The organism is Pararhizobium antarcticum, from assembly GCF_001885585.1.
In the GTDB taxonomy this organism is placed as follows: Bacteria; Pseudomonadota; Alphaproteobacteria; order Rhizobiales; family Rhizobiaceae; genus Pararhizobium; species Pararhizobium antarcticum.
In genome coordinates, this window is record NZ_LSRP01000035.1 from 1 (window position 1) to 115,343 (window position 115,343).

103 protein-coding genes and 2 tRNA genes (1 of these 105 running past the window's edge) are annotated in these 115,343 nt (G+C 60.2%); 64 read left to right on the plus strand and 41 right to left on the minus strand.

All coding sequences use genetic code 11. The annotated features are described in order from the left end of the window. The first annotated feature begins 184 nt into the window (after positions 1–184). From AX760_RS03610 to AX760_RS26610, 10 genes are all read left to right on the plus strand, one after another. On the plus strand, positions 185–613 hold the full coding sequence (locus tag AX760_RS03610) for a CoA-binding protein (protein WP_071831536.1): 429 nt from the start codon (positions 185–187) through the stop codon (positions 611–613). Positions 614–747: 134 nt separating this feature from the next. Then, positions 748–2,028 (plus strand): O-acetylhomoserine aminocarboxypropyltransferase, encoded by a 1,281-nt coding sequence (locus AX760_RS03615; RefSeq protein WP_071831538.1) that lies wholly within the window; start codon positions 748–750, stop codon positions 2,026–2,028. Between the two features lie 1,856 nt (positions 2,029–3,884). After that, entirely contained in the window at positions 3,885–4,049 is a 165-nt protein-coding gene (locus tag AX760_RS27040; RefSeq protein ID WP_175552007.1) for a hypothetical protein, read from the plus strand. Between the two features lie 85 nt (positions 4,050–4,134). Beyond that, the gene (locus AX760_RS03620) at positions 4,135–4,914 is read left to right on the plus strand and encodes a hypothetical protein (protein WP_071831540.1); all 780 of its coding nucleotides are present in this window, start codon (positions 4,135–4,137) and stop codon (positions 4,912–4,914) included. Then, entirely contained in the window at positions 4,914–7,304 is a 2,391-nt protein-coding gene (locus tag AX760_RS03625; protein WP_175552008.1) for a DDE-type integrase/transposase/recombinase, read from the plus strand. The genes AX760_RS03620 and AX760_RS03625 overlap by 1 nt, the downstream gene beginning before the upstream one ends. After that, positions 7,301–8,293 carry a TniB family NTP-binding protein gene (locus AX760_RS03630; RefSeq protein ID WP_071831544.1) on the plus strand — a complete coding sequence of 331 codons (993 nt, stop codon included), beginning with the start codon at positions 7,301–7,303 and terminating at the stop codon, positions 8,291–8,293. The genes AX760_RS03625 and AX760_RS03630 overlap by 4 nt, the downstream gene beginning before the upstream one ends. Further along, positions 8,283–10,454: a TniQ family protein gene (locus AX760_RS03635; protein ID WP_071831546.1), complete on the plus strand. Its 2,172-nt coding sequence runs from the start codon at positions 8,283–8,285 to the stop codon at positions 10,452–10,454. The genes AX760_RS03630 and AX760_RS03635 overlap by 11 nt, the downstream gene beginning before the upstream one ends. A gap of 36 nt (positions 10,455–10,490) precedes the next feature. After that, the gene (locus AX760_RS03640; protein WP_245294922.1) at positions 10,491–11,846 is read left to right on the plus strand and encodes a DUF4365 domain-containing protein; all 1,356 of its coding nucleotides are present in this window, start codon (positions 10,491–10,493) and stop codon (positions 11,844–11,846) included. After that, on the plus strand, positions 11,843–13,297 hold the full coding sequence (locus tag AX760_RS03645) for an argonaute/piwi family protein (RefSeq protein ID WP_071831547.1): 1,455 nt from the start codon (positions 11,843–11,845) through the stop codon (positions 13,295–13,297). The genes AX760_RS03640 and AX760_RS03645 overlap by 4 nt, the downstream gene beginning before the upstream one ends. A gap of 79 nt (positions 13,298–13,376) precedes the next feature. Then, complete coding sequence (locus AX760_RS26610; protein WP_139275902.1) at positions 13,377–13,763, plus strand: hypothetical protein; 387 nt, start codon at positions 13,377–13,379, stop codon at positions 13,761–13,763. Here AX760_RS26610 and AX760_RS03650 read toward each other — a convergent pair. From AX760_RS03650 to AX760_RS03695, 8 genes are all read right to left on the minus strand, one after another. After that, positions 13,730–13,957, minus strand: a complete 228-nt coding sequence (locus AX760_RS03650; protein ID WP_071831549.1) for a hypothetical protein — start codon at positions 13,955–13,957, stop codon at positions 13,730–13,732. The genes AX760_RS26610 and AX760_RS03650 overlap by 34 nt on opposite strands. Before the next feature lie 937 nt (positions 13,958–14,894). Continuing rightward, the gene (locus tag AX760_RS03665) at positions 14,895–16,244 is read right to left on the minus strand and encodes an adenylate/guanylate cyclase domain-containing protein (protein WP_071831554.1); all 1,350 of its coding nucleotides are present in this window, start codon (positions 16,242–16,244) and stop codon (positions 14,895–14,897) included. Positions 16,245–16,330: 86 nt separating this feature from the next. Beyond that, positions 16,331–16,615, minus strand: coding sequence for a copper-binding protein (locus AX760_RS03670; RefSeq protein WP_071831555.1), 285 nt, complete (start codon positions 16,613–16,615; stop codon positions 16,331–16,333). 21 nt (positions 16,616–16,636) lie between these two features. After that, positions 16,637–17,116 carry a cupredoxin domain-containing protein gene (locus AX760_RS03675; protein WP_071831557.1) on the minus strand — a complete coding sequence of 160 codons (480 nt, stop codon included), beginning with the start codon at positions 17,114–17,116 and terminating at the stop codon, positions 16,637–16,639. Positions 17,117–17,156: 40 nt separating this feature from the next. Continuing rightward, positions 17,157–18,506, minus strand: coding sequence for a multicopper oxidase family protein (locus AX760_RS03680; protein ID WP_071831559.1), 1,350 nt, complete (start codon positions 18,504–18,506; stop codon positions 17,157–17,159). A 14-nt stretch (positions 18,507–18,520) separates the two neighbouring features. Next, entirely contained in the window at positions 18,521–19,984 is a 1,464-nt protein-coding gene (locus AX760_RS03685; RefSeq protein ID WP_071831561.1) for a TolC family protein, read from the minus strand. Beyond that, positions 19,981–20,208 (minus strand): hypothetical protein, encoded by a 228-nt coding sequence (locus AX760_RS03690; RefSeq protein ID WP_071831725.1) that lies wholly within the window; start codon positions 20,206–20,208, stop codon positions 19,981–19,983. Before AX760_RS03690 ends, AX760_RS03685 begins: the two co-directional genes overlap by 4 nt. A 91-nt stretch (positions 20,209–20,299) precedes the next feature. After that, positions 20,300–20,686 carry a hypothetical protein gene (locus tag AX760_RS03695; protein WP_087149155.1) on the minus strand — a complete coding sequence of 129 codons (387 nt, stop codon included), beginning with the start codon at positions 20,684–20,686 and terminating at the stop codon, positions 20,300–20,302. 635 nt (positions 20,687–21,321) lie between these two features. Between AX760_RS03695 and AX760_RS03700 the strand changes: the two genes are divergently transcribed. Then, positions 21,322–21,762: a DUF305 domain-containing protein gene (locus AX760_RS03700; RefSeq protein ID WP_071831567.1), complete on the plus strand. Its 441-nt coding sequence runs from the start codon at positions 21,322–21,324 to the stop codon at positions 21,760–21,762. A 196-nt stretch (positions 21,763–21,958) separates the two neighbouring features. On the opposite strand, the gene AX760_RS03705 is transcribed toward AX760_RS03700, so the two are convergent. Beyond that, a complete protein-coding gene (locus tag AX760_RS03705) occupies positions 21,959–24,100 on the minus strand; it encodes a copper-transporting P-type ATPase (protein WP_071831726.1) in 2,142 nt (713 codons plus the stop codon). Between the two features lie 200 nt (positions 24,101–24,300). Further along, positions 24,301–25,785: a multicopper oxidase family protein gene (locus AX760_RS03710; protein WP_071831569.1), complete on the minus strand. Its 1,485-nt coding sequence runs from the start codon at positions 25,783–25,785 to the stop codon at positions 24,301–24,303. Between the two features lie 623 nt (positions 25,786–26,408). Here AX760_RS03710 and AX760_RS03720 point away from each other — a divergent pair. Further along, positions 26,409–26,981 (plus strand): c-type cytochrome, encoded by a 573-nt coding sequence (locus AX760_RS03720; protein WP_071831728.1) that lies wholly within the window; start codon positions 26,409–26,411, stop codon positions 26,979–26,981. 175 nt (positions 26,982–27,156) lie between these two features. Here the strand turns inward: AX760_RS03720 and cueR are convergent, their stop codons facing one another. The 3 genes from cueR to AX760_RS03735 all read right to left on the minus strand — a co-directional run bounded on the left by cueR (position 27,157) and on the right by AX760_RS03735 (position 30,658). Next, the gene (cueR, locus tag AX760_RS03725) at positions 27,157–27,600 is read right to left on the minus strand and encodes a Cu(I)-responsive transcriptional regulator (RefSeq protein WP_071831573.1); all 444 of its coding nucleotides are present in this window, start codon (positions 27,598–27,600) and stop codon (positions 27,157–27,159) included. A 56-nt stretch (positions 27,601–27,656) separates the two neighbouring features. Then, positions 27,657–30,140: a heavy metal translocating P-type ATPase gene (locus AX760_RS03730; RefSeq protein WP_071831576.1), complete on the minus strand. Its 2,484-nt coding sequence runs from the start codon at positions 30,138–30,140 to the stop codon at positions 27,657–27,659. A gap of 296 nt (positions 30,141–30,436) precedes the next feature. Continuing rightward, positions 30,437–30,658, minus strand: a complete 222-nt coding sequence (locus AX760_RS03735) for a heavy-metal-associated domain-containing protein (RefSeq protein WP_071831580.1) — start codon at positions 30,656–30,658, stop codon at positions 30,437–30,439. A gap of 603 nt (positions 30,659–31,261) precedes the next feature. Here AX760_RS03735 and AX760_RS03740 point away from each other — a divergent pair. Then, positions 31,262–31,621 carry a cupin domain-containing protein gene (locus AX760_RS03740; RefSeq protein WP_071831582.1) on the plus strand — a complete coding sequence of 120 codons (360 nt, stop codon included), beginning with the start codon at positions 31,262–31,264 and terminating at the stop codon, positions 31,619–31,621. On the opposite strand, the gene AX760_RS03745 is transcribed toward AX760_RS03740, so the two are convergent. Beyond that, positions 31,618–32,277, minus strand: a complete 660-nt coding sequence (locus AX760_RS03745; RefSeq protein ID WP_071831586.1) for a glutathione S-transferase family protein — start codon at positions 32,275–32,277, stop codon at positions 31,618–31,620. The two genes, AX760_RS03740 and AX760_RS03745, sit on opposite strands and share 4 nt — an antisense overlap. 118 nt (positions 32,278–32,395) lie before the next feature. Between AX760_RS03745 and AX760_RS03750 the strand changes: the two genes are divergently transcribed. Further along, positions 32,396–33,379 (plus strand): helix-turn-helix transcriptional regulator, encoded by a 984-nt coding sequence (locus AX760_RS03750; RefSeq protein WP_071831588.1) that lies wholly within the window; start codon positions 32,396–32,398, stop codon positions 33,377–33,379. Here the strand turns inward: AX760_RS03750 and AX760_RS03755 are convergent. Next, positions 33,369–34,628 carry a cytochrome P450 gene (locus AX760_RS03755; protein WP_071831590.1) on the minus strand — a complete coding sequence of 420 codons (1,260 nt, stop codon included), beginning with the start codon at positions 34,626–34,628 and terminating at the stop codon, positions 33,369–33,371. The genes AX760_RS03750 and AX760_RS03755 overlap by 11 nt on opposite strands. A gap of 208 nt (positions 34,629–34,836) precedes the next feature. On the opposite strand from AX760_RS03755, the gene AX760_RS03760 reads away from it, so the two are divergent. From AX760_RS03760 to AX760_RS03790, 7 genes are all read left to right on the plus strand, one after another. After that, entirely contained in the window at positions 34,837–35,679 is an 843-nt protein-coding gene (locus AX760_RS03760; RefSeq protein ID WP_071831592.1) for an endonuclease/exonuclease/phosphatase family protein, read from the plus strand. A 16-nt stretch (positions 35,680–35,695) separates the two neighbouring features. Then, entirely contained in the window at positions 35,696–37,246 is a 1,551-nt protein-coding gene (locus AX760_RS03765; protein ID WP_425348811.1) for a phospholipase D family protein, read from the plus strand. Positions 37,247–37,504: 258 nt separating this feature from the next. Beyond that, positions 37,505–38,137: an ATP-dependent Clp endopeptidase proteolytic subunit ClpP gene (gene clpP / locus AX760_RS03770; protein ID WP_071831596.1), complete on the plus strand. Its 633-nt coding sequence runs from the start codon at positions 37,505–37,507 to the stop codon at positions 38,135–38,137. 300 nt (positions 38,138–38,437) lie between these two features. Then, on the plus strand, positions 38,438–39,715 hold the full coding sequence (gene clpX, locus AX760_RS03775) for an ATP-dependent Clp protease ATP-binding subunit ClpX (RefSeq protein ID WP_071831598.1): 1,278 nt from the start codon (positions 38,438–38,440) through the stop codon (positions 39,713–39,715). 381 nt (positions 39,716–40,096) lie between these two features. Further along, complete coding sequence (gene lon, locus AX760_RS03780; RefSeq protein ID WP_071831600.1) at positions 40,097–42,517, plus strand: endopeptidase La; 2,421 nt, start codon at positions 40,097–40,099, stop codon at positions 42,515–42,517. 221 nt (positions 42,518–42,738) lie between these two features. Continuing rightward, positions 42,739–43,011 carry a DNA-binding protein HupB gene (gene hupB / locus AX760_RS03785; RefSeq protein WP_071831602.1) on the plus strand — a complete coding sequence of 91 codons (273 nt, stop codon included), beginning with the start codon at positions 42,739–42,741 and terminating at the stop codon, positions 43,009–43,011. A gap of 174 nt (positions 43,012–43,185) precedes the next feature. Further along, positions 43,186–45,381 carry an esterase-like activity of phytase family protein gene (locus AX760_RS03790; protein WP_071831603.1) on the plus strand — a complete coding sequence of 732 codons (2,196 nt, stop codon included), beginning with the start codon at positions 43,186–43,188 and terminating at the stop codon, positions 45,379–45,381. A 98-nt stretch (positions 45,382–45,479) separates the two neighbouring features. Here the strand turns inward: AX760_RS03790 and AX760_RS03795 are convergent, their stop codons facing one another. Continuing rightward, the gene (locus AX760_RS03795) at positions 45,480–45,953 is read right to left on the minus strand and encodes a MarR family winged helix-turn-helix transcriptional regulator (RefSeq protein WP_071831605.1); all 474 of its coding nucleotides are present in this window, start codon (positions 45,951–45,953) and stop codon (positions 45,480–45,482) included. 216 nt (positions 45,954–46,169) lie between these two features. Here AX760_RS03795 and AX760_RS03800 point away from each other — a divergent pair, with 216 nt between their 5' ends. Together AX760_RS03800 and AX760_RS03805 are read left to right on the plus strand one after the other, a co-directional pair. After that, a complete protein-coding gene (locus AX760_RS03800) occupies positions 46,170–47,450 on the plus strand; it encodes a metallophosphoesterase family protein (protein WP_071831607.1) in 1,281 nt (426 codons plus the stop codon). Beyond that, the gene (locus AX760_RS03805) at positions 47,450–50,926 is read left to right on the plus strand and encodes an ATP-binding protein (RefSeq protein WP_071831609.1); all 3,477 of its coding nucleotides are present in this window, start codon (positions 47,450–47,452) and stop codon (positions 50,924–50,926) included. Before AX760_RS03800 ends, AX760_RS03805 begins: the two co-directional genes overlap by 1 nt. Before the next feature lie 90 nt (positions 50,927–51,016). Here AX760_RS03805 and AX760_RS03810 read toward each other — a convergent pair. Then, positions 51,017–51,092 (minus strand) — tRNA-Val (locus tag AX760_RS03810). A 462-nt stretch (positions 51,093–51,554) separates the two neighbouring features. On the opposite strand from AX760_RS03810, the gene AX760_RS03815 reads away from it, so the two are divergent. The 25 genes from AX760_RS03815 (at position 51,555) to AX760_RS03935 (ending at position 75,770) form a co-directional block, all read left to right on the plus strand. Then, positions 51,555–51,631, plus strand: a tRNA-Asp gene (locus AX760_RS03815). A gap of 338 nt (positions 51,632–51,969) precedes the next feature. After that, positions 51,970–52,335 (plus strand): NADH-quinone oxidoreductase subunit A, encoded by a 366-nt coding sequence (locus AX760_RS03820; protein WP_071831612.1) that lies wholly within the window; start codon positions 51,970–51,972, stop codon positions 52,333–52,335. After that, positions 52,326–52,901 carry a NuoB/complex I 20 kDa subunit family protein gene (locus AX760_RS03825; protein WP_071831615.1) on the plus strand — a complete coding sequence of 192 codons (576 nt, stop codon included), beginning with the start codon at positions 52,326–52,328 and terminating at the stop codon, positions 52,899–52,901. Before AX760_RS03820 ends, AX760_RS03825 begins: the two co-directional genes overlap by 10 nt. A gap of 18 nt (positions 52,902–52,919) precedes the next feature. Continuing rightward, entirely contained in the window at positions 52,920–53,525 is a 606-nt protein-coding gene (locus AX760_RS03830; protein WP_071831618.1) for an NADH-quinone oxidoreductase subunit C, read from the plus strand. Positions 53,526–53,566: 41 nt separating this feature from the next. Continuing rightward, the gene (locus AX760_RS03835; RefSeq protein WP_071831621.1) at positions 53,567–53,938 is read left to right on the plus strand and encodes a four helix bundle protein; all 372 of its coding nucleotides are present in this window, start codon (positions 53,567–53,569) and stop codon (positions 53,936–53,938) included. 73 nt (positions 53,939–54,011) lie between these two features. Next, positions 54,012–55,202: an NADH-quinone oxidoreductase subunit D gene (locus AX760_RS03840; protein ID WP_071831623.1), complete on the plus strand. Its 1,191-nt coding sequence runs from the start codon at positions 54,012–54,014 to the stop codon at positions 55,200–55,202. Next, positions 55,202–55,468 carry a hypothetical protein gene (locus AX760_RS03845; RefSeq protein ID WP_071831625.1) on the plus strand — a complete coding sequence of 89 codons (267 nt, stop codon included), beginning with the start codon at positions 55,202–55,204 and terminating at the stop codon, positions 55,466–55,468. Before AX760_RS03840 ends, AX760_RS03845 begins: the two co-directional genes overlap by 1 nt. 15 nt (positions 55,469–55,483) lie before the next feature. After that, positions 55,484–56,620: an NADH-quinone oxidoreductase subunit E gene (locus AX760_RS03850; protein ID WP_071831627.1), complete on the plus strand. Its 1,137-nt coding sequence runs from the start codon at positions 55,484–55,486 to the stop codon at positions 56,618–56,620. 11 nt (positions 56,621–56,631) lie between these two features. Beyond that, entirely contained in the window at positions 56,632–57,936 is a 1,305-nt protein-coding gene (nuoF, locus tag AX760_RS03855; protein ID WP_071831630.1) for an NADH-quinone oxidoreductase subunit NuoF, read from the plus strand. A gap of 4 nt (positions 57,937–57,940) precedes the next feature. Beyond that, positions 57,941–58,525, plus strand: coding sequence for a hypothetical protein (locus tag AX760_RS03860; RefSeq protein WP_071831633.1), 585 nt, complete (start codon positions 57,941–57,943; stop codon positions 58,523–58,525). A gap of 112 nt (positions 58,526–58,637) precedes the next feature. Then, positions 58,638–60,719, plus strand: a complete 2,082-nt coding sequence (gene nuoG / locus AX760_RS03865) for an NADH-quinone oxidoreductase subunit NuoG (protein WP_071831635.1) — start codon at positions 58,638–58,640, stop codon at positions 60,717–60,719. Positions 60,720–60,739: 20 nt separating this feature from the next. Further along, positions 60,740–61,783: an NADH-quinone oxidoreductase subunit NuoH gene (gene nuoH, locus AX760_RS03870; RefSeq protein WP_071831637.1), complete on the plus strand. Its 1,044-nt coding sequence runs from the start codon at positions 60,740–60,742 to the stop codon at positions 61,781–61,783. 64 nt (positions 61,784–61,847) lie between these two features. Next, the gene (gene nuoI / locus AX760_RS03875; protein ID WP_071831639.1) at positions 61,848–62,339 is read left to right on the plus strand and encodes an NADH-quinone oxidoreductase subunit NuoI; all 492 of its coding nucleotides are present in this window, start codon (positions 61,848–61,850) and stop codon (positions 62,337–62,339) included. Positions 62,340–62,486: 147 nt separating this feature from the next. Beyond that, complete coding sequence (locus tag AX760_RS03880; protein ID WP_071831641.1) at positions 62,487–63,101, plus strand: NADH-quinone oxidoreductase subunit J; 615 nt, start codon at positions 62,487–62,489, stop codon at positions 63,099–63,101. A 28-nt stretch (positions 63,102–63,129) separates the two neighbouring features. Continuing rightward, positions 63,130–63,438, plus strand: coding sequence for an NADH-quinone oxidoreductase subunit NuoK (gene nuoK / locus AX760_RS03885; RefSeq protein WP_034803568.1), 309 nt, complete (start codon positions 63,130–63,132; stop codon positions 63,436–63,438). 7 nt (positions 63,439–63,445) lie between these two features. Continuing rightward, positions 63,446–65,443 (plus strand): NADH-quinone oxidoreductase subunit L, encoded by a 1,998-nt coding sequence (nuoL, locus tag AX760_RS03890; RefSeq protein ID WP_071831643.1) that lies wholly within the window; start codon positions 63,446–63,448, stop codon positions 65,441–65,443. Then, a complete protein-coding gene (locus tag AX760_RS03895) occupies positions 65,443–66,954 on the plus strand; it encodes an NADH-quinone oxidoreductase subunit M (protein WP_071831645.1) in 1,512 nt (503 codons plus the stop codon). Before nuoL ends, AX760_RS03895 begins: the two co-directional genes overlap by 1 nt. 18 nt (positions 66,955–66,972) lie before the next feature. Next, a complete protein-coding gene (gene nuoN / locus AX760_RS03900) occupies positions 66,973–68,415 on the plus strand; it encodes an NADH-quinone oxidoreductase subunit NuoN (protein ID WP_071831647.1) in 1,443 nt (480 codons plus the stop codon). Further along, on the plus strand, positions 68,412–69,179 hold the full coding sequence (locus AX760_RS03905; RefSeq protein WP_071831649.1) for a biotin--[acetyl-CoA-carboxylase] ligase: 768 nt from the start codon (positions 68,412–68,414) through the stop codon (positions 69,177–69,179). Before nuoN ends, AX760_RS03905 begins: the two co-directional genes overlap by 4 nt. A 19-nt stretch (positions 69,180–69,198) precedes the next feature. Then, positions 69,199–70,866 carry a ribonuclease J gene (locus AX760_RS03910; RefSeq protein ID WP_071831650.1) on the plus strand — a complete coding sequence of 556 codons (1,668 nt, stop codon included), beginning with the start codon at positions 69,199–69,201 and terminating at the stop codon, positions 70,864–70,866. 93 nt (positions 70,867–70,959) lie between these two features. After that, positions 70,960–71,364, plus strand: coding sequence for a methylmalonyl-CoA epimerase (gene mce, locus AX760_RS03915; RefSeq protein WP_071831652.1), 405 nt, complete (start codon positions 70,960–70,962; stop codon positions 71,362–71,364). Between the two features lie 100 nt (positions 71,365–71,464). Then, positions 71,465–71,734, plus strand: coding sequence for a DUF1467 family protein (locus AX760_RS03920; RefSeq protein ID WP_071831654.1), 270 nt, complete (start codon positions 71,465–71,467; stop codon positions 71,732–71,734). 685 nt (positions 71,735–72,419) lie between these two features. Further along, positions 72,420–73,748 (plus strand): proline--tRNA ligase, encoded by a 1,329-nt coding sequence (gene proS, locus AX760_RS03925; RefSeq protein ID WP_071831655.1) that lies wholly within the window; start codon positions 72,420–72,422, stop codon positions 73,746–73,748. 10 nt (positions 73,749–73,758) lie between these two features. Next, entirely contained in the window at positions 73,759–75,066 is a 1,308-nt protein-coding gene (locus tag AX760_RS03930; RefSeq protein ID WP_071831656.1) for a lipoprotein-releasing ABC transporter permease subunit, read from the plus strand. A gap of 17 nt (positions 75,067–75,083) precedes the next feature. Beyond that, positions 75,084–75,770, plus strand: a complete 687-nt coding sequence (locus AX760_RS03935) for an ABC transporter ATP-binding protein (RefSeq protein ID WP_071831658.1) — start codon at positions 75,084–75,086, stop codon at positions 75,768–75,770. Between the two features lie 32 nt (positions 75,771–75,802). Here AX760_RS03935 and AX760_RS03940 read toward each other — a convergent pair whose 3' ends face one another. Further along, positions 75,803–76,381: a hypothetical protein gene (locus AX760_RS03940; RefSeq protein ID WP_071831659.1), complete on the minus strand. Its 579-nt coding sequence runs from the start codon at positions 76,379–76,381 to the stop codon at positions 75,803–75,805. A gap of 438 nt (positions 76,382–76,819) precedes the next feature. Between AX760_RS03940 and dnaE the strand changes: the two genes are divergently transcribed. Continuing rightward, entirely contained in the window at positions 76,820–80,326 is a 3,507-nt protein-coding gene (gene dnaE / locus AX760_RS03945; RefSeq protein WP_071831730.1) for a DNA polymerase III subunit alpha, read from the plus strand. Positions 80,327–80,348: 22 nt separating this feature from the next. On the opposite strand, the gene AX760_RS03950 is transcribed toward dnaE, so the two are convergent. Continuing rightward, positions 80,349–80,963: a TetR/AcrR family transcriptional regulator gene (locus tag AX760_RS03950; protein ID WP_071831660.1), complete on the minus strand. Its 615-nt coding sequence runs from the start codon at positions 80,961–80,963 to the stop codon at positions 80,349–80,351. Positions 80,964–81,039: 76 nt separating this feature from the next. Between AX760_RS03950 and AX760_RS03955 the strand changes: the two genes are divergently transcribed. Continuing rightward, entirely contained in the window at positions 81,040–82,152 is a 1,113-nt protein-coding gene (locus AX760_RS03955) for an aldo/keto reductase (RefSeq protein ID WP_071831661.1), read from the plus strand. Positions 82,153–82,178: 26 nt separating this feature from the next. Here the strand turns inward: AX760_RS03955 and AX760_RS03960 are convergent, their stop codons facing one another. The 4 genes from AX760_RS03960 to AX760_RS03975 all read right to left on the minus strand — a co-directional run bounded on the left by AX760_RS03960 (position 82,179) and on the right by AX760_RS03975 (position 85,888). Further along, positions 82,179–83,417 carry a L,D-transpeptidase family protein gene (locus AX760_RS03960; RefSeq protein WP_071831662.1) on the minus strand — a complete coding sequence of 413 codons (1,239 nt, stop codon included), beginning with the start codon at positions 83,415–83,417 and terminating at the stop codon, positions 82,179–82,181. 133 nt (positions 83,418–83,550) lie between these two features. Further along, a complete protein-coding gene (locus AX760_RS03965; RefSeq protein ID WP_071831664.1) occupies positions 83,551–84,843 on the minus strand; it encodes a DNA polymerase IV in 1,293 nt (430 codons plus the stop codon). A gap of 128 nt (positions 84,844–84,971) precedes the next feature. Then, a complete protein-coding gene (locus AX760_RS03970; RefSeq protein WP_071831666.1) occupies positions 84,972–85,613 on the minus strand; it encodes a hypothetical protein in 642 nt (213 codons plus the stop codon). A gap of 2 nt (positions 85,614–85,615) precedes the next feature. Then, entirely contained in the window at positions 85,616–85,888 is a 273-nt protein-coding gene (locus AX760_RS03975; RefSeq protein ID WP_071831668.1) for a DUF3572 domain-containing protein, read from the minus strand. Positions 85,889–86,056: 168 nt separating this feature from the next. On the opposite strand from AX760_RS03975, the gene AX760_RS03980 reads away from it, so the two are divergent. Both AX760_RS03980 and AX760_RS03985 read left to right on the plus strand, forming a co-directional pair. Then, complete coding sequence (locus AX760_RS03980) at positions 86,057–86,428, plus strand: response regulator (protein ID WP_003547430.1); 372 nt, start codon at positions 86,057–86,059, stop codon at positions 86,426–86,428. Positions 86,429–86,446: 18 nt separating this feature from the next. Further along, positions 86,447–87,814, plus strand: a complete 1,368-nt coding sequence (locus AX760_RS03985; RefSeq protein WP_071831670.1) for a PleD family two-component system response regulator — start codon at positions 86,447–86,449, stop codon at positions 87,812–87,814. 660 nt (positions 87,815–88,474) lie between these two features. Here the strand turns inward: AX760_RS03985 and rpmG are convergent. The 6 genes from rpmG to topA all read right to left on the minus strand — a co-directional run bounded on the left by rpmG (position 88,475) and on the right by topA (position 96,253). Next, positions 88,475–88,642 carry a 50S ribosomal protein L33 gene (gene rpmG, locus AX760_RS03990; RefSeq protein WP_071831672.1) on the minus strand — a complete coding sequence of 56 codons (168 nt, stop codon included), beginning with the start codon at positions 88,640–88,642 and terminating at the stop codon, positions 88,475–88,477. Between the two features lie 92 nt (positions 88,643–88,734). Beyond that, on the minus strand, positions 88,735–89,919 hold the full coding sequence (locus AX760_RS03995) for an MFS transporter (protein WP_071831674.1): 1,185 nt from the start codon (positions 89,917–89,919) through the stop codon (positions 88,735–88,737). A gap of 13 nt (positions 89,920–89,932) precedes the next feature. Next, positions 89,933–90,631, minus strand: a complete 699-nt coding sequence (locus AX760_RS04000) for an NUDIX hydrolase (protein WP_071831732.1) — start codon at positions 90,629–90,631, stop codon at positions 89,933–89,935. Positions 90,632–90,645: 14 nt separating this feature from the next. Continuing rightward, positions 90,646–91,116, minus strand: a complete 471-nt coding sequence (locus tag AX760_RS04005) for a DUF983 domain-containing protein (protein ID WP_071831676.1) — start codon at positions 91,114–91,116, stop codon at positions 90,646–90,648. Positions 91,117–91,160: 44 nt separating this feature from the next. Continuing rightward, a complete protein-coding gene (gene rnr / locus AX760_RS04010; RefSeq protein WP_071831678.1) occupies positions 91,161–93,533 on the minus strand; it encodes a ribonuclease R in 2,373 nt (790 codons plus the stop codon). Between the two features lie 2 nt (positions 93,534–93,535). Continuing rightward, positions 93,536–96,253: a type I DNA topoisomerase gene (gene topA / locus AX760_RS04015; RefSeq protein ID WP_071831679.1), complete on the minus strand. Its 2,718-nt coding sequence runs from the start codon at positions 96,251–96,253 to the stop codon at positions 93,536–93,538. 345 nt (positions 96,254–96,598) lie between these two features. On the opposite strand from topA, the gene AX760_RS04020 reads away from it, so the two are divergent. Further along, positions 96,599–96,856, plus strand: a complete 258-nt coding sequence (locus tag AX760_RS04020; RefSeq protein ID WP_083531057.1) for a hypothetical protein — start codon at positions 96,599–96,601, stop codon at positions 96,854–96,856. Here AX760_RS04020 and dprA read toward each other — a convergent pair. From dprA to AX760_RS04040, 4 genes are read right to left on the minus strand one after another with little or no spacing between them, the layout of a single operon-like run. Beyond that, a complete protein-coding gene (gene dprA / locus AX760_RS04025) occupies positions 96,785–97,930 on the minus strand; it encodes a DNA-processing protein DprA (RefSeq protein ID WP_071831680.1) in 1,146 nt (381 codons plus the stop codon). The genes AX760_RS04020 and dprA overlap by 72 nt on opposite strands. Before the next feature lie 5 nt (positions 97,931–97,935). After that, the gene (gene plsY, locus AX760_RS04030) at positions 97,936–98,550 is read right to left on the minus strand and encodes a glycerol-3-phosphate 1-O-acyltransferase PlsY (RefSeq protein ID WP_071831682.1); all 615 of its coding nucleotides are present in this window, start codon (positions 98,548–98,550) and stop codon (positions 97,936–97,938) included. Between the two features lie 26 nt (positions 98,551–98,576). Continuing rightward, complete coding sequence (locus tag AX760_RS04035) at positions 98,577–99,866, minus strand: dihydroorotase (protein WP_071831684.1); 1,290 nt, start codon at positions 99,864–99,866, stop codon at positions 98,577–98,579. After that, a complete protein-coding gene (locus tag AX760_RS04040; RefSeq protein ID WP_071831686.1) occupies positions 99,863–100,804 on the minus strand; it encodes an aspartate carbamoyltransferase catalytic subunit in 942 nt (313 codons plus the stop codon). Before AX760_RS04040 ends, AX760_RS04035 begins: the two co-directional genes overlap by 4 nt. A gap of 199 nt (positions 100,805–101,003) precedes the next feature. Between AX760_RS04040 and AX760_RS04045 the strand changes: the two genes are divergently transcribed. Beyond that, positions 101,004–102,656 carry an acyl-CoA dehydrogenase family protein gene (locus AX760_RS04045; protein ID WP_071831689.1) on the plus strand — a complete coding sequence of 551 codons (1,653 nt, stop codon included), beginning with the start codon at positions 101,004–101,006 and terminating at the stop codon, positions 102,654–102,656. On the opposite strand, the gene AX760_RS04050 is transcribed toward AX760_RS04045, so the two are convergent. Then, entirely contained in the window at positions 102,638–103,573 is a 936-nt protein-coding gene (locus tag AX760_RS04050; protein WP_071831691.1) for an AEC family transporter, read from the minus strand. The two genes, AX760_RS04045 and AX760_RS04050, sit on opposite strands and share 19 nt — an antisense overlap. A 198-nt stretch (positions 103,574–103,771) precedes the next feature. Here AX760_RS04050 and AX760_RS27925 point away from each other — a divergent pair, with 198 nt between their 5' ends. Beyond that, complete coding sequence (locus tag AX760_RS27925; RefSeq protein ID WP_280950752.1) at positions 103,772–103,903, plus strand: hypothetical protein; 132 nt, start codon at positions 103,772–103,774, stop codon at positions 103,901–103,903. After that, entirely contained in the window at positions 103,900–104,244 is a 345-nt protein-coding gene (locus AX760_RS04055) for a DUF6105 family protein (protein ID WP_071831692.1), read from the plus strand. The genes AX760_RS27925 and AX760_RS04055 overlap by 4 nt, the downstream gene beginning before the upstream one ends. Here the strand turns inward: AX760_RS04055 and ruvX are convergent. Continuing rightward, complete coding sequence (gene ruvX, locus AX760_RS04060; RefSeq protein WP_071831735.1) at positions 104,181–104,675, minus strand: Holliday junction resolvase RuvX; 495 nt, start codon at positions 104,673–104,675, stop codon at positions 104,181–104,183. The genes AX760_RS04055 and ruvX overlap by 64 nt on opposite strands. A gap of 97 nt (positions 104,676–104,772) precedes the next feature. Between ruvX and AX760_RS04065 the strand changes: the two genes are divergently transcribed. The 4 genes from AX760_RS04065 to AX760_RS04080 all read left to right on the plus strand — a co-directional run bounded on the left by AX760_RS04065 (position 104,773) and on the right by AX760_RS04080 (position 107,982). Then, positions 104,773–105,477: a metal-dependent hydrolase gene (locus tag AX760_RS04065; protein ID WP_071831694.1), complete on the plus strand. Its 705-nt coding sequence runs from the start codon at positions 104,773–104,775 to the stop codon at positions 105,475–105,477. Between the two features lie 82 nt (positions 105,478–105,559). Next, entirely contained in the window at positions 105,560–105,847 is a 288-nt protein-coding gene (gatC, locus tag AX760_RS04070; RefSeq protein WP_071831695.1) for an Asp-tRNA(Asn)/Glu-tRNA(Gln) amidotransferase subunit GatC, read from the plus strand. A 75-nt stretch (positions 105,848–105,922) separates the two neighbouring features. Next, positions 105,923–107,404: an Asp-tRNA(Asn)/Glu-tRNA(Gln) amidotransferase subunit GatA gene (gene gatA / locus AX760_RS04075; protein WP_071831697.1), complete on the plus strand. Its 1,482-nt coding sequence runs from the start codon at positions 105,923–105,925 to the stop codon at positions 107,402–107,404. 62 nt (positions 107,405–107,466) lie between these two features. After that, positions 107,467–107,982 carry a GNAT family N-acetyltransferase gene (locus tag AX760_RS04080; protein WP_071831698.1) on the plus strand — a complete coding sequence of 172 codons (516 nt, stop codon included), beginning with the start codon at positions 107,467–107,469 and terminating at the stop codon, positions 107,980–107,982. Between the two features lie 174 nt (positions 107,983–108,156). Here the strand turns inward: AX760_RS04080 and AX760_RS04085 are convergent, their stop codons facing one another. The 3 genes from AX760_RS04085 to AX760_RS04095 all read right to left on the minus strand — a co-directional run bounded on the left by AX760_RS04085 (position 108,157) and on the right by AX760_RS04095 (position 109,981). Continuing rightward, entirely contained in the window at positions 108,157–109,065 is a 909-nt protein-coding gene (locus AX760_RS04085) for an NAD(P)/FAD-dependent oxidoreductase (protein WP_071831699.1), read from the minus strand. 83 nt (positions 109,066–109,148) lie between these two features. Beyond that, complete coding sequence (locus tag AX760_RS04090; RefSeq protein WP_071831701.1) at positions 109,149–109,601, minus strand: RrF2 family transcriptional regulator; 453 nt, start codon at positions 109,599–109,601, stop codon at positions 109,149–109,151. A gap of 71 nt (positions 109,602–109,672) precedes the next feature. Further along, positions 109,673–109,981: a DUF1294 domain-containing protein gene (locus AX760_RS04095; protein WP_071831703.1), complete on the minus strand. Its 309-nt coding sequence runs from the start codon at positions 109,979–109,981 to the stop codon at positions 109,673–109,675. Positions 109,982–110,119: 138 nt separating this feature from the next. Between AX760_RS04095 and gatB the strand changes: the two genes are divergently transcribed. The 4 genes from gatB (at position 110,120) to AX760_RS04115 (ending at position 113,309) form a co-directional block, all read left to right on the plus strand. Next, positions 110,120–111,622 (plus strand): Asp-tRNA(Asn)/Glu-tRNA(Gln) amidotransferase subunit GatB, encoded by a 1,503-nt coding sequence (gatB, locus tag AX760_RS04100; RefSeq protein WP_071831704.1) that lies wholly within the window; start codon positions 110,120–110,122, stop codon positions 111,620–111,622. Then, complete coding sequence (locus AX760_RS04105; RefSeq protein WP_071831706.1) at positions 111,622–112,119, plus strand: GNAT family N-acetyltransferase; 498 nt, start codon at positions 111,622–111,624, stop codon at positions 112,117–112,119. Before gatB ends, AX760_RS04105 begins: the two co-directional genes overlap by 1 nt. 211 nt (positions 112,120–112,330) lie before the next feature. Beyond that, a complete protein-coding gene (locus AX760_RS04110) occupies positions 112,331–112,726 on the plus strand; it encodes an NADH:ubiquinone oxidoreductase subunit NDUFA12 (RefSeq protein ID WP_071831708.1) in 396 nt (131 codons plus the stop codon). 130 nt (positions 112,727–112,856) lie between these two features. Further along, positions 112,857–113,309: a DUF2155 domain-containing protein gene (locus tag AX760_RS04115; RefSeq protein ID WP_071831709.1), complete on the plus strand. Its 453-nt coding sequence runs from the start codon at positions 112,857–112,859 to the stop codon at positions 113,307–113,309. 16 nt (positions 113,310–113,325) lie between these two features. Here AX760_RS04115 and aat read toward each other — a convergent pair whose 3' ends face one another. The 3 genes in view from aat to accB are tightly spaced (at most 12 nt apart) and all read right to left on the minus strand, a layout consistent with a single transcriptional unit that may run on beyond the window. Then, the gene (aat, locus tag AX760_RS04120; protein WP_071831711.1) at positions 113,326–113,940 is read right to left on the minus strand and encodes a leucyl/phenylalanyl-tRNA--protein transferase; all 615 of its coding nucleotides are present in this window, start codon (positions 113,938–113,940) and stop codon (positions 113,326–113,328) included. Between the two features lie 10 nt (positions 113,941–113,950). Then, positions 113,951–115,306 (minus strand): acetyl-CoA carboxylase biotin carboxylase subunit, encoded by a 1,356-nt coding sequence (gene accC / locus AX760_RS04125; protein ID WP_071831713.1) that lies wholly within the window; start codon positions 115,304–115,306, stop codon positions 113,951–113,953. Between the two features lie 12 nt (positions 115,307–115,318). Then, positions 115,319–115,343, minus strand: the final stretch of a protein-coding gene (accB, locus tag AX760_RS04130) for an acetyl-CoA carboxylase biotin carboxyl carrier protein (protein ID WP_071831715.1). Its footprint extends 437 nt past the window's final position; the window shows 25 of its 462 coding nt (coding positions 438–462); its start codon lies off the right edge, out of view; the stop codon is at positions 115,319–115,321.

Here is a 115,343-nt window from a genome sequence, read left to right on the forward strand (position 1 = left end):
GCCTTTCGCGCCTCACGGTTCTGGGACTGCTGGCGCCGAATTGCAACGGCCATTCTTGACTTTCCTGTCTCGCAAGGTGTGCCGGGGACCGCGTCGACCGGGGACGGGTGGTCGCCGGACATTGACTCCTTGCGACGGGTTCCCAATTATCCCGACACTCTCAGATCCAGCGCGGACAGGTTTCATGAACCACGACACATATCCCGACTATTACATCGCCGACATTCTGCGTGCGACCAAGACCATTGCGCTGGTCGGTGCGTCTCCCAATGCCGAGCGTCCGAGCTACCGCGTCATGGCCTTCCTGCTGCGCAAGGGCTACAAAGTCTATCCGGTCAATCCGGGCCAGGCGGGCAAGGAGATCCAGGGGCAGACCGTTTACGCGTCGCTGGCCGACCTGCCGGAACCGGTCGACATGATCGACGTGTTTCGCGCCGCCGAAGCCCTGCCGGCATTGATTGCAGAAATCCTCGAATTGGAGCCGCTTCCGAAGACGATTTGGGGGCAATTGGCCGTGCGGGACGACACGGCGGCAGCAAGTGCGGAGGCCCGTGGCATCAATGTGGTCATGGATCGCTGCCCGGCGATCGAATATCCGAGATTGATCGGCTGAAGGCAGCGTCGCCAGCGCGAACGTCGATAAAAAAATTGCCGCGTATTTCGCGTGCAAAAGAGAAAATCAACCTTTGCGGATGGGTTGGGCGTCTGAAATAGTGCCGCCATCTTGGTCAAGGGGAGGACACGTCCATGAAGAACAATCCTGGTTTCAATACACTTGCCATCCATGCCGGCGCGCAGCCGGATCCAACCACAGGCGCGCGCACCACGCCGATCTACCAGACGACGAGTTTCGTTTTCAACGATGCGGATCACGCCGCCTCGCTGTTCGGTCTTCAGGCGTTCGGCAATATCTACACCCGCATCATGAACCCGACGCAGGCGGTTCTCGAGGAGCGGGTCGCAGCGCTCGAGGGCGGAACGGCGGCCCTTGCGGTTGCTTCCGGCCACGCGGCGCAACTGCTGATCTTCCACACGATCATGAGCCCCGGTGACAATTTCATCGCCGCGCGGCGCTTGTACGGCGGGTCGATCAATCAGTTCGGTCATGCCTTCAAGTCGTTCGACTGGCATGTGCGCTGGGCCGATACGGCCGACATCGACAGCTTCGAAAGCCAGATCGATGACAAGACCAAGGCGATCTTCATTGAAAGCCTTGCCAATCCCGGCGGAACCTTCGTCGATATCGCGGCAATCTCGGCCGTGGCGAAGAAACACGGCCTGCCGCTGATCGTCGACAACACCATGGCAACGCCCTATCTGCTGCGCCCGATCGAGCACGGTGCCGATATCGTCGTGCATTCGCTGACCAAGTTCATGGGCGGCCACGGCAATTCGATGGGCGGTGTGCTCGTCGATGGCGGCACGTTCGACTGGTCGAAATCCGGCAAATATCCGATGCTGTCGGAGCCGCGCCCGGAATATGCCGGCATGGTGCTGCATGCCACTTTTGGCAATTTTGCCTTCGCGATCGCCTGCCGCGTGCTGGGCCTTCGCGATTTCGGACCGGCCATCTCGCCCTTCAACGCCTTCCTGCTGTTGACCGGCATCGAGACCCTGCCGCTGCGCATGCAGCGCCATTGCGACAATGCAATGGCCGTCGCCAAATGGCTTTCGGCCCATGACAAGGTCGCCTGGGTCAACTATGCCGGCCTCGAGACGGATGCCAACAATGCCCTGCAGAAGCGCTATTCGCCAAAGGGGGCCGGTGCCGTTTTCACCTTCGGTCTGAAGGATGGCTACGAGGCGGGCAAGCGCTTCGTCGAGGGGCTGGAGATGTTCTCGCATCTGGCCAACATCGGCGACACGCGCTCGCTGGTCATCCATCCGGCCTCGACCACCCATCGCCAGTTGAGCCCGGAACAGCTGACGGCCGCCGGTGCAGGCCCCGAAGTGGTCCGCCTCTCGGTCGGCATCGAGGATGTCGCCGACATCATTGCCGATCTCGAGCAGTCGCTCTCCAAGGTTTGATGAAGTTCGCCATCTAGGTCCGCATTTGAGACCAACTACCTTCGCACTAGCAGGCTGATTCGCAACCCTAAGACGACTATGAACGGTGCCGGGACGGCTTAAAATCACAATTTTTGAGAAATTGGCTTTTTCTCAAAAATAATGCGCGCCCAATGACGGTAAATTTTCGAGACGTTTGAGGGGCCGAATAGCAATATTCGGCCCCTCAAACGTACGCCTCTTACCGAAATCTCATGGAAAAATCGGGTGATTTTCGTAGTCGAATCTCACGGGGGGACAGGCAACTTTTCACTGTTTGCTCGGTAGCATTTCCACCGATCGGCGTTCCCTTAAAGGACGCCTCTTTTGAAATTAAATGCCACCTAGTTTTCGGATTAAGTGGTCAATGGCGGCGCGCCCCTGAACCGAAATATGGGGAGATAGGCGTGCCTGGGATGAGGTTCAGACGTTCACGCAGCTGCTGATGGGCCCGCATATCAAAGCTGATAGAGCAGATTTTTTGCCTTCAATAATTGAAGAACTCACTGTTGGTGCTGGAACAGCGGAAATAGTTTTCGTCCTCACCTTCACGACTCCAAACCGCGGAGTTTCCGCGTCGAAATTGTTGAACTTGCGATACGACTAGAAGCGCCGGGTGGTCCCACGTAGCCCTCGAACAGTTTCCACCGATGCCAAACACGGGAACCTCGCTTAGACATCGATCGCATTCGAAGTCTTCGGAAACGCCCTTTCGAAGGTTCCAACTTAATCGTGGCATTAGATCGGGATCATCAGAATGGCATTCGGCCGAAGTCGATCCGTGACCGTCAGAATACGGTCGACGGCCCGACGTGTCATATATGTGGAAGGCGTCCTGCGCCCGGTGAAGACCTGTCATAAAATTGCAGACACCAAAGGCCAACATCGAGCGCCTTATCGCGAGCTATCCGCCCTTTCTCTTTGGCGAAGCACGATCAAAATAGAGGGCGGCATGAGGAAGGGCTTTCGCTCGTGGTCTCGCTGTATTGGGTCGGCAACTGCCCAACCAGTTTTTCTGGATGTCCGAAATCGGGGCAGTCAAATATCGCCAAAATGACGAGAGTGCTGACGATCCGTCGGTTGGACCGATCCGCATCCTTTGGTTCTAAAAGTTCGTTTCAGGTATCAGCTATTGGTGCGATTTGGAGTGACGACTGCCACCGCTATTAAGGGGCAGCTAACGGGTCGAAACGTCGTTCTAGTGAAAAATTACGTTTACCGACCGTTAATATCTGAGAGCCAAGCTTGCCTCATCGAAACCGCGACGGGTTCTGCCGCTGGAGTAGGGGCAAAAGAAAAGAGTCGCCCTTGGAAGCGACCCTTTCATCGAAATGGTATAAAAAGAAGAAACTGCTCGACGTTACAACCAGAGAGCCAGTTATTCCACCAAAGCCCCACAGCCACTCCAGCTGCAGAACCCCTATCGCCTCACAGAGGAGGAGATGCTGATGATGCTGACGTCAATCAGTTACCAATAGGTAAACAACACCCTGCATCGGCAGAATTTTGAGCCCATTTCCGCGTATCGTCCGGAAATCGTTTGACATTCCGTGTGCGTTCTTTATTTGTTCCCGCTCTCACTCCAGGTAAGGAATGCCAGTTGCGCTCCTCCGGTTGAACAAGGGTGACCTCATGAGGCACACGGCAAGTCGAATCGCTCGAATATAACTCCCTCCGGGAGAATGCCGCCGCTCGCCCTTGTTTAAACCATCACCATTTTAGGTGCGCCATGAAGCGATCAAGTCAGAAGCAGCAGTTCCGAATAGGACGCTGAAATTCAGTCATCCTTCGTCAAACCCTATCGCGCCGGTCGTCACGCCGGGCAGGAGTGCTATCCCATGTTCAATCGCAACAGCATTCACACCGCGCAATCCATCAGTCTCTCGGACCTCGTTACCCTTGGCGTTCCAGCCTCCTCGGTTGCTGGCCTGATGGAGGAGTTCGAGACAGATCAGCTCTTTCCAATCAGCCGCCGTTTCGATGACGACCTGATGGAAATCTAAACTCCCACTTCCACCGCTGCGCAGGACCACCGACGACCCCTCGTACGGGCGAATGGCGGAGCCATGCCCGAAGAAAGGATACCCAATGCCTCGCAATTCCAGAGTAGTTCCGGGCTTCGACCCCGATCACAAGCCTGTCTACGACGTACCTCGGCGCAAGAAGCACCAAGCCATCCCCCACGTCGTTCCGACCCGGAAGTCTGTGAACAGAAGCTACGTTCGCGTCTCCCAGCCGTTGTCCGCCGAGCTCATGATGAGACTGGAGACCGATCCGAGGGTCGTCCTTATCTCTCCGTTCCCGACCAAGGTCGAATGCGTGGTCTACGACCGATACGGCCCTGTTGGCCACAAGTGCTACAACCCCGAGATCGGGGTCATGATGGTAGACGGCTCCTACGTCTACATGGATGTCGTTCCCCGGGCCATCCAGCTGGAAAGGCCTGGGATTGCCAGGAGAACCGACGCACTCAGACGCGCGTGCCGTGAAAAATGGGGCATCCACTACGCCGTCCACAACGAACTCAGCCTGCGCATCGAGCCACAGTGGAGCAACATCCAGAAGGTTTGGCGGCATCTCTGGGTCGATGATCTCAAGGCCTTGATGGCCGTGCGGCAGGTAATCGACCAGGTGGGGCCCTGGACGACAATTGGCGAAGTGCGCAGGAAGGCAAAGCTGGCTTGCCCAATCTGGCGAACGGATGACCACGACACCCGCCTCGATGACGTAGACCGCAGTTTCAGCGCGCTCATGCAGCTCTATGCGCGGGGACACATTCGTCTCGACCTCAGTCGCCCGTTCTCCGACGACACCGTCGTCAGCCTGAGAATGAAAAACGCCCTTACTCAGATGAAAGGAGCCGCATGATGGCTATCCAGAAGCACTCGGACTTCCTCAAACGCGAAAACCTGCCGATCGCGCTGTCTGCCTCTGAACTTGGCATTCCGTCGGGCACGGGCGGTCCTGTCGCAGTTCAGGGCTACGACTTCGCGTCGGGGTTCCGGTTCTCGATCCTCAACGAGATGAGGGCGAAGATCGCGCCGATGCAGGTCGTCAGCTACGACGAACATGACGGCCTCGGCGGACGCTTCACCGTGCAGAACGTCGTGAGTAGCAATATCACCCACCTGTCGCACGAGCAGATTTCGCTGCTGGAGCAACAGGGTCGGTTCATTCCACAAGAGTCTTTCCGGCTCGGGAAAACCGTTGGAAGCTCCACGGCGATGGAGCCTGCCGACGAGGATATCGCCAGGCGCAAACTGGCTTTCGTGGTGGCGGCGCTGGAGGCGAACGAGTGGGTTCTTGAAGTCCCTTCGAAGTCGGTCATTCAGCGTTCCGCCGGAAAACTTGCCGCCAACATCGGATGCAAGACGCCCGGATACAGGCAGGTGCAGGGCGATATCGAGCGGTATCTTGAAGCTCCTTTCGACCGTCTGGCCGCATTGGTACCCGCTAAATCGAGCGGCAACCGCATCCGGAAATTTTCGGACCGTTTCGAGGAAGTTCTCCGCGTAGCCGTCGAATACGCTTGGAGACAACAGAAGGGCACCTGGAAGAACGCAAAGACGCACTTCGCCAGCCTCCTGCTTTTCCCGGAAAACGCGGACGTTCGCGAAGAGGCGACCAACGCCAAGGATGACCTCATCGAACCCTCCGACCGCACGATCCAGCGGCGGATGAGGTCGGTCGACCATTTCACCCGCGACCTTCTCCGTAAAGGACCGGAAGCGGCCCTTCGCATCCACGGGGTGAAAATCCCTCAGATGCTTCCGACCGCTCCGCTCGACATCGTTGAAATGGACTACACGCAGCTCGATGTCGTGGTTTTCCACGAGAAGTATGGTTTCATTTACGGTCGCCCAGGCATTGCCTGGTTCAGGGGCCGCATGAGCGGCTCCATCCTCGGGTACGCCGTGTTCTTCGGAAAGCCGAACATGGAGACCTTTCTCCTCGGGCTGAACCACGCGATCTACCCCAAAGATATGCGAAAGCATCCGTGGTTGAAGTGGGAAATGTACGGCGTGCCGCTGGTTCTGGTCGTCGACTGCGACCCGCATCTTATTTCCGACGCCATGCACGAGGTCTGCCAGCGGCTGGGTATCATCCTTCGTGAGCTCCGCCCCGCAGAGCCTAACACCAAGGGTGCGATGGAACGGTTCATTCGGACCGCTAACGACGGTCTTTTCCACAATCTGCCGGGTTCAACCCAGTCCAATCCTTCACGGCGCAAAGAAGTCGACCCCGAGCAGGAGGCGGCCGTTCCCAAGCTCACCATGGACGAGCTGAACGGCTACATCGCGGCTTTCGTCCACGAGTACAATCATTCCAGCCATGCCGGACTGGGCGTGCTCCGAACGCTGAAGGAGGTTCCAGCGAAGCTGTGGGAGAGGGGCATCAAGGACGCACACCAGCGTCGTCCGATCAGTCCCGAGGTCTTGGCTCACGCTTCCGGCGACTTCCACTGGGTCGCCATCAATCAGGGTACGTTCACCATCGAGAAGGTAAGGTATTACGATGCCGCGCTTGCTGTCCTGGCTACGGACCCGCAGGCCACGCCGCCCGCCAAGAGCGGCGACGGCAGGAAGCCCAGAACGACCGTCACCAAGTACAAGGCCTGGCGGAGCCCGACCAATATCGGGAAGGCAAGCGTGGTAGTTCCCGAACTCGGGCGGACGGTCATCGCGGAAGCCCATGGGGACGACCGTCGGTATGCCCGTGGGCTTACCCTGTCACAGCATCGGCTCGCCATGGCGGAGTTCCGCAAGAACGAACACCGTCCGGTCACGAACCTCGCCGAACTCGAGGCCTCTCTGGGAAAGCACCTCGATAACCTCAAGTCGATCTACGAGGACCGCAAGAGCTTCGGAACCGCCGAGAAGTTCGCAAGCTTCTACCGCGGTGTCAGCCGCAGGGTCTCCCGCAGCGAGGTGGTGGACGTCGTCGTGAGCGAGGCGGCCAGTGCCGAGGACTACAACTACGCCGAACCGTTTGCACCCAACCCCTTCAGCCGGGTCCAGGATGACCCGCAATACCGCCCCGCCGACACTCCCTACGGCACTCTCGCGAGGGACGAAGACGGCCGCCTTGTTCCAGGCGATGCACTTCTCGGCATGGTTCCCCACTACGAGGCTCCGGACATCGACATCGGCCCCGACACGTCGGACGAAAACCTGCCCACCAGGGCAGGCGCATACGAAGACCCCGACAGCATCGAACACCTGCTCGGAGAGCAGGAAAACCAGGAGAACGACGAATGAGAGTGTTTCCAGAATTTCATCGTACCCAGTTTCTCACCGACGAGCAGCGGAGGGCGGCTTCCGAGTTGTCTCCCGCAGCGAGGCAGGCCATGGTCACCAATCTCGTAGTGCCATCCAGTCAGTTCAAACGCCTCACGGAGAGAGTCGCACGGTTTCACAGGCCTGTTGATGACGGGATTGCGGGCCCCGGCTGGGTGGGAGGTCTGCTTGGCGACTCTCGAGCGGGCAAATCTACCATCCTACAGTCCTACGCCAGCAAGTTTTCGGCCGTTCTCGGCGAGAACGGTTACATCGTTCCGGTCCTCTATATCGAAGCCCGTGACGACTGGGACCTGCTGGAATTTGGCCGCCAGATTTATCTTGAGACGGCGGCATCCTCCATCCCTCGGTTGTCGACCGCGTCGGTAAACACGCAGGCCGCCAGGCGGGTGGCACTCTTTGGAGTCGAGCTCCTTATCATCGATGATGCCCATCGCCTCTTCGCCAAAATGCGCAAGACTCCGTATTACGTTTCGCTACTGACGGCGATTGCGAACGCGAAGAACTGCAACATCCTGTTGGCAGGGCTGCCATCGATCCGGGAGAGCGTCGAACTCATTCCGCATCTCAAGAACCGGGGAGGTTTTCCGCACGACACGGCCTATGACTTCGATGCCGACATCCCTGACGACCGCGAGCAGTTCCGGGTCTTCCTGGAAGGTGTCGATCGTCGGCTGCCGTTCCTGCGAAAGTCCGGCCTCTCCTCCAAATCATACGTCGCGGACTTTCTCCACGTCAGCCGGGGATCGATTGGCAACGTCATGAACATCGTGATCGATGCCGCGTACATGGCCATCAACGAGAAGCGCAACTGCATCATGCCGAGCCACCTCCGGACCGCCGCGCTCGAACGGATGAAAGACGGCGCCAAGGTGGCCAAGGAGGGGAAACAATATATTCCCTTCAACCACATCTCTGACGACGGACCGGAGGTGGCAGATGCCGCTTGAACCAACCTTCATGATGTTTGCCCGGTGGAATCTTCCACCGGGCATGGGCGAGCCTGCATTTGGCTTCATCCTGCGTCTTGTTCGAGAGCAGGGCATCCCCAGCTTGCTGACCTTCAATCTCTGGAACGAGGTCTCCGGCGGCCATTGCGTGGAGTACGAGAAGGCGCTGAATATCATCGAACAGCATCCATTCCCCGAGGAGTGGAAGCTCAAGTTGCGGCACGCCACCCCGAAAACGGTCGGCAAATGCGTCGAAATCGGAGGACAGGCATTTCGCAGAATCCAGCTTACAACGCAGAAGCGGCGATGGTGTCCGGCCTGTCTCGCCGAGCAGGCCTATCATCGAGTCTGGTGGGATGTCGTCCACGTTCGCCGATGCCCCTATCACGGTCTGGAACTCGAGACCCGTGATGTTGGCGGCGGGCCGGTATCGTGGACCTGGACCGATTTCGAGACGTCGCGTAACGGCTATATGCTCGCCCGATACGGTACGCCGCCGTATTCGGAGGAAACCTTCGCACGTTACATGATCGGACGGATGGGCTTCGATACCCCGATCCCGCATGAGTTGTTCGACCGATACGATATCAGCACTGCTATTCGCTTCTGTGAAATGTACGGCCGTCTGCTGTCGAACCCATTTCACAAGCGCGTCCCCGACCTCAGGACTGACGATATCGATATCGGGTTCAGGGCATCTAAAAGCCGAGAAGTCCTCACGGACAATCTCCGCACCTGGATTCGCGAGAACGCTCGGTTCAAATCCACATCGAGGGGGCAGGACGACGTTTTCGGATGGCTCCGCGGTTACCACTTCCTACTGAAAAACCGCGATTTGGAGGCGGTAAGCCGCGCGATCTGCCGGGAGGCCAGTTCGCTCGAATATCAGGGCATCACGCGACCAACGAGCGCAAGCGATTTCGAGCGAAAACATACGACCATCAGACGACTTGCTCCGGAACTGAAGATGTCGGAGAGGGGCGTGCAGCGTATCGCCGACGAACTCGGACTTATCGATCGGGCACGATTGAAATCCGTCCTGTCCGAGGATTCCGCAGTCCGTATCGCCGAATTCGCGCGCGAGCTTCTCACCGCCTCACAGACACGGAAGCTCCTCGGAATCTCCCACCGCGGACTTCCGCAACTCGTCGCGGCCGGACACTTGAAGTCATTTGTCGGACTTGCAAAAGGCCGACGCAACGGTGGGAGTTTCGACCTCCGCAGGATCAACGCGATCCTCGACAAAATCCAGCACATCGAGACGGGCGGAAACAAGGACCATGCCGTCTCGTTCTGGAAGTACTGCAAGCAAACGAAGGTATCCATGGGGCAAGCCGCAGTGGGCATCCTCGACGGCCGGATCAAGGTCCTTGCCAAGGCAGACCCTGCACGCGGTTTTTCGGGATTAACCGTCGAGGGACCTTACCACATTCAGAGGCGGCGTGCGAACGCGAAGCCTGTGGAGAGACGGCGGGTCAAGCTCCCGGACTACGTGAACTCGAACGAGGCTGCCGCGATCCTGAGTCTTTCGAGCATGACCGTCTGCGCGCTCAGAGAGGCAGGCCACCTCGGTCTGCCGAAAAAGGTCGCCCAAGAATTCCTTCTTCCACGGCAGGCAGTCCTGGAATTCGCTACCTCGCACGCGCGAATCTCCCTGTTCGAAAACGTCCTCCGTGTGCATCCGACTGTCCTAAACGACCAGATGCTGAACGACGGGGTAGTTCCAGTGATTTCGGGACAGCGAGGACGTCACAGACTCGAATCCGTCTACCGAAGAAGTGACATGCTACGCGTTTTCGGTCTTGAGACAGACACGAGCATGGTGACGGACAGTGATTTCCAGCGACTATGGGTCAAACTGCAAAGGGGCGTCGAGGACATGTTACTGACAATGTACTTCCCGCCGTTTCTGCCACGGAGGGGCCAACGCGTCTGGGCTTCGTCGTCCTGCATGTCGGTCCTGTTCGAATACGACGATACCACCAGGGAGCTCTGCGCCCGCATCGTACCGCGAAAAGGGCAGGGGACAGACTATCGACTTCCCCTCAATATTACCGAAGACTGCTTGATGCAGTTTCTTCTGGACATCAAAGGGACGGTCGCCGAGGCGAAGGCGCGCAAAAGCCGTTACGAGAGGATCAAAAGACAAAGCCCGACGTAACGCGTGATAAACTCGGGGTTGTTCGGTAACCTCGTCTTGGCAGACACCGAAACCTCTGCCTATCATTCCTGCATGGCAAAGAACGTTACCCAGAATCAGATCGTCGGCGAGATCGGTGAAACGGCGGCGAAGCTCCAGTTCCTGAAGATCGGTTTCCAGTTCGACCCACGGTCGCGGCTCGAAGCGGGCATCGATGCTATTGTCGAGGTCATGGACCACGGAAAGCCGCTGGCCAAGATGATCGCCGTCCAGGTCAAGACCACCGCAGCGGGAAAATATCCGGGCGAGGACGACAGTGGCTTCCATTACCTGCTCAGGAGCGAAGACCTCGCCTACTGGCGCGGCAGCAACCTGCCGATAATCATCGTCCTTCACCGTCGCTCGGACAACACCTTCTACTGGAAGGAAATCCCGAGGGGAGAGGAGTTTCAGGATCGACGTCTGAATTTCAGCAAGGCCATCGACACCCTCGGTGAAGGAGCGGTAGACCGCCTTGGCGCACTCACCGTCCCGAAGGCGGGGTTCGGGTATTTCGTGCCGCCTCTGGGTGGCGGCGAGGAGGCCCTCGTAAACATCCTGCCCATCAAACTACCAGCCGAAGTCTTCGTTTCGACGACGGCCTATTCCCGGCAGCAGGCATCCGCGATCCTATTCGACGCAGATGAGCCGACACGTTTCGACTGGGTCATCAAGGGAGATACGTACTGGTCGTTCCATGATCCGAGGATATCCGTCTGCAGGCACATCGTCGATACCGACCAGGTGGAGGCCATAGATGTCGGCGCGCTAGCTTTCCACGACGACGTCGACGAGCGCAACAACTTCGCCTTCCTGCTTAGACAGCAGCTGTCGCACCAGGTCTGGCCCGAGCTTTCCTGGGACAAGGAGAAGAAGCTTTACTACTTCAAGGCCAAAACACGGAACATGCCCCGGACGTTCAAATACGAGTCCGCGAAAAAGGCGACCGAAGCCGACGTCGTCAACGTCTCTAAGAGCAAGGGCGATAAGGAGCGGGTGGACTTCGTGAGACACCACGCGTTCGTACCGCGTTTCGAAAGCTTCTATGACGAGTGGTTCCTCGTTATCGAGCCGACCTACCACTTCACGTTCGACGGGTTCATCGCACACACCCATCCTGACGCGCTCCTGTCGGGAAAGAAGCGGCTCGACAAGAGCGCGGCGCTCCGAGGCCAGGTGATTATGTGGCATCGTTTTCTTGCCACCCTCGAACCCAAGTCGGACGACCTGTTCGCGGTTGCCTCAAACGAACCCTGGCTTTCGTTCGGATTCCCACCATCGCTGGATTTGCCGACAAGGGTTCCTGAAGACGTATGGGGTTCACCGAAGAAGGACGAGACCGGGGACGAGAAGGACTTGTTGAATTGGGCATGAAGTTCACATCAACCATATTCGAAGAGCCGCTACTCGAGTTCGGCGGACAGCACCAAGACCCCGATCCGCGGCGCGGCCTGGTCGTCGCCGGACCTTTGCAGACTACGAGCAGCGATGCCATCAAGATCGCAGTTGTTGGCAGCGCGAAGACAGTCGAGGACTCAGAGAAGTTCCTCGCAGCCGCCTCGATCGGCTTTCTCGGGAAATCCGAGAAGCATCCGAACATGCACCCGGACTTCCCGGGTCTTGGCAACCAGAACCCCTACCGATGCAAGTTCGAGATCGCGCCGGACGCGACTGCGGCTATACCGCAAGCCAAGATCGACAAGATCAGGAAGGAGCCACATCACGGCAAGGCCGTTGAGATGGCGGTCGACGAGATCATGCAGTTGCTCACTGCTATCGATGAAGGAAGCAGCCGTCCAAATGTAGCCATCGTTGCGCTTCCTGTTACTCTCATAGAGCGGGTTTGGAATGCCAAGGTCGATTCCGACGGCACGGTGGAAAAGGAAGACAGTGGCGGTTCCGATGCCCCTAACTTCCGCGGCCTTCTGAAGGCGAAGGCGATGCACCTCCGGTTCCCGATCCAGATAGTATGGGAGGATGTCCTCGACGAACGTGCCGTCATCCCTCGCAAGGTCAAGGAAAGCAGCGCTCGCAAAATCCAGGATGAGGCCGACAGAAGCTGGAACATCATGACCTCGCTGTATTACAAGGGGTCTGGACGCATCCCATGGCGGCGTATGCCTCAGGAGGGCGAGTTTTCCGCATGCTACATCGGCATTAGCTTCTATCGCGAAGTCGGCGGACAGCAGCTCTTCACGAGTGCCGCGCAGATGTTCGACGAGCGGGGACGTGGCTTCATCCTGAAAGGCCGTCGGGCACAGACTGAAAGCCGGGGCCGTCACCCCTATATGACAGAGGACGACGCGAAGGGCCTAATCTCCGAAGTCCTGAACGCCTACAAAAGCCATCACAAGAATTTCCCCGCTCGCGTGATCGTCCTCAAGACATCGCGCTTTCGGGACGAGGAGGCTGACGGGATTATGGAGGCGCTCGACGAAGTTGGTACTGAGATGAAGGACCTCGTTTGGGTCCAGGAATCGTCGTCAATCAAGGTCATGCGAGACGGCAATTATCCCGTGATGCGCGGGACGTTTGTCGAACTCGACGGGAAGGGACTCCTTTATACCAACGGCAGCATCCCGTACTATGGGACCTATCCAGGAATGTACGACCCGCGGCCGCTCCTGCTTTGTCCGCACAAATCGAGTGACAGCACGGTGGCCCAGATCGCCAAGGAGCTCCTTTCGATGACGAAGATAAACTGGAATTCCACGCAGATGAACCAGAAGCTACCGATCCCGATCCGCGCGGCTCGCAAGGTGGCGGAAGTCCTAAAGTATGTCGGGGACGGCAGGGTTAGTACGGATTACACGAGGTATATGTAACCGGAGATGCCGAGCGCGGAGACCGATTATGCAGCCGTTAAGGTGTTGTTGCTAATTCCTTCCGAAACCGGAGGGTAAAATGAGCGTTGAAGTTTTCGAAATCCGTAAGCCAGGCAGTGAAGTCGCTAGCATAAAGGTGCGGGTCGACGGCGTACTGATTGGCAGCTTCTCAAGCCTTAGCGCAGCTCGCCAGTACGTCGGCAATCCGGCTAATGGGTTGGCAGTGAGAACTCTACCGTCAGGCATAGCAAAGACTCGCCTGATTGCAAGCTACGGTAATTCTAAAAGCCACTCGGTGTTCGCTGTCTTAGATGAGAACGGTCGCCACGCCTTTTATATCCTGACGGGGCCGAACGGCTTTATGAACACCGGGCGGCTTACGGCTGAAAAGGCCCGAGAAATCGCCGCCACATCCGCCGACGATTTTGATGCTCACTCTTCCCCACCAGCGGCTGTAATCGATTGATTGGGGTAACGGTTCTTGAATGCTCCAGCGGAGAGCATTTCTTTGTTGAATGGGTGAGACCAGTCCATTAGGGAACCTTTGCCGTCGATCACCTCCTGTCCCGTCGCATTGAGATGCGTTCTCATGGTCGAAAAATCACCACGCTCTTCGCACTGCTTCATCGCCGATATAGCGGACATAGGAAGGTTACTCATTCATCGTCTCCGTTTCACCCAGTGTGAATCGGAGCTCGAGCCGGCGCAACCCATACCATCATCGCCGACCCCGTTTACGATCGCCGGCCACGAACACCTCCAGGACCTCAAAACATCTAGCGAGCGTCTTCTCGTCCATGCAGTAATCGACGGGTTTGACCCCTCCGAGAGTGGGCCAGCGCTGGCTTAACCACAGGTCCGCGACCTCACGGCGCAAGATGCGCGAGTAGGCCCGCTCATGTAGCTTGTCGACCATGCGTTTTTGGAGGTCTTCGGCGCGGCGCGCGTTTGCACTGTCATCTCGCATCTTCCATATGAGACCCTGAACCTTGATCAGGCCATCAAGGCTTTCGGCGGCAAGCTCGCGAGGTGTCTTGCCACCGAAATCGGGTAGGTGCCTATTCCGATATCAAGAAAGTCATGTGACCACGGTTGCCGTGCCGTCGTCTCTGGCGGCACGGCAATTCCTGCTTTGGCCGGTTTCTGAAAGGCTCGACCATCGCGCGGGGCGACCTAGAAAAAGCTGTAGTTTTGATCTTGACCGACCTTATCTTTAGTTTTGACTGGTTATAGAGCTGTACGGGAATCCATGTCGCCCAGTTGAATTGGTGCTATGATGTTTGCCTCTCATACCTTGGGAGGGGTCAATGTGGAGCCGCAAGATTTTGATACTACCGTTCGCGATAGCCGCTTCGGTCATTCAGGCCCGGTCGGCAGAACGTCCACCATTTCATGTCTCGCATTTCCAGGACGATGTTACCGTCAATCTGACTGTGACCTCGCTGCAGGCATCACCCGTCCAGGACTACGACTTCGATGTGACCATCGGCCTGACGGAATTCGATAGCGCGGGTTCGATCAGGTACATTGACCAGGGAAGCCACGACGTCCGTGTGAAATGTGATAGCCCCGGCAAGGTCTTCATCGGTGGTGCGGTTTATGTTCCAACGAGCGGTGTTGCCGGAAGCGATTGGAAAGAAGACCTCTTGATATCGGTATGCATGTCCCCGGTCTCATAGTCGACAGGCGATGCGAGAGTGGCCGCACGACGTATATAGGCGATGTTGAGCGACGCTTTCCTGCCTGGGATGCTGACACTGTTTGTGTACACCCAATTATTGGCCCCGAACATGCTCGGGACCTCTTCGATCATACGCTCTGAAACAACCAGCGGCGATTTTAAAAGGCTGGCCAAAGACTCCAGGCGTTGGGCGACATTGACCGCGTCACCGATCACGGTGAACTCGTCATGGAAACCGCTTTCAATGACCCCACCCAGAACGGTGCCATAGTGAAGGCCGATCCCCGCGTCCAGACAGGGGCCGCCCCTTTCGATGTTGTCGTTGCGCCACTCGTCGAGTGCAGCAGTCAAAGACAACGCGCAGGCCATTGCCCGCTGGGCATCGTCCGCCTTCGGCTTCGGTTGTCCGAATACCGCCATCACACCGTCTCCGATGAACTTGTCAACCGTCCCGCCGTAAGCGAACACCGTGCCGGCGACGACGTGCCGATACTCACCGAGGACACGGGCAAGCTCGCGGGCAGAAGCGGTTTCCGCATATGACGTGAAGTCGCGGATATCGACGAACATGATCGCCGCGTCACGCCGCTCGAGGTCAAGGCTGGCACTGGCAGTCTGAAGATCGGCGACGACCGTTGGCGAGAAAAAGCGTGAAAGGTTCATGCGTTTCTCCTCAATCCTCAAAGCCTGTCTGATGGTGCGATCGTGATCACGCGCCAACAGATATACGGCCAGCGAGGTGAACGCGAAACTTATGGTCAGACCGAGGTCCTCGTTGAAGAAATTGGTAAGCAATGTTCCGTGTGCGCTGGCATGATGACTGAACGCCATCAGGGCAAGCATAAGCACCCATGCTAAGACCACGATGGTCGAAAACAAAACGATCAGCCTACGCTCGAGCTTCAACGCAACGTGGTTCAGCAGGATGAATGACACGACCAAGCTCGATGTCGTAAGGGCGTGGTCTTCCGTGATCGGACTAGCCAGGATGTGTTCATAAAGGATCGCCACAACCAATGCCGCATCGAGCGTCACGAACAGTGCGCTGAGGTGCCTTTGTGTCGGGAAATAGACAGCCACCGCCACAGATGCCACGCTGACGATCAAATAGACCGAGCTGACTATGACATGGGTCGTAAAGCTGGCGAAGCCATCACCGAAAAGAAGATTGGCGAACAGGATTGAAAGGACAACGAACCGCAGCGAGGCTGACCGCATCTCCCGGGTGGAAGCGCTGTTGGTGAAAGGCGATGATTTTTGATCCATTGATCCAGGTCGGAATGATCGACATATCTCGATCCAAGGGGAGGAGGTCGGAAGGGCCGAGCCTTGGAAGGCCCGACCCTGTCGCGTTACTTGAGGTCCGTGACCGTGATTTTGCCCTCGACGCGCTCTGCGACGAACTCGATGCTTGCGCCTTCCTTCATCTTTTCGAGCATGGCGTCGTCCTTGACGCGGAATACCATGGTCATTGCGGGCATCTCGAGGGATTTGAGTTCCTCGTGGATAATCGTGACTTTCTTCGCTTTGGCATCGACTTTCTTGACGGTACCCTTGGTGAATTCGGTAGCGAAAGCACCGGACGCGAGGGCGACTGCGAGAAGGGTTGCCGAGGCGAATCTGATGATGGATTTCATGTCATGTCTCCTTGCTTCGGATTATTTCTTGGCCACGGTGACGTCGCCGTGCATTCCCGCGTCGTAGTGGCCGGGTACAAGGCAAGCGATCTTGAAGGTGCCGTCATTGGTGAACTTCCAGACGATCTCGCCAGCCTCTCCGGCAGCCAGGCGGATCGCGTTCGGGTCGTCATGTTCCATCTCCGGGAACTTCTCCATCACGACCTTGTGCTCCATGATCTTGTCTTCCTGGTCGAGGATGAACTCGTGGTCGAGCTCCCCCGTGTTCTTGATGGAAAACACTATTGTCTGCCCCTTGCGAACCTTGAAGGTGTTCGGGGTGAAGATCATCTTTCCGTCGTCCGTTTCCTTCATGGAAACCCGGATGGTCTGGGTGGCCTGCGCCTTCTTGCCGGGTTCACCGACAGCCATGGCACCGTGATGGCCGCCTTCGTGAGTGCCGGAGGCGAGGGCGGGTGTGGCGAGCGCCGCCAGAAAAAGGGCGATCATCGCAGTTTTCATGATGTATTCCTTCGGTTGTTCGATTGGATAGAGATGAAGATCAGCCGTGCTTCATGGGCTTGGGGGTGATCTGGGTCTTTGCGTCCTTGGCCTTGGTCGTGTCGGGCAGTTCCCCCGTCCACTCCCAGGCTTGCGTGCCGGGTGGGTTTTCGTACCAGCCGGGATCGGTATAATCGTCCGCCGTGATGCCCTCGCGGACCTTGACGACGGAAAACATGCCGCCCATCTCGATCGGGCCATGCGGCCCCCATCCGGTCATCATCGGAACTGTGTTCTCCGGAATTTCCATTTCCATCTCACCCATGTCCGCCATGCCGGCGGTTCCCATGGGCATGTATTCCGGCTGGAGTTTCCGGATCTTTTCGGTGACGGATGTCTTGTCGACGCCGATGAAGGTGGGCACGTCGTGGCCCATGGCATTCATTGTGTGATGCGACTTGTGGCAATGGATCGCCCAGTCGCCTGGATACTTTGCGTCGAACTCGTAGGCGCGCATCGCGCCGACCGGGATATCGATGCTGACTTCCGGCCAGCGGGCTTCCGGCCGCACCCAGCCACCATCGGTACAGGTCACCTCGAAGTCGTAGCCGTGCATGTGGATCGGATGGTTGGTCATCGTCAGATTGCCGACACGGACGCGCACCCTGTCGTCCTTCGACACGACCAGCGGACTGATGCCCGGAAAGATACGGCTGTTCCAGGTCCAGAGGTTGAAGTCCGTCATCTCCATGACGCGCGGGACATAGGTACCCGGATCGATGTCGTAGCCGCTGAGCAGAAACACGAAATCCCGGTCGACGGGCATGAACGTCTCGTCCTTGGGATGGATGACGAAGAAGCCCATCATGCCCATCGCCATCTGCACCATCTCGTCCGAATGCGGGTGGTACATGAAGGTGCCGGACTTCACGAGATCGAACTCGTAGACAAAGGTCTTGCCGACGGGGATGTGGGGTTGCGACAGTCCGCCGACGCCATCCATGCCGGACGGCAGGATCATGCCGTGCCAGTGGACTGTTGTGTGCTCGGGCAGCTTGTTGGTGACGAAGATGCGGACACGGTCGCCCTCGACCGCCTCGATGGTCGGTCCTGGCGACTGGCCGTTGTAGCCCCAGAGATGGGCTGTCATGCCCTCGGCCATTTCGCGCTCGACGGGTTCGGCGACAAGGTGGAACTCCTTGACGCCGTTGTTCATGCGATGGGGCAGGGTCCAGCCGTTGAGGGTGACGACCGGGGTGTAGTCCGGCCCGGACGAAGGACGAACCGGGGTCTGGGTTTCCGCGTTTTCCATGATGGCCGCTTCCGGCAGCCCCATGTTGGAGGTCTTCGCCCAGGCGGCAGTCGAAACGAGGGCTGCGCCCGCACCGAGCATCTGTCTTCTGTTAAACATGTCCTTGTCCTTTCTCAGTGACCACCGCCGCCGCTTTCGGCAGCCGCTGCGACTTCCGTTTCACCACCCGCCGAACCCGCGCCGCCGCCGTAAATGGCAGGCGCGAGATTGGCTTCGGCCACCCAGAAATCGCGTTTTGCATTGACGGCAAGGAGGATCGAGTTGACCTTTTCCCTGTTGTCGGCGAGCAGTTCGAACGTGTTGGTGATCATGCCGTTGTATGTGAGGAGGGATTCTTCCTCGATCTTGGTCCTGAGCGGCACTACGCTGTTGCGGTAATGCCGCGCGATGTCGTAGTTCGCGCGGTAGGCCTGATAGGCAGAGCGGGCTTCCGAACGGACGTTCACCGCCTTTTCCGCAAGCAGGTTTGCTGCCCGCATATAGGCAAGTTCCGATTTCCGCATCCGGGCCTTGCCGCTGTCGAAGATCGGGATGACGAATTCCAGCTCGACATTGCCGGTCGTCTCCTTTTTCTTCTCGCCGTCTTCCAGTTCCCGCTCCGTTTCGAACCCTGTCAGGATTTCGAGGTCGGTGACGTAGCGCGTTGCCTCCGTCAGCTTGTAGGACTTGGCCGTTGTCGCGAGGTCGAGCTGCGCTATCCGCAGGTCGACCCGACGCTCGAGCGCTTCTGCTTCGATCAGATCGCGCTTGACGAGACCCTTTGGAAGTTGGGGCAGACGGTTTGGAATCTGGTAGTCGATGTCCGATCCCCAGAGGCCCATCAGCCGCGTGAGTTCTTCTTTCGCGAGACGGGCTTCAAGCCGTGCCTTGGCGGTCTGCCCGGTCAGTTCGGCGTAGAAGACGTGCTCGCGTGCCTGGCCGCCCTTTGTGAGGGAACCGGCTTCGCCGATTTTCTGGGCGAGTTCAGAAGCCGCATCGGCGGCCGCCTGCGCCTGGTTGAGCTGAGCGACCGTTTCCCATGAGCCGACGGCGCTGATCCACGCGCGACGGGTATCGGCGGCGAGCTGTAAGGTTCGCAGGGCGGCATTGAGCTGCGCCTTTCGGAACCCGCCGTCGGCGATCTCGACGTTCCGCTTCTGGGTGGCAAGCGCGAGGATGTTGGTGGCGATCACACCTTCGATTGCCTTGTAGGCTTCAAGACCGGGAGTGCCGATCCCCGTCAGGCCGATACCAACAGTCGGGTTTACGAGCATGGTCGACTGCCAGGCATCCGCCGATGAGTCTCCGAGATCGGCGTAGGCCGCCTGCAGGCCCTTGTTGTTCAGAAGGGCGACCTGAACAGCCGTTTCGACGTCCACGGTTTTCTTCGCCAGCAAGGTCTTCACCCGGCCTGAGACAACCTGGGCATCGTGGCGGTTCTGCACCCAGACGGTGTCTTTCCCCGTCGCCTCGGCTGTCTTGTTCGCAACATTGGAAAACCCGGCGGTCGCCGCGGAGTATTCCGCAGAGGATACGCATCCCCCGAGAACGAGCGGAAGTGCGACAGTCACGGCACATTTGAGAGTGAAAAAGCTCATGACGCACCTCCGTCCGGAGCCTGCGCGTCATTTTGATTGCGCCACGGTTTGGGATCGACCGGGACGCGGTGCGTGTAGCCCGTAACGGGGTTGTGATAATGGACGGGACGAACGTTGATCGGGAGGTCGGCAAGGTCGCCCGAAGCAATGACTTCAGGAGGCAACGTGGCAGCACAACCGCTTGCGAAGAGCGGTAACGCAACCACCAGAAATATAGGTTTCATGGTGTAATCCGAATAGGAGATGGCAGCGGCGCAGCGGGCCAATAATGCCCGTAGACGCATGTTCAGACCCGCAAGGACGGGCGTGTCCTATTCAGATATTCGGGGGGCGATGAAGTGTCGGGATTTCACCGAACGAGCGCTGATCGTCAATCAGCGTGTGGGTCGACGAAACCACGGGGCTGTCTAAAGTGTCCATAGTCGCTACGATTGCGAAACTTATACAAAAGTCGTTGCAACAATCCTGATCGACGACCTTTGACGCATCGTCGTCCGTAGAAATTTGACCGTGGTGATCGTGCTCGCCCATATGAGCGTCGGTGTGCTCCATGGTCTCCGACGCGACTGTCGCAGCATTTAGAGCGTCGCCGTGCATGGCCGCCGTGGCATTCGACAGCGAGTACCCTGCCAGTGATACAACGATCACCAGTCTGATCAGAATCAGCAATTTCTTGCATTTGATTCGATACATCGCGCGCATCTTTCAACAGCTACCTTCAGCGGAGCCAAATTTCAACAGAACAAATATGCCAGGAAATTCGCGTCGTTTATGTGGCGACAACCTTCTCCATGATTTGACGATAAGGGTTCCAACGTTGGTAAGGTCAAGTGCCGCAGCCGATTGCTCGGACATTATATCTGGCCTTTGCCGTATGGGCTAAGGCGGAACCGATTAAGAGTTCGGGTGTTACACAGGGTCATACACCGGGCACCAGAGGCGATTTTAATCGCAAGCCCAGGGAAACTCAGCGATGTACACTCGCACCATCACAGACGTAACGTGTCGAGTTCTGGCGATACTTTTCATCCTGGCCAATATCCATGGAATGGCGGTGGCGGCTCGCGCATCTGCCGATCACTGCCCCTCGATTTCTACATCGTCGTCTAATCACTATTCTGAAGGTTCTATAGGACGCGCTTGCTGTTCCGGCATGGCCTGCTGTCCCATCGTAACGCTGGGTGACGTGTTTGTCGCTCCGGATAGACGAAAGATTGCGGTGTCCGTTGCTGTCGAACAACCAGTCAGGTCCCTCTCTCTGCAGCCGGACTATCCCCCTCCAAAGCTCCTGAACTGAGTGTCGATTTACGAAAACGAATCCAATCAGGAGAACTGAAATGAAAACTCTCGTACGAATCTCGCTCGCCGCCGCGGGTGCCTTGTCATTACTAGCCGTTATGCCAGCCGCCTCTTTCGCGGAGATGGCCTACCCAGAAAAATGTAAGTCCGAAATGGACATGTCGAAAATGGATATGATGTCGGACGGTATGTCCGGTGACATGGGCATGGGCGACATGATGACTGACTATCAGAAGGCATCGATGGAAGGCATGAAGATGATGCACATGAACATGATGCAGGGCATGATGAAGAAGGACGCAGACGTCGCCTTCGTCTGCGGGATGATCGCCCATCACATGGGTGCGATCAGCATGTCCGAGGTGGAGCTGAAATATGGTGACAACGAATGGGCCAAAAAGACTGCCCAGAAGATCATCGACGCGCAGACCAAAGAAATCGCCGAGATGAATGAGTGGCTCGACAAGGAAGCGAAGTAGGAACGCGGCATAGGCGCGTATCTCCGCCACGATCGCATTGAAATCAGTATCCAGAAGACTGCGAGCGTGGCGGCAACATAGAGTTGTTGTTCAGTCTGGCCATATAGCGTCTGGGGGAGAGTGGTCCAACCTTCACTTCCCCAGACACACAGTTCCATCAGATGACGCCGAAGAAGTGTCCGGCTCTAGTCCCATATCATAATCGAACGCGCTTCAGTCTAAGGGCATTGCCAATCACGCTTACCGACGAAAGCGCCATGGCGGCCGCTGCTATGATCGGCGACAGCAAAAGCCCGAACGTAGGGTACAGAACGCCCGCGGCAATCGGTACGCCAGCTGCGTTGTATATGAAGGCGAAAAACAGGTTCTGCCTGATATTGCTCATTGTCGCGTGGCTGAGTTCTCGAGCCCGCACGATCCCCTGAAGGTCGCCCTTCAGCAGTGTTACGCCAGCACTCTCGATTGCGACATCCGTTCCTGTCCCCATGGCGATTCCGACATCCGCCGCAGCCAGGGCTGGGGCATCGTTCACCCCGTCCCCGGCCATAGCCACGACCCGGCCTTCTTCCCGCAAACGCTTGACGATCTTGCTTTTGTCTTCCGGCAGGACTTCGGCCTCGACCTCGGTGATCCCGAGCTTGCGTGCGACCGCGTCGGCCGTCGTCTTGTTGTCGCCCGTCAGCATGACGACCCGGACCCCCGCCTTCAGCAAAGCTTGAACTGCATCTGGCGTCGTCGTTTTTATCGGGTCGGAGATCGCCAAAAGGCCTCCAACGCGGCCGTCTATTGCGATGAAGATTACCGTTGCGCCTTCACCCCTCATCGCTTCCGCCTGGCTGGTAAGAGCAGAGACATCGATATGAGCCTCCTCCATGATGCGGTGGCTGCCTATGATGAGCCTGCGTCCGTCGATACTGCCCGTGACCCCTTTGCCAACCGGGCTATCGAAATCTTCCGCGACGCCGAGAACCAGCTCCCGTTCCGTCGCCGCATTGACAATGGCAGTTGCCAGTGGATGCTCGCTCGCCCGTTCCAGTGTTGCCGCCAGGCGCAGCAGTTCGGATTCTGTGAACCCATTTATCGCTGCCATCGACGTTACCTTGGGTTTCCCCTCGGTCAGGGTTCCGGTCTTGTCAACGACCAGGGTGTCGACTTTCTCGAAACGCTCCAGGGCTTCGGCATTCTTGATCAGGACACCAAGGCCCGCACCCCGGCCGACGCCAACCATGATCGACATTGGGGTCGCAAGGCCCAATGCGCAGGGGCATGCGATGATAAGCACTGCGACTGCGCCTACAAGGCCGTGAGCAAAGCGCGGTTCTGGACCCCATATCATCCATGCTGCGAATGCGACGATGGCAATCCCGATCACCACGGGGACGAACCAACCGGAAACTTCGTCGGCAAGGCGCTGGATGGGCGCTCGCGAGCGCTGAGCGTCCGCAACCATGCGAACGATCTGCGACAGCATGGTATCCCGGCCGACTTTTCCAGCTTCCATGACGAAGCCACCAGTTTGGTTCATCGTGCCGCCTATCAGCTTTGCACCGACCTCTTTGGTGACGGGCATCGACTCACCTGTGATCATCGATTCATCAACCGAGCTGCGACCTTCGATAAGGCTGCCATCGACAGGGATTTTTTCACCGGGGCGAACCCGAAGCCGATCCCCGACGACAACCATTTCCAGGTCGATGTCCTCGTCAACACCATCGCGGACCCGGCGTGCCGTCTTCGGGGCAAGGTCAAGAAGTGCGCGGATGGCTCCACCGGTCTGTTCACGGGCTTGCAACTCCAGCACTTGTCCAAGCAATACCAGGACCGTGATTACCGCTGCAGCTTCGAAATAGATGGCGACAGAACCGTCTGCGGAGCGGAACGTGGCTGGAAACAGGCCTGGTGCAAGGGTTGCGACGACGCTGTAAATCCACGCGACACCCGTCCCCATGGCTATCAGTGTAAACATGTTCAGGCGCATAGTGACGAGCGACTTCCATGCTCGCTCGAAGAATGGAAAGCCTGCCCATAGGACAACCGGTGTAGCAAGAACGAGCTGAATCCAATTCGAGGTCTGGGCACCCAGCACCATGTGAAGATTGGTGAGGTGGCCACCCATCTCCAGCATCAGCACCGGCACGGACAGAACGAGCCCGATCCAGAAACGGCGTCTCATGTCGAGATATTCGGCGCTGGGTCCGGTTTCTGCCGTGACCACTTCCGGTTCCAGAGCCATCCCGCAGATAGGGCAGTTCCCAGGCCCTGTTTGCCTTACCTGCGGATGCATAGGGCAAGTGTAAATCACGCCTTCGGTTAGAGCTGGCTCGGTTTGTGTGGTCATCGAACTTGTAGCACCATTCCCCTCCGCGTGACCCTCAGTTGCATGATGGTGGTGGTGATCTTTGTGTTCATCCATTGGGAAAAACTCCTCGGGTACGTCTCTATCGGGAAGCATAAGTTGTCCTGGCTCGTCCAAGACGTCGTGGGGAGCGCGGCGCGGCTTAGGCTCTGCGCGCGACGCGCGACTTCGACGGCAAATGCTTAGCTTCCGTCCCGATAGGCGACGAACGACATCATTCCGGACGCCATGTGGTAGAGGTGATGGCAGTGGAGGGGCCAACGACCGGGATTGTTCGCATCGAAAGCAATTACAACACTTCCCATCGGCGGAACCAGAACGGTGTCCCGCACCGCGCCCTGAATCGTGTTGCCGTTGATACCGATTACCTGGAAATGATGACCGTGCAGATGCATCGGATGCGCCATCATTGACATGTTCTGCATCGTAACCTCGACCCGGTCGCCGTGCCTCACATTGAGACCATCGCCTCCATCGATTTGCCAGGTGTAGGCCGCCATGTCGCCAGTCAGGGTGAGAGCGAAACGATGATCTGAGGGACGCGTTGGAAGGGGCTCAACGGCCCTCAGTTGCTGTTCCAGTTCCAGCCCGAGAACAGGTCCATTCGCCGGTCCACGCGAAGCAATCTTGGCAATATCGGCACCAGGCGAGGCGAGGATGATCCCGGTCCGCTCAAGTGATCCTTCACGTAGGGCCAGGATAGGATGGACTCCGCCAGCTTTGGGAAGTTCCAGTCGTATATCCAGGCGCTGGCCCATTGAAATCGGAAACTGATTTCCCGAAATCGGGTGGACCAACTGTCCGTCTACCGCAAAAAGACGCCCTGCAAGGGCCCCCGTGTCGATGGTGAACGCCGTCGCCGTCGCACCGTTGATGATGCGAAGACGGACCAGGCCGCCTTTCTCCGTCGAAACCACCTGTGGATCGTCGAGCGTGCGATCATTGGCGAGATACGCATCGTACTCGATGTCGTTCAGGTCCATGGCTGCCATTCCTGGCATCGCCATGCCGGACATATGTCCTCCGTGCATCCCGGCTGCCATGCCCTGCATCATGGCACCATGGTTCATGGCCAGGCCGCCCTTGGAGCGGGAGCCTTTGAGCCTGGCGAGCAATTCCTCGGCGGGGGTGAACGAAAAGTCATGCAGGAGAATGACGACTTCTTGCTCATCACGCCTCGCGTCATCGGCAGTCCTGACAATTAACGGGGCGGCCAGCAAGTTTTGCTCCTGAAGCGTGTGCGCATGCATCCAGTGTGTCCCCCCGGCACCGACGGGAAACGTATAGCGACGGGCTTCGGCCGGACCTAAAAGGGCAGATGGATTGTCCGGCACGCCGTCCATTTCCCAGGGAGGCGTCAGACCGTGCCAATGGATGAGCGTGGGATCGTCGATACTATTGGAAAGGGTGACGTCAAATTGACTATTCGCTTCCAACGTGATGCCCGCTGTGCCGTCAGGCTGAACCAACCCGAAGACGCTAGCGGCCTTCCCATTCACTTCGATTACCCGCTTCCCAATGGAAAGCGAACGGGTTCCGATGTGCGGCAACGGTTGTAATTTACTGGTTGTCACTTGCGGCCGGGCGCTCGTGGGAAACAATGCGGAAGCCGAACCAGCGACCGCTACACCCGTCAGTAGTCTTCCTAAGAATTCACGACGATTCATCTCTTTGCCTCATTTTCTCGTGTCGGCCTTGCCGACGAAACGGCGCCGCGTGGAGATCACGGGCAACCGACGATCATCCGCCTTGGGGCGGGAGCGATCAAACGAGGGATCGAGGGGGCGTGAAAGGGGGGAGACAGGTGGAGCCAATGAAGGACGCCTGCGGATCAAGGTATCGCTGAGAGCCGGAATCCAGGTGAAGAACGACAGGGTTCCAAACCGAAAGAATGACGTTGCACAGGCTGCATACGCTTTTGCAGCAAGCCTTCTGCTCGACAGGGTGGTGATCACCTTGTTTCGCTACGTCGCCCTTTGGTGTTTCGATATGTTCAACTTGAGATAAGTCGTTGTTGCAAATAGTGGGAGCAGCCTCGGCCATCGGCGCGACGAGGAACATAATTGCGACCAAAACGGCCAGCAATTTTGTCGCGCATCTTCGAATGGTTTGGCTTACGGCGAACATGTTTTCGCTGGGACCTTGTTATCGTGTTCAAGCACAGTGCCGTGCCGTTGCAGGAGCTGCGTTGATCTTGATCAACCGCGAGGTCGTTTCCAGGTCCAGGTTGTGCCTCCGTCTGCTGGGGGGCAAAACTAGGAGGACCAGGGTTTGTGAAATGGAGTGTAGCATGGGGGTGAAAGCGAGCGTGGCGAAACTAGCTGTTCTTACACTTCCGATAGCCGTTTCCGCGATGGTGATTTCGGTAGCAACCGCGCAGACGGCACCACCCAGCAACGTTATTCAAAGACAGGACGGTATGAAGGCGATGGCAAACTCCGCCAAGACCATCAACGCCATGTTCAAGGATACGTCGCCCTACGACGCAAACGCGTTCAAGGCGGCAGCCGAAACCGTCCGCGCTCATTCGGGAGCTGCTCTGTCTGCGCTTTTCGAAGGCCTTGTCACAACGCAAGGCTCGAAAGCCAGCGCAAACATCGAAACCGAGCGCCAACAGTTTGACAAGTTGGCAAACGACCTTGGCATCTATGCGTCCGCGCTGTCTGCCGTAGCAGATAGAAATCCCCATGCTCTCGGCCCCGAAACGCGAATGCAGGGGGGCGAGGCTATGGGAGGCGGACCGCTCGCAAGAAAGGTCGATGCGGCGAGAGATGTAGCATCAATGCCCGCAGAACATGCTTTTCACATGATGCTTCAAACTTGCACGTCGTGCCACGTCAAGTTCCGGATCGAGGCCAAGTAGCGGAATCCCAACGGGTGCCTGTAAGTGTTATCGGGTCGAGGCTTGTGGTTTCGGAATTTCGTTCAACTGCCACCCTTTCTCCAGGTATCCCGAGCGACGGAGCGGCTTGCTTGTTTTTCCCACAATGTTTGCAACACCTTTCGTCGGAAGTGACGAAGGCAGGATAGCCGAGTCCTCATTTCATAGCGCTAACCCCAAACCGGGCATTGATCTCCGGTGTATCCTTTTCCGAGGCATTCGCGATTTCTTCAATGATCGGGCAATCCGGTCGGCCATTGCCTTGGCAATTGTTCGCCAGGTGCTTGAGGGTCTTGGTCATGGCTTGTATTGCCGCAGCCTTGCGCTCCAGTTCGGCGATATGCTCAAGCGCAATTGCTTTGACGTCTGCACTCGCTCTCGACCGGTCACGCCATAAGGTCAGCAGCGTTTTCATCTGCTCCACCGAAAAACCGAGGTCCCGGGCTCCCCGGACAAAGCGCAATGTATGAATGTCGTTGTCGGTGTAGGTGCGATAACTCGCCTCCGTTCGAGGCGCGGGACTGATCAGCTTGATCTGCTCATAGTAGCGGATCATTTTTGTCGAAACGCCGGTCGCTTTTGAGGCTTGCCCGATATTCATTCTCGTATCCTACTCTGAGGGAAAGGGCGTCCGGCCAGAACCGGACGCCAGATTTTTCAAGCCGGAGTTGCCCGCCGAAGACGGAGCGCATTGCCAAGTACAAACACACTCGACATTGCCATCGCAGCCGCTGCGAATATCGGCGACATAAGGGGGCCGTTCACGGGGTACAATACGCCAGCTGCGACCGGAATGAGCAGGACGTTATAGGCGAAGGCCCAAAACAAGTTCTGCTTGATGTTCAGGATCGTGGCCTTGCTGAGGGCGATGGCCTTCGGCACGCCGTTCAGGTCTCCGGACATCAGCACGACATCGGCACTTTCAATCGCGATATCGGTTCCTGTGCCGACCGCCAAGCCAACATCGGCTTCGGTCAGGGCCGGGGCGTCGTTGATGCCATCACCGATGAAGGCCACCATTCGGTTGTCGTGTCGAAGTCTCTTGATCGCCTCGACCTTACCCTCCGGCAAGACCTCGGCGATCACCTCGTCGATGCCAAGCTGCCTGGCAATTGCCTCGGCCGTACGACGGTTGTCTCCGGTGATCATCGCCACCTTCAGGCCGAGGTTATGCAAGGCTTTGATCGCCTGCGGCGTGGTTTCCTTGATCGGGTCGGAGACAGCGATGATGGCTGCCAGACGTCCATCGATCGCTGCGTAGAGCGGAGACTTGCCGTTATCGCCGAGCTGCTCGGCTTCGCGGGCGAACGTCGAAACGTCGATCTTGTGCAGATGCAGGGCGCGGTCGGCACCAACAAGGATGTCCGATCCGTCCACTGTGCCGCGCACACCGAATCCAGGTTTCGCCTCGAAATTCGTCACAGTGGCTAAACCGACGCCCTTCGCCTTCGCTGCGGATACAATGGCTTCGGCAATCGGATGTTCGGACAACGACTCCAGGCTGGCAACCAGAGCCAGTACCCGGTCGGCATCGAAACCGTCGGCGATGATGAAGTCCGTCAGTTCAGGGCGGCCCTTGGTCAGGGTTCCGGTCTTGTCAAGCGCGACGACAGTGGCCTCGCGCAGGCTTTGCAAAGCCTCGCCCTTGCGGAAGAGGATGCCGAGTTCGGCTGCGCGACCAGTGCCGACCATGATCGAGGTCGGTGTTGCCAGACCCATCGCACAGGGGCACGCGATGATGAGAACCGCGACCGCGTTGACCAGCGCGAATGTCAGCGAGGGGGAGGGGCCGAAAACGTACCAGGCTGCGAACGTGATCACAGCCGCGAGGATAACGGCCGGAACAAACCAACCGGTCACCTTGTCGACCAAGGCCTGGATCGGCAATTTCGAACCCTGTGCCGTCTCGACCATCTTGATGATCTGTGCGAGCAGCGTGTCGCTGCCGACCTTGGTGGCCTTGAAAGTAAAAGACCCTGTCTTGTTGATGGTACCACCAACAACCTCGCTATTTGCAGACTTCTGAACGGGCACAGGCTCTCCTGTGATCATGGATTCGTCGATGTACGAGTTGCCATCCACCACAGTACCGTCGACCGGAATTTTCTCACCGGGTCTGATCCGGATGACGTCGCCGACGACAACGTCGCTGATCTGGATTTCGACGAATTCGCCGCCGTGCGAGACGAAGGCCGTCTTGGGCTGCAGTCCAACAAGGCGCTTGATCGCCTGGCTGGTCCGTCCCTTGGCGCCGGCCTCGAGATATCGGCCGAGCAGGATCAGCGTGACGATGACGGCCGCAGCCTCGTAATAGACATTCGCGGTCCCTGGCGGCAGAAGGCCAGGTATAAAGGTAGCAACGACCGAATAACCCCAGGCCGCAGACGTACCAAGGACGACAAGCGAATTCATATCCGGCGTCCAGCGCAACAGGTTTGGCACGCCCTTCTGGAAGAACCTCAGGCCCGGACCAAACAGAACCACGGACGCCAGCACGAACTGCAGATACAGATTGTTGCGCATTCCGATGGTGCCCATGATCAGTTCGTGGACGCCGGGAATGAAGTGGGAGCCCATTTCCAACAGAAAGAGCGGAAGTGTCAGCAACGCCGAGAAGACCAGCATATTCTTCAGGGTGCGTGTTTCAGCGGTGCGACGATCTTCACCTTCATCGCCGATGTCAGCTGCGACCACCTTGCGAACGTCATATCCGGCACCCCGGACGGCCGCCTCAAGCGCCGTGATCTCAGTCGCTCCGGAAATCAGGCGAACGGTCGCCTTCTCTGTTGCAAGATTGACTGAAGCGTCGATGACCCCGGGCACAGTCTTCAGCGCCTTTTCGACACGCGAAACGCACGAGGCGCAGGTCATTCCTTCGATGCTGAGCTCTTGGGTGACAATCTTGGGCTGGTATCCGGCCTTTTCGATTGCGCGGAATACGCCATCGGTGTCCGGTGCTCCATCGAAGTGAACCGTTGCGCGTTCCGTAGCCAAGTTGACACTGGCGGAAGCCACGCCAGGGACGGCCAGAATCGCTTTTTCCACGCGCGAAACGCAGGAAGCGCATGTCATTCCCTCGATGCCAAAATCGGTCGCGACGGGTATGGGAGAGGCTGGTGTGATCTTTGATAATGCAGTCATCGGATAGTGTCCTTTTCCTTAACTGTATAGATAGATGCACCTTCCCAGCATGGTAAGGTCAAGCGATCTTTTGTAAGCGGGTGGATGAACCGGGTGAAGACGTCGGTGATTTGTGAAGACGAATTGCCTGGTCCGTTGCTCGAAAGGGCGACCGGGATCGAAAACATGACCCGAAGAACTTTTTTCGGAACATGGCTCGTTTGATACGAACTGTTCCTCGACGGTCGATGCGACACGTCGATTACACGCGCCGTCAAGACGGCGCGTGTTTGTTGGTGATTGCTGAGGACGAAGATTTAGGCGACGTGGCTGCAGCAGGATTTCTTGAAAGATGCCCCGTATCCGGCGCCCGCAATCGATGCAAGGAATGCTTCGGATGCCACTTTCGACTCAATCGATACGGTCTTGGTGCCCAGATCGACGGCCACTGAAGCGCTCGGATCGACGGTTTTTACAGCCTTTTCGATGGTGCTGACACAGTGACCACAGGTCATGTCGGGGATGTTGAGATGATACATTGGAAGTCTCCGATTGATGTCTCTGATGCAATGTGGGGCTTCCAACGATGGGAGGGTCAAGGCCCTTCTGATCGAATATGGAATTCGCTTTCACCAACCGGTGGGCCACTTGGCTCGCCCGTCACACCGTGAAGCGGACAGAGCCGTCGCAGCAATGATATCGGATGCATGGTGGATGATCGCACGGTTGTCTCGTGAGGCTCTGCTCACACATCTGCGTGTACCCACGTCGTTTGCCAGGTGCCCATCGTTGGGCATCTCCTTTCTGAAGTCCTCCCGCAGGCTGTTGTTCATTGCCGCCTGCTTGGGATCATCCTTGGTCCCTCTGGCATAGGTGCACCCGCCGCAGTGAAGCATGGTTCGCACATCCCGAAGCGGAAACAATCCCGACGCAAGACGCCCAACCTTGAGATGTTCTGCGGTACATGGGATTTTGTCGACATGCCCCATTGGGACATAGGTTCGGGGACATAGGTTTATATCGATGCTTGCGGAGACATCTGGCTGGCCTTGATATAGTCATCACAAAATCAAATATCCAGACAACCGATGTTGATGGCCAACCGCATCTGATTCCGGCCATCGACCTTTTCCGGAGCGTCCATGTCCCACGTCGTGAAACCCCATGTCCTGAAATTCGACCCGGCCACCGCCATTCCCGAAATCGGCGCGCCTGCGCCGGATCGCCTGATTTCAGGCGACCCACGCTTCACCACCTGGAACATCGAGGAAGCGGACGGCGGTATCTATGCCGGCATCTGGCAGTCGACGCCGGGCAAGTGGCGGATCTCCTACGATGAATGGGAATACTTCCACATTCTCGAGGGTCACTCGGTCGTCACCGAAGACGGCGGCGAGCCAACTCACCTGAGAGCCGGCGACCGCCTGATCCTCAGACCCGGCTTCAAGGGAACCTGGGAAGTCCTTGAAACGACTCGCAAGGACTATGTCATCAGGCTCTAGCTCGCGGCCTTCATCCGGGCCGCCGCCGCTTCATGACCGGCAACCATGGCAGCATCTTCGGCCATGACCTTCTGGATGCTCGCCCGGCTGTTGATCCGTTCCATATAGGCCTGGAAGGCGGGGCGCGCTTCGACGAGCCCGATCATCGTCGTCCAGTGCAGTGCGATCCCCCAGAGAAGATCCGCAGCTGTCAATCGATCGCCGAGAAGATAGGGGCCGGCTTTCAGGGCATCGTCCAGCATGTCGATGAGCGCATCATAGCTTGCATAGGGCGTCTCGTTCATCGAGCCCGGCTCGCGTTTCATGTAGCGATCGACCACTGCCGGTTCGAAGCAGCTGCCATAGATGAACAGCCAGCGGACATAGGCGCCGCGCTCGGGATCGGTGAGGGCAGGGGCCAGACCCGGCTCCGGAAACAGGTCGGCGAGATAGAGATAGATGCCCCCCTGTTCTGTGACCAGCGTCTCGCCGACACGCACCGCGGGCACTTTGCCGAGCGGATTGACAGCAAGATAGGCCGGCTGCCGCTGCTCGCCCGCCTTCATGTTGAGCACATGCAGTTGATAGGGAACCTTCAACTCTTCGAGCAGCACGCGTGCGCCCGCAGCGCGGGTCTGGGGCGAGTAGTACAGGGTGATCGGCTGGTCTTTGGTCATTCTCTGGTCTCCCTTTCAATGGTTGTCGCCCTGCGGCGATGACGGGAGAATGCGCCGGCATACCTGTCAGATTGTGTCAGGTTGGTTTAGCATACTCCTCGACAGGAGGATTTTTCCAATGCGCGCGAGCCGGCTGATCAATATCCTGACGACCCTGCAGGCAAAGGGACTGGTGACGGCGGAGGCGTTGGCCGCGGAGAACGAGGTGTCGGTGCGTACGATCTACCGGGACATCGACGCTCTCTCTTTGTCCGGCATCCCGGTTTACAGCGAACGCGGCTCCGAGGGGGGCTACCGTCTTCTCGATGGCTATCGCGTCCGCCTGAATGGCCTGACTCCTGGCGAGGCGGAGGCGATGTTTCTCTCGGGCATCCCCGGGGCCGCTGCCGATCTTGGCCTTGGCTCCCTGATGGCGGGCGCCCAGAAGAAGCTGACGGCGGCCCTGCCGGAGGACTTGAGGGAAAGTGCGCGCCGCCTGCAGTCGAAATTCCATCTCGACGCACCCGCCTGGCTCGCCGAGGGCGAGCAACCGCTCTATCTCCAGGCGATCGCTGATGCCGTCTGGAATTCCAAGCGCATCCACATGCGTTACCGCTCCTGGAAGGCGGAGAAGAACCGCGTCGCCGAACCACTTGGCATCGTCATGAAGGGCGGCGCCTGGTATCTCGTCGCTCGGGTCGACGCCACCAAGCGAACCTATCGCATTTCCAGGGTGCTGGACCTGATCGTCACCGAGGAGCACTTCGACTGGCCCAAGGACTTTGATCTCTCGGCCTATTGGGACGAAAACACGCGGCGGCTGGAACTGGAGCTCTACCCGAATTGGGCGACAATCCGCCTCTCGCCCTGGGGGCTGAAAGAGATCGAACACATGGCGCCACCCTATGTCCGCGCCCATCTGGAACTCCTCGGCGAGCCAGACGAGCGTGGCTGGTGCACCGTCCGGCTGCCGGTGGCGCAGGAGCGCATGGCTGTGTCCGAAATGCTGAAACTGGTCTCGGAGGTCGAGGTCATCGACCCGCCGGAATTGCGCCTAGCGATGCGTCGGGCCGTTGAAGGCCTGATGACGCGCTATGCACCGGTGGCCGACCTCACCAGGTGAGGTCGAGCCGCTCCAGCCCGTGAAAATGATAGCTGTCCCTGACAACAGGCGGGCGGGCGAGGCGCAGGCCGGGCAGGCGCTGAAACAGGATCGGCAGGGACAGTTTCAGCTCGAGCCGCGCCAAGGGAGCGCCGATGCAGAAATGCAGCCCGGCGCCGAACGAGACGTGCACACCCTCGTTGCGATCCGGACGGAAGCTCAGGGGATCGGTGAATTTCTTGGGGTCGACATTGGCCGCCGCCAGCAGCAGGCCGATCTTGTCGCCCTTCTTGAGGTGGATCCCGCCGTCAAGCGTGATATCCGACAGCGCGTAGCGCTGGAAGATGTGCAGCGGCGCGGCGTAGCGCATGGTTTCCTCGATCGTGCGTTCGGTCGCCTGATCGTCCGCAAACAGCATCTCGGGGCTTTCGCCGGTCTCAAGGATCGTGTGCACGGCATTGCCCAGCTGGTGCACGGTCGCCTCGTGGCCGGCATTCAGGAGCAGCACGGCGGTCGATATCAGCTCCGCATCGGACAGGCGCTCGCCATCCTTCTCCGTGGTGATCATATGGGTCAGCAGATCGTCGCCGGGAGACTGGCGCTTGGCGGCGATGATGCCGGCGAGATAGGCGCTGAATTCGGCAGACGCCCGGTTGGCGTCGTGCTCGGTCTCCAGCGTCGGATTGAACATGTACATGCGCACCATCCGGTGCGACCAGTCGAGCAGCAGCGGGCCGTCTTCGACCGGCACGCCGAGCATGCGGGCAATGACCGTGACCGGGATGATTTCGGCATAGGTCTTCAAGAGCTCGACATGCCCGTCCTTCTCGAAGCCGTCGATGATTCTGTGCGCCAGTGCCGCGATCTCCGGCTTCAACTGCTCGATCTGGCGCGACACGAAAGCCCGATTGACGAGCGTGCGCAGACGCGTGTGGGCCGGTGGCTCCAGCTCCAGCAGCGAATAGGCCTCGAGCGCGTCGAAATCTTGAAGGTGCGGCTTGGGCGCGGGCATGCCAAGTTCCTCGCGCGTTGCGACATGGAGAATCTGGCGGCCGAACCTGCGGTCTCGCAGAAGCCCGTTCACCTGCTCGTAACCGGCAAAATACCATTGCGCCTGCTCCGTCCAGAAAAACGCCGGACACTGCGCATGGATGGCGGCATAGGTGGCCAGCGGATTTCTGTAGAAGTCCGGATCACGAACATCGAGGCTGACGTGGCGATTGGCCGGATCAATCGTCAGGCTGGCGGGAAGGGAAACGGTTTTGGACATGGCAGGCAGTCTCGCAGATGGATTGGAAAACGGGGGGCAGCAACCCCATCTATGGGGTGTATAAGGTGCCAGCCAGGGATGCCACAAGGCGGATTCGTCCTTCTGCATGCCACGATCGGTCATTCTTCATTTCGGAGTGACCGCCTTGCCAACGCGTTGCGAAAGTCTATGTCATCGGATGAACATCACGGGATTGAAAACTGACACCATGACGGCACCGCGCAGCAGACTTACCGCCGGGATCTTTGCGGCCATCCGCGGCAATCGTGTGCCTTTGCCGGGCAGGGAGCCGGCCGGCGTGCGGGGCGATACGGTCATCGCCTCCTACAATATCCACAAATGCGTCGGCACCGACAAGCGGTTCGATCCCGGCCGCATTGCCAGCGTGATCGGTGAGATCGGCGCCGATATCATCGCTCTTCAGGAGGCTGACCAGCGTTTTGGCGAGCGCGCCGGCCTGCTCGATCTGGAACGTCTGCATCGTGACAGCCATCTGGTGGCGGTGCCGATCGAAGCCTTTTCGCCGAAGGGGCATGGCTGGCACGGCAATGTGCTGCTGCTGCGCGAAGGCGCTGTCGCCAAGGTTCACCAGTTGAAGCTGCCGGGTGTCGAGCCGCGCGGCGCGCTGGTCGTTGATCTCGACCTCAAAACCGGCCCGCTCCGAATCATTGCCGCCCATCTTGGTCTCCTGCGCCATTCGCGGGCACAGCAGGCCGAGGCCATCCTGGCGGTGATCGAGGAAGCGGAGCACCGGCCGACGCTGTTGATCGGCGATCTCAACGAATGGCGCATGGGTCGTCGTTCGGCGCTGAAATTCCTGACCCCCGTCTTCGATCCGTCTGCAACCGCCGTGCCAAGCTTTCCGTCGCGGTTTCCAATCCTGGCACTCGATCGTGTCATGGGCAGCCCGCACAGTCTGGTGACGGGCGTTGAGGTTCACAACACGCCGCTGGCGCGGATTGCATCCGATCACCTGCCGATCAAGGCGTTCATCGACATGAAGGCGGTGGTATCCGCTGGCGCGGAGACGCTGCCTGCCGAGCAGGGTTGATGCGCCGTTGACACTCCTGCAGATCCTCACAGTCGTGCTGGTTATCGCGCTTGCGGCGATTGCCGGCATCTATGCTTGGGGCCGGTTCGGCCGTCGCCCGCATGGTGCTGAAAGCAATGCGCTGCCGCCTCTGGAGGAGGAAACGGTCCTTGACCGACGGGGGCGCTCGCTGCGCTTGCAGCATGCCGGGGAAAACGGCCTTTCGCTGATTTCCGGAAATGTCGACGCCTTCGTCGCCCGGGCGCTGTCCGCCCGCCAGGCCGGGCGCAGCCTCGATTTGAAATATTACTACTGGAAGAACGACCTGACCGGCAGGCTTCTGACGCGTGAGGTGCTGGACGCTGCGGACCGCGGCGTTCGGGTGCGGCTGCTGCTCGACGACATCAATGCCGGGCTGCACGACCGCATGTGTCTGGCACTGGACGCGCATCCCAACATCGAAGTCCGGCTGTTCAATCCAAGCCGGGCGAGGACCGATCGGTTCAAGCGCGGCGTCGAAATGGTGCTGCGTGCCTTCAGCGCCACCCGCCGCATGCACAACAAGGCCTGGATCGCCGATGGACGCGTGGTGATCACGGGCGGTCGCAATATCGGCGATGCCTATTTCGACGCAGCGGACGATTCGAACTTCCATGATCTCGATGTCTGGATGCTCGGGCCGATCGCCGAGGAAGCCGGCGTCGTCTTCGACCAGTATTGGAACAGCCAGGTGGTCCTGCCGATCGGCGCGCTGCGCACGCCGCGCGCCCACTATCTGCCGGCCTTGCGTCGCAAGCTGGAAAAACGGGTGCAAAGCCAGGCAGGCAGCTTCTACCGGTCGCAGGTGGATAAGGCGGCTGCGGTCGATGGTCTCTGGCATGGCAGCCGGCCGCTGCACTGGACGGGGCAGGCGCGGATCGTCGCCGATCCGCCGGAAAAGGCACATCTGCAGAAACGCCAGAACTGGCTGATGCGCGATCTGCTGCCCGTGCTGCACGGCGCGCGCAAGGAAATCCGGATCATTTCGCCCTATTTCATTCCCGGCCGCAACGGCACGGCTGAATTTGCGCGGCTGGTGGCGGCCAAGGTCGAGGTCTCGATCCTGACCAATTCTCTGGCCGCCACCGATGTCGCTGCCGCCCACGGCGCCTATGCGAATTATCGAAAGGGCTTGCTGAAAAGCGGCGTTGCGCTGTTCGAACTCAAGGCCGACACGGTGGTCGCCGATCCGCAGCGCCTGTCGCTGTTTGGATCCCGCAGTGCAAGCCTGCACACCAAGGCGTTTATTGTGGACGGCAGGATCGGCTTTGTCGGTTCGCTGAATTTCGACCCGCGCTCGGCCTCGCTGAACACGGAAATGGGCGTGCTGTTCGAACATGCGGGATTGCTGGCAGAGGTGCGTGCGGTCTTCGACGATGAAACCGCACCGGCAAACAGCTTCCGGCTGTCGTTGAGCGAGGGCCGGTTGCGCTGGCACGACGAGGTCGAAGGCAAGCCGCGAACCCTGAAGCGGGAACCGGAAGCTGGATTTCTGCGGCGCGTGACCGCCGGCATCATCGGTATCCTGCCGATCGAATCCCAGCTCTGAACGAACAGTCTTTACCGTTCGTTCACTGTGTGCGGTTCAAACCCTGTATGGAGGGTGTTTTAGCTGATGCTATTCTCGCGCGCAGATGGCAAAGCGAGGGTAACGGACAGCGCATTGCCGGTTGCCCGGGCGCAATTAACGTTATCAACGTTGGCGACTTGAAGTCGGGTACTTGGACACTCTATGTATGGGAAGAGATATTTTCGATGATTCCCGGAGCGCAAAAGGGTTTGCGATCCAGATTGACAAAGGTTTGACATGAGAAATCCCGTTGATACCGCGATGGCCCTGGTGCCGATGGTTGTTGAGCAGACCAACCGCGGCGAACGTTCCTACGATATTTTCTCCCGCCTCCTGAAAGAACGCATCATCTTTCTGACCGGTCCGGTCGAAGACCACATGGCGACCCTGATCTGCGCGCAGCTTTTGTTCCTGGAAGCGGAAAACCCCAAGAAGGAAATCGCGCTCTACATCAACTCGCCGGGTGGCGTCGTTACCGCCGGCATGGCGATCTACGACACGATGCAGTTCATCAAGCCGGCCGTGTCGACGCTCTGCATCGGCCAGGCCGCATCCATGGGCTCGCTGCTTCTGGCTGCCGGCCACAAGGATATGCGCTTTGCAACGCCAAACGCCCGCATCATGGTTCACCAGCCATCCGGCGGTTTCCAGGGCCAGGCCTCCGACATCGAGCGTCATGCCCGGGATATCCTGAAGATGAAGCGCCGCCTGAACGAGGTCTATGTGAAGCACACCGGCCGCACGCTTGAGGAAGTCGAGCAGACGCTCGACCGCGATCACTTCATGACCGCGGACGAGGCTCTGAGCTGGGGCGTCATCGACAAGGTCATCACGTCGCGCGAGGCCATGGAAGCCGCGCAGCCGGCGTGAGATCAAGCTTTTGTGTGCGGATAGATGCAATTGTGACACATTTGTAATCGTAATTGGGGTTTATCCGCTCGCCAAAGCCGTTAGTATCTGCCGTTAATGCTATGTTGAAGTTTGAGGCTCTAGCATTCGGTATTCGGTGGGAGTTCTGTTGCCGCCGGACGTCAGACAGGTTGTTTGAGGCCGGCTCGTACTCCCAAAAGCCATGCAGTTGCAGGCGCAAGCAGCGGCAGTTTCTGCAAGGCGGGTTGAGTGGTCCGTTGTATCCTTCAGGGGTGCACGGCGTGCTGGAAGGACATTGAAATGAGCAAGGTCAGCGGTAGCAACGGCGGTGACTCCAAGAATACGCTTTATTGTTCGTTTTGCGGCAAGAGCCAGCACGAGGTCCGCAAACTGATTGCCGGACCGACAGTGTTCATCTGCGATGAATGCGTCGAATTGTGCATGGACATCATCCGCGAAGAGAACAAGACCTCCATGGTCAAGTCGCGCGATGGCGTGCCGACACCGCAGGAAATTATCAAGGTTCTCGACGAATACGTCATTGGCCAGCAACAGGCCAAGCGCATCCTGTCGGTTGCCGTTCACAACCATTACAAGCGGCTGGCGCACTCTACAAAGGGTAGCGACATCGAGCTGGCCAAGTCCAACATCATGCTGGTTGGTCCGACCGGCTGCGGCAAGACCTATCTTGCCCAGACGCTCGCCCGGATCATCGATGTGCCCTTCACCATGGCCGATGCAACGACGCTGACCGAGGCCGGCTATGTTGGCGAGGATGTCGAGAACATCATCCTGAAGCTTCTCCAGTCTGCCGACTACAATGTCGAACGGGCTCAGCGCGGCATCGTCTATATCGACGAAGTCGACAAGATTTCGCGCAAGTCCGACAATCCGTCGATCACCCGTGACGTCTCGGGCGAGGGCGTGCAGCAGGCACTCCTGAAGATCATGGAAGGAACCGTCGCTTCGGTACCGCCGCAGGGTGGCCGCAAGCATCCGCAGCAGGAATTCCTGCAGGTCGATACGACCAACATCCTGTTCATCTGCGGTGGTGCCTTTGCAGGCCTCGACAAGATCATTTCGGCGCGTGGCGAAAAGACCTCGATCGGCTTCGGCGCTTCTGTCCGTTCGCCGGAAGATCGTCGCGTCGGCGAAGTGCTGCGCGAACTCGAGCCGGAAGACCTGGTCAAGTTCGGACTGATCCCGGAATTCATTGGTCGTCTGCCGGTTCTGGCAACGCTGGAAGACCTCGATGAGGATGCGCTGATCCAGATCCTGTCGGAGCCGAAGAACGCGCTGATCAAGCAGTACCAGCGGCTGTTCGAGATGGAAGACGTCGAACTGACGTTCCACGAGGATGCGTTGCGCGAGATCGCCAAGCGGGCCATCACCCGCAAGACCGGTGCCCGCGGCCTGCGCTCGATCATGGAAAAGATCCTGCTCGACACGATGTTCGAACTGCCGACGCTGGAAGGCGTTCGCGAGGTCGTCATCTCCGACGAGGTCGTCAAGGGCTCCGCCCGGCCGCTCTACATCTACTCGGAACGGTCGGAAGAGAAGGCCAACGTTTCGGCCTGATCGACCAGGAAGACATATCGAACACTGGAAAGGCTCGCCGCAAGCGGGCCTTTTTCTTGCGCTATTCTTTCAGGGAAAAGGCCTGCCGTGCCGATCGCCAGCAGAATCTGCGATTGCCAAGGGCGGCCAAGAACGCGATGATATGACGATTCTATGTCGCGTGTTCGGAAATGCGACGCTGCGTGGCCTAACCCCAAGGCAAGGTCCGCAACAGTCCGGTGCCGTATATGTCAAAGACCCTCTGTTTGCGATGGCCGGTGTTGGTCGAAGGGTTGAAATCTGAGTTGGCGCACTCCACTTCTATCGTGGAAAAAATGACGGCCGGCGGCGCCTTGAACGCAGCCGGTAACGGGCCCGGAAACGGGACGGAAAGGAAATGACATGACGAACAAAACGTCTTCGACAATCGAGAGCGCGACGTATCCCGTCCTGCCGCTGCGCGATATTGTGGTGTTTCCGCACATGATCGTGCCGCTCTTCGTCGGACGTGAAAAGTCGATCCGTGCGCTGGAAGAGGTCATGGGAACCGACAAGCAGATCATGCTTGCCACCCAGATCAATGCCAGCGACGACGACCCCGAGCCTTCGGCCATCTACCAGATCGGCACGATCGCCAATGTCCTGCAACTGCTGAAGCTGCCCGACGGTACGGTCAAGGTTCTCGTGGAAGGCCGCTCCCGGGCCGAGATCGATGGCTATACGCGCCGCGAGGAGTTTTACGAGGCGATGGCGCATGCCTTGCCGGAACCCGCAGACGATCCGGTCGAGGTCGAGGCGCTGAGCCGGTCCGTGGTCTCGGAATTCGAGAGCTACGTAAAGCTCAACAAGAAGATTTCCCCCGAAGTGGTCGGCGCCGCCAGCCAGATCGAGGATTATTCGAAGCTCGCCGATACGGTCGCATCGCACCTCTCCATCAAGATCGTCGAAAAGCAGGAAATGCTGGAGACGACGAGCGTCAAGATGCGGCTTGAAAAGGCCCTCGGCTTCATGGAAGGCGAGATCTCTGTCCTTCAGGTGGAAAAGCGCATCCGCTCGCGCGTCAAGCGCCAGATGGAAAAGACCCAGCGCGAGTATTACCTCAACGAGCAGATGAAGGCGATCCAGAAGGAACTTGGCGACGGCGAGGAAGGCCGCGACGAGATGGCCGAGCTGGAAGACAAGATCGTCAAGGCCAAGCTCTCCAAGGAGGCCCGCGAAAAGGCGGATGCCGAAATGAAGAAGCTGCGCCAGATGAGCCCGATGTCGGCGGAAGCCACCGTCGTGCGCAACTATCTGGACTGGCTGACGGGCATTCCGTGGAACAAGAAGTCGAAGATCAAGACCGATCTCAACCACGCCGAGAAGGTGCTGGAAGTCGATCACTTCGGTCTCGACAAGGTCAAGGAGCGCATCGTCGAATATCTCGCCGTGCAGGCCCGCTCGACCAAGATCAAGGGTCCGATCCTGTGCCTCGTCGGTCCTCCGGGTGTCGGCAAGACATCGCTCGCCAAGTCGATCGCCAAGGCGACCGGCCGCGAATATGTGCGCATGGCGCTCGGCGGCGTCCGTGACGAAGCCGAGATCCGCGGTCACCGCCGCACCTATATCGGCTCGATGCCCGGCAAGGTCATCCAGTCGATGAAGAAGGCCAAGAAGTCCAACCCGCTCTTCCTGCTCGATGAAATCGACAAGATGGGCCAGGACTTCCGGGGTGATCCGTCGTCAGCTCTGCTCGAGGTGCTCGATCCGGAACAGAACTCGACCTTCATGGACCACTATCTGGAGGTCGAATACGATCTCTCGAACGTGATGTTCATCACCACCGCGAACACGCTGAACATCCCTGCACCGTTGATGGACCGCATGGAGATCATCCGCATCGCCGGTTACACCGAAGAGGAAAAGAAGGAGATCGCCAAGCGTCATCTGCTTCCGAAGGCCATCCGCGACCATGCGTTGCAGCCGGCCGAGTTTTCGATGAGCGACGAGGCGCTTGAGGTGACGATCCAGACCTACACCCGCGAAGCCGGTGTGCGCAGTCTTGAACGCGAACTGATGAAGGTCGCACGCAAGGCTGTGACCGAGATCATCAAGGGCAAGACCAAGACGGTCGAGGTCACCAAGGCCAACCTGAGCGACTATCTCGGTGTTCCGCGCTATCGCCACGGCGAAGCGGAAGGCGAGGATCAGGTCGGTGTGGTCACGGGGCTCGCCTGGACGGAAGTCGGCGGCGAGTTGCTGACGATCGAAGGTGTCATGATGCCCGGCAAGGGCCGCATGACGGTCACTGGCAACTTGCGCGACGTGATGAAGGAATCGATTTCGGCTGCAGCATCCTATGTGCGCAGCCGGGCCATCGACTTCGGCATCGAGCCACCATTGTTCGACAAGAGCGACATCCATGTGCACGTTCCGGAAGGTGCTACGCCCAAGGATGGTCCGTCGGCCGGTGTTGCCATGGCAACGGCGATTGTGTCGATCATGACCGGCATCGCGATCGACAAGAACGTCGCAATGACGGGCGAGATCACCTTGCGCGGCCGTGTCCTGCCGATCGGTGGCCTGAAGGAAAAGCTGCTTGCGGCCCTGCGCGGCGGCATCAAGAAGGTGCTGATCCCGGAAGAAAACGCCAAGGATCTGGCGGAGATTCCGGACAATGTGAAGAACAACATGGAGATCATTCCGGTCTCCCATATTGGCGAGGTGCTGAAGCACGCGCTGGTACGGGCACCGGTTGCGATCGAATGGGATGCTTCCAAGCAGGCGACAACGATTCCCGCATCGGAATCGGCGGATGATGCCGGTGCGTTGATCGCGCACTGAAATTGCTCATATACGTGCCGTTTTGTGGTCGTCGCATCACGTTGGCACAGAAAACACTGGAGACCGGCACAATTGCCGGTCTTTTTTATGTAAAACGTTACGCAAAGCCTTGCATTGCCGGGCATTCAGGGCGATTGGGTTTGCCAAGGCGAGGGCAATGCGTATGCTTCCCCCGGCTTTAAGATTAATTCGTGTCGAACCAGTATGAAAGGGGTGGAAACATGAACAAGAACGAGCTCGTGTCGGCAGTAGCCGAGAAGGCTGGCCTGTCCAAGACCGACGCATCTTCCGCAGTTGATGCTATCTTTGAAGTTGTCCAGGCAGAACTGAAGAATGGCGGCGACGTCCGTCTCGTTGGTTTCGGAAACTTCTCCGTCAGCCGCCGCGAAGCATCCAAGGGTCGTAACCCGTCCACCGGCGCAGAAGTCGACATTCCGGCACGCAACGTGCCGAAGTTCACTGCCGGCAAGGGTCTGAAGGACGCTGTCAACTAAGTTTCATGTTTCATCTGCGGCACGTCATGCTTCTGGCATTTTGTGGATCGCAGGTTGTACGGAGGCCCGGGTTTTCCCGGGCCTCTTTGCGTTTGGCTGTGGCCTGTCATTCGCCTGTTACAAAGCCGGACCAAAACCCCACCATCGTTCCAAACGTTCCGGAGGGGCTATCTCATGAAGACGATTTCCATTTCGGCGGCATTGCTCACAGCGCTTGCCGCATCCACCGTTTCACCGGCGCAGGCCGAGCCCGTTTTCAACCGCGTTGCGTCCTTCGCGGTTGCCGGCAACCTGCCGTCCGATAAAGACCAGAAGTCGGTCACCTCTGCCGAAATCATCACGGCCACGCCGGATGGTATGACGCTGATCTATTCCGACAGCCCGCTGAATGCGATCGGCTTCATCGACATCACCGACGCCAAGGCCCCCAAGGCAGGCGGCATCGTCGCGTTTGACGGCGAGCCGACATCGGTTGCGGCTGTCGGCGCAAAGGTGCTGGTCGGTGTCAATACAAGCGAAAGCTTCGTCAAGCCTTCCGGCGTTCTTGCGACGGTCGACGTCGCCTCGCGCAAGGTCGATGCGACCTGCGATATCGGCGGGCAACCCGATTCCGTTGGCGTCAGCAAGGATGGACTCTTTGCTGCAATCGCCATTGAAAATGAGCGCGACGAGGATCTGAACGACGGGCAGATGCCGCAATTGCCGGCCGGCGATCTCGTCATCGTTTCGCTGAAGGATGGTTCTCCCGATTGCGCTTCGATCAAGCATGTCAGCTTGACCGGGCTTGCCGATATTGCCGGCGACGATCCGGAGCCGGAATTCGTGGCTTTCAACGGTCTCGGCGAAATCGCGCTGACGCTGCAGGAAAACAACACCATCGTCATCATCGACGCGGCGACCGCAACCGTGAAGGCGCACTTCTCGGCCGGTACTGTCGATCTGAAGGCAGTCGATTCCAAGCGTGATGGCGCGTTGTCCTTCACGACGGATCTCGATGCCGTCAAGCGTGAGCCGGACGCCGTAAAATGGCTCGATGACAACCGCCTCGTTATTGCCAATGAAGGCGACTATGAAGGCGGCTCGCGCGGTTTCACCATTTTTGACAAGGCGGGCAAGGTCCTGTTCGAATCGGGATCGAGCTTTGAGCATGCCGTGGCCGCGATCGGCCATTACCCGGAAAAGCGCTCCGCCGCCAAGGGTGTCGAGCCTGAAGGCCTCGAAGCTGCGACATTCGGAGAAGACAAGCTGTTCTTCGTTCTGGCCGAACGCGCATCGGTCGTCGGCGTTTACAAGGACACCGGCGCAGACCCGGAACTCCTGCAACTGCTGCCCTCGGGCATTTCGCCGGAAGGCGCTGTTGCCATTCCTGCCCGCAACCTGCTTGCAACCGCCAATGAAGTCGATCTCGTCGAAGACGGCGGCGCGCGCTCGCACGTCATGATTTACGAGCGTGCCGAAGGCGAAGTGGCCTATCCGCAGATTGTCTCCGCGCAGACGGACGGCATTCCGCTGGGCTTCGGCGCCTTGTCCGGACTGTCGGCGATCAAGGACCAGCCCGGCATGCTGCATGCGGTCAACGATTCGGTCTACGCTTCGCAGCCACGCATCTTCACGATCGACGCCACACAGAAGCCTGCGATGGTTACGGAGGCCCTTGCCATCACCCGTGACGGCCAGCCTGCGCAGAAACTCGATATCGAAGGCATCACGGAGGATGGCGAAGGCGGCTTCTGGCTGGCATCCGAAGGCAATGCCGACAAGCTCTATAGCCATGCCATCCTGCATGTGAACGCCAAGGGCGCGATCAAGGCGGAAATCGCCATTCCCGAAGAGATGCGTGCCCATGAAATCCGCTTCGGCTTCGAAGGCATCACCAGCGTTGGCGAAGGCGATGACATGACACTGTGGATGGCGGTGCAGCGCGAATGGAAGGATGACGAGAAGGGCTTCGTCAAGCTCGTTTCCTACAAGCCGTCGTCCAAGGAATGGGGTGCCGTGCGCTACCCGCTCGAAAAGACGCAAGAGGGCTGGGTCGGACTTTCCGAAATCACGGTTCACGGCGACCATGCCTATGTCATCGAGCGTGACAACCTGATTGGGGATGCCGCGCGACTGAAAAAGATCTATCGCGTCGCCCTTGCCGAGCTGAAGCCCGCCAAACTGGGCGCCGATCTGCCGGTGGTCAAGAAGGAAGAGGTGCGTGACCTTCTCCCCGACCTGAAGAAAACCGGCGGTTATGTCGTTGACAAGGTCGAGGGCTTTGCGATCGATGCGGCCGGTATCGGCTATGTCGTGACCGACAATGACGGGGTCGACGACTCCTCCGGCGAGACACTGTTCTTCCCGATCGGCAATATGGACGCCATGTAAGCGTCGCAAGACATTGCCCTATCTCCAAACGAAAGAGGCCGGGCGTTATGCCCGGCCTCTTTCATTGAATTGCTTTCCGGCTCCCGAGCCGTCCATGACTACTGCGCGGCCTCGGCCGGCGTCAGCTCGGCGTCTTCCTTGCGCTTGCGGATTTCGTCCGCCTTGACGACCAGGCGGCTGACGATGTCGTACATCTGGTCGAGCTGCTCGTCGTCAAGCGCCGAGAAGATTTCCTCGATCAACTGCTTGCGCGGATGTTCGGCTGCCTCCAGCACCACGCGGCCCACGTCAGTAATCGAGACGATCTTTGCCCGGCGATCTTCCGGGTCGGGCTTGCGCTCCACCAGCTTGTCGCGCTCCAGGCCATCAATGGCCTCGGTCACGGTGCGCGGGGCGAAATTCAGGGCACAGGCAATATCGGTCGACCGGCAGGGACCAAGCTTGCTCAGGAAGAAAAGAAACTTGCTGCGCGCCAGCGAAACACCCTCTTCCGTCATGGATTCGTTCACCAATCGGTGAACCCGATGGTAAAGCTCAAAGAGTTTGTCTGAAACGTCAAATGTGCTTTTCATTACCACGATATGGATATTGTGAGGGGCCATGTCAAACGGCGGTAACACCGTTGTTGCTATGACATTCTTCTCAATGTCAATAAATTTCTGCCTGATTGCAGCCAAAACGCGCCATCCCGGTCTTCGGACGCACTTGTCGGCGGAAAGGCCTGCATAGCATCCCCCACACCGTCACCTGCCATTGACGCAAAGCCGCCGGGCGGGTCATGTTCAGCCATGCCCTTTCGTTTTGTCCATACCGCCGATCTCCATCTCGATTCGCCGCTGCGCAGCCTGGCCCTGAAAAACCCGGAGCTTGCCGAGCTTGTGCGCGGCGCGACCCGCAAGGCGCTGGAGGCGATCGTCGATCTCTGTCTTGCCGAGGCAGTGGATGCGCTTCTGGTGGCCGGCGATCTCTATGACGGATCGCAGACCTCGATGAACACCGCGCTTTATCTTTCCGGCGAGCTTCGCCGTCTGGAGCAGGCCGGTATCCGGGTGTTCCTCATTCGCGGCAATCACGATTCGCAGTCGACCATCAAGAAAGAGCTGACGCTGCCTGCCAACGTGCATCTCTTTTCCGGCCGCGTGAAACCCATGCTGGCAAAAATCCTCGACAGCGGGCGCGAGGTCTATATCCACGGCGTCGGCTTCGACAATCCGCATGCGCCGGACAGCCTGCTGTCGTCCTTTCAGGCGCCGGTCGTCGATGCGGTCAACATCGGCATGTTGCACACGAGCCTTGCCGGTGCGCCGGGCCATGACCCCTACGCGCCCTGCAGCGTCGCCGAGCTTGCACGACACGGGTTCGACTACTGGGCGCTTGGACATGTGCACCAGCGACAGGTGCACAGTCTCAAGCCGTTGATCGTGATGCCCGGCATGCCGCAGGGCAGGGACATCAATGAAGCGGGCGGCAAGACCGTCACGCTGGTGAGCGTCACCGATGATGGCCAACTGACGGCCGAGGAACGCGCCATCGGGCAGGCCGTGTTCGAACGCTTGACGATCGACCTGAGCGACCTTGCGGAATGGCCGTTGATGATCGAGGCAGCGGGCCAGGCAATCGCCGCGATCCGACAGGCGACCGGGGCAGAACAACTGATCCTGCGCCTGCATCTGGTTGGCACGACACCGCTGGCCTGGAAGCTGAGGCGCGATCCCGAATTCCTGCAGGCGGAAATCACAAATCTGGCGGCGGGCCATCCCGGTTGCTGGATTGAAAAGGTCGAGGTGTCCTGCGCCGCGCCCGGGACCGAAACGGCGCGCGGCGGCCCCGACCCGGTCGAGGAGGTGGCGGATCTCGTGCGTGCCGATGTGCTCTCGTCGTTTTCCTTTCGCCAGCAGATCGGCGAGACAGTGAAGGAACTGATGGCCCAGTTGCCACGGGAAGTGCGCGAGCGACTGGAGAAGGACGAGGCGGCGATCGAGGCATTGCTGACGCGCGTCGGGCGCGAGGGGAGCGATGACGTGCTGGCCCGTCTGCATGGAACGTCCCAAGCGGAGGGGCTGCGCTGATGCGGCTCAACCGGCTTGATCTCGTTCGCTACGGCAAATTCACCGGGCGCAGCCTCGATTTCGGGCTGGCAAAGCCGGGAAGCCCCGATCTGCACGTTGTCTACGGACCGAACGAGGCCGGAAAGTCGACGCTGTTCTCGGCCTTTCTCGATTTCCTGTTCGGCATCGAGCATCTGAGCGGCTACGGTTTTCTCCATCCCTATCCGACCATGCGCGTCGGTGGTGAGATCGAGGCCGGCGGGCGGCTGCACGAGGCCTACCGGGTGAAGCGCAAGCAGAACACGCTGCTTGGCGCCGACGAGCAGACCTTGCCGGACAATCTGTTCTCCGGCGCGCTCGGCTCGATCGACCGCACCACCTACAAGATGATGTTCTCGCTCGACGATGACAGCATCGAGAAGGGGGGAGAGAGCATCCTGAAAAGCGAGGGTGAACTCGGCACGCTGCTGTTTTCCGCCAGCTCTGGCATGCCTGACAGCAATGCGATCCTGTCTGCCCTCAAGGGGGAGGCGGAGAGTTTTTACAAACCAAGGGGACAGAAACACCATCTGGGTGAACGCAAGGCCGAGCTGGAGGCGCTGAAGGACGAGAAGGCCGCGATCGACACCAATGCGCGCGACTATGCGATGCTGCGCAAGGCCCGTGATATGGCCGCCGAGCGACATGGCAAGGCCTCGGAAGCACGAACCGATGCGCGGCTTGCTTTGGAATTTGCCCGCGACAAGATCGGCGGGCTGGCGCTTCTGGAGCGTTTGCGGAGCCTGCGCAGTGAACTGGCGATCGGCGACGACGATCGCGATCCGCCGTCGGCCTGGCATGCCCTGTTGCCGCAACTTTTACAGCGGGATGTCGAGCTGTCGACGCGCCTGGCGCAAATCGAAACGGATGTCCGTCGCCGCGAGGCCGAACGCGACGGTGTCGTCATCGACGCAGCCGTGCTCGCCGCAGAACCGCTGATCCGCGATCTCGAACAATCCGATCTGGAGGCTCGCCACCGAACGGCCCTCAAGGACATGCCCTCGCGTCTGGACGAACGCGATCGGGCTCAAAGCGAGATCGCCCGCCTTCTGGTGCGGCTGGGGCGTGATCCGGACGAGGATCCCTTGGCTCTTGTCCTGCCGGCAGCCATCACCGGTCGGCTCCAGGATCTGGCGCAGCGGCATTCCGGGCTTGCGGAAAAACTTTCGGGCGCACGATCGGAGCTTCAACAGGCGAGGCAGGATAACGGCGAGGCGGTCGCGGCGCAGGCCAGGCTAAGCGATGATGACGAAGGCGATATCGAAACCGATCCGTCCAGTCTTGCCGACCTGTTGCGGCTCGCTCGTCAGGATGACTGCATCCGGCGGCAGAAGGCTGCTCGTCGGCAGATCGCGGGGCTGGAGGACCAGCTCGACGAGCGCCTTGCAGCGCTTTCGCCGTTTTCGGGGAGCGCCGATGACCTCGTGCACATGCCGGTCCCGGTTGCTGTCGACGTGGAGGAGTGGAAACGCCGTCTCGCCGCGCTTGAGGGGGCGGGCACACGCCTGCTGGAGCGAATCGCCGACGAACGCACCGGGATGGCAGCCGAAAGCGGCCGGCTGGACGAACTGACACGGCTGGGCGGTTTTGCCGGCGACGAGGATGCTCTAGTTCTGCGCGCGGCGCGCGACGAGGCGTGGAGCCGGCACCTTGAGAACTTCGACCGCCCGTCCGCGGCCTTCTTCGAAAGCGCCATGAAGCGCGATGACGAAGCGTCCGCCTTGCGGCTGGCGCAATCGGAGCGTCTGGCGCAAGCGCGCGGGCTGTCGCTGACGCTTGCCGAGCGTAAGGCGCGGCTGGCGCTGTTTGAGGTGCAGGCGCTCGAAAACCGCACCGCACTTGAGGCGCTTGTCGCAACGCTTGCCGCTGCTGCCAGCCTTTGCGGCCTGCCCGACGCGACGTCCGTGGCGCAACTGGAGACCTGGTTGGCAAAGCGTCTTTCCGTGCTCGACGCCAGAACCGAATTGCGCGCCGCCCAGCGCGAGCTGGAAGCGGCCGTCGATGACGAACAGGACTTGCGCCGCCGGCTCGCACTCCAGCTCAATCAGCTCGGCGCCGAGGATGCGCCGGACAGTCTGGACGATGCCATCCTCTTTGCCGATGCGCTTGTGGTGCGGATCCAGGCGCTTCGCAGCCGAAAAGACGCAGCCGCGGCGGCCGTGGAGCGAACGACGCGGGCGCTTGAGGCCCGCAGCGAGGCGCTGGCCGCAGCCGAAGACGCTATGGGCAACTGGACGCATGATTGGGCGGACTCCACGGCGCAGACCTGGCTTGGCGGTCAGGACCGGCAGGTCGCGGCTTCCGAGATTGGCCCCGTGCTCGCCGTCCTTCAGGATCTCGACAAACTCCTGCAGCGTAAGTCCGATCTCGACCATCGTATCGACGGCATGCGCCGCGACCAGACGGCCTTTTGCGCCTCTGTCGACGGGATCGCCACGCAGATGGAGATCGCAGCCGCGGATCCTTTGGCGGCCTTTGTCGAGGCAAAGGTCCGTCTGTCTGCCCTCCGCGACAATCAGACCTTGCTGACGAGGCTTGCCGACGAAAGCGCCGAAAAGCAGCGCGAGCGCCAGGGTCTGGTTGACGATCAGGCCAGCCATGATGCGGCTAAGCAGGACATGCTCGCGTTTTTCGGCTGCGAGACGCTGGGGGAGGTCGATATCCGGCTGGAGGCAGTGAAGGCACGCGACCGACTGCGTGCGCGAATCGACGAGACGGGCCGCGATCTCTTGACCCGGCTGAAGGTCGCAACGACCGAGCAGGCTGAATCGATCCTTGCCGCCGTGGATATCGGCGAGCTTGAGCGGGACGTTGTGACGCTCGAATCACGTCTGGAGGAGTGCGACCGCGATGCGGCGGACGCCCATGCCGAACGTCGCGAGGCGGAAAAGGCGCTCGCGACCATCGGCGGTGACGATCGGGCTGCGCATCTGGACGAGCAGCGGCGCACGATCCTTCTCGATATCGAGGAAAAGGCGATGACGTACCTGCGCCTGCGGGCCGGCATACTTTCCACTGAAATGGCGCTGAGGCTCTACCGCGAGCGCCATCGCAGTGCGATGATGCAGCGCGCCTCCGCCGCGTTCAACCGGATCAGCGGCGGCGAATATGCGGGCCTCTCGACGCAGAGCGAGAATGGCAAGGAGTTCCTGATTGCCAATGCCGCAAGCGGCGCTTCCAAGGTCGTTGGCGACCACACACTGTCCAAGGGAACGCAATTCCAGCTCTATCTGGCGCTGCGCATGGCCGGCTATCATGAAGTTGCCGCGACGCGCGAAAGCCTGCCTTTCATCGCCGACGATATCATGGAGACATTCGATGATGGGCGCGCCGAACATGCCTTCGGGCTGATGGCGGATATGGCCAAGGTCGGACAGGTGATCTATCTGACCCATCACCAGCATCTGTGCGATCTCGCGAGGCGTGCCTGCCCGGACGCGACAATCCATACGCTTTGACAGCGATTCCAGCGCGTACAGCGCTATTTAAGCGCAAGTGCACCGTCTCCGGGTGAACAAAACAGGGATGGGGGAATTTAAGGAGAAAAATGGTGGGCGATGACGGACTCGAACCGCCGACATCCTCGGTGTAAACGAGGCGCTCTACCAACTGAGCTAATCGCCCCCCGTGTTGGTGGCTGTGATCTATGCGTATCTCGATGAAACCGCAAGAGCGAACGCAAAGATTTTTCGATTTTTTTTGACAGGCACGCAGCAACGCCCCTGCAGGCTGGACATGCCCCCCACAGGCCATTGCACCGAGCCCGTTCCAAAAGCCCAGAGGGGCATGCACACACGCGACGGCCGACAGAATGCAGATCGTGTTGCTTTCGATTCTCAGCGCAAGTCATTGAAATCTAGGCGCATGGGGCAAGTCCTGTGGATAAGGGCGCGTTGCCGGAAAAAACTTCTGACAGCCAATGCCTGCATTTGCGGGACTTGCGGGAAAGAATTTTAGAAATGTCATGATTTTGTTTTTAACGCGCTTGACACTCCCGATTTAACCCCTTAATCAGCCGCTCATCGAACGGCGCAACACGCTGGTTCGATACGGAAGACGCCTCAGGGTGGTCTTTTAGAAAAATGCGCGGGTGTAGCTCAGTTGGTTAGAGTGCCGGCCTGTCACGCCGGAGGTCGCGGGTTCGAGCCCCGTCACTCGCGCCATTTTTCTTCTTCTTATCTCCTCCATAGACATGGTCGAAAATGCGCACATTGCGCATTGCGACCTTATGTCCCGGTTACGGCAAGCTGTGCGTCCTGCGCGCTTCTGCCCTGCATCCGCGGGTGTTTTCAATCGTTTTAAGGCGTTTGCGCCTGCGGGTCGGAGATGCTAGCTTTTACAGGCATTTCATTCCCGCGAAGGAACGGGTTGAAAAGCCGCTTCAAGGGTTGCGCGCCGACGCTGGCTGCGCTAACCACTTTGGCGTTGCAACATATTTTTCGGCTTGCATGGCTTCGGTTTCGGCGCTCTTCTGCGCCCCTTGCGGGCAGGGACGGACACAATGACAGACCTTCTCGGTTCCTATCTCCCGATCGCGATTTTCATCGCTATTGCTCTTGTTATCGGCCTTGCGCTTCTGGTCGCGCCGTTCGCGATCGCGTTCAAGGCGCCCGATTCCGAAAAGCTTTCGGCCTATGAGTGCGGCTTCAATGCTTTCGACGACGCGCGCATGAAGTTTGACATTCGATTCTATCTCGTGGCGATCCTGTTCATCATCTTCGATCTGGAAGTGGCCTTCCTTTTTCCCTGGGCTGTGGCCTTCTCGGAAATCGGCTGGTTCGGTTTGTGGTCGATGATGGTGTTCCTCGGCGTTCTCACCATCGGCTTCATTTATGAATGGAAGAAGGGAGCACTCGAATGGGAGTAGCAACCACACCGCTCGTTGCGCAGGCGTCCACGGGCATCCTCGATCCCTCGACCGGCAAGCCGGTTGGCAGCAACGACGCGTTTTTCGGCGAGATCAACAACGAACTCGCCGACAAGGGCTTTCTTGTCACGTCTACGGATGAGCTGATCAACTGGGCGCGCACCGGCTCGCTGATGTGGATGACCTTTGGTCTGGCCTGTTGCGCCGTGGAAATGATGCAGATGTCGATGCCGCGCTACGACGCCGAGCGTTTCGGCTTTGCGCCGCGCGCCTCACCGCGCCAGTCCGACGTGATGATTGTCGCGGGTACGCTGACCAACAAGATGGCGCCGGCGCTGCGCAAGGTCTACGACCAGATGCCGGAGCCGCGCTACGTGATCTCCATGGGCTCCTGCGCCAATGGCGGCGGCTATTATCACTATTCCTATTCGGTGGTGCGCGGCTGCGATCGCATCGTGCCTGTCGACATCTACGTGCCGGGCTGTCCTCCCACGGCAGAAGCACTGCTTTACGGCGTGCTCCTGCTGCAGAAGAAAATTCGCCGCACCGGCACGATCGAACGGTAAGGGCAGGGGACCTGATCAATGAGCGAAGCCCTGAACGAGCTTGCCACCTATATCACCGAGACACGGGGTCCGCTGGTCTCTAAGAGCGTCATGAGTTTCGGCGAACTGACGCTGATTTCGACGGTCGAGAACATCATTCCGCTGCTGACCTTCCTGCGCGATGACACGCGCTGCGGTTTCATCAATTTCACCGATATCTGTGGTGTCGACTGGCCGCAGCGGGTCGATCGTTTCGATGTTGTCTATCACCTGATGTCACCGAAGCAGAACCTGCGCATCCGTATCAAGGTGGCAACCAACGAGGACCAGCCGGTCCCGTCGGCAACGGCCGTCTATCCCGGTGCCGACTGGTTTGAGCGGGAAGCCTACGACATGTACGGCATCCTGTTTACCGGCCACCCGGACCTGCGCCGAATCCTGACTGACTATGGTTTCGAAGGCTATCCGCTCCGCAAGGACTTCCCGACGACGGGTTTCGTCGAGGTTCGCTATGATGATGAAGCAAAGCGCGTGGTCTATGAGCCGGTCGAACTGAAACAGGAATTCCGCAACTTCGACTTCACGTCGCCCTGGGAAGGAACAGACTACGTTCTGCCGGGCGATGAAAAGGCGAAAGCGCAGTAGTTAAGGCGTTAGCCAGTAGGCAGTAGCCAATAGAGAAGGAAATGGGGACGATAAATTCCTACAAGGATCTCATAGTATGGCAGCGGGGAATGGATCTCGCGGTGGCCTGTTATGAGATCACGAAGGATTTCCCCAGGGAAGAAGCGTACGGACTTACCTCGCAAATTCGCCGTGCGGCAGCATCGGTTCCAGCGAACATTGCGGAGGGGCACGGACGGGATGGCACCGGAAACTATGTGCAACATCTCAAAATCGCCCAGGGTTCGCTAAAAGAGCTTGAGACGCATTTGATACTTTCGGCACGCGTGGGTTTGCTGGATGCTGTGAAGGCAGATGTTGTTTTGATGAAGAGTGATGAAATCGGAAGAATGCTCAGGGCGTTAATTCGAAATTTGCAGGACGGAAAAAAATGAGAGTAAAGAAGCTTCCAATTCCTACTGCCTATTTCCTATTGGCTAACCCCTGCAAGCGCGGAGCGCGTAGCAAATGAACGAACACAACGTCCGCAATTTCAACATCAATTTCGGACCGCAGCATCCGGCGGCGCATGGCGTTTTGCGTCTGGTTCTCGAGCTCGACGGTGAAATTGTCGAGCGCGTCGATCCGCATATCGGCCTTCTGCATCGCGGCACGGAAAAGCTGATCGAGACGAAGACCTATCTGCAGGCGGTGCCCTATTTCGATCGGCTCGACTATGTCGCGCCGATGAATCAGGAACATGCATTCGCGATGGCCGTCGAGAAGCTCACGAAGACGGAAGTGCCGATTCGCAGTCAGTTGATCCGCGTGCTGTATTCCGAGATCGGCCGGATCCTGTCGCATTTGCTGAACGTGACGACGCAGGCGATGGACGTCGGCGCGCTGACGCCGCCGCTCTGGGGCTTCGAAGAACGCGAAAAGCTGATGGTGTTCTACGAGCGGGCCTGCGGCGCGCGCATGCATTCGGCCTATATCCGACCCGGCGGCGTGCATCAGGATCTGCCGCATGAACTGGTCGAAGACATCGGCAAGTGGATCGATCCGTTCCTGAAGACCGTGGATGATATCGACGAGCTTTTGACGGGCAACCGCATCTTCAAGCAGCGCAACGTCGATATCGGCGTTGTCACGCTCGACGACGCCTGGGCCTGGGGGTTTTCCGGTGTCATGGTGCGCGGTTCGGGCGCGGCCTGGGACCTGCGCAAGTCGCAGCCTTATGAATGTTATGCAGACCTCGATTTCGACATCCCGATCGGCAAGAACGGCGACTGCTTCGACCGTTACCTGATCCGCATGATCGAGATGCGCGAATCGGCAAAAATCATGCGCCAGTGCGTTGATCGCCTGCTGGGCGACGCCAAGATCGGTCCGATTTCGTCGCTTGACGGAAAGATCGTGCCGCCGAAGCGCGGCGAGATGAAGCGCTCGATGGAAGCGCTGATCCACCATTTCAAGCTCTACACCGAAGGCTATCACGTGCCCGAGGGCGAGGTTTACGCAGCCGTCGAGGCGCCGAAGGGCGAGTTCGGCGTCTATCTGGTGTCGGATGGCTCCAACAAGCCCTACCGCTGCAAGATCAAGGCACCGGGTTATGCGCATCTCCAGGCAATGGATTATATCTGTCGCGGCCACCAGCTTGCCGACGTATCCGCGGTGCTGGGCTCGCTCGATATCGTTTTCGGTGAGGTGGATCGCTGATGCGTCGTCTTGCTGCTGCAGTCCTGGGTCTGTCGCTTGTTTCCTGCCCCGCAGTGGCGCAGGAAACGAATGACGAGACTGGTGTGCGGGATACAGCAAGCGCCACGTCCGGCGGCAGCATGAGCAGCCTTCTCGCCAAGGGCTACGAGATCAAGGCAGCGGTGCCGAATGGCGCGCGCTACATTGTATTTTTGCAGAAAGACAAGTCAGCCTTTGCCTGCGAATTCGTCACCCTGACGAAATCGCGGTGCGGTTCGATTAACTGATAAGGTGCGGGAAGAATGTCCGTTCGTCGACTAGCCGAGGAAAATGTCCAGCCACAGAGCTTTGCCTTCAGGGGCGAGAATGTGGCCTGGGCTGAGGCAACAATCAGGAAATACCCGGAAGGCCGCCAGCAGTCCGCCGTGATCCCGCTTTTGATGCGGGCGCAGGAGCAGGATGGCTGGGTAACCAAGGCGGCGATCGAGAGTGTCGCCGACATGCTCGGCATGGCCTATATCCGCGTGCTCGAAGTTGCGACCTTCTATACGCAGTTCCAGCTGAAGCCGGTCGGCACGCGCGCCCATGTTCAGGTCTGCGGCACCACGCCCTGCATGCTGCGCGGCTCGGAAGAGTTGATCAAGCTGTGCAAGAAGCGCATTCATCCAGAGCCGCTGACCCCGAACGAGAGCGGCACGCTGTCCTGGGAAGAGGTCGAGTGTCAAGGCGCCTGCGTCAACGCGCCGATGGTGATGATTTTCAAGGATAGCTACGAGGACCTGACCGTTCCGCAACTCGATTACATCATCGACCGGTTCGACGCAGGCAAGGGCGCAGACATCAAGCCCGGCCCACAGATCGACCGCATCTTCTCGGCGCCGGTCGGCGGCGTAACGACGCTGTCTTCTCCTTATGTGCGCCAGCGCAACCAGGTGACGGACGCAGAACCGACACCGGCCAACTCGGATGAGGCCTCCGTGCCACCGGCAAACGCCGGTCGTGTGAAGACGGATGCCGCCGAGACCGATCCGACCTTGAAAACACCGGCCACTGCGAAGGCTGCTTCTGCGGCCAATGCCAAGGTCGAAGGCGACAACAAGGACACCGGGATCGTCGAGAAGGCGCCTGCCAAGGCTGCGGCCGTGAAGCCGTCGCTCGACGACAAGGACCGTCCTGCCGGAATCGCAAAGCCCGCCGCTTCGGACGATCTGAAGCTCGTTTCCGGTGTCGGTCCAAAGATCGAGGCCATCCTGCATGAACTCGGTATCTTTACGTTCACGCAGGTCGCCGGCTGGACGAAGGCCCAACGCGACTGGGTCGACGGCTACCTGAATTTCAAGGGCCGGATCGACCGCGACGACTGGGTCAGACAGGCAGAGGCGCTGGCCAAGGGCGGCGAAGCCGAATACATCCGGGTTTTCGGCAAGAAGCCGCGATAGACAGGTGAACCATGCTGGACGATAAAGATCGCATTTTCAACAACATCTACGGCCTTCATGACAAGTCGCTGAAGGGTGTGATGAGCCGTGGCCATTGGGATGGCACCAAGCAGATCCTCGAAAAGGGTCGTGACTGGATCATCAACGAGATGAAGGCGTCGGGCCTGCGCGGTCGCGGTGGCGCCGGCTTCCCGACCGGTCTCAAATGGTCGTTCATGCCGAAGGAAAGCGATGGCCGGCCACATTATCTGGTCGTCAACGCCGACGAGTCCGAGCCTGGCACCTGCAAGGACCGTGACATCATGCGGCACGATCCGCACACGCTGATCGAGGGTTGCGTCATCGCCTCCTTCGCCATGGGCGCCCATGTCGCCTATATCTATGTGCGTGGCGAATACATGCGCGAGCGTGAGGCGCTGCAGGCGGCGATCGACGAATGTTATGACGCCGGTCTTCTCGGCGTGAACAACAAGTGCGGCTGGGACATGGAGATCTTTGTCCATCACGGCGCCGGCGCCTATATCTGCGGCGAAGAAACCGCCCTTCTGGAAAGCCTCGAAGGCAAGAAGGGCCAGCCGCGCCTCAAGCCTCCATTCCCGGCGAACATGGGCCTCTACGGCTGCCCGACGACCGTCAACAATGTCGAATCGATCGCCGTTGCCCCGACCATTCTGCGCCGCGGCGCCGGCTGGTTCTCGGCCATCGGTCGCCCGAACAATGTCGGCACCAAGCTGTTCATGGTTTCCGGCCATGTCAACAAGCCGTGCACGGTCGAGGAAGCCATGGGCATCCCGTTCCGGGAATTGATCGAAAAGCATTGCGGCGGCGTTCGCGGCGGCTTTGACAATCTTCTGGCCGTTATCCCCGGCGGTTCGTCCTGCCCGGTTGTCACGGGCGCGAACATCCTCGACGCGCCGATGGATTTCGACGGCATGCGCGACGTGAAGTCGTCCTTCGGAACCGCCGCGGTGATTGTCATGGACAAGTCGACCGACATCATCAAGGCGATCTGGCGCCTCTCGGCTTTCTACAAGCACGAGAGCTGCGGCCAGTGCACGCCGTGCCGCGAAGGCACGGGCTGGATGATGCGCGTGATGGAGCGCATGGTTCAGGGCCGCGCCCAGAAGCGCGAGATCGACATGCTGTTCGACGTCTCGAAACAGGTGGAAGGCCACACGATCTGCGCGCTCGGCGACGCAGCCGCCTGGCCGATCCAGGGCCTGATCCGCAATTTCCGCCCGGAGATGGAGGCGCGCATCGACGAGTATACGCGCAATTCCTCATCGCATGGTGCGGTTCTGGAAGCGGCGGAGTAAACGGATGGTGCGGCCGGTGGATCATAAGGGTGCGGACAAGCAGACTGGATCCTCCGGCACTGCATCCGCGTCGGTTGACGCCGGGCGCGATCCGTTCGGTCTGGCGCAATGGATGCCGGGCGCTTCGCTGCATCCGCTGATGGCCAATCCGACAGCCGCCGTTGTCGCGGCAACCGCTGTCGGTCTGGGTATGACCAGCCAGATGGCCGGTTTCATGCTCGGGGCGATGCAGGGTTTTGTCGACGCGACGCAGAAGTCTGCGCCGCAATCCGAAACGCCGCTGGTGCCTGTGGATGCTGTAACGCCAGAGTCTTTGGCACCGGTCGAATCACCGGTTGTCGAGGCCAAGGCGCCAAAGCGACCGCGCGCCGCCCGCATCGTAAAGACGCGGGCCGACGACCTGAAGCGGATTTCGGGCATCGGTCCGAAGCTGGAGCAGGTTCTGAACGGCATGGGCATCCGGCAATATGCCGATATTGCCCGCTGGACGGCAAAGGACGCACAACGTGTCGACGAGCAGCTCGGATTTTCCGGGCGGGTCGGACGGGACGAGTGGGTCGCGCAGGCAAGGGCCTTGATGAAGGCCTGAGAGTGAATTGACGATGTCCGTTCGTGGGCGTCGTGCCAAAAGGTTGGTTTGCCTAATAATATCGGTTCGTCGCCTCCGGGACGGCGAACACCAGACAGGATTGAGTGCGAAGATGGCAAAGCTGAAAGTCGACGGAAAAGAGATCGAGGTCCCGGATCACTTCACGCTGCTGCAGGCATGCGAGGAAGCCGGCGCCGAAGTTCCGCGCTTTTGTTTCCATGAGCGGCTGTCGGTTGCCGGCAATTGTCGCATGTGTCTGATCGAGGTGAAGGGTGGGCCGCCGAAGCCGGCTGCCTCCTGCGCCATGGGCGTGCGCGACCTGCGTCCCGGACCAAACGGCGAAGCGCCGGAAGTCTTCACGACCACACCGATGGTCAAGAAGGCCCGTGAAGGCGTCATGGAATTCCTTCTGATCAACCATCCGCTGGATTGCCCGATCTGCGACCAGGGTGGCGAATGCGACCTGCAGGACCAGGCCATGGCGTTTGGCGTCGATTCGACCCGCTACAATGAAAACAAGCGGGCCGTCGAAGACAAGTATATCGGTCCGCTGGTCAAGACCGTGATGAACCGCTGCATCCACTGCACGCGCTGCGTCCGCTTCACCACCGAAGTCGCCGGCATTGCCGAACTCGGCCTGATCGGTCGGGGTGAAGATGCCGAGATCACCACCTATCTCGAACAGGCAATGACCTCGGAACTGCAGGGCAATGTCGTCGATCTCTGCCCGGTCGGTGCCTTGACGTCCAAGCCTTACGCCTTCAACGCGCGTCCCTGGGAACTTGGCAAGACCGAATCGATCGACGTAATGGACGCGCTGGGCTCGGCGATCCGCGTCGATACCCGTGGTCGCGAAGTCATGCGCGTCATGCCGCGGGTCAACGAGGACATCAACGAAGAGTGGATTTCCGACAAGACCCGGTTCATCTGGGATGGCCTGAAGACCCAGCGTCTCGACCGCCCCTATGTGAAGAAGGACGGTCGCCTGCAGGCTGCCAGCTGGAACGAGGCGTTTGCCGCGATCAAGGCTGCGGTCGCCAGGACCAGCGCCGACCGGATCGGTGCGATCGCCGGTGATCTCGCCTCCGTCGAGGAAATGTACGCCCTCAAGCAACTGATGGTCTCGCTCGGTTCGAAGAACCTGGATTGCCGGCAGGATGGAACGGCGCTCGATCCGGCACTTGGCCGCACCAGCTATCTCTTCAACCCGACGATCCAGGGCATAGAGAATGCCGATGCGCTGCTGATTATCGGATCCAACCCGCGCTTTGAAGCCTCGGTGCTGAACGCGCGTATCCGCAAGCGTTTCCGCATGGCGAACTTCCCGATCGGCGTCATCGGCGAGCCGGGCGAGCTTCGTTACGATTACGACTATCTCGGCGCCGGAACCGATTCGCTGGCCGAGCTGGTCGCGGGCAGGGGCAAGTTCCTGGATGTCCTGATGAATGCGAAACGTCCGATGATCATCATCGGCCAGGGCGCGATCTCCGGTGGCAACGGTGCATCCGTGCTCGCGGCTGCTGCCAAGCTTGCCGGTGCTGTGAGTGCCGTGACGGAAGACTTTAACGGCTTTGCCGTGTTGCACACGGCCGCAAGCCGCGTCGGCGGTCTCGACCTCGGTTTTGTACCGGGCGAGGGCGGCAAGACGGCGGCAGAAATGCTGACCGCAACGGATGTTCTGTTCCTGCTGGGCGCCGACGAGATGGATTTCTCCGGCAGGATCGCCGGCTTCACCGTCTATATCGGCTCGCATGGCGACGAGGGTGCCCATGGCGCCGACGTCATTCTGCCGGGTGCGGCCTATACCGAAAAATCCGGAACCTGGGTCAACACCGAGGGTCGGGTTCAGATGGGCAACCGTGCCGGCTTTGCGCCGGGCGATGCGCGCGAAGACTGGGCCATCCTGCGGGCGCTGTCCGATGTGCTGGGCAAGAAGCTGCCATTTGATTCGCTCGCGGACTTGCGCCGGAAAATGTATGCGGACTATCCGCATTTCGCCGATATCGACGGTATCCTTATGGGCGAAAGCGGTGAAATTGCCGCACTTGCGCAAAAAGCCGGTGAGATGACGAAATCGGCGTTTGCGTCTCCGGTCAAAGACTTCTATTTGACGAACCCGATAGCACGCGCCTCTGCCGTCATGGCCGAATGCTCGGCTTTGGCACGCAACAATTTCAAAGCTGCGGCGGAATGAGCGCGAGGGAATAAGACACAATGGACGCCTTCATTTCGACCTATGTCTGGCCAGCGGCCATCATGATCGGCCAGTCGCTTCTGCTTCTGGTCGCGCTCCTGATTTTCATAGCCTTCTTCCTGCTGGCAGACCGCAAGATCTGGGCAGCAGTCCAGTTGCGTCGCGGACCCAACGTCGTTGGTCCGTTCGGCCTGTTCCAGTCCTTTGCCGACCTCCTGAAGTTCGTCTTCAAGGAACCGGTCATTCCGGCCGGTGCAAACAAGGCCATCTTCCTTCTGGCGCCGCTCGTTTCGGTGACGCTGGCGCTTGCGACATGGGCCGTCATTCCGCTCAACAATGGCTGGATGATTGCCAACATCAACGTCGGCATCCTCTACGTGTTTGCGATATCTTCACTCGAAGTCTACGGCATCATCATGGCCGGCTGGGCGTCGAACTCGAAATACCCGTTTCTCGGGGCGCTTCGTTCGGCGGCGCAGATGGTGTCCTACGAAGTCTCGATCGGCTTCGTCATCGTCACCGTGCTGCTTTGCGTGGGATCCCTGAACCTCAGCGATATCGTCATTGCGCAGCAGGATGGTCTGGGAACGCGTCTTGGCCTGCCACCGTCCTTCCTCGACTGGCACTGGATTTCGCTGTTTCCGATGTTCATCATCTTCTTCATCTCGGCGCTGGCTGAGACCAACCGTCCGCCGTTCGATCTGCCCGAGGCCGAATCCGAACTGGTTGCCGGCTACATGGTCGAATACAGCTCGGCGCCATACATGATGCTGATGCTGGGTGAATATGCGGCGATCGTTCTGATGTGCTCGCTGACGACCATCCTGTTCATGGGGGGCTGGCTGCCGCCTGTGGATGTCTGGTTCCTCAACTGGGTTCCGGGGATCATCTGGTTCCTGCTCAAGGCATCCTTCGTGTTCTTCATGTTCGCCATGGTCAAGGCCTTCGTTCCGCGCTACCGCTACGACCAGTTGATGCGTCTCGGCTGGAAGGTCTTCCTGCCCCTGTCGCTCGCCATGGTCGTGATCGTCGCCTTCACGCTGAAGCTGATGGGATGGGCATGATGTCTATGCATAGTTCAAAGGGTTTTGCCGGCTTCTCCCAGGCTGGCTTGGTTGGAGGTCGATGATGGCAAGTCTGTCACAAGCCGTCGGTTCGCTGTTCCTCAAGGAATTCGTTGGCGCTTTCTTTCTGTCGATGCGCTACTTTTTCGCACCGAAGGCAACGCTAAACTATCCGTTCGAAAAAGGCCCGGTCAGCCCGCGTTTCCGCGGCGAACACGCGCTGCGCCGCTATCCGAACGGCGAAGAGCGCTGCATCGCCTGCAAGCTGTGTGAGGCGATCTGTCCCGCCCAGGCGATCACCATCGAAGCCGGTCCGCGCCGCAATGATGGCACTCGCCGCACCGTCCGTTACGATATCGACATGGTGAAGTGCATCTATTGCGGCTTCTGCCAGGAAGCCTGCCCGGTCGATGCGATCGTCGAAGGCCCGAACTTCGAATTTGCGACCGAGACGCGCGAAGAACTCTACTACGACAAGGACCGGCTGCTGGCGAATGGCGACCGTTGGGAGCGCGAACTCGCCCGCAACATCGGTATTGACTCGCCGTACCGGTAGGTCGCGGAAACAGGTTGCACCGGGTCGCCTGAAATGGGCGGCGGGTGCGGAACAGATTTGGGGCGAGGGCCGGACAGTGTCCGGTGCGCCAGTGGGGAAGGTGGCCGCCCGGCCATCGGATCCGGGGAAGACAAAAAGGCACCGATCATGGGTCTGCAGGCTCTTTTTTTCTATCTTTTCGCCTTCGTCGCCGTGGCGTCGGCCTTCATGGTCATTTCGGCCAGGAACCCGGTTTATTCCGTGCTGTTCCTGATCCTGACATTCTTCAACGCCGCAGGCCTCTTCCTGCTGACCGGTGCTGAATTCCTGGCGATGATCCTGCTGGTCGTCTATGTCGGCGCGGTGGCGGTGCTCTTCCTCTTCGTCGTGATGATGCTCGACATCGATTTCGCCGAGCTTCGGTCCGGCGCGCTCGAATATGCGCCGGTGGGCGCGCTGATCGGCCTCATCCTGGCCGCCGAACTGATCATCGTTGTCGCCGGCAGCACGTTTTCGCCGGAGATTGCCAAGACTATCTCGATGCCGATCCCGGCGCTTGCGGATCGCACCAACACCGCGGCGCTCGGCGACGTGCTCTACACGCATTACATCTACTACTTCCAGATTGCCGGCCTTGTGCTTCTGGTCGCCATGATCGGCGCCATCGTTCTGACGCTGCGTCACCGCGACAACATCAAGCGCCAGGATATTTCCAAACAGGTTGCCCGCACGCCCGCGACCGCCGTCGAGGTGGTCAAGGTCAAGTCGGGGCAGGGCTTATAGACGGACGCGAGGTCAAGGAACAAACATCATGGAAATCGGTATTTCCCACTATCTGACCGTCAGCGCCATCCTCTTCACGCTCGGCGTCTTCGGCATCTTCCTGAACCGCAAGAACGTCATCGTCATCCTGATGTCGGTGGAACTCATCCTGCTTGCGGTGAACATCAACATGGTGGCGTTCTCGGCCTTCCTGAACGACATCACCGGACAGGTTTTCGCGCTGTTCATCCTGACCGTCGCAGCCGCCGAAGCGGCCATCGGTCTTGCAATTCTCGTCGTCTTCTATCGCAACCGCGGCTCGATCGCCGTGGAAGACGTCAACATGATGAAGGGCTGAGGGCTCCATGGATACGATTATCAAGGCTGTCGTCTTTCTGCCGCTGATCGGCTTCCTGATCGCCGGCCTGTTCGGAACGTCGATCGGCGCCAAGGCCTCGGAATACGTCACCACCGGCTTCATGATCATTGTCGCGATCCTGTCCTGGATCGTCTTCTTCGATGTCGCGATCGGCGAGACAGAGATGATCAAGGTCTCGGTCATGCGCTGGGTCCAGTCGGGCAGTTTCGACACAGAATGGGCGTTCCGCGTCGATACGCTGACGGCCGTCATGTTTGTCGTCGTCAACTCCGTGTCCTGCCTGGTGCACATCTATTCGATCGGCTATATGCACCATGATCCGCATCGCCCGCGGTTCTTTGCCTATCTCTCGCTGTTTACCTTCGCCATGCTGATGCTGGTGACGTCCGACAACCTGTTGCAGATGTTCTTCGGCTGGGAAGGCGTCGGTCTGGCGTCCTATCTCCTGATCGGCTTCTGGTACAAGAAGCCGGCTGCTTCGGCTGCGGCGATGAAGGCGTTCATCGTCAACCGCGTCGGCGACTTCGGCTTCGCGCTTGGCATATTCGGCGTCTTCGTGCTGTTCGGCTCGGTCAGCTTCGAGACGATCTTTGCTGCGGCATCCACCTATCTGCCGGCCGAAGGTGCCGCTGAAGGCGGCGAGGCCGTGATCAATCTCTTCGGCCTGCATCTCGACAAGGCCGGCGCCATCACCGGCATCTGCCTGCTCCTGTTCATGGGTGCCATGGGCAAGTCGGCGCAGTTCCTGCTGCACACCTGGCTGCCGGACGCCATGGAAGGCCCGACACCGGTGTCGGCGCTGATCCATGCCGCAACCATGGTCACCGCCGGTGTCTTCCTCGTCGCCCGCATGTCGCCGCTGTTCGAACTGTCGCCGACGGCACTCCTTGTCGTCACCATCATCGGCGCGATCACCGCCTTTTTTGCAGCAACCGTCGGCCTAGTGCAGAATGACATCAAGCGCGTCATCGCCTACTCGACCTGCTCGCAGCTCGGCTACATGTTCGTGGCGCTTGGCGTCGGTGCCTATGGCGCGGCCATCTTCCACCTGTTCACGCACGCCTTCTTCAAGGCACTGTTGTTCCTGTGCGCCGGCTCGGTCATCCATGCCGTCGATGGCGAACAGGACATGCGCCACATGGGCGGCCTGCGCAAACACATCAAGCTGACCTATGCGATGATGATGATCGGCACGCTGGCGATTACCGGTGTCGGCATTCCCTTCTCGGGGATCGGTCTTGCCGGCTTCATCTCCAAGGACATCATCATCGAGGCAACCTATGCCGCGCATTCGCCGGTTTCGGGTTTTGCCTTCGCCCTGCTGGTGATTGCCGCCTGCTTCACCAGCTTCTATTCCTGGCGGCTGATCTTCATGACCTTCTACGGCAAGCCGCGCGCGAGCCACGAGGTGATGCACCATGTGCATGAATCTCCGATGGTCATGCTGGTCCCGCTGTTCATTCTTGGCGTCGGCGCTGTTTTCGCCGGTGTGGCATTTGCGGGCAATTTCTACGGTCACCATTATGCCGAATTCTGGCAGGGTGCCCTATTCACATCGGCTGAAAACGAGGTGCTGGAAAACTTCCACCATGTTCCGGCGCTGGTGGCCCTGAGCCCGTTCATCGCCATGATCCTTGGCTTCGTCACGGCCTGGTACATGTATATCCGTTCTCCGGAGACGCCGAAATACCTAGCCGAGCAGCATCGCGGGCTCTACCAGTTCCTGCTCAACAAGTGGTATTTCGACGAGCTCTATGACTTCCTGTTCGTCCGCCCTGCCAAGCGCATCGGTACCTTCCTCTGGAAGGAAGGTGATGGGCGCGTCATCGACGGCTACGGCCCGAACGGCATTGCCGCCCGGGTCATGGACGTCACCGACCGCGTCGTTCGCCTGCAGACCGGTTACCTTTATCACTATGCGTTCGTGATGCTCATCGGCATCGCCGCGCTCGTCACCTGGATGATGCTCGGGAGTTCCTTCTGATGACCGATTGGCCCATTCTCTCCGCGGTCACCTTCCTGCCGCTGGTTGGCATCGTGCTGCTGCTCCTGACCAACGAGAACAGTGCTGCCGGCCGCCGCAATGTCCTCGGCATCTCGCTGGTGACGACGCTTGTGGTGTTCGTCCTGTCGCTGATCGTCTGGTGGAAGTTCGATGCCGCCAATCCGGGCTTCCAGATGGTGGAGAAACACGCCTGGCTCGGCACCGGCATATCCTACCACCTCGGCATTGACGGCATTTCGATGCTGTTCGTGGTGCTCTCGGCTTTCCTGATGCCCTTCTGCGTCGTCGCGAGCTGGCTGACCATCGAGAAGCGCCTGAAGGCCTACATGATCGCCTTCCTCATGCTGGAAGTGTTCATGATCGGCGTCTTCGTTTCGCTCGACATCGTGCTGTTCTACGTGTTCTTCGAGGCCGGCCTTATCCCGATGTTCATCATCATCGGTGTCTGGGGCGGCAAGGATCGGGTCTATGCCTCTTACAAGTTCTTCCTCTACACGCTGCTTGGCTCGGTTCTGATGCTGCTGGCCATCATGGCCATGTACTGGCAGGCCGGCACGACCGATATCGCCCAGCTGCTGGCCTATGACTTCCCGGCCCAGATGCAGACCTGGCTATGGCTGGCCTTCTTTGCCTCGTTTGCGGTGAAGATGCCGATGTGGCCTGTTCATACCTGGTTGCCGGATGCGCACGTGCAGGCGCCGACGGCCGGTTCCGTCATCCTGGCAGGCGTGCTTCTGAAGCTGGGCGGCTACGGCTTCCTGCGCTTCTCTCTGCCGATGTTCCCGCTGGCGTCTGACTACTTTGCGCCGTTCGTGTTCACGCTGTCGGTTATAGCGATCATCTACACCTCGCTGGTGGCGCTGATGCAGTCGGACATCAAGAAGCTGATTGCCTATTCGTCGGTTGCCCATATGGGCTATGTGACGATGGGTATCTTCGCTGCCAATGTGCAGGGCGTCCAGGGCGCGATCTACCAGATGCTGTCGCATGGCATTGTCTCCGGCGCGCTGTTCCTCTGCGTCGGCGTCGTCTATGACCGCACCCACACCCGCGAAATCAGCGCCTATGGCGGCCTCGTCAGCAACATGCCGAAATATGCGGTCGTGTTCCTGATCCTGACCATGGCCAATGTCGGCCTGCCGGGCACATCCGGCTTCGTCGGCGAAATCACGACGCTGCTCGGTGCCTTCCAGGCCAATACCTGGGTCGCGTTCTTCGCTACGACAGGCGTCATTCTTTCGGCCTGCTATGCGCTCTGGCTCTATCGCCGGGTGATCTTCGGCACGCTCGACAAGGAAAACCTGAAGTCGCTGCTTGATCTTTCGGGCCGTGAAAAGGTGCTTCTCTACCCGCTGGTCGCGCTGACCATCTTCTTCGGTGTCTATCCCGCGCCGGTGTTCGATGCGACCGCCGCATCGGTGGATGCGCTGGTAAACAATTACTCCGCAGCTGTGCAGGCGGCGCATGACGTTGCGCTTTCGGTGAAATGACGACAGGATCCTTTGGACATGACCGCTGAAACAATCCTTGCAAGCCTGCATCTTTCGACACCGGAACTGATCCTTGCGGTCGGTGCGCTGGCGCTTTTGATGATCGGGGTGTTTGCCGGCGAAAAATCGTCCGGCATGGTCACGGGTCTGGCCGTCGGTGTGCTTGTCGTCGCCGGCGCCTGGCTGGTGCTGATGACCGGTGACGGCGTTGCCTATAACGGCGCCTTCATGTCGGACCCCTTCGCGCGCTTCATGAAGGGGCTGGCCCTGATCGGGTCGGTCGTGGCGCTGGTCATGTCGGCGGGGCAGGCCCGCTCGGCCGGTATCGATCGTTTTGAATATCCGGTGCTGATCGTGCTTTCGACGCTCGGCATGTTGCTGATGATTTCGGCCAACGACCTGATGTCGCTTTATATTGCGCTCGAACTGCAGTCGCTGGCGCTCTACGTTGTTGCCGCGATGAACCGCGACAACCTGCGCTCGACGGAAGCCGGCCTGAAATACTTCGTCCTCGGGGCGCTGTCGTCTGGCATGCTGCTCTACGGCATGTCGCTGGTCTACGGTTTTACCGGCCACACCGGCTTCCAGGAGATCGCCACGGCTCTGACAGCGGACGGTCGTTCGCTCGGTCTCGTCTTCGGCCTCGTCTTCATTCTGGCCGGCATCGCCTTCAAGATTTCCGCCGTGCCGTTCCACATGTGGACGCCCGACGTCTACGAGGGCGCGCCGACGCCGGTGACCGCCTTCTTTGCGGCGGCCCCCAAGGTCGCGGCCATGGCCATGCTTGTGCGTATTGTCATTACCGCCTTCGAGCCGATCATCAACGACTGGCAGCAGATCATCGTCTTCATCGCGATTGCGTCCATGTTGCTCGGTTCGTTCGCGGCCATCGGCCAGAACAACATCAAGCGCCTGATGGCCTACTCGTCGATCGGCCACATGGGCTACGCTCTTGTCGGCCTCGCGGCAGGCTCGATCGCCGGTGTGCGCGGCGTCGTCCTGTACATGCTGATCTATATGGTCATGACGCTCGGCACCTTTGCCTGCATCATGGCGATGCGTCGCAAGGAAGGCGCCCAGGTCGAAGAGGTGAATGATCTTGCCGGCCTGTCGCAGACCAATCCCTTCATGGCGACCGTCTTGACGATCCTGATGTTCTCGCTGGCCGGCATTCCGCCGCTCGCCGGGTTCTTCGCCAAGTATTTTGTCTTCATCGCCGCCATCGAGGCTGATCTCTATGCGCTGTCGATCATCGGCGTTTTGGCTTCGGTCGTGGGTGCCTATTATTACCTGCGGGTCATCAAGCTGATGTGGTTCGATGAACCCAAGGGTGAATTTGCCCGTCCGGCTGGCGAACTGCGGCTGGTCTATGGCCTGTCCGGTCTCTTCGTTCTCGGCTATGTTCTGATCGGCGGACCGATCGGAACGGCTGCGGAAGTTGCAGCCCGGACGTTCTTTTGACCGGCCACGCCTTTACCGGGCGTCTTAAGCTTGAGGATTTCCGGCATACGGCCCTTGGCGATACCGGATCCACCAATACGGAGGGCCTGATCCGCGCCCGGGCCGGTGATCCCGGGCTTCACTGGATCACGGCTGCGCGCCAGACGGAGGGGCGCGGCCGCCGCGGTCGCCCCTGGGTCTCCGAGCCTGGCAATCTCTATGCCTCGCTTCTGTTGATCGACCCGGCACCGATGGAGCGTTTGCATTCCCTGCCGCTTGCGGTGGCCGTGGCCGTGCAACGGGCGATTCAGAGCGTCATGCCGCCGGGCGCCGATCCGGTGACCGTGAAGTGGCCGAATGATATTCTGATTGCGGGCAAGAAGACCTGCGGTATCCTGCTCGAAGGCGAGGGGTTGCCAGGCGGCCATCATGCGCTGGTCATCGGCTGCGGCATTAATGTCGCTTTTGCCCCCGACCACGGGCTCTATCCGGTCACGAGCCTGCATGCGGAAGGGGCGACCGTATCGCCGGACGAATTGTTTGCCCACCTGTTCCAGACCATGGCCGAGGCGCTGGATCTTTGGGACGGGGGCAGGGGAATTGCAGCGATCATCGCCGAATGGCGGTCGGTTGCGCGTGGAATTGGTGAGAAGATTACTGTCAATCTGCCGGATCGCTCCCTGTCGGGACGCTTTGCGGGGATTGATGAAGACGGCCGCCTGTTGCTCGACCTAGGGTCGGGCACGATGCAGCATATTGCTGCGGGCGATGTATTTTTCGGATGAAACAAGGCACAACCCAAGAATGACCAAACCAGAAGAACTTGTCTTTCTCCCACTCGGCGGGGTCGGTGAAATCGGCATGAACCTTGGCCTCTACGGCTATGGTGCGCCAGGCCACCGCCAGTGGATCATGGTCGATTGCGGCGTGACATTTCCCGGTCCCGATCTGCCGGGCGTCGACCTGGTTCTGCCCGATATCCGGTTCCTTGCGCAGGAGCGCAAGAACCTCAAGGGCATTATCATCACGCATGCGCATGAAGACCACTATGGCGCGCTGGCCGATCTCTGGCCGGGCCTGAACGTCCCGGTCTATGCCTCGCCGTTTACGGCCGGCATGCTCGAGGCCAAGCGATCCTATGAGCGCTCGCGCGCCGAAGTGCCGATCACGATCTTCAAGGAAGGCGATCGCATCAATATCGGTCCCTTCGAGATCGAGGCCATCGGTGTCAACCACTCGATCCCCGAACCGATGTCGCTGGTGATCCGGACGCCGCTTGGCAATTTGATCCACACCGGTGACTGGAAAATCGATCATGCACCGTCTCTCGGACCGTTCACCGATGAGGCACGCTTCCGTGCTGTCGGCGACGAGGGCGTTCTGGCGCTGATGTGCGACAGCACGAATGCGATGCGCGATGGCGTCTCGCCGTCCGAGGACGAGGTTTCCAAAAGCCTGACGAAGATCATCCAGGATGCCAAAGGCCGTGTCGCAATCACGACCTTCTCATCCAATGTCGGCCGCATTCGTTCGATCGCCAAGGCCGCCTCGGCCGCCGGTCGTGAAGTGCTTTTGCTCGGCAGTTCGATGAAGCGCGTCTGCAACGTGGCGCGTGACGTCGGCCTGATGGAAGGTCTCGATCCCTTCATCGCCGAGGATGAGTTCGGTTATATCCCGCGCGACAAGGTGGTGGTTATCCTCACCGGCAGCCAGGGCGAATCGCGTGCGGCGCTCGCCAAGATCGCCCGCGACGAAATGCGCAACGTGGCCTTTTCGGCCGGCGATACCGTGGTGTTTTCGTCGCGCGCCATTCCCGGAAACGAGAAGGCGATCAACGACATCAAGAACGGCCTCGTCGAGCAGGGCATCCACATCATCACTGACAACGAGGCACTCGTGCATGTGTCCGGCCATCCGCGCCGCAACGAGTTGCAGCAGATGTACGAATGGACGCGGCCACAGATCCTCGTGCCCGTGCATGGCGAGGCCGCGCATCTGGTCGCGCAGGGCGAACTTGGCCTGCAGTCGGGCATCAAGACTGTGCCGCGCGTCCGCAATGGCGACATCCTGCGTCTGGCGCCCGGTCCGGCTACGGTGATCGGTACAGCCGAGCATGGCCGCATCTTCAAGGACGGCAGCCTGATCGGCGATTTCGAGGAAATGGGCATCGGCGATCGCCGCAAGCTCTCCTTTGCGGGCCATGTCTCGGTTAATGTCGTGCTCGACAGCCGTCTCGACTTTCTCTCGGATCCGATCGTCGTGCCGATCGGCCTGCCGGAGTTCGACGATGAGGGCGAGGATATGAACGACACGCTCTATGACGCGGTCCTTGGTGCCGTCGAAAGCATCCCGCGCGCCAAGCGCAAGGATCTGGCTCTCGTGCAGGAGGCCGTGCGCCGCGCGGTCCGCGGTACGGCCAACGAAGTCTGGGGCAAGAAACCGGTCGTCACGGTTTTCGTGACCAAGGTCTGAGCAAAAGCGCCTGCCGCTTTCCACCGGACTGCGGCAGGCGACGCACAGCACTCAGTGCGTCGGGCGATTTCAGGAACGCGAGGGGGGACGACTATGCTGGGACGTGTCAATCATATCGCGCTGGCTGTGCCCGATCTCGCCGCTGCCGTCGAGACCTATCGCACGACGCTCGGGGCGACGGTCACCGAGCCGCAAGCGCTGCCCGAACATGGCGTCACCGTCGTCTTCGTCACCCTTCCCAATACCAAGGTGGAGCTTCTCGAGCCACTCGGCCCGCAGTCATCGATCGCCGCATTTCTGGCCAAGAACCCGGCCGGCGGCATGCATCATATCTGCTATGAGGTAGAGGACATCATCGCCGCGCGCGACCATCTGCTGTTGTCCGGCGCCCGAGTGCTCGGCGACGGCAATCCCCGGATCGGCGCCCATGGCAAGCCGGTGCTCTTCCTCCATCCCAAGGATTTCTGGGGAACGCTGATCGAGCTTGAACAGGTGTGACAGAAGGGCGCGAGCAACGGGTTTGTGCCATCTGCGCCAGCGCTGTATAAGGGCGCTCGGTCGCTGATTTTTGATAGCGCCGGACAAGAGCGAGACAGTCATGCCCGTATTTTCAACCTTCGCCATCTATTTCATCATCTGGTGGCTGACGCTTTTCGCGGTGCTGCCTTTCGGCTTGAGAACGCAGGCCGAAGCGAAAGAGGTTGTTCCCGGTACCGTCGAGAGTGCGCCGGCCCGTTTCCGGGCAGGGCGTGTGTTCTTGATGACCAGCGTGATCGCCGCCGTCATCCATATCGCCTGGTATGTCGTCTCGGTCCGACTCGGCTATGGAATCGATTCCATTCCGCAGTTCGCGCCAAATTTTTACTGACGGCTCAAATCACGCATTTCAGGCCTATTGTTGACCGGCGTATCGCTGGAGAGAGCGGTCTTTTGCTGGCCAATGTGGCACATTATGAACCAAATCGAGGTATCTGATGTGAAATGCTTGGGCTGCAGGGAAAGAAAGAGCAAAAAAAAACAAGGCTAAAAGCCTTGTTTATTAAAGTATCGCGTGACCCTTATCCGTTACCGGTGGCTGCGTATAAACGCGCCTAAGATCTTATCCTCCCAAGACTTGACCGCGAAATCGACAAGAATTTAATCTCCCTGCCTCTTTTCTGAGCCAAAACTAGCCCAAAGAATGTGCGTTGTCATCTGATTTTTTTGCATTTTTGTTACACTCTGAGTAAATTTTTCCATTGACAAGCGTGCTGACGATCCTGTTAGTACCGTGCCTTTTTGACGCGGCCCCGGAACGGTAATTTTCCATGGTTTTCAGGGCTTGCGCCTCTGGAGTCGCTGATCATGACGGGTTTTCTTCCTGCTGCGAAGCGTCTATGAACGCACAGCGCGACACGGATTTTTTGTGCGGGAAAACCGCCGGAATGAAACGTGGGTGCAGCGAAATGCACGGCTTTCTTCACCGATCCCGTTTCGCACAAGACAATTTTGCTCAACGTTATTTCGCCCGAATCCGACGATAGGGCGAGGTCATTCAATTCTGGAACCCATCCATGCGCCTGTCCCGCTTTTTCATGCCCATTCTGAAGGAAAACCCGAAGGAAGCGGAGATTGTTTCGCACCGCCTGATGTTGCGCGCCGGCATGGTGCGCCAGCAGTCCGCCGGCATTTACACCTGGCTGCCGCTCGGCAAACGCGTGCTCGACAAGGTCACCAAGATCATCCGCGAAGAGCAGGATCGCTCCGGCGCCATCGAGCTCCTGATGCCGACGCTTCAATCGGCCGAGCTCTGGCAGGAAAGCGGTCGCTACGACGCCTACGGCGATGAAATGCTGCGCATCAAGGATCGCAACAAGCGCGACATGCTCTATGGGCCGACCAACGAGGAGATGATCACGGACGTGTTCCGCTCCTACGTCAAGTCGTACAAGGACCTGCCGCTCAATCTCTATCACATCCAGCTCAAGTTTCGTGATGAACGCCGGCCGCGGTTTGGCACCATGCGCTCGCGCGAGTTTTTGATGAAGGATGCCTATTCCTTCGATCTCGACCGCGAAGGCGCCGTCAATTCCTATAACCGCATGTTTGCGGCCTATCTGCGCACATTCTCCCGGCTTGGCCTGCGCGCCATTCCGATGCGGGCCGATACCGGCCCGATCGGTGGCGATCTCAGCCATGAATTCATCATTCTCGCCGACACCGGCGAATCGGAAGTGTTCTGCCACAAGGATTTCGTCAATTTCGACATACCCGGGATCGAAACCGATTTCGACGATGCCGAAGGCCTGCGCGCAATCTTCGAGAAATGGACGTCTGTCTATGCGGCGACGTCGGAAATGCATGATGCGGCCGCATTCGACGCGATCCCCGAAGGGGAACGTCTGTCGGCGCGCGGCATCGAGGTCGGCCACATCTTCTACTTCGGCACCAAATATTCGGATGCCATGGGTGCCAAGGTGCAGGGACCGGACGGCAAGGAACACGTCGTCCACATGGGCTCCTACGGCATCGGGCCGACCCGTCTCGTGCCCGCGATCATCGAGGCGTCGCATGACGAGAACGGCATCATCTGGCCGAAATCGGTCGCGCCGTTCGATGCCGTCGTGATCAACATGAAGTCCGGCGACGCGGCCTGCGATGCCGCCTGTGACACGATCTATGCCAGCCTCTCCAAGGCGGGTTTCGACATGCTCTACGACGACACCGACGACCGGGCCGGCACCAAGTTTGCCACGGCCGATCTGATCGGCGTACCCGTGCAGATCATTGCCGGACCGCGGGCCGTGGCCAATGGCGAAGTCGAGATCAAGGATCGCACGACCGGTGCGCGCGAGACGATGACCATCGATGCGGCCATCAACAAGCTGATTGCATCGAAGTAGGGGAGAGACGATGAGCGCCGCGACCGTAGACCAGGCAGAGGCGGCAGAGGCCGGTTCGCAGAAGAGCCGTCCGTTCTCCGCATTCGAACGGATGGTGGCCTGGCGCTACCTGCGCTCGCGCCGCAAGGAGGCGTTCATTTCGGTGATCGCCGGCTTCTCCTTCATCGGCATCATGCTTGGTGTCGCCACGCTCATCATCGTCATGGCCGTGATGAACGGCTTCCGCACGGAACTGATCTCGCGCATTCTCGGTATCAACGGCCATATGATCGTCCAGCCGCTGGATGGTCCCCTGGACAATTATGCTGACCTCGCGACGCGTTTTTCCGGCATCAAGGGCGTGACCATGGCGATCCCGATGATCGAGGGACAGACACTCGCCTCCGGACCCGGGGGCGCCGGTACCGGTGCTTTGGTGCGCGGCGTGCGCGCCGACGATTTCACGAAGATGAAGGCTGTTTCCGACCACATCCAGTCGGGCGGCCTGGTCGGTTTTGCCGCCGGAACCGGTGTCGCGATCGGGTCGCGCATGGCAAGCCAGCTCGGCATTACCGCTGGCGGGACGATCACGCTCGTTGCGCCCGAAGGCGACGTCACGCCAATGGGCATCAATCCGCGGGTGAAGTCCTACACCGTCTCGGCGATCTTCGAGATCGGCATGTCGGAATATGACGCCACGATCATCTTCATGCCGCTCGAGGAGGCGCAGCTCTATTTCAATGCCGAAGGCATCGTCCAGTCGATCGAGCTGTTTGTCGAAAATCCCGATATGGTCGATGACCTCAGACAGCCCGTCGAGGATGCCGCCGGTCGGCAGGTGCTGATCAGCGACTGGCGTGACCGCAACAAGACGTTCTTCTCCGCGCTTCAGGTGGAGCGCAATGTCATGTTCATGATCCTGACGCTGATCGTGCTCGTTGCTGCTCTGAACATCGTTTCGGGCCTGATCATGCTGGTCAAGGACAAGGGGCGCGACATCGCCATTCTGCGCACCATGGGTGCGCCGGCCGGATCGATCATGCGCATCTTCTTCATGACGGGGGCCGCCATCGGCATCGTCGGTACCTTTGCCGGCGTGGCGCTCGGCGTCATCGTCTGCCTCAACATCGAATCGATCCGCAGCTTCTTCTCATGGATTTCGGGAACGACGATCTTCAACCCGGAACTCTATTTCCTCAGCCAGCTTCCGGCCGACATGAATCCGGGCGAGACGGCTTCCGTTGTCGCCATGGCGATCGGCCTGTCCTTCCTCGCCACCATCTTCCCGGCCTGGCGCGCGTCGCGCCTCGATCCGGTCCAGGCCCTGCGGTACGAATAACAAGGATAACAAGAACAATGAACGCGCGCGTGGCATTGCAGCTTTCCGGCGTCGACCGCCATTACAGCCAGGGCGATACATTCCTGTCGATCCTCAAGGGCGCGGATTTTACCCTGCGCGCCGGCGAGACGGTGGCGCTTGTCGCGCCGTCGGGCACGGGCAAATCGACGCTTCTCCACATTGCCGGCCTGCTGGAGCGCCCCGATGCCGGGGAGGTCCTGATCAATGGCCGCTCCTGCGGCACGATGAACGACGAAGCGCGCACGGCTGTTCGCCGCAGTGACATCGGCTTCGTCTACCAGTTCCACCATCTGCTGCCGGAATTCACGGCGCTTGAAAACATCATGATGCCGCAGCTGATCGCCGGCCTCGGCAAGAGCGAGGCCAAGGAGCGCGCCGCAGCCTTGCTCGACTATATGCGGATCGGCCATCGCGCCGAGCATCGTCCGTCCGAGCTTTCGGGTGGTGAGCAGCAGCGCGTGGCGATTGCAAGGGCCGTCGCCAACGCACCGCTGGTGCTTCTGGCCGACGAGCCGACCGGCAATCTCGATCCGGAAACCGCAGGCTACGTGTTCGAGGCGCTGAAGGCGCTGGTCCGCCAGTCCGGGCTTGCGGCGATGATCGCAACGCACAACCATCAGCTTGCCAGCCTGATGGATCGGCGCGTCACCATCGAAGACGGCAAGGTTGTCGAACAGGCCTGACATGCGCGCGCAGCCGTGTTGTTTGCCAAAGATCAGGAATTGCAGGCAGCCGTTCCCATTGCGTCGTTCCACTCTTCGATGGTGGTGAAGACTGGAGCCACCGAGAACGCGATGCCATCGCGCTTGCCCTTACCCGTCAGCACATTCAGATCGCAGGCATCAAAGGTCTCGACGCCGTTGTCATCGCTTCTCGTGAAGGTATATCCGGCGACGACGAACTGGAAGTTGCGGTAGGCAAGCGTGAGCTTCTGTTCGTAGTGCCGCTGACCTTCGGCGCCGTTTCTGGTCGTCACCAGAATGGATCCGTTCGGCAGGGCGGAAATCACAGCGTCGTTGCCGACATGGATGAAGTCGCCCTCGACCTTGTCCCTTGCCAGCGTCTGGACCTGCATGCTGCCCAACAGGGGGTCGCTTAGCAGTATATAGATCGCGTTCTTCTCCGTCCCGTCCTGCGGGCCCGGCCGCACCAGCATTGCCAAATCAGTATCCCCGTCGCCATCCCAGTCTCCGCTCGTCGCGGAGGCAATCCTGTCCGGATGGATCGGTTCGGCAGCAAGCGCCGTCGTCGCGATAAAGCCGGCGATCAAGGTGGCGACGACCCGTTGCATCATGTGTTCCTGTCTCCGGTGAACTGCCTTTGGGCGCCACGATAAAGTGCGTAGGCCGCAGCGTAAAGCGATTGCAGGGCGATTAACCACGCTGGCGAGCGGCCCGCAACTATTCAAAACTGTTTCTTGACGCATGAACAAAAATAGAACAAAATGGAAACATAACGGAAATAGGAGCATTCTCATGACTGACTTCATTCGTGATCTCGCCGCCCTGGCCTCGATCGGCATGTTTATCGCCAGTCTCTCCATCATCGTGATGGGCATGTGAAGACACCGGGATCATCCATGGATGGTTCATGAGTTTTTGTGCCTCTTTGCCGTCTCTCTGTGCATAACGCGTGGCGGCGGGAAAATATTCCGGTAGCAGGCTTTCGAAACTGGACTCCGTCGTCCGGAAACGGTCTATCCTCGGTCCCTCACGGAATCGGGATGCGCATCATGGCGGATGGTAGGGACAGCAAGCAGAACGTGTCGGCAGGCGGCAGCGCGACCACGCCGCAGTTCGTGCATCTTCGGGTGCATTCGGCTTTCTCGCTTCTGGAGGGCGCCCTGCCGATCAAGAAGATCATCGGCAAGGCTGTCTCTGACGAACAGCCGGCGATCGGCATTGCCGACACCAACAATCTGTTCGCGGCGCTCGAGTTTTCGCTGAAGTGCATGGAGGACGGCATCCAGCCGTTGATTGGTTGCCAGCTTGCGATCGACATGGAGGACGAGGTCGAGGGCGAGAAGCGCGGCCATGCCCAGCATCTCGCCAAGCTCCCGGCGATCGTTCTGATTGCCGCAAGCGACGAAGGATACGCCCACCTCGTCAATCTCGTCAGCCGCGCCTATCTCGATGGCCAGGGAAACCAGTCTGTCCGCATTTCGATGTCGTGGTTGCGCGAGGTGGGCGCAGACGGCCTGATCGCGCTGACGGGGGCCTCTGGCGGGCCGGTGGACATGGCGATGAAGTCCGGCCACATGGCGCAGGCGGAGACGCGGGCAAGAGCGCTGGCCGAACTGTTTGGCGACCGGCTCTATGTCGAGTTGCAACGCCACGGCAAATATGATCGCCGGCATGAGGGGCGGATCATCGATCTCGCCTACAAGCTCGACCTGCCGCTGGTTGCGACCAACGAACCGTTCTTCCCGTCTCCGGCGGAATTCGAGGCGCATGATGCGCTGATGGCCGTGGCACACAACGCCATGGTTTCGGACGACAGCCGCTTTCGCCTGACGCCGGATCACTATCTGAAAAGCCGCAAGGACATGGCAAAGCTGTTTGCCGACCTTCCCGAAGCGCTTGACAATACGATCGAAGTGGCCAAGCGCTGCACCTTCGTGTTGAAGACGCGGGCGCCGATCCTGCCGCGCTTCACCGGCGCCTCCGACGATCCGGCCGAGGCCGAGCGCGCCGAAACGGCCGAACTGCGCCGCCAGGCTCTCGAGGGGCTGGAGGAGCGGATTGCCAAGCTCGGCATTTCCGCCGGATACACCGAGACCGATTATCGCGAGCGTCTGGATTTCGAACTCGGCGTCATCGAAAAGATGAAGTTCCCGGGCTACTTCCTGATCGTTGCCGACTTCATCAAATGGGCGAAGCTGCAGGACATTCCGGTCGGCCCGGGCCGTGGTTCGGGTGCGGGCTCGCTGGTCGCCTATGCGCTGACCATCACCGATGTCGATCCGCTGCGCTTCTCTTTGCTGTTCGAGCGCTTCCTCAACCCGGACCGCGTGTCGATGCCCGACTTCGACATTGACTTCTGCCAGGACCGCCGCGAAGAGGTGATCCGCTACGTGCAGCGCAAATATGGCCGCGAGCAGGTGGCGCAGATCATCACCTTCGGATCGCTGCAGGCGCGTGCGGCGCTGCGCGACGTCGGTCGCGTGCTTGAGATGCCGTATGGCCAGGTCGACAAGATCTGCAAGCTGGTGCCGAACAATCCGGCCAATCCGACGACGCTCGCCAAGGCGATCGAAGAGGAGCCACGCTTCCAGGAGGAGGTCGACAAGGAACCGGTCATCGGCCGGCTGCTCGACATTGCCCAGAAGATCGAGGGCCTTTACCGCCACGCCTCGACCCACGCCGCCGGCATCGTCATCGGCGATCGGCCTTTGTCGCAGCTGGTGCCTATGTATCGCGATCCGCGTTCGGACATGCCCGTCACCCAGTTCAACATGAAATGGGTCGAGCAGGCCGGCCTCGTCAAGTTCGACTTTCTCGGCCTGAAAACCCTGACCGTTTTGAAGGTCGCCGTCGATTTCCTGAAGAAACGCGACATCACGGTCGCGCTCGAAGCGCTGCCGCTCGACGACCAGAAGACCTATGAGATGCTGTCGAAGGGCGACACGGTCGGCGTCTTCCAGGTGGAAAGCGCCGGCATGCGCAAGGCGCTGATCGGCATGCGGCCGGACTGCATCGAGGACATCATCGCGCTGGTGGCGCTCTATCGCCCGGGCCCGATGGAAAACATCCCGGTCTACAACGCCCGCAAGCACGGCGAGGAAGAGATCGAATCGATCCATCCGAAGATCGATTACCTCCTGAAGGAAACGCAGGGCGTCATCGTGTACCAGGAGCAGGTGATGCAGATCGCCCAGGTCCTGTCGGGCTATTCGCTCGGCGAGGCCGATCTTCTGCGCCGCGCCATGGGCAAGAAGATCAAGGCCGAAATGGACATGCAGCGCGCCCGCTTCGTCACCGGATCGGTGGCAAATGGCGTGTCCAAGCCGCAATCGGACCTGATCTTTGATCTGCTGGCCAAGTTTGCAAACTACGGCTTCAACAAGTCGCATGCGGCTGCCTATGCCATCGTCTCCTACCAGACGGCCTATCTGAAGGCGCATTATCCGGTCGAGTTCCTCGCCGCATCGATGACGCTCGACATGTCGAATACCGACAAGATCAACGACTTCCGGCAGGATGCGATGCGGCTCGGCATCGAGGTCATCCCGCCATCGGTGCAGACCTCGTTCCGTCCGTTCGAGACGGGCGATAACCGCATCTATTATTCGCTCTCGGCCATCAAGGGTGTCGGCGAGGCGGCGGTCGATCATATTGTCGCAGTGCGCGGCGACGAGCCCTTTGCGAGCCTTGAGGATTTCTGCCTGCGCATCGATCCGAAGCTTCTGAACCGACGCGTCTTCGAAAGTCTGATCTGTGCCGGCGCCTTCGATTGTTTTGGCTTTGACAGGGCCGAGCTCGTCGGCGGGCTTGATCGCATTCTCGGCTTTGCCCAGATCGCCCAGGCCAACAAGGTCAGCGGCCAGAGCGACATGTTCGGGGCAGGGGCGGCCACCGGGCCGGAAAAGATCAGCCTGCCGGCCTATGCGCCCTGGCTTGCCTCCGAAAAGCTGCACCGCGAATTCCAGGTGCTCGGCTTCTATCTGTCGGCGCATCCGCTCGATACCTACAACGAACTGCTCGCCAAGATCCGGGTGCAGACCTTTGCCGATTTTTCAGCCTCGGTGAAGAAGGGGGCGACCGCCGGCCGGCTGGCCGGAACGGTGACCTCGAAGCAGGAGCGCAAGACCCGCACCGGCAACAAGATGGGCATCGTCGCCTTCTCCGATTCGACCGGCCAGTTCGAGGCCGTGCTGTTTTCCGAGGCGCTCGCCCAGTACCGCGATCTTCTGGAAGCCGGCAAGTCACTGGTGATCACCGTTCAGGCGGAAGAAAGGCCTGAGGGCATCGGCATGCGCATCCAGACGCTGCAGTCATTGGAAGAGCGGTCCTTGCAGATGCAGAAGGCCTTGCGCGTCTATGTCCGGGATTCCGGCCCGCTGCGCTCGATTGCCGCCCACCTCAATACCCGTGGCGACGGCCTCGTCTCCTTTGTCGTCATCAAGGAGAACGGCCAGCGTGAAATCGAGGTCGAACTGAACGAGAAATACCGGATCACCCAGGAAATTGCAGCCGCACTGCGAACCGCCCCCGGCGTCATCGACGTCGAGCTGGTCTGAGACGCCAGTCCGGAAATCATGCTCACTCCTCCCAGGACCGCATCGCACTTGCGGCGATGCGGGTGAGCTTGTCACGGTTGGCGCCGTCGCGGGCGAGCGTCGACATGCCCTGAATCACGGCCATGACATGCCCTGCCAGCATCTCCGCGTCGGTATGCGGTGGCATCTCGCCGGTCTCGATAGCGCGGCTTATCCTATCCCTGAGGCACGTCTCGATCGTTCCCCGAAGGCTGGCCAGTTCGGCCTGAACATCGGCGGCGGCGGCAGAGCAGCTCTGGGCCGAACTGGCCAGCAGGCATCCGGGCGGCGTATCGTCACCGGTATCGCCGAGAACCGCGGCATTTAGCAGGTTTTCGGCGGCAGCCCTTGCCGTCGGCGCGTCGTTGATGATCTGCGCCGGTGTCAAGGGGCCTGACAGATAGTGCGCGACTGCCTCCAGAAACAATTGCTTCTTGTCACCGAAGGCCGTGTAGACGCTTGGGGGTGTGATGCCCATGGCCTTTGTCAGATCGCTGAGCGAGGTTGCCTCGTAGCCGTGTTTCCAGAACAGCAGCATGGCCTGGTGCAGCGCGGTCGCGCGATCAAACGACAGCGGACGGCCGGTTTTGCGGGGCGGGTTTAAATTTCCGTGTTTCATAGCGATCAATATAAAACAGTTGACCGGATGCTTCAAGCGCCCTAGTTATTTCGTAACGATCACTAGGAAATTCAAATTGACCTTTACGGATTATCGAACTCTGGGCCGGTCCGGCCTCGTCGTCAGCCCGCTTGCCCTTGGCACCATGACCTTCGGGGCGGCGCGCTGGGGATCTGGCGAAGAAACGTCGCGCGCAATCTTCAACGCCTATGTCGAAGCGGGTGGAAATTTCGTCGATACTGCGGATGTCTATTCGAGCGGACGCAGCGAGACGATGCTGGGCACGTTTATCGCAGAGCGGAACCTGCGCGACCGGATCGTGCTGGCGACCAAGGCGGGCTTCGCCGCCGGGAGCGGCGTGCAGGCCGGGGGCAACGGCGCCAAGCCCATGACTGTCGCCCTGGACGGTTCGCTTCGCCGTCTGAAGACGGACTATGTCGATCTGTTCTGGGTTCATGTCTGGGATGGCGTGACGCCCGCCGAAGAGCTTCTGCAGACGATGGCGTCCTTCGTCCGCTCGGGCAAGATCCGGTACTGGGGCATATCCAATACGCCTGCCTGGTACGTGTCCAAGCTGGCAACGCTGGCAAGCCTGCGCGGTCTGCCGGGCCCGATCGCGTTGCAGTATTTCTATTCCCTGGCGAACCGCGACATCGAGGACGAACATGTGCCTTTGGCCGCAGAGTTCGCCATGGGCATCCTGCCCTGGAGCCCGCTCGCCTACGGTTTGCTCACCGGCAAGTATGATCGGGCAACAGTCGAGGCAGGTGCGCCAAGGCAAGGCGGTCTGCCGCGGGAAGCCGCCGCGACGGAGCATGTCCGGCCTGATGACGACAAACGTCTCGACGGTGCCAATCCTTTTGGCGATACGCTGTTTACCGAGCGCAACTGGGCGATTGTCGACGTGCTGCGCCGGGTTGCCGACGAGGCTGGTGAAACGCCGGCGCGGGTAGCGTTGTCCTGGGTATGCCGTCGCAAGGGCGTCACATCGACACTGATGGGTGTCAGCCGCGCCGAACAGGTTGCCGACAATGCCGCCGCGCTCGGCGTCATGCTCTCTCCGGAGCATCAGAGCGCACTGGATACCGTGAGCGCAACGGATCCAAGGCTTATCTACAGCCTTGTGACGCCTTCGCTTCGCCAGCATGTTGTTTTCGGCGGTAGCACCGTCAAGGGCTGGCTCGAGTGAGAGGCCAATCCGCTGTCTATTTGGGCTTAGGACTTCGGCGCATGGGTGACGGTGATGAAATCCGTGCCCAGCCCGGTTTCCTGGGCAAGCCCCGTATCGGCAATCGTCAGGGAGGAGCCCTCGGCGAGAAGCGTGCCGATCCGCTCGCGCAGATCCTGCGGCACGGTGATGCGGTCGAGGGTGCGCTGCAGTGTGTTGAAGGCCAGTGCGTCCTCCTCGGCGGTAATACCGAGACGCTTTTTCGTGGGTTTGGAAAGGGCATTCTCAAGCGTCACGCCGAACCACTCGCCCTTTTTGGACGTCGCGTCGATATCCTGGAACTGCAGGAAATGGGTTCCCAGCGCCATCTCGGGCTTTGATATGACGACGGGAGCCTCGAAAAGCGGTTTGAACGACTGGCGAACCATCAGCTGGCCATTCGGCGGTGCGCCTTTTCCTGCCTTTCGATAAAGCGCGTCGGTCAGGGCAGGGGTGATGACGCCATCCGGTGTCAGGCCCTCCGCTGTCTGGAACGACCGGATAGCCGCATTTGTCTGACTTCCGGCATAGCCGTCCGGCACGCCGGCATCGTGACCGAGCTGGCTGAGCAATGCCTGGATGTCGAGCAAGGTTTCGCGTTCGCCGCGGCGGGTGATGAGGATACGGATGGGGGGCTTGGGGTCCTCTTCGGTCGCGGCAACCGGTGCCGGCTCCGTCATCGCCACTTCGACTGCGCCCGTGGCGATACCCGGCTGGGTCATGGAGGGCCGCAGTTGCACATCCGAGAGCAGCAACGGGTCGGCAGCATCGCGGACGGGCTGGAAGAGCACCGGATCATCGACCTTGACGGGCGTCACCTGCCGGTCGGAGATCAGCACATGCAGGCCACGACCGGTCATCTTGAAAAGCTCGGCTGCAAAATCGTTGGGCAGGCGCACGCATCCATGCGAGGCGGGATAGTCCGGAACATGCTTTGCGGCATGCAGGGCAATGCCGGACCATGTCAGCCGCTGCATGAAGGGCATCGGCGCGTTGGAATAGATGTTTGATTTGTGGTGGCGGCGCTTTTCCAGGATCGAGAAGATGCCTGTCGGTGTCGAGTGGCCGGCCTTGCCGGTCGAAACCTTCGATGTCGCGATCACAGTGTCGCCGTCATAGACGACAAGCGACTGCTGGTCCTTCGAGACGAACACCTGCAACGGGGTCTGCTTGCCGGCGGCAAGGGCCGTGCTGGACGACAGGGCCAGGGTGAAAAGGCCAATTCCAAATGCGAAACGCGAAACCATGGGCAACATCCGGACGCTACAAATTGAAGGCAAGCCTATCCTGATAGATTTAAGGAAGCTTTGACTGTTCCCGGTGGAGCACATGCTTTTTTTTTGAAGGACGCTTCGTCGCCGTCTGTCGGAAAGCGCGGGCCTATTTGCGCCGCTTGTCCTTGCCGAACGTGTAGCCGGTCTCGACGCTCGCCTTGCCGAACTTGTCGTGCAGCAGATTGATCGCCGCTTCCGCAGCCGCCCTGCGCCCAGCCTTTGCATCGACCAGATCGGGCGGGTCGGCAAGGTCCGGCGCAGACAGGTCGCTGACGCCGATGCCGATCAGCCGGAAGCGTGTTCCGTCCGTCTCCTTTTCGAGAAGCTGCATGCCCGTCCTGAAGATCCTGTCGGCGAGCCGTGTCGGGCTTTCCAGCCGCCGGTTTCGCGTCCGGCTCTTGAAGTCCGCCGTCTTCAGCTTCAGCACCACCGTATGCCCGGCGATATCCGCCTTGCGCAGCCGCAACGCCACCTGCTCGCTCAGGCGGCGCAGATGCGTGACCAGATCCCCATAGTCGCAGAGGTCGTCGTTGAATGTCGTTTCAGACGACACGCTCTTGGCCTCGCCATCGATTTCCACCGCCCGATCGTCCAGCCCCCGTGAAAGGCGGAACAGGCGCTGCCCCATGGCGCCATAACGGCGCATCAGGTCCGTTTCATCTATGCTCTGCAACTGTCCGATGGTCCGGATGCCGTCGCGCTCCAGCGTCGCTTCAAAGGCCTTGCCGACACCCCAGATCATCGTCACCGGTCGTTCCTTCAGGAAACGGGTCGCTTCCTCGGCGCCGATCACCGAAAAGCCACGCGGCTTCTGCAGGTCCGAGGCGATCTTGGCGAGAAACTTGCAGTAGGAGAGACCAACGGAAACGGTGATGCCGATTTCCTGTTCCACCCGACGCGCGAACTTTGCAAGGGTGCGGGCTGGCGGATCGTGATGCAGGCGTTCCGTTCCCGCCAGTTCGAGAAACGCCTCGTCGATCGACAGCGGTTGGACCAGTGGCGTCAGGTCCTGCATCAGGGCGCGGATCTGCCGGCTGACCCGAACATATTTTTCCATGTCCGGCTTGATGACCACCGCCTGCGGACAGGCTTCGAGCGCCTTGAACATCGGCATGGCGGAGCGCACGCCGTGGATGCGGGCGATATAGCAGGCGGTGGACACGACGCCGCGCTTGCCGCCACCAATGATCACCGGCCTGTCGGCAAGCTCAGGATGGTCGCGCTTTTCAACCGATGCATAAAACGCATCGCAATCGATATGCGCCAAGGTCAGCTGATACAGTTCGGGGTGATAGACGAGCCTCGGGCTGCCGCAGGCCGAGCAGCGCCGCATGCCGGCACGCTGACCGGTCAGGCAGTCGCGGCAAAACCCAGGATGCTCGACAGGATCGTTTGACATTGCTCGGAACAAAAGTTGAACATCTGCACGTTAGCCCGTAAGCTGGGTCTTCTCAAGCGAGGAATCGCCGCCATGTCTGATCGATCATGATGTTTTTTCCGCGATACCGGTCCCCAACTTCCGGGGGATCAGCGCGCAAAATGGCTGCGGATGATGCGGGCGACATCCGTCCAGTCCGCCGCTTTGACAATACCGTCGTCCGGTTCGGGCGCGAAAACCCGGAATTCGGCATTGGCCATGACGTTGACGAGCAGGCATTGCGGGGCATGGCTGCGCACGGAATGAAGATTGCGCAGGATGTCATCGACAAAGGCGACGGGAACGTCGCGGGAATCATGCAGTCGCTGGACGACGGGTCCCTTGGGCTCCTCCGTCGCCAGCAAGGGATAATGCAGGCGATGATGGTCGAGGAGGCTGCGGCGTACGGCGGCATGGCGAGGCGGCATCGCGGTCAAAAAGACCAGGTCGGCTTCGTCGGCAAGGCTTTCCAGCGTTTCGACTGCCAGCGTGGCCGGCGTCTGCCATTGGTCTTGAAGAGTGAAGAACTGCTCGAGGAGATCATCGACCAGGCCATCGTCGATCGGCAGTCCATCGGCACTGAGCACGATGTTGCCATGCAGGCGGAAGGAGCGCGCCAGCAGGTCATGGCCGGACGACCGCAGGAAGTTGCGGAAGGGGGTAAGGAACTCCAGGACCACCTCATCGATATCGCAGATGATCAGCGGCCGGTCCGTCAGCGTCACATGGTCGAAATTCAGGCTTGCGGTCATATTCAGAAATCCCCTGGATTGTCGGGGCCGGACAGAACGGCATGGGCATACACCACATCCTGCGGCGACGTTCCGGTCGCATCGCAGAAGGCGAGCAGCGTCGGCTCGTGGCCCATCAGGAAATCGACGACGCCAGCCAGAAAGCCGGGATCAGCGGCGGAATGGCGCAGGGACGAGATCTCCGTTCCTGTCAGCGCCAGGAACCGGCCAAGCAGGTCAGGCTCGTTCGCCAGCCAGCCCAGGATGGCAATCGCTGTCTCTTCGGCGGATTTCAAGAGCCCGTATCCTTCTTCGCTTATTCGTGCTGTTCCCGCGGAAAATTACCTGTTTTTCAACCAAATAGCTTTAGCCTCTGGTTTCCGGGAAGAGCTGTGCCCGCTCGTGGCGCAACTTATAGACATGCAATGTGGTTGCAAGCCGGAACCGCGAAACAAGGTATCAAAATGCCCAAGCAGGTGATGATTGTCGAGGACAACGAGCTGAACATGAAGCTCTTCCGGGATCTGATCGAGGCGTCGGGATACACGACGATCCAGACCCGCAACGGCATGGAAGCCCTTGATCTTGCCCGGAAACACCGTCCGGACCTGATTCTCATGGACATCCAGCTGCCGGAGGTTTCGGGACTGGAAGTGACAAAGTGGCTGAAGGAGGACGACGAACTCCACGTCATCCCGGTCATCGCCGTCACAGCCTTTGCGATGAAGGGCGACGAGGAGCGCATCCGCCAGGGCGGTTGCGAGGCTTACGTTTCCAAGCCGATATCCGTTCCGAAATTTATCGAAACCATCAAAACATATCTGGGCGACGCCTGATTTGTCGGGAAGAACTGAATGACCGCGCGTATTCTTGTCGTCGATGACATTCCGGCCAATGTGAAGCTGCTCGAAGCCCGGCTGGTTGCCGAGTATTACGACGTGCTGACGGCCGAGGACGGCTACACGGCACTTGCCATCTGCGAGAAGACGCCGGTCGATCTCATCCTGCTCGATATCATGATGCCCGGCATTGACGGCTTTGAGGTTTGCGAGCGACTGAAGGCGAACCCGCGCACCGCCCATATTCCCGTGGTCATGGTGACGGCACTCGATCAGCCATCCGACCGCGTCCGCGGGCTGAAGGCCGGTGCCGACGATTTCCTGACCAAGCCGGTCAACGACCTGCAGCTGATGTCACGCGTCAAAAGCCTCGTGCGGTTGAAGAATGTCAGCGACGAACTGCGCCTTCGCGCCGAGACCGCCCACACCGTCGGGCTCCAGGATCTCGACCGGGCCAGCCGCCCGGATGAACCTGGCAATATCCTGCTCGTCGATGCGCGCGGCAGCTCCCAGGAGCGCCTGTCGCGGGCCTTGAAGCCGATTGCCGAGATTACCTCCATGCCGGATCCGCAGGCGGCATTGTTCGAGGCCGCCGAAAACAATTTCGACCTCGTCATCGTCAACGCCAATTTCGAGGATTACGATCCGCTGCGGCTCTGCTCGCAGCTGCGCTCGCTGGAACGCACCCGCTACATCCCGATTCTGCTGATCGCCGAGCAGGGGCAGGACGAGATGGTGGTACGGGCGCTGGATCTGGGCGTGACCGACTACATCATGCGGCCGGTCGATCCGAATGAACTGGTGGCACGTAGCCTCACGCAGATCCGCCGCAAGCATTGCAACGACCGCCTGCGCATGAGCGTCAAGCAGACGATTGAGATGGCGGTGACCGACGGCCTGACGGGCCTCCACAATCGTCGTTACCTCGACAGTCACATGAAACTGCTGATCGAGCGCGCAACCGCCCGCGGCCGGCAATTGTCCGTCTGCATCACCGATATCGACCGCTTCAAGAGCGTCAACGATCTCTACGGTCATGACGCCGGCGACGAGGTGTTGCGCGAGTTCGCCCATCGCATCCGCTCGACGGTGCGCGGGGCCGATCTGGCCTGTCGCTATGGTGGTGAAGAGTTCGTGGTCGTGATGCCGGACACGCCGCCGGATGTTGCAGCCGCGATTGCTGAACGCCTGCGCAGCATCATCGAGGGCCAGCCATTCCGCCTGCCGAATTCCGATACGATGCTCTCCGTGACGGCCTCCCTCGGAATTTCGACCTTGAACCCGGGTGGCGACACGCCGGAGGCCCTGCTCAAGCGGGCCGATACGGCGCTGTATCAAGCGAAAAACAATGGCCGGAACCGTGTCGTTGCGGTCGCGGCATAGGCCTGGAGCACCACTTCTTCGGTGATGCCCGGCGTTTTCCACAGAAAACCACCGGCTGTAGGCGCAGCCATCCGGCGGGCTTGTAGCCCGTGGCCGCGTTTCCGGCGCTCGGGCGTGTCGAAATTACGCGCGCTGCATCGCATTTTGTCCATTTTGCTTTGGATTCAGCGATTTATCGTATTTACCTATCTTGGGTTGCAGGAGTTTTCGGCCCGCGCGCGGCGCCGGCCGCGTCTCTCAAACACACAATATCTGCTCATTCTTTGCGCTTTTGCATCTGGGTTTTCTTTGCAAGGGAGCCCTAAAATTAACCATGTTCCCACTGGCATCGGCAGTTTGGTTAAGAATTCGTTGATTCTTTTTTCTTTTCAGGCAATCCTTACTTACAAGGAAGCCGTAACTTCCTCAGTCTTCAGTTACCCCATGATGCTCAGGTCCGCCGCATCTCCTGGGTCGTGGGGTTTGTCGACTGGTCTACAACACCTGCGGTTCCTCGTGCCGCCGTTGCCGGCCAGTCGACACCCTTTCCAGCGCCGCTTCCGCAAGGAGGCGGCGTTTTTGATTCCCGACCTGACGATACCCCGTCGGAATACAGAGGCAATAAAAAAGGCGCCTGGCTTTTCAGCCGGCGCCGTTTCTAAAATCTGCCGAAGATCAGGATTACTTGATCTTGGTTTCCTTGAACTCGACATGCTTGCGCACGACCGGATCATATTTCGTCATGGCCATCTTGTCGGTCTTGGTGCGGCTGTTCTTGGTGGTCACGTAGAAGAAACCCGTGTCGGCCGTCGACAGCAGCTTGATCTTGATTTTTGCAGCTTTCGCCATGGTCGTCCTGCCTTTATGAAAAAACAAAGCCGCGAACGTCCGTTAAGGGTCCCGGCAAACTTGGCGCGAAACTACAAATCGCGCCCGAAAAGTCAAGTCCGTTTTGGGTTGAAAACCAGTCTGAACACCGAAAGAGCCACATAAAGCCCGAAGAAGCCGGCGATCGACCAGGCAAAACCGTCATTGCCGGTCACATCCATTGCGGCACCGATCGCCTGCGGACCGGCAACCGTGCCCACGGCATAGGAGAAGATGAAGGCGGCATTGGCGGCTGCGAGGTCCGCGCCGGTCAGACGGCTTCCCAGATGGCTGAGGCCGACCGTGTAGAGGCCCGAGACGCATCCGCCCCAGAACAGCAGCACGACGGCCATCAACCACCAGCTGTGCTGCAGAAGCGGCAGGCAGAGTGCGCCGATCAGCCCGATGACGGTCATCAGCGCGAGAAGATTGCGCCGGTCCTTCATGCGGTCGGAGAGCATGCCGAGCGGTATCTGGAAAATGACATTGCCGAGGCCCATCACGGTCAGCAGCAGTGCCGCCTCTGATTCGGTGAAGCCCGCCCTTGTGCCGAAGATCGGGAACAGCGACAGACCGCCCGATTCGACCGCGCCGAAGATGAAGACGGCCGCCGTTGCCGTCGGCACCAGGAAGACGTAGCGCATGAAATGCAGTTCTGGCTTTGCGTCCAGGTCCGGACTTTCGTTCCGCGCAAGAAAGATCGGAATGGCCGCCAGAAGAATGACGCCGGCACCGACGGCGAAGGGCAGGATGCCGTCACTGCCGAGGATGGAGAAGAGCAGGGGCCCGGCTGCGAATCCAAGCGACAGCACGGTCCCGTAAATGCCGAGAACAAGCCCGCGGCGCTTGGGCGGTGCCGTGGCGTTGATCCAGAACTCGGAAAGCACGAACAGCACCGTGATCGCCCCGTGAAACACGACGCGCAGCGGAAACCACATCAGGAAGTTCTCGATGTAGTAGAAGCCAAGCGCGCTCAGGGCCGAAAGCAGGACCGCCCACAGCATCGTGTTGGCGATGCCGTAGCGATGCGCGACCTTGGTGGTGAACGGCGCGACGGCCATGGAGGCGAGCCCTGCCATCGCCGAGTTCAGCCCGATCATCGTCGAGGAGATCCCGCGCTTTTCCATGATGATGCTGAGAAGCGGCAGGCCAAGGCCAATGGCAATGCCGACGGCCGAGATAGCCGAGACGGCCGCGATAAGCGACGGCCAGTGAATATCATCAACCGGCGCTATCGTGCCAGACGGCGGCTGTGCCATGCAATCGAATTCCTTAAAAGACATCCCGGATAAAGCGTCCGTGACGGGTATGAAAGAAGGGAACCGGCCGCCCGAAAGGCAATGACGGGTCTTGCGCGAGGTTTTCGCGCAACGCATCGAGAATGATGCCGGTAATATCAGGCATCGTTACAGACGAGACATCGTTGACGTCAATCCATCGCAAGTCCTCAAGCTCACGGCTGTCCCGAATATCCATCGGGTCGATGCCCGCTTCATCGACGAACACAGCAAAAAAATGTGTGTCGAAGCGGCGGGGATAGCCCGGAGGTGTGATCGCTCGAGCGATATAGCGCAAGTTTGCGAGATCGGGAAGGAAGGGTAACGTCGTGTTTGCAGAGGAGACACTGCCGATCGCGATGCTGGCCTCTTCATGCAATTCGCGCAGTGCAGCCAGCGCAATGGCGCGCAGGCGCGATTCCGTTGCACGCGGTCCGCAGCCGGCCTTCAACCTGTCGAGCACGGCCGGGTTGATGTCGCTGTTCCAGCGGATCAGGCGATCGCCGGCGTCCCGTCGTCCACCGGGGAAGACATGCACGTCCGGCATGAAAACATGGGCGCGATGGCGCCTGCCGACAAGAACGCGGACATCGGCGTTGGAACGATCGAGCAGCATGATCGAGGCCGCGTCGCGCGGCCGCAAGGTCCGTTCCGCTTTTGCAGATACAGGCGGCGCCGCGGTTTCCGGCTGCATCTGAGGCGCCTGCGTCAAGCGGACGTGTCCCGGGCAGGCAGCGGCGGCAATTCGTCTTCGGGTTCATCGTCATGCCCCCCGAATCCGTGCATGCGCAGCGCCCATTGCAATCCGATAACGCCGCCCTTGACCGGCGTAAGCAACGCCAGCGAGCCGATGATGGTGATCGGCACCCAGATGGCCAGATGTCCCCAGTTCGACAGGGTCAGAAGCATTTCCGTCATCATGAAACCACCGAGCACCAGATGCCCCATGATCGTCACGACGATATAGGGTGGAAAATCGTCGGCGCGGTGATGATCCATGCGTTCGCCACAGGACGAGCAGGCGTCGACCGATTTCAGAAAGCTACGGAAAAGGCGCCCCTCTCCGCAGGCCGGGCAGCGATTGAGCATGCCGCGCCGGATCGACCGACCCACAGGGCGCTCGACCGCGTCCGTTTGTTGAAACCGGATGGTCTCCGGCGTGCTCTGTTGTCCGTGCATATCCCTATCCTTTTGTGGACGTCGGGCGATCTGCTGCCGACCGACTAGCGCCGGCCGCGCGGCGGGCGCGTTCCGGGCTGGTTGCGGGCCCCGCTGCCACGTCGCCCCGCCTTGTGAAAGGAACGGGTCGCCGTCGGCATCTTGCGCCCTTCACTGATCATTTCAAACCGCAGGGCACCGGCAAGCGGCACGGCCTCGACCAGCTTGACCGTGGTTTCGTCTCCGAGGCGGTAGCCAAGGCCGGTCTTTTCGCCCGACAGCGACTGGTGGGATTCGTCATAGACGAAATAGTCCCGCCCCAGCGTAGATATAGGCACGAATCCGTTGGCACCATAGTCCGGAAGAGTGACAAATAGTCCGGCCTTGGTGACGCCGGAGACGCGGCCCTCGAATTCCTCGCCGACACGGCCGGAAAGATGGTGGGCGATCAGCCGGTCGACCGTATCGCGCTCGGCCGCCATGGCGCGCCGCTCGAAGGTCGAGATCTCTGCGGCAATATCGTCCAGTTCGGCCTCTTCCGCCGGCGTGATGCCACCTTCGCCGAGACCGAGAACGCCCACCAGCGCGCGATGCACAATCAGGTCGGCATAGCGGCGGATCGGCGAGGTGAAATGGGCGTATTTCATCAGGTTGAGGCCGAAATGGCCGATATTTTCCGGACTGTAGACGGCCTGGCTCTGCGAGCGCAGCACCATTTCGTTGACCATGGTCTCGTAGGGCTTGTCGACGGCGGTGGCGAGGATGCCGTTGAAATGGTTGGAGCGCAGGTTGCCGCCCTTCATCAGGGAAATGTCGAGTGTCGCCAGGAATTCCCGCAGCGATTCCTGCTTGGCCAGCGACGGCGCATCATGGATGCGGTAGATCAGGCGCTGGCGCTTCAGTTCCAGCGTCTCGGCGGCGGCAACGTTTGCCTGGATCATCATTTCTTCGATGAGCTTGTGTGCATCGAGCCGGTCCGGCACGAAGACGCGGTCGACGGTGCCGTCACCCTTCAGGATGATCTTGCGCTCGGGCATGTTGAGCTCGAGCGGCTGGCGACGGGTGCGGCCCGCCGTCAGGGTCGCATAGGCGGCCCAGAGCGGCTTCAGGATTGGCTCCAGCAGCGGGCCGGTCTGGTCGTCGGGCTTGCCGTCGATCGCCGCCTGTGCCTGCTGGTAGGAGAGCTTGGCCGCACTCTTCATCATGATCCGGTGGAAGGTGTGGCTCGCCTTGCGGCCTTCCTTCGAAAAGCGCATGCGCACCGCAAGCGCCGGACGGTCGACCCCCTGCTTCAGCGAGCACAGTTCGTTGGAAATGCGCTCCGGCAGCATTGGAACGACGCGATCGGGAAAATAGACCGAATTGCCGCGCTTCAGGGCCTCCCGATCGAGCGCAGACTTTGGCCGCACATAGTAGGAAACGTCGGCAATGGCGACGGTGACGATGACGCCGCCGGGATTGTCGGGCGAGGGGTCCGGTTCCGCATGAACGGCGTCGTCATGGTCCTTGGCGTCTGCCGGGTCGATGGTGATCAGCGGCAGGGATCGCCAATCCTCGCGATGCGCCATGCTGGCTGCACCGGCGGCATCGGCCTCCTTGGTCACCGCCTCCGGAAAGATATAGGGAATGCCATGGGCGTGGATGGCGATCATCGAGATCGCCTTTTCGGTCGCCACCGAGCCGATGATCGCCTTGACCTGCGCGCGCGGCAGGCCGAAGCGGCCGATGCGCGAGATCTCGACCTCGACCAGGTCGCCGTCCGCAGCCGTAATCGTTCCACCGGATTCGACCAGCAGTTCCTCGCCGCGTTTGTCGATCGGCATGATCCGGCCGCCGCCGCCCGGTGTGGCGCGGAAAACGCCAAGGGCTGCGTTGTTGTTCACCCGCCGGTCGAGGACCTTGATGATGCGGGCGGTATAGGCCGGGCCTGCGCGGTCCTTGGCCGGGAATATTTTTGCGAGAACGCGGTCGCCGAGACCGCCGACGGGCGTCTTGCCCTTGGATTTGCCGACCGTCGACTGGCGGATGGACACAGCCGGCGCAACACCGGCGTCTTCCGGCCATTCCGCCGGCCGACCGATCAACTCGCCGTCCTTGTCGCGGGTGGTGATGTCGAGCACGGTGACCGGGGGCAGGGCGCCCGGGCGCACCAGCGCTTTGCGTTTCTTTTCCAGAAGTCCGTCGGCCTCAAGTTCGCGCAGCAGAACCTTGAGTTCGACGCGCGCTTCGGTCTTCAGGCCGAAAGCCTTGGCGATGTCGCGTTTCGATGCCTTGTCGGGGTTTTCGGCGAGAAAGCGCATCAAGATGTCGCGCGGTGGCACGGCGCCGTGGATGATGACGGTCTTGTCGCCGGATGCGGGAGCGGATCTGCCCGCGCGCCCGAGGCGGGCTGCGGGTTTACCGGGCCGGTCGGTGGGGTCGCGCGGGATTTTGCTCACGGTCAGTCCTTCTTGGCCTTGGTTGTCGCCTTGGCCTTTGGCTTTGCTGCTGCCTTCGATGGTGCTGCAGATTTGGGTTTCGCTGCCGCCTTCGGCTTGGCTGCTGCCTTCGGCTTTGCGGACTTTGTGGCTCCGGCGGCCTCGGCCTTTGTCGTTTTCGGCTTTGTCGTCTTTGCCTTCGAAGGCTTGGCGCCGCCGCCCTTGGCAATACGCTCGGCGATCAGCAGCAGCGCATCCTCAAGGGTCACCTCTTGCGGATCCTTGCCCTTTGGCAGGGTGGCATTGACCTTGGCCCAGTTGACGTAGGGCCCGTATTTTCCGTCCTTGACGGTGATCGCGCCACCGTCGGGGTGGTCGCCGATCTCCTTCAGCGGCGCGGCAGCCGCACCCCGTCCGCCAGGCCCCTTCGCTGCCTTGTCGGCGAGCACCGAGACCGCACGATTGAGGCCGATCGAGAAGACGTCCTCGATGGTTTCGACATTGGCATATTTGCCGTCATGCAGGATGAACGGTCCGTAACGGCCAAGCCCGGACGAAATCATCTTGCCGCTTTCCGGATGCGCGCCGATATCGCGCGGCAGGGACAGAAGTGCGAGCGCCTTTTCATGATCGATGGAGGCCGGCGTCCAGCCCTTCGGCAGGCTCGAACGCTTGGCTTCCTTGCCGTCACCGCGCTGCACGTAGGGGCCGAAACGGCCCGTGCGCAGGGTAATTTCCTCGTCGGTATGCGGATCCTTGCCCAGCGCCTGCGGCTCGCTGGAGGCGGACGCCTCGGCGCCGTCCTTGCTGTCGGAGGAGAGCTGCCGGGTAAAATTGCAGTCCGGATAGTTGGAGCAGCCGACGAAGGCGCCGTATTTGCCGAGCTTCAGCGACAGCTTGCCGGTGCCGCAGACCTGGCAGATGCGCGGATCGCTGCCGTCCTCGCGCTTCGGGAAGACCAGCGGTGCCAGTTCCTCGTTGAGCGCATCGAGAACATTGGTGACACGCAGTTCCTTTGTATCCTCGATCTGTGCGAAGAAATCCTTCCAGAAGTCGCGAAGCACGTCCTTCCAGTTCAGCTCGCCGGCGGAGATCTGGTCGAGCTTTTCCTCGAGCGATGCCGTGAAATCATATTCGACATAGCGTGCGAAGAAGCTCTCGAGGAAAGCCGTCACGAGGCGGCCCTTGGCTTCCGGGATCAGCTTGCGCTTGTCGATGACCACATATTCGCGGTCGCTGAGCGTCTTCAGCGTCGCCGCATAGGTGGACGGCCGGCCAATGCCGAGCTCTTCCATCTTCTTGATCAGCGTCGCTTCCGAATACCGCGGTGGCGGCTCGGTGAAATGCTGCGTCGAGTTGATCTTCTGCTTGGCGAGGTTTTCGCGTGCATTGATTTCCGGCAGGCGGCCATCCTCGTCGCCGTCATCGCTCTGCTCGCCGTCTTCCTTCTGGTCGGTATAGGCGGCGATGAAGCCGTCGAAGCGGATGACGGAACCGACGGCGCGCAGGCCAGCCTTCTGGCCACCATTCTCCGCCGTGATCTCGGCTGTCGTGCGCTCGATCTCGGCCGAGGCCATCTGGCTGGCGATGCCGCGCTTCCAGATCAGGTCGTAAAGTCGGATCTGGTCGGCATCGAGAAACTTGCGGACATGGTCCGGAATACGGTTGAAGTCGGTCGGCCGCACGGCCTCGTGGGCTTCCTGGGCATTCTTCGCCTTGGTCGAATAAAGGCGGGCCTTGTCCGGAACGTAGCGGGCGCCGAACTGGTCGCCGATGGCGATGCGGGCGGCGTCAATCGCTTCCGCCGCCATCTGCACGCCGTCGGTACGCATATAGGTAATGAGACCGACGGTCTCGCCACCGATGTCGATGCCCTCATACAGCTTCTGCGCCACCTGCATGGTGCGCGACGCCGAAAATCCGAGCTTGGAGGAGGCGGCCTGCTGCAAGGTCGAGGTCGTGAACGGCGGCGACGGGTTGCGCTTGACCGGTTTTGCCTCGACGCTGTCAACGGTATAGGCGGCGCCGTCGAGCAGGCTCTTCAAACGGCCGGCATCGTCGCCATTGCCGATCGATCGGGCCTGCAGGCGCTTGCCCTCGGCCGAAACCAGCCGGGCCTCGAATTCGTCACCGCGCGGTGTCTTCAGCAGCGCCGAGATGTTCCAGTATTCTTCGGAAACAAAACGTTCGATTTCGGATTCGCGGTCGCAAACGAGCCGCAGTGCGACGGACTGCACCCGTCCCGCAGAGCGCGCACCCGGGAGCTTGCGCCAGAGCACCGGCGAAAGGTTGAAGCCGACGAGATAGTCGAGTGCACGGCGGGCGAGATAGGCATCGACCAGCGGGATATCTATATCGCGCGGATTGGCCATGGCGTCGAGTACGGCCTTCTTGGTGATGGCGTTGAACACCACGCGGCTCACCGGCTTGTCGCCGATCAGCTTCTTCTTGCGCAAGAGATCCAGCACGTGCCAGGAAATCGCTTCACCCTCGCGATCCGGGTCGGTCGCAAGGATCAGGCCGTCGGCCGTCTTCAGCGCGTCACTGATGTCCTTCATGCGCTTGGCCGACTGGCTGTCGACTTCCCAGAGCATGGCGAAGTCCTCGTCCGGCAGGACCGAGCCGTCCTTGGCCGGCAGGTCGCGGACATGGCCGAACGACGCCAGAACCTTGTAGCCGGGGCCGAGATACTTGTTGATGGTCTTGGCCTTGGCAGGCGATTCCACGACGACTACATTCATGGTCATACTTCAGAGCAACCGTTCAAATGCGTGCCCTACCGGCAAAACGGTGGCACGCCCGGAAATATCGATGCCCCGACATGGACAGGGATTCGTCCGTGGTCAAGTGCCAGCGTTCAATTTAACCATGCACAACGCGATACAACCTATAAGAGATTACGTCAGTATTGCAATTAAAGATAAATGCGTTATCGTCTCGGAAGTGTAAAATCGTGCCCCGACAGATTGATTGAGGATGCGGTCAGAGATGACCGTGGCCGCTGGAAAAGCGACGCCTTTTCGCGGCATTCTCTCCGATCATTCCCATCTGGGCGCACGCAGGCGAGATGTGCAACAGGAAGTGAAATGATTGCGACCATGAATGGCGCCGGCAAGACCAACAGGCAGACACAAGACAACATCGCCTATATCCGCCAGATGCTCGGCGAACTGCGCGGTGTCGCCAGCAATGAGGGCGCCGACATGTTGTGTTACCTGATCGAGATGGCCTTCGTCGAGGCCGGCGACATCCAGGAGGGCAAGCGCCAGCTGTCAATCCAGCAAGCTGAGCGAAACAAGCCCGCCGGCATGCCGGTGAAGCCGCCCGGCGAGATCCAGTTCTAGCAACACGAGATAGATTGCAGAGGGCGTCAGGCCGGTGTGGCGGACAATGTCGTCGATCTCAACCGGCGTCGGGCCGAGCGCATCGGTGATCCGGGCGCGCTCGCTGTCATTGGGGGGTGGGGCCATGATGCCGTCACCTTCCGGTTCTTCGGCTTGCGGCTGCGAAAACAGATCGATGCGGCTGAGGGGAGCGAGCGCTTCCAGAATGTCCTGCGGGCTCGTGGTGATGGTGGCGCCGTCCTTCAGCAGCCCGTTGGTGCCGTGGCAGCGCGGGTCGAGCGGCGATCCGGGCACGGCAAAGACTAGCCGTCCGAAATCGGCCGCATAACGTGCGGTGATCAGCGATCCCGAACGCGCCGCAGCCTCGACCACGGCAAGGCCCAGGCTGACGCCGGCGATCAGGCGGTTGCGGCGCGGGAAATCCCGGGCACGCGGCTCCCAGCCGAACGGCATCTCGCTGATGGCAAGGCCATTGCCGCCGGTGATCTCGTCCAGCAGGCCGACATTTTCCGGCGGATAGGGCTGGTCGAGCCCGCCGGCCAATGCCGCGATCGTGCCGGTTTCAAGGCTGGCGCGATGGGCGGCCGTATCGATGCCGCGGGCAAGGCCGGAAATGACCGCATAGCCGGCCCGCCCGACGTCGCGGGCGATCATGGCTGCGAATTTTGCGCCGCTGATCGAGGCATTGCGCGAGCCGACAATGCCGACCGAAGGCACGGTCGCAACCGACAGCCGTCCCTTGACGGCAAGGAGCGGCGGTGCCGCATCGATCTGGCGGAGTGCCGGTGGGTAGTCGGGTTCGCCGATGCCGATGAAGCGCGCGCCGAACCGGTGCGCCAGTGCCAGTTCCTTTTCCGCGTCGGCAAGCGAGGCGACACGGATCGCCCGGGTCGAGCCGCCGCGCCGCGAAAGCTCCGGCAGCATGTCCAGCGCCGTTTCGGCCGAGCCGAAATGATTGATCAGGTCGCGGAAGGTGGCGGGGCCGACATTGTCGCTTCGGATCAGCCGCAGCCAGGCAATTCTCTGTCGTTCCGTCAGCGCGATGCCTTTTCGTCCTGCGCTGGCGTCCGGCATGTCTTCTATCCCTTTTCGCCGATCCGGCCTTCGGTGCCGGCAAGCAGCCTTTGAATGTTCGCCCGGTGCTTGATCCAGGTGATGACGCTCATCACCACGAACAGCAGCCCGATTTTCCCGTAGCCCGAGGCCAACAGTACAACCGGAACGACAAGCGTTGCAACCAGTGCCGAGAGCGAGGAGTAGCGGCTCAGTTTGGCCATGACGAGCCAGACAGCGGCAAAGACCAGCACGATCAACGGCGCAAGGCCAAGCAGCACGCCGATATAGGTCGCGATGCCCTTGCCGCCCTTGAAGCCGAGCCAGACGGGATAGAGATGACCGAGGAAAGCGGCAAAGCCCGAGGCAATGCCCGCCTCGATGCCGAAGACTGAGGCGGCGATGGCCGCAGCCGCCGTGCCCTTGAACGCGTCAAGCAGCAGCGTCGCTACGGCGAGTTTCTTGTTGCCGGTGCGCAGCACGTTGGTCGCGCCGATATTGCCTGAACCGATCTTGCGCACATCTCCGAGCCCGGCCATGCGGGTGAGGATCAGGCCAAAGGGTACGGAGCCGAGCAGATAGCCGAAAACCAGGCAACCCAGCGTTAGCGGCAGCGCAAGCTGCCAGTCGAAAATATCCACGGGTTACCCTCCCTCATTCCATCTGCCTAAAGCGAATGGACCAGTTTTCCCGCAACATAGGTTTGAACCGCCCGGCCGGTAAAGCGGGCATTTTCGAAGGGCGTGTTTTTCGAACGCGAGACAATCGTCTCCTTCGAGACGATCCAGGGCTCGTCGAGGTCGATGACGGTGATGTCCGCCTTGGCACCGGGTGCAAGCGTTCCGGCATCCAGACCGAAGATCCTTGCCGGACGGCTGGACAGAGCATCGAACAGTCGCATCAGCGAAACCTGGCCGCTGTGATACAGGCGCAAGGCCGCCGCCAGCATGGTTTCCAGCCCGATCGCGCCATCGGCGGCATCGGCAAAGGGCAGGCGCTTGGTATCGACGTCCTGCGGATCGTGAGAGGAAACGATGATGTCGATGTCGCCGTCCGACAGGGCCTGAACCATCGCCATCCGGTCGTCCTCGCCGCGCAGCGGTGGCGAGAGCTTGAAGAAGGTGCGGTATTCGCCGATGTCGTTTTCGTTCAGAGTCAGGTGATTGATCGAAATGCCGCAGGTGACGTTGGCTCCCCGCTTGCGGGCGGCAGCGATTGCTTCCACCGATTCGGGCAGCGATATCTTGGCGGCGTGATAGGCACCGCGGGTCAAAGCCGCGATGCGCAAGTCGCGCTCCAGCGGAATGATTTCCGCCTCGCGCGGAACGCCCGGCAAGCCAAGCCAGCTCGCCAAGAGGCCCTCGTTCATGACGCCGCCGGCACCGAGATATTTGTCGCGCGTCTCGAGCGCAATGACGGCGCCGAACTCGCGGGCGTAGGTCATGGCGCGGCGCAACACGAGCGTGTCATGCACCGGCCGGCGGCCATTGGTGAAGCAGACGGCGCCGGCTTCGCGCAAAAGGCCGAATTCTGTCATCTCCTCGCCGTCGAGATGTTTGGTCAGCGCCGCCGCCGGATAGACATTGACCAGCGCCTTGTCGCGCGCCGTCTTCTGGACGAACTGCACGAGCGCGATGTCGTCGATCACAGGATCGGTATCCGGCATGGTGATGATCGAGGTGACGCCGCCAGAGGCCGCCGCCCGTGAGGCCGATTCGATCGTCTCGCGGTATTCGCCGCCGGGTTCACCGACAAAGACGCGGGCATCGACAAGGCCGGGAACGGCGAGCAGGCCGCTGCAATCCTTCACGGTCGCACCGTCGGGCACGCCTTCATTCTGGGCTGTCTTGCCTGCCGCCAGAATGATGCCATTTTCGATGATGATCGTGCCGGTTTCGTCCAGATTGCGCGAGGGATCGATGATGCGGAGGTTCTTGAGGACGAGCGTACCGGTCATGCGCGCGGCCCCTGGTTCTGGGATAAGAGGAGCGTTTCCATCACCGCCATGCGCACCGCAACCCCCATTTCCACCTGTTGTTCGATGACGCTCTGTGGCCCGTCGGCAATTTCCGAGGCGATTTCGACGCCGCGGTTCATTGGCCCGGGATGCATGACGAGCGCATCCTCCCTGGCGGCCTTCAGCTTCTCCGCATCCAGTCCGAAATAGCGGAAATATTCGCGGACCGAGGGCACGAAGGACCCGGCCATGCGCTCGCGCTGCAGGCGCAGCATCATCACCACGTCCGCGTCCTTCAGGCCTTCCTCCATCGAGTGATAGACCTCGGCGCCCATCTCGGCGATGCCGGCCGGCAAGAGGGTCGCGGGGGCGACCACGCGCACGCGGGCACCCATCTGGTTGAGCAGCAAAATGTTGGAACGCGCGACGCGCGAATGCAGCACGTCGCCGCAGATGGCGACGATGATGCGCGACAGCTTGCCCTTGGCGCGCCGGATGGTCAGCGCGTCGAGCAGCGCCTGCGTCGGATGCTCGTGCTGGCCGTCGCCGGCATTGACCACGGCGCAGGAGACTTTCTGCGCCAGAAGGGCTGCGGCACCGGCCGAGGAATGGCGAACGACCAGAACGTCGGGGTGCATGGCGTTCAGCGTCATCGCCGTATCGATCAGCGTTTCGCCTTTCTTGACCGAAGAATTGCTGACAGACATGTTCATGACGTCGGCGCCGAGCCGCTTGCCGGCCAGTTCGAACGAGGCTTGCGTGCGGGTCGAGGCCTCGAAGAACAGGTTGATCTGCGTCAACCCCCGGAGCGTCGATGTCTTCTTTTCCCGCTGCCGCGAAATCTTCACGGCCTCGTCAGCCCGGTCGAGCAGAAGCGTGATGTCCGGTTCTGTCAGGCCCTTGATGCCCAGCAGGTGCCGATGCGGAAAGAAATCCATGAAAGACCCGCCCCAATTTGTGATATGGCTGGTCTATAATCCGTGCATCCCCGACGGGCAAGGCGGCGGCACGGCAATCCTGTGCCATCCCCACGCTTTTGTGCCGGATTTGCAGCGTTGGGGAAATAGTTGCGGGAAGCGCTCGATATCGCAATCGGCGACAGTTTCGTCTCTCCGGAACTTGCGCTAGAACCGCCCCATGACTCAATTGACCCGGACTGAACAAAAACTTGGCGAACTGAACCAGCCCAAACCCTGGTCCGGCATCAATGCCTATCGATCCGACCCTTTGGTGGTCGACGTGACGTCGTCGATGCCACGGTCGTTGCGGGACGAATTCGAGACCATCGGCCGCTACGTGACCTCGCCGGAAGCGCAGGATCTGGCGCGCATGGCCAATCAGGGCGTGCCGCATTTGCGCACGCACGGCCCGCGCGGCGAACGGCTGGATGTCGTCGATTTCCACCCGGCCTGGCATGCGCTGATGCGCCGGTCGATGGCATCGGGTCTGCATGCCTCGGCCTGGGAAAACCTGAAGGACGAACAGGGCCGATCGCACAAGGCGCGTGCCGTGCGCTTCTTCCTGACCGCCCAGCTTGAGTGCGGCCATCTCTGCCCGCTGACCATGACCAGCGCATCGGTTGCGGCGATTACCGCTTCACCCGTCGTCCAGAAGGAATGGGCGCCAAAAATCCTGTCGCGGAAATATGATTCGGCAAACAAGCCCTGGATGCAGAAATCCGCCGTCACCATCGGCATGGGCATGACCGAAAAGCAGGGCGGCACCGATGTGCGTGCCAATACATCGACGGCCGAGCGGGTGGGCGAGGGGATCTACCGCCTCAACGGCCATAAATGGTTCATGTCCGCGCCGATGAGCGACGCCTTCGTCATGCTGGCCCAGACCCGCGACGGTCTTGGCTGTTTTCTGGTGCCGCGTCTGCTTGAGGACGGTGCCGCCAACGGACTGAAGTTCCAGCGTCTGAAGGACAAGCTTGGCAATCGATCGAATGCCTCTGCCGAAGTCGAATTCGCCGATACGTTCGGCTTCCTGCTGGGCACGCCGGACGGAGGAACGCGCACGATTCTCGACATGGTCACTCTGACCCGGCTCGATTGCGCGCTGGCCTCGTCCGGCATGATGCGCGCCTCGCTGGCCGAAGCGGTGCACCATACGCGCGGTCGCAGGGTCTCGGGCAGGCCGCTGGTTGACCAGCCGATGATGACGCGGGTTCTCGCCGACATGGCGCTGGATGTCGCCGCCGCCAGCGCGCTGTCGCTTCGGGTCGCGGAGGCCTTCGACAGGGCGCGCGACAGTTCGGAAGATGCGGCCTATGCCAGGATCATGACGCCGGTGGCGAAATACTGGACCTGCAAGATTGCCCCCGGCCTGATCTATGAGGCCATGGAGTGCCTTGGCGGCAATGGTTATGTCGAGGAACGGCCGATCGCCCGCCACTACCGCGAAGCGCCGGTCAATGCCATCTGGGAAGGCTCCGGCAATGTCATGGCGCTGGATGTGCTGCGCGTTCTTCAGCGCGGCAAGGACCTGTTCGAACTGCTGTTCCAGGTGATCAGCCGCGATCTCGGTCCGGCAGCCAAGAAGACCGTCGATGTGCTTAGGGCGGCCATGTCGCTTTGCGAGCGTGACGAGGGGGCGGCGCGCATGCTGATCGAACAGCTGGCGCTGGCCGCCGCCGCCGCAGAGCTCTACCGTCTTGGGGCCGGCAGGATTGCCGATGCCTTCCTCGAATCGCGCCTTGCCGGCGGCTGGCGCTCGACCTACGGCATGCTCGATTCGCGTTTCGATTCGGCATACATCGTCGACCTGCTCTATCCTGCGGCGATATAGGCGGTGACGGTCAGGACCAGAGGGATGGTGAAGAAGGACAGAACCGTCTGCACGGTTGCAACGGCGGCATAAAGCGGCGCGTCGCCCCCCATCTGCTTGGCGAGCAGATAGCCATTCATGGCGGTCGGGACGCTCGCACCGAGCGCGATCACCAGAAGCGCTTCCCCCCGGATCCCGAGCAGGTAGCTCGCACCGACCATGAAAACCGGCATCAGGATCAGCTTCAGGAAGACCGCAAACAGGGTGATCAGGCGGGGCTTCAGGGCATCCGACACCTTGAGCCCGGCACCGACCATGACAAGGCCGAGGCTGAGCGAGGCATTGCCCAGCATCTCGATCGCGCCCAGCACCGGGGCGTAGACGCGGATGCCGAAGAGATTAAGCAGGATGCCGAGCGCCGAGGCGACGATCAGCGGGTTGGTCGCGATCTTGAAGGCGAAGAATTTGAAGCCGCGCGATCCGCCGCCGAACCAGACCAGCACGCCGACATTGTAGAGATTGATGGGGATGATCACCAGCGTCATCACCAGCGCCGTCAGGCTGAGCCCGATCGGTCCGTAGAGCTTCTGGGCAATCGCCAGTGCCATGAAGCCGTTCCAGCGTGTCGCCGTCTGGAAAACGGAGGTGAAGGCGGGCGCGGAGACATTCCTGGCCCGCAGCAGCGGCCAAAGCGCCAGCAGGCAGGCGCACATCAATGTGATGCTGCCGATCGTGGCGATCGCCGTCGCATCCGCCCTCATGCCGGAAAAATCCCCCGTTGCCAGCGTCGAGAACAGAAGCGCGGGAAACAGGATGAAATAGCCGAGTTGCTCCAGGCCTTCCCAAAGCGTGCGATCGATCAGCGGTGATCGCTTCAGCCAGACGCCCAGGAGGACGAGCAGGAAGATCGGCAGGATGCTTTCGAAGATAATGGTCATGGGGGACTCGGGGAGGCGGGACGGCCACCGATAGCGGCTCACAGCGGTTGCGGCAACCCTTGGCCGGCCTGTGCAAATTAACCTTAACAAATGGTTTACGTTGCACCGTGAGGGTTAACGGGCAAAATGGGACGGTAAAGAAAAGTTTAACGCCATGCGGAACGGAGCGGTTCGGTGAGAACTGGCTTGATAATGATCATGATGATGTTTTTTGCAGGGCTGCCGCTCGATATCGAGATGCCGGCGGTGGTTCTGGTCGGCGCTATGGCGCTCGACTGGGCAGCCTTCCGTCTGATCGGCCGCCTGTCGCAAGAGAGGAAAGCCGCATGAAATGGTTTCTGATCCTGTGGGCTTGCCCGGTGATCCTTCTGACAGGCTGGTACGGGCTTTCCTATTACGACATGAGCTTCGGCATCTTCATGCTGACACGCCAGGCACATGATCTGGTGTTTGCGGTCTATGGCAATGTGCTTGGCATTCCGCCGGAAACCATTCCGCCGCTGGTGGCCCGCGCCATCGCCTTCGACAGTCTCATCGTCTTTGCGATCATCGCCTATCGCAAACGGCGCGCCATCGCCGCATGGTATCGCCAGCGCTTTCCGGCCGTTCAGTCGGCCGCTGCAGGCGGGACGGCATTCGCCAAGGACAGCAGCCTGTCCAGCGCGCCCTGAAGAATGAAGGAGGCGGCGGCCGAATCGATCCGGTCGGCCCGCTTCTTGCGCGACACGTCCATCTCGATCAGCACCCGTTCGGCCGCGACCGTCGACAGACGCTCGTCCCAGTAGACGAAGGGCAGGGCGGTCTTTTGCTCCATATTGCGGACGAAGGCGCGGGTTGCCTGCGCGCGCGGGCCCTCGCTGCCGTCCATATTGATCGGCAGGCCGATGACGAAGGCCAGGATCTTTTCCTTTTCCGCCATGGCGACCAGCGCCTGGGCATCAAGACCGAACTTCACCCGGCGGATGACCTCGCGCGGCGTCGCGAACCGGCGGCCGAGATCCGAGACTGAAATGCCGATCGTCTTGGTGCCGAGATCGAGCCCGGCGATCGCCTGTCCGCGCTGAAGCGTCGCGGCGAGTTCTTCGATGGAGACAACAGCCATGTGATTTGCCGATTCGATCTTTTTTTGTTGTGTTGGCCTTCCATATGCTGCCCCAGCGGATAAAGCATCCCGCACCGTCAACATCAGGAGCAATTCCATGAAAATCCAATGGCTCGGCCACTCCGCCTTTCACATCGAAACGGCGAAGGCCAAGATCCTGATCGATCCGTTCTTCACCGGCAATCCGTCCTTTCGCGAGGAAGGCCGCAAGGATGCCGCGGCCGGCCTGACCCACATTCTCCTGACACACGGGCATGGCGACCATGTCGGCGACACGATCGCGCTTGCCAGGGAAACCGGGGCGACCGTTGTCGCCAATGCGGATCTGGCCGCATGGCTCGGGTCGAAGGGGGTGAGCGCGCTTGAGATGGGCAATACAGGCGGCACGATTCACCTCGATGGCTTTTCCACGACCTTCGTCAATGCCTTGCACTCGTCCGCGCAGATCACGGAAGACGGCGTCTCGCATGCGCTCGGCAGCGCCAATGGCCTGGTTTTGCATTTCGACGACGAGCCGACCCTGTACCACATGGGCGATACCGACATTTTCTCCGACATGGCGCTGATCCAGGAACTGCACCAGCCGGAAATCGGCCTTGTTCCGATCGGTGACCGGTTCACCATGGGCGGTGCCGTGGCGGCGCTCGCCTGCCAGCGCTATTTCAAGTTCGGTACGGTCTTGCCCTGCCATTACGGCTCGTTCGGCATCATCGACCAGACGCCGGACCTGTTCATTGCCGGCATGGATGGCGCCAAGACCAAGGTCGAAGCGCCCGCCGTTGCCGCTCTCCTCACGCTCTGAGGCCAGCAAACGACATTCCCCCGTTGCGTGGCCGCGTTCCGGCCATTATAGCGGGGGAAAGTTTTAAAGACCGGAGACGACCATGTCCGTAGATCTCGCCACCGTGAAGCGCGTCGCGCGCCTTGCCCGCATCGCCGTGTCCGAAGAAGAGGCACAGCGCATGACCGGCGAACTCAACGGCATTCTCGGGTTCGTCGAGCAATTGTCCGAGGTCGATGTAACAGGCGTCGAACCGATGACCTCGGTGACGCCCATGGCCATGAAGAAGCGTGTCGATGCGGTAACCGACGGCAACAAGGCCGATGATATCGTGGCCAATGCGCCGAATTCGGAACGCAATTTCTTCCTTGTCCCGAAAGTCGTCGAATAAGCGGCTGCCGAACACCTGCCGCGTCCGTTGCCACCGTAGTGCCGTTACCACCGAATTTGAAAGCCGCTTTCCGTCATGACCGACCTCACACGCCTGACCATTGCCGAAGCCCGCAGCAAGCTCACAGCCAAGGAGATCACGGCCGTCGAACTGACGCAGGCCTATCTCGGTGCGATCGATGCTGCAAACGGCGCGTTGAATGCCTATGTCGCGGTGACGCCTGAGAAGGCGCTGGCAATGGCCAAGGCCTCGGACGAGCGCATTGCCGGCGGCAAGGCAGGCACGCTCGAAGGCATTCCGCTGGGCATCAAGGACCTTTTCTGCACCGAGGGCGTACACACGCAGGCAGCCAGCCATATTCTCGATGGTTTCAAACCGCAGTATGAATCGACCGTCACCCAGAACCTTTGGAATGACGGTGCCGTCATGCTCGGCAAGCTCAACATGGACGAGTTTGCCATGGGCTCGTCGAATGAAAGTTCCTATTACGGCCCGGTGAAAAACCCCTGGCGCGCCACTGGCTCGACCATGGACCTGGTGCCCGGCGGCTCGTCTGGCGGCTCGGCCGCAGCCGTTGCTGCCTTCCTCTGCGCCGGCGCCACGGCAACCGACACCGGCGGCTCGATCCGCCAGCCGGCGGCCTTTACCGGAACCGTCGGCATCAAGCCGACCTATGGCCGCTGCTCGCGCTGGGGCATCGTCGCCTTTGCCTCCTCTCTCGATCAGGCAGGCCCGATCGCCCGCGACGTCCGCGATGCGGCGATCATGCTGAAGTCGATGGCATCAGTCGATGCCAAGGATACGACCTCGGTCGATCTGCCGGTGCCGGACTATGAAAAATCGCTCGGACAGTCGCTGAAGGGCATGAAGATCGGCATTCCCAAGGAATACCGCGTCGACGGCATGCCAGGCGAAATCGAAACCCTGTGGCAACAGGGCATCGCCTGGCTGAAGGACGCCGGCGCCGAAATCGTCGATATCAGCCTGCCGCACACGAAATATGCGCTGCCGGCCTATTACATCGTTGCGCCCGCCGAAGCCTCGTCCAACCTTGCCCGCTATGACGGCGTTCGCTACGGCCTGCGCGTCGACGGCAAGGACATTGCCGACATGTACGAAAAGACCCGTGCGGCTGGCTTCGGCACCGAGGTCAAGCGCCGCATCATGATCGGTACCTATGTGCTGTCGGCCGGCTATTACGACGCCTACTACCTGCAGGCCCAGAAGGTGCGCACGCTGATCAAGCGCGATTTCGAGCAGGCCTTCCACGCCGGCGTCGATGCCATCCTGACACCGGCCACGCCATCCTCCGCCTTCGGTATCGCCGATGCGGAACTGGCCGCCGATCCGGTGAAGATGTACCTCAACGACATTTTCACGGTCACGGTCAACATGGCCGGCCTGCCGGGCCTGTCCGTTCCCGCCGGCCTCGACGCCAAGGGCCTGCCGCTCGGTCTGCAGCTGATCGGCAAACCGTTCGAGGAAGAGACGTTGTTCAAGACCGCGCATGTCATCGAGCAGGCGGCCGGCCGTTTTGCGCCCGCCAGGTGGTGGTAAACGCAGCACCGCTGGTCAACAGGTGATTCTGGTGCTTAACTGCAGCGGAAAGGGTTCGCTGCATGATTTTTGTCCGCACTGCGCGTGAAGTCGAAGTGCAGCTGTTAAGCGCCATCGGCCTGCGTGCATGGGAGCAGGCGGTCTTCGGTTTGGCCGATGTGGAACGCATGCGTCGCGTTGCCGAACTGGCGTTTCTCTCCTTCCTGCGAAGCCATTGGGCGGTGACCAGCGTGATCGAGAGTGGTGGAACACCCGTCGGCTGGGGCGCATGCGAGGACCAGGATGGGGCGATCTCCGACCTGTGGATCGATCCCGTCGTTCAGGGCGCCGGCATGGGTTCACGCCTGCTTTTGCATGTCGAGGCGGAGATCGTGCGGGCCGGCTTTGACGACGCCACGACCAAGACCCACGCGCAGAATGCCCGCGCGATCGGCTTCTTCAGAAAACATGGCTATTCGGTCAACTGGCTGTCGACGACCTATTCGGCCAAGCTCGACCGCGATGTGGAATCGATCGGGCTGACGAAACGGCTGGTGGCCGACGAACCGCCGGGTTACGGCCCCGGCATGGGTGTTTGATGCGCGGCCGGTTTTGTCTGCTGTCGGTTTTCTGTTTCGCGCGACCATGCAAAACGCCGCGTTGCGCAACAGCGACCGGTCGAGCCGGTCTTATGTGATCCTGACCTTGAGCGGCCGGAAGACGGGGGAACACATCCTCGGACGGGCGGTGCTCTGACAGCGCCTAAGGGTTCGTCAGGGCTGCGGCGCTTCGAACATCAGTGACTGATGAAGCCCCAACGCTGCCACAACGCCATCGGCCGAGGAGAGCGTGATGTTACCAAAGGCGCGCGCGATGTCGCCGGCGGCATAGACGCCGGCAATGCTGGTGGCCTTTGCCGGGCTGGTGGCGATGATCCTGCCGGCCGGGCTCTCCTCCAGAGCACAACCGAGATCATGGACGATGGTGCCGCGGATCTGCAGGTCCGGGCCGACGAACAATGCCTTGACGTCGAGCGTTTTGCCGGTCTCCAGTCGAACGAATAGCCGGCCGTCCGGAGCGTCACCGACAGCATCAACCTTGCCCGCCTGCAGCGTTACGTTGCGCCTCTCAAGCAGGTTTAACGTTTCCTCCTCGGGGTCGGGCGTGCCATTGGTGAACAGGGTGACATCGCCCCAGTCGGCGACGACAGCGGCCTGATGCGCAGACATCGGATGCGAGGCAAGGACGCCGATCGGGCCGCCGCCGATTTCATAGCCGTGGCAATAGGGGCAATGCAGGACGCTTTTGCCCCACCGCTCTTTCAACCCGGGAATCTCGGGCAAACGGTCCTCGACACCGCTGGCTAGGAGGAGCCGTCGTGCCGACAATCGGGAGCCTGAGGATAGGCGAATAGAAAAATTGTCGATTGCACCTGCCGCAGAGTCAGCCTCTCCGCTCAGCAGGGTAACGGTCGGATAGGCTGCGAGTTGGTCTCTTGCCCGTGTGAGAATTTCGCCGCCGGACAGGCCGTCCATTGCCAGCACGCCATGCGCGTGGGCGGCGAAGCGGTTGCGCGGCGTGCCGCTGTCGATGACCGTCACATGGCGCCGTGCGCGGCCGAGAATGTAGGCCGCGGAGAGACCGGCAAAGCCGCCGCCGATGATGATTGCATCCTGGTGCATGATAGGTCCTTTCAAAGCTTCGCCGATCCGATGCCGCGATGGGTCTCGGTTTGCCGGGATGGGGGGCGGGGTGGTGGTTTTGCTCAGCCCTTGTTTTGGTAAAGAGCGCGGTGTTCGGCAAAGCGCCGTTTGAAGTCCTGTGCAAGCATGGCAAGGGTAACCTCGCCAAGGCGCGCGATCAGCATTGCCTCGGCGTCGCGAAAGGCGTCGTCAAGCGCGTGGTTGACCGCCTGCTCGACAAGGCAGCCGGGGCTTTCGGTGGCGTTGCCCATCTGGAAAAGCATGGGCTCGCCGAGTGCCGAATAGATGTCGCGCATGGTCACGGCCTCCAACGGGCGGGCAAGCGCCCAGCCACCGCCGTGACCGCGACCGGACGTTACCAGTCCGACATCGCGCAGGCCGGCCATCGTTCGCCTGACGACGACCGGATTTGTTTGCAGGCAGACAGCCAGTTCGTCCGAGGTCATCGGCGCGCCGCGTTCGGCCATGTGCAGCAGCGCATGCAGCACTGCAGAAAGTCGACTGTTTCTTTTCATGTAATAATAATAGTTACGAATTCACGGAGCTGTCAAGTCGCGTTGATGCAGGCCGCGATGGGGGCGGTCGTTCAGGGGGCGAGGGTCGGCAGGTAGGTCAGCCACAGCGGCGCTGAAAGCCAGAGAAAAAATGCCGTGATATGGATGACGATAATGAACCGCAGATGGCTGCGAAACGGCTCCTTTTGCGTCTTGTGCCGGAGAAGCTTTTGCGCCGCGACTGCCCCGAGGCTGCCGCCGAACAGGGCAAACTGCAGCAGCCTGGCCTCGGAAACACGCCAATCCCAGTCACGGGCCGCTTCCTTGTCCCACCAGTAGACGCAGAAGGTGACGACGTTGAAGAGCGCGAGAATAAGGAGAATGGCCTGGGTGTTTGTCATGCGCCCACCCTGGCACGTCCGGATTGCGCAAAGCCTAACTTTGGCTCCGGAATAGGGCGCAGCGCGCGACAACCCTTGCACCGGCTGCCCAGATGTTTTACCGAGACACAGGAAAATTCAGCAGTTCAAGAGCATCCCATGACCCTCGTCGACGTCCGCATCTCCGAACCGAAACGCTATATTCCAGGCGCCACTGGCGACTGGGAAGTGATCATCGGCATGGAAGTCCATGCCCAGGTGACGAGCCAGTCGAAATTGTTTTCCGGCGCGTCGACGACCTTTGGCAATGCGCCGAACTCCAACGTCTCGCTGGTTGATGCCGCGATGCCCGGCATGCTGCCCGTCATCAACGAGGAATGCGTCAGGCAGGCCGTGCGCACAGGGCTCGGCCTGAAGGCGCAGATCAACAATCGCTCGATCTTCGACCGCAAGAACTATTTCTATCCGGACCTGCCGCAGGGTTATCAGATTTCGCAGTTCAAGGATCCGATCGTCGGCGAGGGCAAGATCATCATCTCCGTCGGACCCGACCGTCAAGGCCAGTTCGAGGACGTCGAGATCGGCATCGAGCGCCTGCATCTGGAGCAGGACGCCGGCAAGTCGATGCATGACCAGCATCCGACCATGTCCTATGTCGACCTCAACCGGTCCGGCGTCGCCCTGATGGAGATCGTCTCCAAGCCGGACATGCGCTCGTCGGACGAGGCCAAGGCCTATATGACCAAGCTGCGCTCGATCGTGCGTTATCTCGGCACCTGCGACGGCAACATGGACGAAGGCTCGATGCGCGCCGACGTCAACGTCTCGGTGCGCCGTCCGGGCGAGGATTTCGGCACGCGCTGCGAGATCAAGAACGTCAACTCCATCCGCTTCATCGGCCAGTCGATCGAGTACGAGGCCCGTCGCCAGATCGGCATTCTCGAGGATGGCGGCACGATCGACCAGGAAACCCGCCTGTTCGATCCGCACAAGGGCGAGACCCGCTCGATGCGATCCAAGGAAGACGCGCATGATTACCGCTATTTCCCTGATCCGGATCTTTTGCCGCTCGAATTCGACGATGCCTTCGTTGCTGCCCTGAAGGCAGACCTGCCGGAACTGCCGGATGACAAGAAAGAACGGCTGGTCCGCGATCTCGGCCTGTCGATCTATGACGCCTCGGTGCTGGTCTCGGAAAAGGCGATTGCCGACTATTTCGAGGCGGTCGCTGCCGGCCGCGATGGCAAGATCGCCGCAAACTGGGTGATCAACGACCTCTTGGGCGCCTTGAACAAAGCCGGCAAAGCCATTGAAGAGACTCCGGTTTCCCCCGCCCAGCTCGGCGGCATTCTTGACCTCATCAAGTCCGAAGTCATCTCCGGCAAGCTCGCCAAGGATCTGTTCGAAATCGTCTGGACCGAAGGTGGCGACCCCGCCGAGATCGTCGAGGCGCGTGGCATGAAGCAGGTGACCGACACCGGCGCCATCGAAAAGGCCGTCGACGAGATCATCGCCGCCAATCCCGATCAGGTCGCCAAGGTGGTCGCCAAGCCATCGCTTGCCGGCTGGTTCGTCGGCCAGGTGATGAAGTCGACCGGCGGCAAGGCCAATCCTCAGGCCGTCCAGGCACTGGTCAAGGCCAAGCTCGGGATCGAGGAATAATGTTCTTCGTCCGCACCGCCTCGGAGCGCGATCTGGCTAAGGTCAGCGCGCTGCTCGTCGAGACCTGGCATGCGACCTATGACGGCATCTACGGGGTCGAGAAGGTCGCTGAACTGACCGCCAAATGGCATTCGGTGCCGGCGCTGAAGGCAAGGCTTGCCCGCAAGGATGCCGAATTCGTCGTTGCCGACAATGGCCGCGATATTGGCGGCATGGGCTATGCCGCCATGTCCGAAACGCACAAGAAGGGCGCTGTGCTGCACCAGCTCTACGTCCTGCCGAAATTCCAGAAACAGGGCATCGGCCGCGATATGTTCGCCGAACTGGAAACCTGCTTTCCCGATGCCGAGTTCATGCAGCTCGAAGTCGAGCCGCAAAATCGTGCGGCGCTGGCCTTCTATGAGGCCCATGGTTTCGTGAAAATCGGTGAGACCGCCAATTGCGGCGACGGCCAGTCCGGCATCGCCGCGCTCGTCATGGAAAAGCCGCTGGGCTGATCATTCCACGGCCATTCTCTGCCTCCTTCGTCGGGACGCGTCGCCGTGACGTCGAAGGCATTGAACCCGGAAACGCTGCGTTGCTGCCCTCAATCGAACGGGGATTCCACGGGAATCACTGGACAATCCGCTGACTGCGCGGCATAAGCGGGACAGATATGTTGTGCATCCCGCCACGCATTCGACGTGGTGCGGTTCAAGGACGGTGCTCATGAAATTTCTGCTGCAGATTTTCACCTGGTGGAATGGACAGACACTCGGCACCCGGCTTCACACCTGGCGCTTCGGCACTCGTGTCGGCCAGGACGAGGCCGGTAATATCTACTACCAGGGCGGCAAGGATAGCGAAGGCCGTACGCGCCGCTGGGTCATCTACAACGGCTATGCCGACGCCTCGGCCATCCCGCCCGGCTGGCATGGCTGGATGCACCACCGCACAGACGTCTCGCCAGCCGATGAAACCTATTCGCCCCGCGAATGGCAGAAGCCGCACAAGCCGAATGGCACCGGCTCGATCAACGCCTATCGCCCGCCAGGCTCGATCAGCGCACCTGGCGAACGTCCCCGGGTCACGGGCGACTACGACGCCTGGACGCCGCGTTCCTGATCCGGTTTCGGCAAAGCCGAATGTCCCGCCTGTGATCGCGCGTTGGCGCATCATGCCTCGGCCACATTTCAAGTTTAGCGCCTGATATCAGGGCAAGGGTGTCCGGATGTTGTGTGGGAGACGAGCGGTAATGGTATTTTCAAGTCAGCGGAATGCAATGCGGCGGCTCCTGCCGATCTCCGCCCTGTGTCTCGCGGCGGCGGCAGCGCTTCTTTCCACGGCTTCAATTGTGAAGGCCGAACGCATTTCCAATGCGGTGGCCGTGTTTTCCGGCATCGACAAGATCACCGGGCGCATCACGACGTTCGACGTCTATATCGGCGAAACCGTCCAGTTCGGCGCCCTGCAGGTGACGCCGCGTGTCTGTTACAATCGCGACGACACGGAAGCGCAGAAGACGACAACCTTCGTCGAAGTCGATGAAATCACGCTCGACCGCAAGATCCGCCGCATCTTTACCGGCTGGATGTTTGCCGACAGCCCCGGCCTCAATGCCGTCGAGCATCCGGTCTATGACGTCTGGCTGCAATCCTGCAAGGCCACGTCCGACCTGCCGGCGCCAGACGAAGCGGCCACGCAGTAAAATCCCCCATGTCTGTCTAGAATTTGAGATGCGGCGAGGCGATCGCAGCCGCGAGCATGACCTCGTATCTGGCCTTGGGCACATCGATTGCGCCGAAACTCTTCAGGTGCTCGGTCGTAAACTGGGTGTCGAGCAGCCGAAAGCCCCGCTTTCGCAGGCGCTCGACCAGATAGACGAGGCAGATCTTCGACGCGTCCGTGCGTCTCGAAAACATGCTTTCGCCGAAAAACGCAGACCCCAGCGAGACGCCGTAAAGGCCCCCGACCAGTTCGTCACCGTCGAAAGCCTCGACGGAATGGGCGTGGCCCATCGCATGTAACGTGGTGTAGAGCGCCCGGATCTTGCCGTTGATCCATGTTGTCGGTCGATCAGGGGCGGGCGCAGCGCAGCCGTCCATCACCGCCTCAAAGCAGCTATCGAAGCCGATTTCAAAGGGCATACGGCGAACGGTTTTCGCCAGGCTTTTCGAAATGTGGAAATCATCAAGCGGGATTATGCCGCGCAGTTCCGGTTCGACCCAGAAAAGCTCCGGATCGTCGGCGCTGTCAGCCATCGGGAAAAGCCCAATGGAATAGGCGCGCAGCAGAAGCTCCGGGGTTATTTCCGGCTGCCTGCTGCGCGTTCCCCTCACAGTCGTCGCCTCATTCCGCCGGATCGGCGGCCGGTTGCGCGAGATAGTTCTCCAGCCAATGGATATCGTAGTCGCCATTGGCGATATCCTGATTGTTGATCAGGTCCTGAAACAAGGGCAGCGTCGTCTTGATGCCATCGATGACGAATTCGTCGAGCACGCGGCGCAGGCGCATCATGCATTCGACACGGGTGCGTCCGTGCACGATCAGCTTGCCGATCAGGCTGTCGTAGTAGGGCGGGATCTTGTAGCCCTGATAGGCACCGCTATCGACACGAACGCCAAGGCCGCCGGGCGCATGGAAATGCGTGATCGTGCCGGGCGAGGGCACGAAGGTCCGGGGATCCTCGGCATTGATCCGGCATTCGATGGCATGGCCGGAGAAAACGATTTCGTCCTGCGTCACCGAGAGGCCGGCGCCAGAGGCGACACGGATCTGCTCATGCACCAGGTCGATGCCGGTGATGGCCTCGGTGATCGGATGCTCGACCTGCAGGCGGGTGTTCATCTCGATGAAGAAGAACTCGCCATTCTCGTAGAGAAATTCGACGGTACCGGCACCACGATATTTCAGCTTGCGCATGGCATCGGCGCAGATTTCGCCGATCTTCATGCGTTGCTCGACATTCAGCGCCGGCGAATTGGCTTCTTCCCAGACCTTCTGGTGGCGGCGCTGCAGCGAGCAGTCGCGTTCGCCCAGATGAATGGCATTGCCTTCGCCGTCACCGACGACCTGGATTTCGATGTGCCGTGGCTTGCCGAGATACTTTTCCATGTAGACGGCGTCATTGCCGAAGGCTGCCAGCGCCTCCGAGCGGGCGGTCGAGACCGCCTCGGACAAATCGTCCTCGTTTCTGGCCACCTTCATGCCGCGACCACCGCCACCGGCTGTCGCCTTGATCAGTACCGGAAAGCCGATTTCTCGGGCGATCTCAAGCGCGTTCTCGGGCTTGACCTCGCCGGCTGAGCCCGGAACGACGGGAATGCCGAGCGATTTTGCCGTTTCCTTGGCCGTGATCTTGTCACCCATGATGCGGATGTGATCGGCGGTCGGACCGATGAAGGTGATGCCGTGCGCGTCGAGAATATCCGCGAACTTGGCGTTTTCAGACAGGAAGCCGTAGCCCGGATGCACGGCGTCGGCGCCGGTGATTTCGCAGGCTGCGACGATCTGGTGGATGTTCAGGTAGCTGTCGCGCGAGGGTGGCGGGCCGATGCAGACACTTTCGTCGGCAAGGCGCACATGCATCGCATCGGCGTCTGCCGTGGAATGGACGGCGACCGTGGCGATGCCGAGTTCCTTGCAGGCGCGCAGGACACGAAGGGCGATTTCGCCGCGATTGGCAATGAGGATTTTCGAGATCATGGGTCTGTCGCCTTATTCGATGACGATCAGGGCTTCG

Excerpts from the sequence above, each read along its gene's own strand:
- AX760_RS03610 (WP_071831536.1), top strand. The coding sequence starts at position 185 with ATGAACCACGACACATATCCCGACTATTACATCGCCGACATTCTGCGT.
- AX760_RS03615 (WP_071831538.1), top strand. The coding sequence starts at position 748 with ATGAAGAACAATCCTGGTTTCAATACACTTGCCATCCATGCCGGCGCG.
- AX760_RS27040 (WP_175552007.1), top strand. The coding sequence starts at position 3,885 with ATGTTCAATCGCAACAGCATTCACACCGCGCAATCCATCAGTCTCTCG.
- AX760_RS03620 (WP_071831540.1), top strand. The coding sequence starts at position 4,135 with ATGCCTCGCAATTCCAGAGTAGTTCCGGGCTTCGACCCCGATCACAAG.
- AX760_RS03625 (WP_175552008.1), top strand. The coding sequence starts at position 4,914 with ATGGCTATCCAGAAGCACTCGGACTTCCTCAAACGCGAAAACCTGCCG.
- AX760_RS03630 (WP_071831544.1), top strand. The coding sequence starts at position 7,301 with ATGAGAGTGTTTCCAGAATTTCATCGTACCCAGTTTCTCACCGACGAG.
- AX760_RS03635 (WP_071831546.1), top strand. The coding sequence starts at position 8,283 with ATGCCGCTTGAACCAACCTTCATGATGTTTGCCCGGTGGAATCTTCCA.
- AX760_RS03645 (WP_071831547.1), top strand. The coding sequence starts at position 11,843 with ATGAAGTTCACATCAACCATATTCGAAGAGCCGCTACTCGAGTTCGGC.
- AX760_RS26610 (WP_139275902.1), top strand. The coding sequence starts at position 13,377 with ATGAGCGTTGAAGTTTTCGAAATCCGTAAGCCAGGCAGTGAAGTCGCT.
- AX760_RS03650 (WP_071831549.1), bottom strand. The coding sequence starts at position 13,957 with ATGAGTAACCTTCCTATGTCCGCTATATCGGCGATGAAGCAGTGCGAA.
- AX760_RS03665 (WP_071831554.1), bottom strand. The coding sequence starts at position 16,244 with ATGGATCAAAAATCATCGCCTTTCACCAACAGCGCTTCCACCCGGGAG.
- AX760_RS03670 (WP_071831555.1), bottom strand. The coding sequence starts at position 16,615 with ATGAAATCCATCATCAGATTCGCCTCGGCAACCCTTCTCGCAGTCGCC.
- AX760_RS03675 (WP_071831557.1), bottom strand. The coding sequence starts at position 17,116 with ATGAAAACTGCGATGATCGCCCTTTTTCTGGCGGCGCTCGCCACACCC.
- AX760_RS03680 (WP_071831559.1), bottom strand. The coding sequence starts at position 18,506 with ATGTTTAACAGAAGACAGATGCTCGGTGCGGGCGCAGCCCTCGTTTCG.
- AX760_RS03685 (WP_071831561.1), bottom strand. The coding sequence starts at position 19,984 with ATGAGCTTTTTCACTCTCAAATGTGCCGTGACTGTCGCACTTCCGCTC.
- AX760_RS03690 (WP_071831725.1), bottom strand. The coding sequence starts at position 20,208 with ATGAAACCTATATTTCTGGTGGTTGCGTTACCGCTCTTCGCAAGCGGT.
- AX760_RS03695 (WP_087149155.1), bottom strand. The coding sequence starts at position 20,686 with ATGCGCGCGATGTATCGAATCAAATGCAAGAAATTGCTGATTCTGATC.
- AX760_RS03700 (WP_071831567.1), top strand. The coding sequence starts at position 21,322 with ATGAAAACTCTCGTACGAATCTCGCTCGCCGCCGCGGGTGCCTTGTCA.
- AX760_RS03705 (WP_071831726.1), bottom strand. The coding sequence starts at position 24,100 with ATGACCACACAAACCGAGCCAGCTCTAACCGAAGGCGTGATTTACACT.
- AX760_RS03710 (WP_071831569.1), bottom strand. The coding sequence starts at position 25,785 with ATGAATCGTCGTGAATTCTTAGGAAGACTACTGACGGGTGTAGCGGTC.
- AX760_RS03720 (WP_071831728.1), top strand. The coding sequence starts at position 26,409 with ATGGGGGTGAAAGCGAGCGTGGCGAAACTAGCTGTTCTTACACTTCCG.
- cueR (WP_071831573.1), bottom strand. The coding sequence starts at position 27,600 with ATGAATATCGGGCAAGCCTCAAAAGCGACCGGCGTTTCGACAAAAATG.
- AX760_RS03730 (WP_071831576.1), bottom strand. The coding sequence starts at position 30,140 with ATGACTGCATTATCAAAGATCACACCAGCCTCTCCCATACCCGTCGCG.
- AX760_RS03735 (WP_071831580.1), bottom strand. The coding sequence starts at position 30,658 with ATGTATCATCTCAACATCCCCGACATGACCTGTGGTCACTGTGTCAGC.
- AX760_RS03740 (WP_071831582.1), top strand. The coding sequence starts at position 31,262 with ATGTCCCACGTCGTGAAACCCCATGTCCTGAAATTCGACCCGGCCACC.
- AX760_RS03745 (WP_071831586.1), bottom strand. The coding sequence starts at position 32,277 with ATGACCAAAGACCAGCCGATCACCCTGTACTACTCGCCCCAGACCCGC.
- AX760_RS03750 (WP_071831588.1), top strand. The coding sequence starts at position 32,396 with ATGCGCGCGAGCCGGCTGATCAATATCCTGACGACCCTGCAGGCAAAG.
- AX760_RS03755 (WP_071831590.1), bottom strand. The coding sequence starts at position 34,628 with ATGTCCAAAACCGTTTCCCTTCCCGCCAGCCTGACGATTGATCCGGCC.
- AX760_RS03760 (WP_071831592.1), top strand. The coding sequence starts at position 34,837 with ATGACGGCACCGCGCAGCAGACTTACCGCCGGGATCTTTGCGGCCATC.
- clpP (WP_071831596.1), top strand. The coding sequence starts at position 37,505 with ATGAGAAATCCCGTTGATACCGCGATGGCCCTGGTGCCGATGGTTGTT.
- clpX (WP_071831598.1), top strand. The coding sequence starts at position 38,438 with ATGAGCAAGGTCAGCGGTAGCAACGGCGGTGACTCCAAGAATACGCTT.
- lon (WP_071831600.1), top strand. The coding sequence starts at position 40,097 with ATGACGAACAAAACGTCTTCGACAATCGAGAGCGCGACGTATCCCGTC.
- hupB (WP_071831602.1), top strand. The coding sequence starts at position 42,739 with ATGAACAAGAACGAGCTCGTGTCGGCAGTAGCCGAGAAGGCTGGCCTG.
- AX760_RS03790 (WP_071831603.1), top strand. The coding sequence starts at position 43,186 with ATGAAGACGATTTCCATTTCGGCGGCATTGCTCACAGCGCTTGCCGCA.
- AX760_RS03795 (WP_071831605.1), bottom strand. The coding sequence starts at position 45,953 with ATGAAAAGCACATTTGACGTTTCAGACAAACTCTTTGAGCTTTACCAT.
- AX760_RS03800 (WP_071831607.1), top strand. The coding sequence starts at position 46,170 with ATGCCCTTTCGTTTTGTCCATACCGCCGATCTCCATCTCGATTCGCCG.
- AX760_RS03805 (WP_071831609.1), top strand. The coding sequence starts at position 47,450 with ATGCGGCTCAACCGGCTTGATCTCGTTCGCTACGGCAAATTCACCGGG.
- AX760_RS03820 (WP_071831612.1), top strand. The coding sequence starts at position 51,970 with ATGACAGACCTTCTCGGTTCCTATCTCCCGATCGCGATTTTCATCGCT.
- AX760_RS03825 (WP_071831615.1), top strand. The coding sequence starts at position 52,326 with ATGGGAGTAGCAACCACACCGCTCGTTGCGCAGGCGTCCACGGGCATC.
- AX760_RS03830 (WP_071831618.1), top strand. The coding sequence starts at position 52,920 with ATGAGCGAAGCCCTGAACGAGCTTGCCACCTATATCACCGAGACACGG.
- AX760_RS03835 (WP_071831621.1), top strand. The coding sequence starts at position 53,567 with ATGGGGACGATAAATTCCTACAAGGATCTCATAGTATGGCAGCGGGGA.
- AX760_RS03840 (WP_071831623.1), top strand. The coding sequence starts at position 54,012 with ATGAACGAACACAACGTCCGCAATTTCAACATCAATTTCGGACCGCAG.
- AX760_RS03845 (WP_071831625.1), top strand. The coding sequence starts at position 55,202 with ATGCGTCGTCTTGCTGCTGCAGTCCTGGGTCTGTCGCTTGTTTCCTGC.
- AX760_RS03850 (WP_071831627.1), top strand. The coding sequence starts at position 55,484 with ATGTCCGTTCGTCGACTAGCCGAGGAAAATGTCCAGCCACAGAGCTTT.
- nuoF (WP_071831630.1), top strand. The coding sequence starts at position 56,632 with ATGCTGGACGATAAAGATCGCATTTTCAACAACATCTACGGCCTTCAT.
- AX760_RS03860 (WP_071831633.1), top strand. The coding sequence starts at position 57,941 with ATGGTGCGGCCGGTGGATCATAAGGGTGCGGACAAGCAGACTGGATCC.
- nuoG (WP_071831635.1), top strand. The coding sequence starts at position 58,638 with ATGGCAAAGCTGAAAGTCGACGGAAAAGAGATCGAGGTCCCGGATCAC.
- nuoH (WP_071831637.1), top strand. The coding sequence starts at position 60,740 with ATGGACGCCTTCATTTCGACCTATGTCTGGCCAGCGGCCATCATGATC.
- nuoI (WP_071831639.1), top strand. The coding sequence starts at position 61,848 with ATGGCAAGTCTGTCACAAGCCGTCGGTTCGCTGTTCCTCAAGGAATTC.
- AX760_RS03880 (WP_071831641.1), top strand. The coding sequence starts at position 62,487 with ATGGGTCTGCAGGCTCTTTTTTTCTATCTTTTCGCCTTCGTCGCCGTG.
- nuoK (WP_034803568.1), top strand. The coding sequence starts at position 63,130 with ATGGAAATCGGTATTTCCCACTATCTGACCGTCAGCGCCATCCTCTTC.
- nuoL (WP_071831643.1), top strand. The coding sequence starts at position 63,446 with ATGGATACGATTATCAAGGCTGTCGTCTTTCTGCCGCTGATCGGCTTC.
- AX760_RS03895 (WP_071831645.1), top strand. The coding sequence starts at position 65,443 with ATGACCGATTGGCCCATTCTCTCCGCGGTCACCTTCCTGCCGCTGGTT.
- nuoN (WP_071831647.1), top strand. The coding sequence starts at position 66,973 with ATGACCGCTGAAACAATCCTTGCAAGCCTGCATCTTTCGACACCGGAA.
- AX760_RS03910 (WP_071831650.1), top strand. The coding sequence starts at position 69,199 with ATGACCAAACCAGAAGAACTTGTCTTTCTCCCACTCGGCGGGGTCGGT.
- mce (WP_071831652.1), top strand. The coding sequence starts at position 70,960 with ATGCTGGGACGTGTCAATCATATCGCGCTGGCTGTGCCCGATCTCGCC.
- AX760_RS03920 (WP_071831654.1), top strand. The coding sequence starts at position 71,465 with ATGCCCGTATTTTCAACCTTCGCCATCTATTTCATCATCTGGTGGCTG.
- proS (WP_071831655.1), top strand. The coding sequence starts at position 72,420 with ATGCGCCTGTCCCGCTTTTTCATGCCCATTCTGAAGGAAAACCCGAAG.
- AX760_RS03930 (WP_071831656.1), top strand. The coding sequence starts at position 73,759 with ATGAGCGCCGCGACCGTAGACCAGGCAGAGGCGGCAGAGGCCGGTTCG.
- AX760_RS03935 (WP_071831658.1), top strand. The coding sequence starts at position 75,084 with ATGAACGCGCGCGTGGCATTGCAGCTTTCCGGCGTCGACCGCCATTAC.
- AX760_RS03940 (WP_071831659.1), bottom strand. The coding sequence starts at position 76,381 with ATGATGCAACGGGTCGTCGCCACCTTGATCGCCGGCTTTATCGCGACG.
- dnaE (WP_071831730.1), top strand. The coding sequence starts at position 76,820 with ATGGCGGATGGTAGGGACAGCAAGCAGAACGTGTCGGCAGGCGGCAGC.
- AX760_RS03950 (WP_071831660.1), bottom strand. The coding sequence starts at position 80,963 with ATGAAACACGGAAATTTAAACCCGCCCCGCAAAACCGGCCGTCCGCTG.
- AX760_RS03960 (WP_071831662.1), bottom strand. The coding sequence starts at position 83,417 with ATGGTTTCGCGTTTCGCATTTGGAATTGGCCTTTTCACCCTGGCCCTG.
- AX760_RS03965 (WP_071831664.1), bottom strand. The coding sequence starts at position 84,843 with ATGTCAAACGATCCTGTCGAGCATCCTGGGTTTTGCCGCGACTGCCTG.
- AX760_RS03970 (WP_071831666.1), bottom strand. The coding sequence starts at position 85,613 with ATGACCGCAAGCCTGAATTTCGACCATGTGACGCTGACGGACCGGCCG.
- AX760_RS03980 (WP_003547430.1), top strand. The coding sequence starts at position 86,057 with ATGCCCAAGCAGGTGATGATTGTCGAGGACAACGAGCTGAACATGAAG.
- AX760_RS03985 (WP_071831670.1), top strand. The coding sequence starts at position 86,447 with ATGACCGCGCGTATTCTTGTCGTCGATGACATTCCGGCCAATGTGAAG.
- rpmG (WP_071831672.1), bottom strand. The coding sequence starts at position 88,642 with ATGGCGAAAGCTGCAAAAATCAAGATCAAGCTGCTGTCGACGGCCGAC.
- AX760_RS03995 (WP_071831674.1), bottom strand. The coding sequence starts at position 89,919 with ATGGCACAGCCGCCGTCTGGCACGATAGCGCCGGTTGATGATATTCAC.
- AX760_RS04000 (WP_071831732.1), bottom strand. The coding sequence starts at position 90,631 with ATGCAGCCGGAAACCGCGGCGCCGCCTGTATCTGCAAAAGCGGAACGG.
- AX760_RS04005 (WP_071831676.1), bottom strand. The coding sequence starts at position 91,116 with ATGCACGGACAACAGAGCACGCCGGAGACCATCCGGTTTCAACAAACG.
- topA (WP_071831679.1), bottom strand. The coding sequence starts at position 96,253 with ATGAATGTAGTCGTCGTGGAATCGCCTGCCAAGGCCAAGACCATCAAC.
- AX760_RS04020 (WP_083531057.1), top strand. The coding sequence starts at position 96,599 with ATGATTGCGACCATGAATGGCGCCGGCAAGACCAACAGGCAGACACAA.
- dprA (WP_071831680.1), bottom strand. The coding sequence starts at position 97,930 with ATGCCGGACGCCAGCGCAGGACGAAAAGGCATCGCGCTGACGGAACGA.
- AX760_RS04035 (WP_071831684.1), bottom strand. The coding sequence starts at position 99,866 with ATGACCGGTACGCTCGTCCTCAAGAACCTCCGCATCATCGATCCCTCG.
- AX760_RS04040 (WP_071831686.1), bottom strand. The coding sequence starts at position 100,804 with ATGGATTTCTTTCCGCATCGGCACCTGCTGGGCATCAAGGGCCTGACA.
- AX760_RS04045 (WP_071831689.1), top strand. The coding sequence starts at position 101,004 with ATGACTCAATTGACCCGGACTGAACAAAAACTTGGCGAACTGAACCAG.
- AX760_RS04050 (WP_071831691.1), bottom strand. The coding sequence starts at position 103,573 with ATGACCATTATCTTCGAAAGCATCCTGCCGATCTTCCTGCTCGTCCTC.
- AX760_RS27925 (WP_280950752.1), top strand. The coding sequence starts at position 103,772 with ATGATGATGTTTTTTGCAGGGCTGCCGCTCGATATCGAGATGCCGGCG.
- AX760_RS04055 (WP_071831692.1), top strand. The coding sequence starts at position 103,900 with ATGAAATGGTTTCTGATCCTGTGGGCTTGCCCGGTGATCCTTCTGACA.
- ruvX (WP_071831735.1), bottom strand. The coding sequence starts at position 104,675 with ATGGCTGTTGTCTCCATCGAAGAACTCGCCGCGACGCTTCAGCGCGGA.
- AX760_RS04065 (WP_071831694.1), top strand. The coding sequence starts at position 104,773 with ATGAAAATCCAATGGCTCGGCCACTCCGCCTTTCACATCGAAACGGCG.
- gatC (WP_071831695.1), top strand. The coding sequence starts at position 105,560 with ATGTCCGTAGATCTCGCCACCGTGAAGCGCGTCGCGCGCCTTGCCCGC.
- gatA (WP_071831697.1), top strand. The coding sequence starts at position 105,923 with ATGACCGACCTCACACGCCTGACCATTGCCGAAGCCCGCAGCAAGCTC.
- AX760_RS04080 (WP_071831698.1), top strand. The coding sequence starts at position 107,467 with ATGATTTTTGTCCGCACTGCGCGTGAAGTCGAAGTGCAGCTGTTAAGC.
- AX760_RS04085 (WP_071831699.1), bottom strand. The coding sequence starts at position 109,065 with ATGCACCAGGATGCAATCATCATCGGCGGCGGCTTTGCCGGTCTCTCC.
- AX760_RS04090 (WP_071831701.1), bottom strand. The coding sequence starts at position 109,601 with ATGAAAAGAAACAGTCGACTTTCTGCAGTGCTGCATGCGCTGCTGCAC.
- AX760_RS04095 (WP_071831703.1), bottom strand. The coding sequence starts at position 109,981 with ATGACAAACACCCAGGCCATTCTCCTTATTCTCGCGCTCTTCAACGTC.
- gatB (WP_071831704.1), top strand. The coding sequence starts at position 110,120 with ATGACCCTCGTCGACGTCCGCATCTCCGAACCGAAACGCTATATTCCA.
- AX760_RS04105 (WP_071831706.1), top strand. The coding sequence starts at position 111,622 with ATGTTCTTCGTCCGCACCGCCTCGGAGCGCGATCTGGCTAAGGTCAGC.
- AX760_RS04110 (WP_071831708.1), top strand. The coding sequence starts at position 112,331 with ATGAAATTTCTGCTGCAGATTTTCACCTGGTGGAATGGACAGACACTC.
- AX760_RS04115 (WP_071831709.1), top strand. The coding sequence starts at position 112,857 with ATGGTATTTTCAAGTCAGCGGAATGCAATGCGGCGGCTCCTGCCGATC.
- accC (WP_071831713.1), bottom strand. The coding sequence starts at position 115,306 with ATGATCTCGAAAATCCTCATTGCCAATCGCGGCGAAATCGCCCTTCGT.